We start from the raw sequence: 113,083 nt of genomic DNA on the forward strand, positions 1-113,083 counted from the left end.
CGGTGTGTCCTTTGCGACCCTCAGCAGTAATGCCGAGCGCGGCAATGCCGGGGCCAGAAATACGGACATTCTTGTTGCGCAGAAGTCTCAGGGCCTCTTCGCCGGTGCGGCTCTTGGGGGGACCAAACTCACAGTCAACAGCGACGCCAACCGGGCCTATTACAGCCAGAGCGTTGGGCCTGAAGACATTGTTGTTTCCATGCGCGTGAACAACCCGGGTGCTGATCCGCTGCGGAGCGTGCTGACCCGCTACGGAAAAATGGCTCCGGCGACTACCATACCGACAAGCAAGACGGCTGGCGCAGCTCAGCATGCTGCGACAACCGGTGCCGATACGCTCGGGAGTGATGCTATCAGCACGACGGGATCTGGGAGTGTGGGGAGCATCCAGCATGAAAATCTGGCCCCGGTAAAATAATCACAAGGCGCGGGTAAAACCGCGCCTTTATAACTCCATGCCTCTATTGCTGTGCTGTAGAGGTATGATCCGCTTGTTTCTTCTGCCGAAAAATCTGCACATTTTTATTGTGCTCCATCAGGCTGGCCGCAAAGCTGTGGCCCCCCTGCCCGTTTGCCACAAAATACAGCATATTTCCTGTAGCCGGATGCGCTACGGCTTCCAGAGAAGATAAGCCCGGCGAGCAAATTGGCCCCGGAGGCAGGCCTGCGACCATATAGGTATTGTATGGGCTGCTGACCTGAAGATCCGTATGCGTCAACGCTCTGCCCAGAGGAGGTGTGCCATTGGTCAGGGCGTAAATTACGGTCGGGTCCGTTTGCAGCTTCATGCCCTGTTGCAGCCGGTTGATGAAGACGCGTGCCACAAGAGGGCGCTCGGCAGGAAGAGCAGTTTCCTTTTCCACCAGAGACGCCAAAGTCACCAAAGTTTGCTCATCGGGAATTTCCGCCACCGGCGTGCGTTTGTTCCAGACGGTCTGGACCGCTTTGTTCATGGCTGTTTGGGTGCGTTCCAGCAGTATTTTGCGGCTGGTATTGCGCAAATACCCGTAGGTTTCGGGCATGACGCTGCCTTCGGCGGGCAAAGGTGCGTCGTCTTCCAGAAAGGGAGTTGACTGAAGCAGCGCCTGAATCTGATGCGCTGTGAGGCCTTCCGGAATGGTCAGCTTGTGCAGAACCGGATGGGCATGTCGGATGATATGCAATGCCTCCTGCATGGAGACAAAGGCCGGAAAATGCAATTCAGCCGCGTGAAGCTGTCCGTCTTTCCGCGTGAGCAGAACAGCGGTTAGACAGAGCCGTTCTGTCCAGTATCCGGACTGAAGAACGCCAGCCTGCTGCAATGTATGGATTGTGCTAAGATAGTCGCCATGCGGGATGACAACGTCAGTCTCGTGAGCTAATGGCCCCGGATTTTTATAATCGAGCCATGCTTTAAAGGCTGTTCCCCCTGCCCCCATAAGGAGCAGAAGGAACAAAACCGATAATAACCTGCGCATATCGTCCTTTATCAGACGCGGCGGACAACCAGACTGGCGTTTGTGCCGCCAAAGCCGAAGCTGTTGGACAGAGCAACATTAATCTGCCTCTGCTGCGCCGTATGCGCTACCCGGTCAATTACGCTCTCGCGTGACGGGTTATCAAGGTTAAGCGTGGGAGGGGCCACGTTATCGCGCATCGCCAGGATGCAGAAGATGGCTTCAATCGCACCCGCCGCACCAAGCAGATGCCCGGTGGAGGATTTGGTGGAAGACATGGCCAGCGTACGGGCATCATCCCCGAACAGACGTTCAACCGCTTCAAGCTCAAGGTCATCCGCCATGGTGGAGGTGCCGTGTGCGTTGACGTAGCCAACATCTGCAGGTGTGACGCCTGCACTCTTCAGAGCCGAGCGCATGGCGCGGAAAGCCCCATAATGCCCTTCTGATGGTGCCGTAATGTGATAGGCGTCCCCGGACATGCCATAGCCCACGATTTCCGCGTAGATCTTGGCACCTCGGGCCTTGGCGTGTTCGTACTCTTCCAGCACAACCACACCAGAGCCTTCACCCATTACAAAACCGTCGCGGTCTTTATCCCACGGGCGGGAGGCTTTCTGCGGCGTTTCATTAAACCCGGTAGAAAGCGCTCTTGCTGAACAGAACCCGGCAATGCCCAGCGGGCAGACCGTTGCTTCTGCACCACCTGCGACCATCACATCGGCATCGCCAAACATGATGAGCCGTGCGGCGTCACCAATGGCATGCACACCGGTTGCACAGGCTGTCACCACAGAGTGGTTTGGCCCCTGGAACCCGTATTTGATGGACACATGTCCTGAGACAAGGTTGATGAGGGCTGATGGAATGAAGAAGGGAGAAAGACGCTTGGCGCGGCCTTCATGCACCGTGATGGAGGCGTCATAGATGGTCTGAAGACCACCAATGCCTGAGCCAATCATCACGCCTGTGGCGCATTTATCTTCTTCAGTCTGAGGCTTCCAGCCGGAATCCTCCACAGCTTCAGTCGCTGCGACCAGTCCCATGTGAATGAAACGGTCCATCTTGCGCTGGTCTTTGACCGAGATCCAGTCAGAAAGCGTCAGCTTTCCTTCAGAAGTCGGTCCTTCCGGCACCTGTCCGGCAACCTGCGCCGGCAGATCGCTGGGGTCAAAATGCGTGATTCTTTCAATCCCGCTTTCCCCTGCGATCAGACGTGACCATACGTTTTCGACACCGAGGCCCAGAGGACCCACCATGCCCATACCGGTGACGACGACGCGTCTCCGGCCCGAATTTGCTCCGGCCGACTGCAACAAACCAGCCCGCTCCCCGCTTGAATCTGTCTGGCCCCTCAAGGAGTGAGGGACCTTATATTAGTCTGCAAAAAGAAGACGGCCTAAATTAGGCAGCTTTCTGCTTCTCGATGTAGTCAATCGCGTCTTTAACCGTGGCGATCTTCTCAGCAGCGTCTTCCGGAATCTCGACGTTGAAAGCTTCTTCGAAAGCCATCACGAGTTCAACGGTATCAAGGCTGTCTGCGCCCAGGTCGTCGATGAACGACGCTTCCGGCGTGACCTTGCTTTCCTCGACGCCGAGATGCTCGACCACAATTTTCTTAACCTTGTCAGCGATTTCGCTCATCTGTCTCTGCTTCCTATGTGCCCTGGAAAAGCGGGCAAGTTATCTAGGCGCTTAAGTCTGCCAGTTTGCCTGTTGCAGGTAAGGCTGAGCATGTCGCTCTTTCCTCTCCCACGCAACAGGGTTGCGGGCGCTTAGCACGTTTTTCCGGTTCACGCCAACATGAACCGGTTAACTGTGTTCCGGACAGGTGCATCCAGACCATTTACGGAGCCTGTCTGCCACATCCGGAAACAATTTGCACGACCTGTTGAAGCAATAGCTTCCCGGACGTGTTTATACCATAGCCATACCGCCATTAACATGCAGTGTGGAGCCTGTAACCCACCCGGCTTCTTCCGAGCTCAGATACAGCACGGCAGAGGCCACGTCTTGCGGTTTGCCAAGACGGCCAAGCGGAATAGCGCTGGTCAGTTTTTCTTTCTGCGCATCCGGCAGCACATCCGTCATGGGCGTGACAATAAAGCCCGGTGCCACGACGTTGACGGTGACGCCGCGTGAGCCTGCTTCCTGTGCCAGAGATTTGCTCATGCCCACCATCCCCGCTTTGGCTGCGGAATAGTTAGCCTGCCCGGCATTGCCGGTTGTGCCGACGACGGAAGCAATATTCACAATGCGCCCAGCACGGCGACGCAGCATGCCTTTCAGGGCGGCGCGGCACAGGCGGAACGGGGAAGAGAGGTCCACATTCAAAACCTGATCCCAGTCCTGATCTTTCATGCGCAGGGCGAGCGTGTCACGCGTCAGGCCAGCATTGTTGATCAGAATATCCAGCGGAGCCCCGGCAGCTTCTTCGGCCTTGCCGACCAGCGCATCAGCTTCAGCTGCTTCGGACAGGTTGGCCGTGACATAAAATGCCCGTTCGCCGCCCAGTTCCTTGACCTGCTCCTGCAGCACGGCTTCCCGCGTGCCGGACAGGATGACCGTAGCACCCTGAGCATGTAGGGTGGCAGCAATCGCCCGGCCAATACCACCGGAAGCACCCGTAACCAGAGCCGTTTTTCCATCAAGCCTGAACATAGTCTTTTATTCCGTTGTTTTAAAAAGATTTCAGGAGAGTTTCGATATCTGCTGGTGTGCCAACAGAGCTGGTGGAAACTTCGGGATCAATGCGACGAACGAGGCCTGACAGCACTTTACCTGCACCGATTTCCACAAACGTATCGACACCCATGCTCGTCATGGCTTCCACGCTTTCGCGCCAGCGGACACGGCCTGTCACCTGTTTTGTCAGGGCCTGACGAATCGCATCCGGGTCGCTCACCTTCTCAGCGGTTACGTTGGCAATAACCGGCACGATCGGAGACGCGATGTCTGCGTTGGCCAGCGCTTCGGCCATCACATCTTCTGCCGGGCGCATCAGTGAGGAATGGAACGGAGCAGACACCGGCAGTTTGACGGCACGCTTGATCTTCATTTCCTTGGCGAGCGCAATGGCGTTGTCGATTGCTGCCATGGTGCCGGAAATTACAATCTGGCCACCACCGTTATCGTTGGCAATTTCCAGAACACCGCCCTGTGCGGCTTTTTCACAGATTTCCTGCGTCTGAGCGAGCGTTGCGCCAATCAGAGCGGCCATGCCGCCCTCACCTGCCGGCACAGCTTTCTGCATGGCCAGACCGCGTGTACGCAGCAAACGTGCAGCTTCTGTCACACCAAAGGCACGGCCTGCGGCCAGAGCGGCATACTCCCCAAGGGAATGCCCGGCCAGCAGTGTCACTTTCCCGGCCAGATCCAGACCGCCCTGCTCTTCCAGAACGCGCAGCACAGCCATGGAAACAGCCATCAGAGCCGGCTGCGCATTTTCCGTGCTGGTCAGAGCCTCCATCGGCCCTTCAAAAATGGTTTTGGAGAGCTTTTCGCCCAGTGCTTCGTCGACTTCTTCAAACACGGCGCGTGCTGAAGGAAAGGCAGCGGCGAGGTCAGCCCCCATGCCAACGGACTGGCTACCCTGCCCCGGAAAAATAAAAGCGTAAACAGCCATAATACCTACTGTTTCAAGAGGTTCTTCAAGCCTGTCAGGCTGAAATCAGATCAAACGCAGTTCATGAAGTGCTGTTTGAAAGGAGAGGTGTGAAAGATACGCCGCCCGTGCTCAGCGCACAATACGCCAGCACAAGACCAGAAAAGCATCCCACAGGCTGGCAAGAACTTCATGCCCGATGCGCAGGCCCGCTCGAAACACGCTCTTCCGCCCGGTTACCGGGAATGGAAACGGCACGGCCTGCACGGACCATCCAGCCAGACGCATCAGCAAAAGGCAGCGCGGCATGTGGTATGTGCTTGTGGCCAATGCGAGAGTTTGATCTGCAAAGCCCTGTTTTTTCAGGATTTTTGTGCAGTTTACAACGGAGTCAAATGTATCCGTCGCAGCATGGTCTTCAAGGATAGCCTCAGGGGAAGCGCCGGCCTCCAGAAGCAATCTGCGCATGACGGTCGCTTCCGTCAAACCCTTGCGGGGCACGCCACCGGTTACAAGGTAGAGCGGCGCGTTCTGCTTCACTCCAAACTGCACAGCGGCCAGCACCCTATGCTGTAAGGCTGGCGATGGCGTGCCGTCAGCCCGGAGTGCCGCTCCGAAAATGAGAATTGGCGTCACCGCCTGCCTATGGGTCTTGCTTGCCGATGTTTCAGGCGTACGCATCATGCGGGCGGCAGCAGAAGCACGCGGTTCAGGCGTTCCAGCGTATGAAAGGTTTCCTGCCAGACTGTGCGGAATTTGTTTTCCGGCACACCGCGTGTTGCGAGAATGGCGGCCAGATCGCCCACGGTGCGCTCCCCATCAATAAGCGGCAGAAGGCCACGCGCCTGCGGCGGCAAAGGAATGGGCACAACCAGCGTCCCGAATGCGAACGGCAGCGTGTGGTCCGGTCGCATCAGTTTAGCCAGCTCAATGCCTGGAATTTCCCGCATGATCGGCACCGCATCAAATGAGGATGCATCGGCTCGCGTGACGCTCGTGCCTTTGCGCACAACATACGCCACATGGGTTGCCATGTTCCCTGTCAGAGATTCCGCAACCATGGCCTGCTCCCGTGCGGGGAGCTGCGCAATGCGTGCCCGCACCTTCGGGTCCGGCAGAAACAGAGCCGGATCATAGCGCGCTGGTTCCATCAGGCAGGAAGCTTCGAGCCCGGCCCCGTCAAGCAGATCCAGAAAGGCGCCGACCGTGTAAGCGCGATCTCTGGGGTTGAGGAGCAGGTCATAGAGGCCAGCATCCCCACCGCTCAGATGGTCTCCAAAATTTCCATTTTGTCGCAGCCATGCCGTGGCCGGCAGGTGACGCATCACGCGCTTGGCCATATCCAGCCGGGTGGCTGGTTTTTCATCAAAAGGAGCAAGCTCTTCCAGAGCATCCTGCAACATATAAACGCCGGTGCGGCCATATGGGGCATAGACCATTAGCCCCATGCCGCCACCGGGCGCGAGGGCGGCTTCCAGTCCGGCAAGGGCTGCATCTGGATCAGGTAAATGATGCAGAACACCGCAGCAATCGATGTAATCGAACAGCCCGAGATCAAGCGTATTCAATGCGGTCAGAGAGCCTTCCACAAAGCGGATATTGTTCAGGTCGCGCACTTGGGCGCGGGCTTGCGCAATGGACAGAGCGTGGCGGGAACGATCGACGCAGACGACTTCTCCCGGCCTGCCTGCCCGCGCCATCTGGGTGGCCAGCATAATGGCCCCGTCCCCTGTGCCGCATCCGGCAATCAGGGCGCGGAGTGGCTGGCTGCGGGGGCGTTGCGCCCCGAACACCCAGTAATCAATTTCGCGCAGATGGCTCGGGCTGCCAATCAGCAGCCGTTTGGCCTCATCCTGGGGATTTCGCTCGGGGTAAGGATACGCTTCATACTGCGCCGCCAGTTCAGTATCCCGCGTGTCGGTGCTGGTGTGGTCTGTCATGCGCAGTCTCCCCTTTAGCGCGGCAACAGTTTACCTCGCTGCCAGGACTCGGCAGCTTCATCCGCTGTCAGGCCTTCTGTGCGCATGGCGAAATCCATGGCACTGATCACTTTCACACTCAGCATCAGTTCGTCCAGCTCATCCTGCAAATCCTGATCCATGTCGTCAGCAAGACCGGGACGCATCAGCATGCGGGCTTCCTGCTCTTTGCCCATGCTGCCTTTGGGGTCGGACAGAATACGAAAGCCGCCCTGATGGAACAGGAAACAAGGCTGAACAAGCGGCATAAGAATGCAGTCTTTGCTGTTTAACGCCGCTGTGATGGAGGCCAGAGCTTCCTCGTCAGGCAGAACTTTGAGGGTAAACCCAGCGTCTGTAAGTGCGTAGTCTGCAAGCATCTGCTCAACGTGCTTCTGCAGCGATGCCGGGGTGATGATGGTGCGGGAAAGCTCCGGCCCGGCCTGCGCCACGTCGCTCAGGGAGACAACAGGCCCATTTTCGCGTGAGATGCAGCAGCATGCGCTCGGCTGGAACAGCTTGCCGAGCGGGGTGACGCCCGGTGCCAGCAGGTCGGAATCATCCGGCAGCCATGCGGAAACGTAGAGATCGACCTCCCCGTTTTTCAGCATCTCAGCCAGAGCAGATTTCGGGCCGATGACAATTTCCGGCTCTACATCATTTGCTTCCAGAACCCGGATGATAGCCGCCGCTGTCGCCTCATGAACTGTTGAGTCTGGGTGGGCGAGAGTTATCGTCGTCATATCATCTTCCTTAAGGTCAGGCTTGCAGGTCTTGCTGAGACCTTGCAGCAGGAGAAGAGCGGATGCGCAATCCCTGAAATCGCTTTACTGCCCTTCTTGTGGCACGCAGCGCCACCCTGATGCCATGTTGCGACAAGGAGAGGCGCCAATAAAAAACACCCTGATGCGGGAGCATCAGAGTGTTACAGAAAAAGACCGTGTTTGAGGAGAAAGCGCGGCGGTATAGGGCCACTTTTTATGTCATGCCGCCACAATTTTCTCCGGGCGGGGCAGCACCGGGCGCACCATGTGCAGGGCGTCCGCAAAAGACCGGAACTGGCCCAGAACATTTTCCCGAATGGCGTCCATCACCACCCAGCTGTTCCCGCGGGAGTAGATTTTGTAGGCAGGGTCTGCAGTTTCCCGCACCCAGATCAGAACGTAGCCAGAAGATACGCCAGCCTGCCGCTGTTCGACGGAAAAGATGTCGGCATCACAGACGCCCATCGGGTGTCCGGCATGAACCCAGCGGGACAGGTATTCCCGGTGGCCCGACAAGATTTCCATCTGGAACGGGATAACATTGCTGACAGATGAGGCATCATTCTTACGCGGCATCAGAATTTCCATTTCCATCGAACACCAGAGGGTCTTTCTGTATTCAAATGTAAAAGGACGGTTTCCTTAACGCCAAGCTAAAACGTGGATCTGCGCCTCAGAATGAGGCAGAAACTTCATAAAGTTGCGCAAAAACCACAAAAAAAGAACAATTACAGAAAATTAATGCCTATTTTTTAAGCAATTGTTCTTTTTGTGATCATCTTCCTTAGAATTTCGCTGAAACCATGAGCGACCCGTAGTTGAAGAGGCCTGATTTTGCGCCATCGAACTGCTGAGTCTGCCAGACCTGGCTGTAGGACACGCGGAGGCCATAGAACATGACCGCAAGGCCTGCGTGAATTTCGCCCACATCCCATTTCTTGTTCACGTGCAGGGAATTGCCGCGCATGGTGTTGCCTTCGAGGGACGCATCATACGCCACGGCCTCACCGGTCACCCCGCCAAAGAAGTACCAGGCAACGGGGCGTGTCGCCTTATAGGCATCTGTACCATCGGTGCCGGCGGCCTGAATGGTCGGCACACCAAAGTCACTATCAAGCCCCTGCCCGAAGCGGATCATGTCGCTGATTTTGCCGTAGATCTGGTAATCACCAATCGCGGCGGCAGCTGAGGGCAGCGTATCAAACTGGACCGGGCCAAGGTTGACCAGCGGCAGACGCCAGGTCCGGCCACCCTGCACCTGAAAAATCGGCTGGTTTTGGAGTTGATGCTTCCAGCCCTGATTTTTGGTGTCCCCAATGGCGCCATGGAAGCCATTCTGAAGCTGACGCCCCAGGCCAGCTGGCCCCATCACACCGCCCTGAATGCCAAACACGCTGCGTGTCGTGTCTGTATCATTAATCAGGTTGATGGTGCCCAGCAGAAGGCTGGAATACGGACGGTCCCGCAGAAGGCTTGATTGCTGCTGCCCGGGTGCCCACGGGCTGCCGGACTGCGTATCGCGCGGGGTAAAGATCATCTGCTGCAGGCCCATGCTGATGCGCTGCACCCCATTTCCCCAGATTGCCTTGTTGATGGCGGCAATGGGTGTGGGGAGCGTATCGGTGCCAGACGTCCAGTTCAGCCGCAGGCCACTGGTATAGTACTGGTCAGACGTGCCTTTCAGGGTGGAAACGGCGTCGTTTTCTCCCTGCAGAGTCCAGGTGCCCTGCTTGTCCTGCAAGGGCGTTGCATGCGCAGAGCGAGAAGCAAGAGCGCTACCAGCCAGCATAAGGGTTGCGGCAGCAATATACCTCACGTGGGGTAATTTCATGACGGCGGACATAGCTTTCCTCTCGTTCTGCCAATGCAGAGTCAGTTTTATTTTCTTTAGTTGATTACGCTGCAACAAGAAACCCTGATTCCCAGCTATCCGCTTTGCAGGATGTTCAGTCAGCCTCTATTTACGCTTTGATTGTCACAAAAATGTTATAGCTTGGAAAAGAGATGAAACCCGGCCCGATTTCATGCTTTTCTATAGCGACGCCACACCCGGTATGGTAAGCCATGATTGGGTGTGGTTGCAGACCACTCTGCCCATTTTTCAATATCTGGAGAAGCAAATGCCTTCTCCATGCTCCAGGATCAAGACCGTTGAGAAGTAACAGGACCGACCGCAGCTCTCGTTCTCCGCGCCGCGGCGGATTTGACGATGATTTTATGTCAACGCCTTCCTATGGCGAACGCCCCGCTTTTGGCGGTGGTGACCGTGGCGGATACGCTCCGCGCAGACCCGCAGGAGGTGGCGGCCCGCAGGTTATCGCTTCCGGTCCGGAAATCGGAGCGACTGTCAAATGGTTCAACAGCGAAAAAGGTTTCGGCTTTGTTGAACTGTCTGACGGTTCCGGCGATGTCTTCCTGCATGCCAATGCCCTGTCCCAGGCTGGTCACGACGGCGTAAGCCCCGGTGCCACCCTGTCCGTGCGCATCGGTCAGGGTCCAAAGGGCCGTCAGGTTGCAGAAGTCATTTCCGTTGACGAAAGCACAGCTCAGCCGGAACGCCCGCGTGCTCCCGGTGGCTTTGGTGGTGCACCGCGCGCTGGTGGTTTTGGTGGTCGCGCTCCGCGTCCGGCCCCGGATCTTTCCTCTGCTGAAGAAGTGCGCGGTACCGTAAAATGGTACAATGCGACCAAAGGCTTCGGCTTCATCACGCCTGATGGCGGCGGCAAGGACATCTTTGTTCACGCCTCTGCTCTGGAGCGCTCTGGTCTGGCTAGCCTCAACGAAGGTCAGGTCACGAATGTAAAGGTTGTTCAGGGTCAGAAAGGCCCGGAAGCCGCTGCAATCGACGCAGACTAAGTTTTATACAAACCGTATAAAACGAGAAAACCCCGCCTTGTGCGGGGTTTTTTTTATGTCTGCCTCTTGGGTGGGTGGAGCTTGCTGCCTCCCAAGGGGAGAGGTGCGGGACTTAGTAGTCTCCCCGCCCTTTGTTGCGTAGCAGTCTGGCCTTGTCTCTCTGCCAGTCCCGGTCCGCAATCGCATGGCGCTTGTCCACGCTCTTTTTGCCTTCACCCAAACCAAGTGTCACTTTTGCACAGCCACGGGCGTTGAAGTGAATATCCAGCGGAACCAGCGTCGCCCCTTCCCGCGCAACAGCACCAAGAAATTTCTCAATCTGCTTGCGGTGCAGGAGCAGCTTGCGCGGTGCGCGCGTATCGAAGCGAGACAGAACGCCCCCTTGATATTCCGGGATATAGCTATTGAGCAGCCACAACTCCCCATCGCGTTCCGCCGCAAAGGCTTCAGCAATCGTGGCCCGGCCCATCCGCAGGCTTTTGACCTCAGCCCCTTTCAGGACCAGACCTGCCTCAATGGTTTCCGTAATGGTGTAGTTGAAGCGCGCCTTGCGGTTTTGTGCGGCAATACCATGAGAAATCATGGTCGCCTTTGCTGGTTTCTTTGCCATGGCTTAGTTCAGCAGCCCGACATCAATCAGCGCCGCTTTGACCAGTCGGCGTGAAGGTTCGGTGAGTGGCGCCAGCGGCAAGCGGCAGGTTTCCCCGGCCAGTCCCAGAAGGCTGGCTGCATACTTAACCGGTGCCGGATTGCTTTCACAGAACAGAGCGTCATGCAGCGGCAGGAGCTTATCTTGTGTGGCGATGGCGTCTGCTACGCCACCAGCCTGCCAGTCGGCCTGAACCTTGGCGCATAGAGCCGGAGCGACATTTGAGGTGACGCTAATGCAGCCATCGCCACCCGCCGCGAGGAAGGATACGGCCGTCCCATCTTCACCAGAAAGCTGATTGAAAGGCTTGCTGATGGCGCGACGCACCTGCAGCGGGCGCAGCAGATTGGCCGTGGCATCTTTCACACCAATAATATTGGTATGGCGCGCCAGTCGGGCCATCGTTTCCACGCTGATATCAATCACCGAGCGGCCCGGAATGTTATACAGCACGACCGGAATGGAAATTGCGTCCGCAACGGCCATGAAGTGCCGATAAAGGCCTTCTTGCGTCGGCTTGTTATAGTACGGCGTAACGACCAGCACCGCAGAAGCGCCAGCTTTTTCAGCATGGCGCGCCAGATCAACCGCCTCACTCGTGCTGTTGGAGCCTGCGCCTGCAATCACGGGTGCGCGGCCAGCAGAAACCTTGATGGCGCGTTCGATAACTTCGTGATGCTCCTGATGCGACAGGGTCGGGCTTTCCCCTGTGGTCCCCATGGCGCAGAGGGCGGACGTGCCTTCTTCAATCTGCCAGTTCACCAGATGTTCAAAGGACGTGAAATCCAGACTGCCATCCCGGTTCATCGGGGTGATCAGAGCGGTAATGGAGCCTGTAAAGCGTGTGTCTGACATGAGCTGTCGTCTATCCCGAAATGGCGTCTGCGTGCCCTGAAGTCTGGTCTTCAGAGGGAGCGCCGGTCATGTGCCGCCGGAAAGGCGACTGCGTGTATACGCCCAGAATTTCGGCGTTCTCGGCAAAAAATTCAAGTTCTGACAAAGCTTTGCCCAGCCGGTTTTCTTCCGGATGGCCTTCTACGTCCATCAGGAAACGTGTTGCAGCAAAGCTTCCGCCTGTCATGTAGCTTTCCAGCCGCGTCATGTTCAGGCCGTTGGTGGCAAAACCTCCCAGCACCTTATAGAGCGCACCGGGAATATTTTTGACGTTAAAAATCAACGTCGTCATCACATGCGGGGTGCCGCAGGCGGGGCGCTCCGCCGTGCGGGAGGCGATGTAGAAGCGCGTGGTGTTGTGCTTCGCATCTTCCACGTTTTTGAGCAGAATTTCCAGACCGTTCAGCTCCGCTGCCAGTTCGGAGGCGACTGCGGCTTCCTCTTTTTTGCCCCACAGTGCTACCAGCTCTGCCGCACCCGCCGTATCAAACTCCGTAACCGGCGTCAGGCCACGCTCTCGCAACAGATTGCAGATCTGCCCCATGGCGACGGGATGCGTATGGACGCGCTTGATATCTTCCAGTCTGGCACCGGGCACGCCAAGCAGGCAGTGTTCAATGCGCTGAAAATGCTCACCCACAATATGCAGGCCCGAGGCAGGCAGCAGTGTGTGAATATCCGGCACGCGCCCTGCCAGACTATTCTCACAGGCCAGCATGGCCAGATCCGCGCGGCCGGTATGAACAGCCTCTATGGCCCCGGCAAAAGTCTTGCAGGGTAGCGTGCGCCAGCCGGGTTTAACTGTGCGACATGCGAGGTCGGAATAGGCGCCCAGGGCCCCCTGAAAGGCGATGATCTTATCAGTCATTGCGTGTGTCATGCCTTGAAATGCTGCCGGGCCCGTTCCAGGTCCGCCGGGGTATCCACACCAAAGGGGGCTGCGTCAATGCGTGCGCAGCCAATGTGCATCCCGGCTTCCAGAGCGCGAAGCTGCTCCAGTTTCTCGCGGCGTTCAAGGCCCGATTCCGGCAAGGATACAAAACGTTTCAGCGCTTCCCGTCGCCAGCCGTAAACACCGACATGGTGCCACAGCACCCCCTCACCCCACGGAATCGGGGTGCGGGAGAAATACAGGGCCGGAGCGCAGGGTGTATCTGCGTCAAAATGGCAGGCAACCTTAACTACGGACGCAGCCAGTTTTTCGTCTTCCGAGAGGACCGGAGCTACCAGCGTGCCAATATCGAAGGCCGGGTTAGGCATCACGCGCATTACGGCACGCAGATCATCCGGGGAAAACGTCGGCAGATCTCCCTGCAAATTGATGATCACATCGTGCTCGCCCTCAGGGTCAAGCTCTTGTGCTGCCTGCCAGACTCTGTCTGAGCCCGATGGAAGGTCCGGGTCTGTCAGAACGGCGCGACCGCCCGCCTGTGTCACCACGTCACAAATTTCCTGATCCGCCGCGGCAACGGCAACGGGGCCGACATCCGCAGCAATCGCGGCATCCAGAACCCGCAGAATCATGGCGCGTCCGGCAATATCGGCCAGTGGTTTGCCGGGCAGGCGTGTGGAGGCAAGCCGGGCTGGGATGATGACAAGCGGGGAGATCATCAGCTTGCTCTGGAATACGGCACGGAATATAGCCTTGGAAACAGTGTGAAAACGCTGCCGAAACTGGCACAGCGCCCTGCATGACAGGAAGCGGCGCGCAGTCTAGAAAAGGCGTGAGCCAAACGCAACCGGAGGACCCGGCTTCTCGTATGGACAGCATGTTTCTCAACCGGCTGGGCGCGGCCTTTCTGCTTTCCGGCGTGTCCGTATGGATGTGTAGCGCTGTAGGCTCAGCTGTTGTGCCTCAGACAGCCCCCGCAAAACCTGCGTTTTCTCTCCCCGGTTTGGACAATAAACCTATTGCCCCTTTCATGGCGCATGCGGATGCTGAAAAAGGCGATGCGCTTGTCCATCAGGTCTGCACAAGTTGCCATGCCGTGAATGAGGGTGCGTCCGATGGCGTTGGGCCTAATCTTTCCGGCGTAGCAGGCCGCCGAATTGCGGGGCTTTCCAACTATTCCTATTCTACGGCGCTTAAAAGCCAGCATGGGCATGTCTGGTCAGATCAGGCTTTGTCGGACTGGCTCACGTCCCCTGCCCGGTTCGCACCCGGCACACGCATGTCTCTGGTCGGTCTGCCTGACCCGGCTCAGCGCGCGGATATTATCGCGTATCTGCACACATTGGGGGATGCCGAAGCCCCCGCTCCTTCTTCCGATCCCAAGGTGAACCCATGAGCGATGACGATCTGAGCCCCTTTCTGGACGTAGCCATCATGATGGCCGAGGCCGCCCGATGCGTGGTGCGGCCATGGTTTCGTCGGGGTGTCAGCGTTGTTGATAAAGCGGATGAAAGCCCCGTGACCATTGCAGACCGCACAGCCGAGCGTGTGATGCGGGCCATTCTGGCGGAGCGTCTGCCTGACCATGGGGTGTTTGGAGAGGAATTCGGTCTTGTGAATGACGCCGCCCGGTATCGGTGGTTGCTGGACCCGGTGGACGGGACGCGGGCTTTTGTGACGGGCCGGCCACTGTTTGGAACGCTGATCGCGCTCCTGCGGGACGGCCAGCCTGTGCTGGGGGTGATTGATCAGCCCGTTCTGCAGGAGCGCTGGATTGGTGTGACCGGGCATCCGACCCGTTTCAGTTCCCCGCTGGGTGGTGCGCCGGTTACGCGCCCCTGCCCGCGTCTGGCAGAGGCGGAACTCTCCTGCACATCGCCTGAAATGCTGGAAAGTGCGCCGCATGAAGGCTGGAAAACGCTGAAAGCCCGTGCCAAGCGCATGACATGGGGCGGTGATTGCTACGCCTATGGCCTGCTGGCGCTCGGGCAGGTTGATCTGATTGCAGAATGTGACATGAACCCGTGGGACTGGGCTGCGCTGGTGCCGGTTATTGAAGGAGCTGGTGGTAAAATCACGGCATGGGACGGCAGCCCGCTCAGAGCGGATGGAGACCGAACCGTGCTGGCGGCGGGCGACCCTGCTCTGCATGCCGAGGCCGTGCGCACTCTCGCCGGGCATGGCTGACAGGCTCGCTCATTTTAACGATTCACTGCGCCAGACCTATGAATTTACCGCATTTTGCGATAGGCCTGCGCTTCAGCACAACAGGTATGGTCATTCCTCATGAGCACGCAACTGTCCCTCCCCAAGGATAAGATCCGCATTCTGCTGCTTGAAGGCGTTCACGATAGTGCTGTCGCGCTACTGAAAGCCAGCGGCTACGAGAACGTGGTCCGCCACAAGGGAGCGCTGGAAGGCGATGCCCTGAAAAAAGCTCTGGAAGGCGTCCATGTTGTGGGGATCCGTTCCCGCACGCAGCTGACCAAAGAGGTAATTGAAGGCGCTGACCGTCTGATTGCCATTGGCTGTTTCTGCATCGGCACCAATCAGGTGGATCTGGAAGCAGCCCGGCTGAACGGGATCCCGGTCTTCAACGCGCCTTACAGCAATACCCGCTCTGTGGCCGAACTGGTCATGGGCGAGATTGTTATGCTCATGCGCCGCATTTTCCCCGGCTCCATTGGCTGTCATCAGGGCCTGTGGAACAAATCCGCCGCCAATAGCTGGGAAGTGCGCGGCAAGACGCTCGGGATTGTTGGCTACGGGTCCATTGGCTCACAGCTGTCCGTTCTGGCTGAAGCTTTTGGCATGCGCGTCATTTACTATGATGTGGTGGATAAGCTTGGCCATGGGAACGCCATGCCGGTTGATACGCTGGAAGACCTGCTGAGCCAGAGTGATGTGGTGAGCCTGCATGTGCCGCAGCTCCCGACAACCAAAAATATGATGGGCGCTGAACAGATCCGCGCCATGAAAAAAGGCTCGTTCCTGATCAATAACGCCCGCGGGAACGTGGTTGATCTTGATGCGCTGGCTGAGGCTCTGAAAGACAAGCATCTGCTGGGTGCGGCTATCGATGTGTTCCCCAAGGAACCCAAAGGTCCGAATGATCGTCTGGAAACGCCGCTCAAGGAGCTGGATAACGTCATCCTGACACCGCATATCGGCGGTTCCACAGCCGAAGCGCAGGAACGCATTGGGGTGGAAGTGGCCCGTAAGCTGGTCGAATATTCCGATGTGGGGTCAACCTTCGGCGCTGTTAATTTTCCCGGTGTGCAGCTCCCGCAGAGCCCGCGCGGCACCCGTTTTATGCACGTGCACCACAACGTGCCGGGCATGATGATGAGGCTGAACGAAATCTTCCTGAAGCAAACCTGCAACGTTACGGCGCAGTTCCTGCAGACGGATGGTGAGATCGGCTACGTGGTTGTGGAAGCTGATACGGGTAAAAACAAGGATACGGATGACACCATCCTCCACGCTCTGCGTGACCTTGAGGGCACCATTCGTGCCCGTCTGATCTATCAGGGTCATTGATCTGATGGCGGTCCGGGGGCGGGAATGATCAATTCCCGCATCCGTAGTTTTGCCTTCGCCGGGATAGAGGCGCGACCTGTCTGGGTGGAAGTCCAGATTTCGTCCGGCCTCCCGGCATTTCTGATTGTTGGTCTGCCTGACAAGGCTGTGGCTGAGGCCCGGGAACGCGTCCGCGCCTCTCTGACCTCCATGGGTATGGCGCTGCCCGCCAAGCGCATTGTTATCAATCTTGTCCCTGCCGATATCCCTAAAGAAGGGTCGCATTTCGACCTGCCTATAGCGCTCGCTCTGCTCTGCGCCATGGAAGTTCTGCCCTACGAAGAGGTGTCACGTTTTGCGGCTTTGGGTGAACTTTCTCTGGATGGTCGGCTAAACCCGGTGGCTGGTGTGCTGTCTGCCTCCATTGAGGCATCCGCCATGTCTCTGGGGCTGATCTGTCCGGCCATGCAGGCGGAAGAGGCTCTCTGCGGCGGCGATATTGCCATTCTGGGCGCGCCCACTCTTCTAACTCTTATTAATCATTTCACCGGTCTTCAGGTTCTCACGCCACCGGCTTTCTCCGAACGCGCGCCAGACTCATCCTCTGAACGTCTGCCGGATCTTTCTGAGATCAAGGGGATGGAAACCGGACGCCGGGCGCTGGAAATTGCTGCCGCTGGAGGTCATTCCATTCTGCTTTCCGGGCCACCGGGGGCTGGAAAATCCATGCTGGCTGCCCGCCTGCCCAGTCTGCTGCCTGATCTGACGCAGAGGGAAAGTCTGGACGTCTCGCGTATTTATAGTGCCGCCGGATTACTGAAAGACGGTCGTCCGATCCGACGCCCTCCTTTCCGAGACCCGCATCATTCTGCAACCTTGCCAGCTCTGGTAGGTGGCGGAAGCAAGGCGCGTCCGGGTGAAATTAGTCTGGCCGACCACGGCGTTCTGTTTCTCGATGAGCTGCCGGAATTTTCCCGCGCAGCACTTGAAGCCCTGAGGCAACCTCTGGAAACGGGGCGTGTGAGTATTGCCCGTGCCGCGCTGCACGTAACCTACCCTGCCCGTTTCCAGCTTATTGCCGCCATGAACCCATGCCGGTGTGGGTATCTGGGGGATGCCAGCAAGGAATGTCGTAAGGCTCCCCGCTGCGGCGAGGATTACATGGCACGGCTTTCCGGGCCTCTGTTAGACCGTATTGATATTCATGTGGCGATGCAGCCGTTCGAGCCACTGGATTATCTTTCCGGCCCGTCTGGCGAAGCAAGCGCACCTGTAGCGGAACGGGTGCAGGTCGCGCGCCAGCGGCAATATACCCGACATGACGGCATGAAAAATGCGCAGGCCACTCTGGAACAGATGCCGATAACGGAGGCCGCGCAGGCTCTGGCGCAGAAAGTGGCAACACGCTTCCGTTTTTCAGCGCGTGGCTATACCCGCATGATCCGCGTTGCCCGCACCATTGCTGATCTGGCTGGAGAGACCGAAATTCAGTCTCCCCATGTGGCCGAAGCCGCGACCTTTCGTCTCCGCTCCGGGCAGGATTAAACAGCCAGCGCGCTGCTAGCCATGGGCTTTTAAAACGCTCAGTCCCTGTTCCAGATCAGCAATCAGATCATCCGGGCTTTCCAGTCCAATCTGCAGGCGCATGGACGGCCCTTCAGCCTCATCTGCCGGGAAGTTCCGGGTAATGCCTTTGCTGGTTGGCAGCACGAGGCTTTCATACCCGCCCCATGATGCGCCGATGCCGAACAGCTTCAGTGAATCAATCATGGCTTCCATAGCGCTCTGGCTAAATGTGTCTTTCAGCACAAAGCCGAACAGGCTTCCTGCCCCGGTAAAATCACGCTTCCAGATTTCGTGGCCCGGACATTCGGGGAAGGCCGGGTGCAGGATCCGGGCAATTTCCGGCCGGTCTTTTAGCCAGTGTGCAACCTGCATGGCGGACCGCGCCTGATGAGACAGACGTACCCCCATGGTGTGCAGGCCGCGCAGGGTCAGCCAGCAATCATCCGGCCCGGCAAGCTGGCCCAACTGAATGGCGGTATCTCGCAGCAGATGCCAGTCTTCTGCCTTTGCAACCGTAACAGCCCCGGCGATCACGTCGGAATGACCGGAGGGGTATTTGGTCAGCGCCTGAATAGAGACATCCACGCCATGCGTGAACGGTGCAAAAATGCCGAAGCCCCAGGTATTATCCATCATCAGTCGGGCCCCATGCGCGTGGGCAACGCGGGCCAGCATGGGAACATCCTGCACTTCAAACGTATGGCTGCCCGGGCTTTCTGAAAACAATACCCGTGTGTTAGGCTGCATCAGACCGGTCAGTGTCTCAGCAGAGGCGCAGGGCGGGTAATAGGTTGTTTCCACGCCAAAGCGTTTGAGCACGTTTTCTGCAAACCGACGGGTCGGGCTATAGACAGAATCTGGTAGCAGGCAATGGTCCCCGGCATTCAGGAATGCCAGCAACGGCGTGGTGCAGGCCGCAAGCCCGGATGAGACAACCTGACAATCTGACCCGCCTTCAATGACCGCAATCGCTTTTTCAAGCTCGTGCTGAACAGGTGTGCCCATGGCTCCGTAAATATAGGCGTGGTCAAAGCGTTTCTGGCCCTGGTGGCGCATATCGTTCAGCGTGGGAAACAGCACCGTGGAGCCGCGCGTGAGGGCCATGTTGACGGGCGTGCCTTCAGGTTGGGCTTCCGGTCTGCCCATGCGGGTAAGCATGGAGGAAAGCTTGTCCCAGCCGCGTGTCACGTTGGCGTCAGATGTCATTGTTCAAGATCCTTTCGTCACGGGTGTGCCTGGTGTTGCACCCCATTCTGCCCATGAGCCGTCATAGAGCGCGCCTTCCTCAAAACCCGCCAGCGCAAGGCCCACACTCAGGACGGCTGCCGTCATGCCTGAGCCGCAGGTTGTCACAGCGGGTTTATCCACCGGCATTCCGGCTTCCAGAAAAATCTCCCGCACGCGGTTGGAGGCGAGAAACTGCCCATTGTCTGCAAGGAGCTTTTTGTAAGGAAGATTAATCGCGCCGGGCATGTGTCCAGAGGCCAGACCGGGGCGTGGTTCTGGCACTTCCCCATAAAAGCGGGCGGCGGAGCGGGCATCCAGAATGGGCTGCAAGGCACCGGAAACAATATCCAGCATATCTCCGAGGCCTTTCAGGCGCGCAAAACGGGTATGACATGCGTAGGGCTGAGCCGTTGGCCTGAGAGCAGCACCCTGTGCGATTGGCTGATTGTCGCGCAGCCATGCCGGAAGGCCACCATCCAATATAAAGGCCTGATCATGCCCAAACAATCTGGCCAGCCACCAGCCCCGACACGCCGAGGCGGTGTTGCCCTGATCATAAAACACCACACGCGTTGACCTGCTGATGCCCAGAGCGCCAAACAGGCGGCCAAAGCGCGCAGCAGACGGAACAGTATGAGGCTGCGTGCTTTCCGGGTCGGAGAAAAGGTCGATATCAAACCGCAGACTGCCGGGAATATGGGCTTTCAGAAAAGCCTCATCCGGGTTGCTGGTTTCTCCGGGCAAAAGCGCTGTTGCATCCAGAATACATAGCGGGCTTTCTCCCTGCCAGCAGGCAAGGGTCTTTACGGTAATAAGGGGCGACATAGCATTAATCCCGGACCAGCGACGAAGTATCGATGAGGGTAAAGCAAGTCTGCCTGGAAGGGTATTGGTCAGAGTTTTAAAAAGCTGTCTTTTCAGACAGCTCCGTGATGCTCCACCAGTGTTTTGAGGCGGTCAATGGCCTCTCGTCCCTTAAGGGATGTCTGCCAGAGAGTCTCCAGCATATGCTGATGTGTCGCTACGGCTTCCGGAGAGGATGTGATCATGGCAATTCCGGCGGTGCTTTCTGCAGAGCAGTCAGTCCGGAACGGGTTGATGGCCACGGCCATCAGCTCACTGCGGCGCATGAAAATGCACGATGTTGTGGTGATGTTTTTGGGAATGACACTGAACTGAAGTCCCATCGGGACAGAGTCAATCAAGGTGATAATGTTGCGGATTTCCTGAACCGCAACCTGCCGCGCTTTATGCCGCAATGTTGGGGACATGGGAAAGCCAGCCCCCACGCCATGTGCCAGAAAGTCGATAATCTGATTTTCTGGCAACATGGAAATAATGGACGGTTTGCGCTGGCTATACAGTGCGCGTCGTTTTGACTGCGCCAGGATGGCTGGCGCATCCATCAGAGCGCCCCCCTCTTTTCCCTGCTGACTGGCATGCGCTTCCAGCAGGACAGCATCGTAGGCGGGTGATGTGACCTGATAGCAGACTGGATCCGAGACCTGGAGGATCTGTTCAATATCACCTTCAATCTGTGTGATTTTTTGGAAAAAACTATCCGGGCAACTGTAATATTCAATGCCGACCCCCAGCAGGGTCAGAGGCGAGATATTGAGAAGTTCAGCAAGCCTCTGGACGGTATCCAGCTTAATGACTTCGCCTTTTTCATACCGGTATAGCGCTGCGCGGGAGACACCCAGACGGGCCGCAATTTCATCAGCCCGCATGCCGGATTCAAGGCGAAAAGCTCTGAGCTGCTGACCAATTTCACCAAGATGCATTGTGACAGCAGTCATAGTTTCCACCTTATGAATCAACACGTTATGAACAAAATGTTTTATCGAATAGTATTGTTAATAATACGTTAGTTAACAGATTGTAAAATCCCGTCAATGCTGCCTTAAGACAATTTCAGATACCGGGTGCCGGTATGTTCCCGTTGCGATGCTGAAAAGGCTTTAAGAGACCAGACAAAGTCCCGGATCCGTGGTTTACTATGCCCATGATGGATGGGCTGACTCTGACAACCGAACGGATCATGCTGGCTCTGCTGCTTGGCGGCATCGCCTATGGATGCGTCATTGTTCTTGCCCCTTTTTCCTCAGCTATTTTGTGGGCTGGCGTTCTGACATACGCAACATGGCCCGTGTTCCAGCACCTCAGGCGCCGTATGAGCGCTCTGGCTGCGAGTCTGATCATGACGTTTCTCTGCGCTGTGGGATTTGTCATCCCGCTCGCATTTCTGGCGTCCACGACAATCGCTGCCAGCCCGCGCTGGGCGTCGCAGTTGAATGCCCTTTTCAGTTTTTCCCATCATCTTCCCCCTCCTCCCGGCTGGCTGATAAATATTCCCATGGTCGGGCAGGATCTTGCCGGCCAGTGGCAACACTGGAGCCATGATGTTGACCATCTGGGGGCCAGCCTGAGGCCTTATGCCGGGGATATCATCCAGTCCCTGCTGGTACTTTTCATGCAGGTCGCCAATGGCGCACTGCATCTGGTGATGGCTTTGTTCATCGCCTTCTTTTTCTGGCTCAGCGGCTCTTCTCTGGGCGACACGTTGAAAGCGGTAATAACCCGTATTGCCGGCCCACATGCTGGTCGGCACCTGCATATTATTGGTGGGACCGTACGAGGCACCGTGTATGGCATTCTGGGAACAGCGATCATTCAGGGTATTTTGACCGGCATTGGCTTCTGGCTGACCGGGCTTTCCGAACCTGTCATGTTTGGTGTGCTGGCCGCTTTTCTGGCCGTTCTGCCGATTGGGGCCCCGCTTGTCTGGGTGCCGGCATCCGTCTGGCTTCTGGCGGACCATCATGTCGGCAAGGGAGTCTTGCTCCTTCTCTATGGTCTTTTACTGATTTCCGGGGCCGACCATGTCATCCGCCCGCTGTTTATTGCGCGGGGGAGCAAGCTGCCATATCTCCTGACCGTATTGGGGGTAATTGGCGGCGTAATGGCTTTTGGCGGTCTGGGGATTTTTCTGGGGCCGATCCTGCTGGCTGTGGGCTTCACATTGACTGTGGAATTTGCCGCTCAGGAAGCGCCCTCTCATTCTTCTTCTGATGATCAAAGGAGACAGCCCTCATGAGGCGTCATTTTCTCCGTCTCATGGATGCGCACCGTCGCAAAAAACAGCTTCGGCCCCCTGTCTCCACAGAGCATGACAGTACCAAAATTATCAGCTGGAACCTGCTGAGACGAACGGGTGCGACTGTGCATGATGTTGTCGCCCTGATTGAAGCGGAAAAGCCCGATATTCTTCTGATGCAGGAAGCGACGGCTGAAATTGACGTGCTGTCGGATATTCTGGGCGGCTACTATGCCCGCGCTCCCCTGCCCGGCCGTATTCATGGCCCAGCCTGCTGGAGCCGGACACCGTTTGCCCGCACGCCACGGGCCTGCACTATTCCGTCAGGCGCGGTCGTCAAACGTCATGCGCAAATTATTGATTACGGCCCGTTCTCTCTGGCCAATGTTCACCTGTCCCACGGGCAGGTGCTGAACCGGCGGCAACTGCGGCGTATTGCTGCACTTCTGCCAGCACCGTGTGCCATTTTGGGGGACTTCAACCTTGTTGGTCCGACGCTGGTGCCGGGCTTCAGAGATGTCGGACCAAAAGCACCGACGCATCGTATGGTCGATCTGGTTCCCATCCGTATTGACCGCTGTCTGGTAGAAGGCATGAGCTGCCTGAGTGCGAGGGTTCTGCCGGTTTTTGCGTCAGACCATCGGCCTATCGCTGTTCAGCTGCGGCCGGATATCAAAGTACTGGCCTCTGTTGCGTCATAGATAAGGCATAAACAGGCGCGCTGCGGCATCACGGATCTGGATCAGCTTGTTCCGTTTATCCAGATCATGGTGGGTAAGACGCCGGTTTCTGTGATGGCAGATGAAATCATCCAGCATTTCTGCCATCAGGACATCATAGGTTTCCATATTGATCTCGAAATTCAGGCGCAGGCTGCGAATATCGAGGTTGGAACTTCCGACAAAAGACCACGCCCGGTCCACCACCATCAGCTTGGAATGGTTGAAAGGTGGATTGACCAGCCACACGCGAACACCGGCATTCAGCAGGGGCGCGATATTGGCGGAGCAGGCCCAGTCCAGAGGTGGATGATTACTGCAACGCGGAATGACCACATCCACCTGCACGCCACGCAAGGCCGCAAGTGCGAGTTCCGACATGACGCGTGACCCCGGCAGGAAATAGGGCGTCATTAGTCTGACCTGCCGCCGGGCCAGAGTGATGGCCTGCAGCATGGTGTATTCAATTTTTTCAAGGTCAGTATCCGGGCCAGCGGTCACAATTCGGGCGACGGACTCCCCGGTGCTGGTGTGTTCCTTGAAATAGATATCGCCTTCCAGCATCTCCTGCGTCACAAAATACCAGTCCCACGCGATAGCTTCGGCCAGCTGTTTGACGACGGGTCCTTCCAGCATGAAGTGGGTATCGGACACCGGATGAGGCGGTTTTCTGGAAACCAGATTTTCGTCAGCAATATTCAGGCCGCCCATGAAGCCTGTCTTGCCATCCACCACCAGAATTTTCCGGTGATTGCGCAGATTGATGAACGGCATCCGCCAGGGCAGCATGGAGTGCATGAAGCGCCCACACGGCACCCCTGCCCGCCTCAACCGGCGATAAACGGGAGACAGAAAATATCCGCTTCCAATACCGTCTACGAGGACGCGTACCTGCACGCCACGCTTCTGGGCTGCAATCAGCTTTTCAATAAACAGACCGCCAATCTGATCATTCCGAAAAATGTAGGAACAGAGCAGAATGCTCTGCTCGGCCTCTTCAATGGCTTTCAACATGAAGGGGTAACCGCCGTCTCCGTCATGCAGAGGGACGATTTTGTTCCCGCCAACCAGAGGGCGACTGGTCAGCTTGCCGACCATCATGGCCAGAGGCGCAAACTGCCCGTCCAGTTCTCTGTTCCAGGATGAGCTATGGGACTCTTCAAACCGATGGGAGGACCGGCCGCTCACCAGCTTTTTAGCCAGACGGCGCACACGGTTGATTCCAAACATGACGTAGAGAACAGTCCCCAAAGCAGGCATAAGAACACAAATGCCAATCCAGCCGATGGCGGATGAGGTATTTCTTTTTGTCAGAAGGATATGCAACGCAACGCTTGTCACCAGCACAAAACGAATGATCGTGACTGTCACCAGAGAAAGATGCGGCAGAATATCAAACGTCATGGGGCAAAATGCATCCTGAAAGGAATCAAACGGTGGCAGTCAGGCCTGATATCATTGAACCAGAACAGAATCGACAAAGGTTGCTCCGGCAGGCGCGAGGATCAAGAGCCTATCAGGATGGCCTGAGTGCGGAAGAGGCCGTATGCTCTGCTTGCATGAAAGAAGGCTGGCTTATTCTCTTAAAAAGAGCCCGCACGCGCCGTGGTGAAATTGATATTGTTATGCGCAAGGGCAGCTTGATTTGTTTTGTAGAAGTAAAAAAGCGCAAAACACTCCGCGGTGCGACGGAATGTCTGGGTGTCCCTCAGCAAAAGCGGCTTTATAGGGCAGCGGAATGTTTGCTAGCAGCCCACCCGCACTGGGCTTACGAAGAATTGCGGTTTGACCTGATAGCGGTTGATGAGCAGAACGCGCTGCACTGGGTGAAAGACGTTATCCGCCAGATGTAGAAAAAGCGCGGTGCCAGAGGCAAGCCGCGCTTTTTAGAAGACGTTTAGAGGCGCAAACGTTCAGGTACGATGGCGGCGCGTTGCTGCGTGAGCAACTGCACGCTTGGTGGGGTGATAGGACACCAGATGCACCATGTTGCGAGACGTTGCGCCACGCTGAGAGGCAACCTGCGTGTGGCTGGCCCGAACAACGTGGCTCACACGGCGCACATGAACAACCGGCGGGGGCGCAGCAGTCAAAGACGCGAACGTCAGCTTGCTGGCTTCCAGATCGGAAATGACACGTTCCGCGTGCGCTGAAGAGTTCACGGAGAAAACACCTGCGCTCAAACCAACAAAAGCGAAGGCGCAGCGCAAAAACGGAAGACGCATCATCAAAAAATATCCCACCTCTGTTTGTCTGTTTTCAGACTACACAGCCCTCTGATTGCCTGACAACTTAAAAAATCAGGAAGCTGCCTTAAGAGGGATATTTTTTTCTTTCAGCAGGGTCTGGAGTTCACCGGACTGGTACATTTCCGTCACGATGTCACAGCCGCCGATGAATTCCCCTTTGATGTAAAGCTGGGGAATGGTCGGCCAGTTTGAGAAATCCTTGATCCCCTGACGAATACCGGCGTCAGCCAGAACATTCACGGATTTGAACGGTACGCCCAGATGCTCAAGAATCTGCACCACACGTGCGGAGAAGCCGCACTGCGGGAAGTCGGCATCACCTTTCATGAACAGCGTGACAGGGTTGGTATCAATTACGTTCTGGATCTGCTGTTTGACAGTTTCCGACATTAACCTGGATCCTTGCTAAAAAAGCGGAAAAATACGCCGTTCAGGGCGCAGACGTCTGCAACGCGAGCGCGTGCAGCTTGCCGCCCATATGGCCCTGCAAGGCCTGATAGACAAGCTGATGCTGCTTCACGCGGTTGAGACCTTTGAAGGCCTCGCTCACGATAGAGCAGGAATAATGGTCACCGTCCCCGGCCAGATCATCAATCCTGATCTGCGCATCGGGGAAAGCCTGACGAAGATACGTCTCAAGTTCAGTGGCGGACATCGCCATGGCTTACAGATCCCTTTCAGTTACTCAGCGGGCCATCAGGGCCGGAAAGAAGGCCTCATGCGCGGCAACAAGTCGTGCAGCAGATATTGTGACGCCACTTGGCAAAATCAAATCATTTCCGCCAGACTGGCCAATCAGACGAGCCGGAACACCGGCCTGCTCTGCACGGGCGCAGAACTCTGCGGCATTATCGACGCAGACCAGATAGCGGGCCTGATCTTCACCAAACCAGAAGGCTTCGGGGCGGATGCCGCTGTCCGGGCTTTCCAGTTCACAGCCCACGCCGCTGGCCATCACCATTTCCGCAACCGCAACCATCAGGCCGCCATCGGAAAGGTCATGGCAGGCGGAAACCGCGCCACTGAGGATTTCCTGACGGACGAAGTCACCGTTCCGTTTTTCCGCAGCCAGATCAACCGGTGGCGGCGGCCCGTCTTCACGGCCCAGCACTTCACGCAGCCAGATGGACTGGCCCAGTTCTCCGCGGGTTTCACCCACCAGAACAACGGCCTTACCATCCTGCATCTCCAGGCCAACGGCTTTCTCCACGTCATCCAGCACACCCAGTGCGCCAATGGCGGGGGTGGGCAGAATGGCCAGAGCAGAGCCGTCCGGCTGGCGCGTCTCATTATACAGAGAGACGTTGCCACTCACGACCGGGAAGTCGAGAGCGCGACAGGCATCGCCCATCCCTTCAATCGCTGCGACAAACTGCCCCATGATTTCCGGCTTTTCCGGGTTACCGAAATTGAGGTTGTCCGTCACAGCCAGCGGGCGGGCGCCGGTCGCTGTCAGGTTACGCCATGCTTCGGCCACAGCCTGTGCGCCCCCGGTTTTGGGGTCAGCATGGCAATAGCGCGGTGTGCAGTCTGTCGTGATAGCCAGTGCCAGTGACGTATCTTCAATTTTGACAATCGCGGCATCAGCAGCGCCCGGACGGCGGACCGTCTGGCCACCAACCGTGCTGTCATACTGGTTCCATACCCATGCGCGGGATGCGAGGTCCGGCGACCCCACCATCTTGAGCAGTGCGGCATCCAGAGAAAGCGGGGCATGCACAGCGCCGAGAGGTTCTGGCACAACCGGCGTGGTGGCCGGGCGATCATAGATCGGAGCCTGATCCGCCAGCGGGTCCAGCGGAATATCCGCTTCCACCTGCCCTTTGTGTTTAACCACAATATGGCCGGTTTCCGTCAGATGCCCGATAATGGCGAAGTCCAGTTCCCATTTCTCGAAGATCTTGCGGGCGACTTCCGTGCGATCGGGCTTGAGGACCATGAGCATGCGCTCCTGGCTCTCGGACAGCATCATCTCATAAGCCGTCATGTTCGGCTCACGCTGGGGCACTTCGTCCAGATCCAGCTCAATCCCAACGCCACCTTTGCCAGCCATTTCCACGGCGGATGAGGTCAGGCCAGCGGCACCCATGTCCTGAATGGCGACAATGGCATCCGTCGCCATCAGTTCCAGACAGGCTTCAATCAGCAGCTTTTCAATGAACGGGTCGCCAACCTGCACGGTCGGACGCTTCGCCATGGCGTTTTCGTCGAACTCGGCAGAGGACATGGTGGCGCCATGGATGCCATCACGTCCGGTGCGGGAGCCGACATACACAACCGGGTTACCCACCCCTGCGGCAGCAGAGAGGAAAATCCGGTCTTTACGCGCAAGGCCAACCGTCATGGCATTGACAAGCGGGTTGCCATCATAAGCCGGGTGGAAGTTAATCTCCCCGCCTACGGTCGGCACGCCCACACAGTTGCCGTAGCCGCCAATGCCACGCACGACGCCATCAATAATCTGGCGGGTACGGGGTGTTTCGGGATTGCCGAAGCGCAGGGCATTCAGGTTGGCAATCGGGCGGGCACCCATGGTGAACACGTCACGCAGGATACCACCAACACCCGTGGCAGCGCCCTGATACGGCTCGATAAAGGACGGATGGTTATGGCTTTCCATCTTGAAGATGGCCGCATAGCCCTGCCCGATATCCACCACGCCAGCATTCTCACCCGGACCATGAATAACCCACGGGGCTTTGGTGGGGAGCGTACGCAGCCATTTGCGAGAGGATTTGTAAGAACAGTGCTCGGACCACATGACCGAGAACACACCCAGCTCAGTCAGGCTGGGTGTGCGGCCCATGATGGTGACAACGCGCGCGTATTCTTCAGCCGTCAGCCCGAATTCCTGGGCCAGAGATGCATCAACGGTCTTTTTCACCGGACAAGAGCCTCCACAAGACCTTCAAACAGCGGCAGACCGTCTACGCCGCCCATCAGCGGGTCAACAAGATCTTCCGGGTGAGGCATCATGCCGCAAATACGAGTGTTTTCGCTCAGAATGCCCGCAATGCTGTTCACGCTGCCGTTGGGGTTGCTGGCAACATCGTCAGCCTGCACGTGGCCATTCGGCGCGGCATAGCGGAAGGCAACAAGCCCCTCGCCTTCCAGCCGGTCCAGCGTGCTCTGGTCTGCCGTGTAGTTGCCGTCCCCATGCGCCAGAGGCGTGCGGAACACATCCCCTTTCTGCCATTTATGGGTGAAAGGCGTATCCGTCCGTTCCACACGCAGATGGCAGTCCTGAGACAGGAAGCGCAGGTTAGCGTTCCGCAGCAGGGCACCCGGCAGCAGGCCGGATTCCGTCAGAATCTGAAAGCCATTGCAGACCCCCAGAATATGACCACCCTTTTGCGCAAAGCTGCGGATTTCCGTCATGATGGGAGAATGGGCCGCCATGGCGCCACAACGCAGGTAATCCCCGTAGCTGAAGCCACCCGGCAGAACCACAAGATCAATCCCGGTCAGGTCGGTATCACGATGCCAGACCATGCGGGGCTCATGTCCGGTTACACGCCGCAGCGCGATAGCCATATCGCGCTCCCGGTTAGTGCCCGGAAAGACAACAATCGCTGCTTTCATTTTGCGCTGCTACACGGGTAAGAGTCATGCAGAGCCTTGAAGACGCTTTCGCCCACAGGCTTGGACATCGCTTCAGAATGCGCTTTCAGCCATGCCAGCACCTTAACGCGCATGGCGGCACCATTTTCTGACGTCGGGACGCAGAAGCCTGCCGGAGCGGAAGCGTCTCCTTCGTTGCGATCATTGATCTTGGAGAGAGCAACAGCATCTGCAACGCCGGTGATGTAGGCATCACACACGGTGGCACCTGCTGCACGGGTGCAGATGCGGGCAAAGTTGCCAGCCTGCATGGGGGAAATGCGCTGAGCATGGGCCAGCGTCGGCGCAAGCAGAGCTCCCCCAAGGGCGATCAGGGCGAGACGCTTCATCCCAGCACCTCAACCGTGAAGTCTTCGATCACCAGATTGGCGAGAAGATCCCGCGCCATGTCTTCGGCCTGTTTCTGGACAGCGGCACGGTCCGTGCCCTCAACATCCAGATCAATAATCTTGCCGACCCGGACGTCATTCACGCCCGGGAAACCCAATGTGTGCAATGCGTGGCCGATGGCTTTCCCCTGCGGGTCAAGCACACCCTCCTTAAGCATGACGGTTACACGTACTTTCATGATAAAGCCCCCGTTGCTGTCGGCATGGTCACTGCATGGTCTCCGGACCCTTCATGTCTCCGCCATTGCCTGCTTCGGGCAGAATGCCCAGTCTGCGGGCAACTTCCTGATACGCTTCCCGGACATTGCCCAGGTCACGGCGGAAACGGTCCTTATCAAGCTTCTCGTTGGTCTGGTTGTCCCACAGGCGGCAGTTGTCGGGTGAAATTTCATCCGCCAGCACAATCCGCATGTCGTCCCCTTCCCAGGAGCGGCCAAATTCAAGTTTGAAGTCTACAAGCTGAATGCCAATGCCGCTGAACAGGCCGCACAGGAAATCATTCACCCGCATGGCCATGGAGGTCATGTCTTCAAGGTCGTGCGGGCACGCCCAGCCGAAGGCGATGATGTGGTCTTCAGAGACAAGCGGATCATTCAGCTCATCGTTCTTGTAGTAAAATTCTACAATGGTCCGTGGCAGGCGTGTGCCTTCCTCAATCCCAAAGCGCTTGGCAATGCTCCCCGCAGCAATATTGCGGATCACAACTTCAAGCGGAATAATCTCGACTTCCTTCACCAGCTGCTCTCGCATGTTGATGCGGCGGATGAAGTGCGTGGGAATGCCGATTTCCTGCAAACGCAGCATCAGATGCTCGCTGATGCGGTTATTCAGCACGCCCTTACCGGTAATGATGCCGCTTTTGGCACCGTTGCCAGCCGTGGCATCATCCTTGAAATACTGCACAAGGGTGCCGGGTTCCGGACCTTCAAAAAGGATTTTGGCTTTACCTTCGTAAAGCTGGCGGCGACGGGCCATGGTCATCCTTACCTGTCTTGAACGTTTAAAACCGATCCCTGCAACCGGTCCGGGGGAAGACTGAAACCAGCCTTCCCTTCTTCAGACGCGTCATAGCAGGCTTCGGGCATGGAAGATATAGGGACGCCCCTGCTCACAGAGCCGGGCCGGGTTCCCCAAATACTTTCTGATACAGGCCATCCAGCGCCTTCAGATGCTGGCGGCTGTCCATGGCGGCATCCAGCGTTTCTGCCGGGATGCGCCCGGAAATTTCCGGATCGGCTGCCAGATTTTCACGGAACGTCCGGCCTTCCGGCGTGCCGAGTTTGGTCCAGGTTTCCATCGCGTTGCGCTGGACAATCCGATAGGCATCTTCACGCGAGAGACCTGCGCGGGCCAGAGCCAGCAGGACTTCACCGGAATGCACAACACCGCCAAGGCTTTCGATGTTGGCAGCCATGCGGTCCGGATAGACCAGCAGTTTGCTCATCATGCCGGCGAGGCGTGCCAGCGCGAAGTCCAGACCAATGGTGGCGTCCGGGCAGATGTTCCGTTCAACGGAAGAGTGGCTGATGTCCCGCTCATGCCACAGGGCCACGTTCTCCAGAGCCGGGATAACGGCAGACCGCACAAGGCGCGCCAGACCCGTCAGGTTTTCCGTCAGCACCGGGTTCCGCTTGTGCGGCATAGCGGAGGAGCCCTTCTGGCCCTTGTGGAAGAATTCTTCCGCTTCCCGCACTTCCGAACGCTGCAGATGGCGCACTTCAATAGCCAGACGCTCAATGCCGCTGGCAATCACCCCCAGCGCACAGAAGTAGGCTGCATGGCGGTCACGCGGGATGACCTGTGTGGAGACCGGTTCGGGCTTCAGGCCCAGACGTTCAGCGACGTAGGTTTCAACGCGCGGGTCCAGATGAGCGAAAGTGCCGACGGCACCGGAAATGGCACAGGTGGCAATTTCCGCCCGAGCCGCTTCAAGGCGTGCCTTGTTACGGACGAACTCGGCATAGTGCCCGGCCAGTTTCAGACCAAAGGAGGTCGGTTCGGCATGGATGCCGTGGCTACGGCCAATGGTCAGGGTGTGTTTGTGTTCAAACGCACGGGTGCGCAGCGCATCCAGAACGTCGTCCAGATCTTTCAGCAGCAGGTCGGTCGCCTGCGTCAGCTGCACGGCAAGGCACGTATCCAGAATATCGGATGACGTCATGCCCAGATGCACAAAACGGCTTTCCGGGCCAACTTTCTCAGCAAGCCAGGTCAGGAAGGCAATCACATCGTGGCGTGTTTCAGCCTCGATTTCGTCAATGCGGGCCAGATCGGCATCGGAGAAAGCGGCCATTGCGGCATCGCCCTTCTCACGCACAACTTTTGCGGCTTCCTTTGGCACAGCGCCATATTCGGCCATGGCTTCGCAGGCCAGTGCTTCAATCTCAAACCAGATGCGGTAGCGATTTTCAGGCGACCAGATAGCGGCCATGACAGGGCGAGTATAGCGCGGCACCATAACGCGGTGTTCCTCCTGAGAACGGAATGATGCGGGCCTCTCTACCCGATTCCGGCCCCCGCGTCTGCCCGTGAAACAAAAAACTTTGACACTCCGGGTTCTTTCAGGATGTTCAGAGGCTTGTTTTGGCGATCTCAGCCTCTCGAATCGGAGTTTTCGTGCACGGTTTTCTTGATGCTTTCAGCCTGAAAGCGCTTTTTGCCTTCCTTCAGGTCGTGATGATTGACGTCACGCTGGCGGGAGATAACGCCGTTGTGATCGGGCTGGTTGTGCGCTCTCTGCCAGTGAGCGAGCGGCGGAAGGCCATTTTTGTCGGGATCGCACTGGCAGCCCTCATCCGTATTCTGATGGCGCTGGTCGCCGTGCAGCTTCTCCAAATCATCGGTCTGACGCTGGCCGGCGGCCTGTTGCTGCTCTGGGTGTGCTGGAAGATGTACTCGGAGATGCGGGCCGGTCCGCATGACGATGCGGACGGTGCTTCCCCGCCCGGCAGCTTCGGCAAGGCCGTGCTGCGCATTCTTCTCGCTGACCTTTCCATGAGTCTGGACAATGTGCTGGCCGTTGCTGGTGCAGCGGCAGAGCATCCGGCTGTGATGGTGGCAGGTCTGGTTCTGTCTGTCTTGCTGATGGGGGTTGCCGCGTCCGTTATCGCCCGCCTTTTGGACAAGTACAAATGGATTTCGTGGGTTGGGCTGCTGATCGTTCTCGGTGTTGCGATTGAGCTGATTGTTAAAGGTGGTGGTGAGGTCTGGATACATTTGCCCTTCTCTCATTGATGGGCTGACCTCCCCTCTCCCGCGCCGATCATGACTTGCCAGCGCATGCGGGATCGCTGATCTTCCGGGAATGTCAGTTTTACATTCTTCCGCATGGCGTCGGCAGGCAGTTCTGCCGCTGGCTGTTCTACTTTTAAGTGCGTGTTCGGCTCCCCCGGAAACGGCAACGCCCACAGCCTCGTCTTCGCCCGCTGAGGCGCTCCCCCAGCCCGTGGCTACGTCTCCCTCACAGGCTGGCGTTTCTGGCTCAGTCTCTGATCGTCTGACCGTCTGGCTCAGTCTGGTCGGCTCATCGCATGCCAGTGCACAAGAGTATGCGGACTTTCTGAAAACCCGCCCCGTCTGGCCGCGCTGGCAGCTTCTGCAGTCCCGTATGCAGCAGGCTCTGGCTAAGGAGACCGACCCTGCGGTTCTGGGGCGACTTTGTGCGCAAACACTGACCTACGGCCCTGCACTCGCGCAGTGTGCGGTTCAGGTCGGCGCGTCGAATTCCGGTCTTTCCAGCCATCTTGCCGCAGAGGCAAAGCAGGCCTGGATGAATGGCAATGATGCCTCCACAGCGGCATCGGCCTTGTCTGGTACCTTCCCTCAGGCGCTAACGCAGGAAGCCTCCTGGCTGCGGTTTAACCGGGAGGAAAAGGCCGGATTGCTGACAGCAGCGCGTCAGACGGTTCCTTACCTTAGTGCTATCCGGCAGAAGCAGGCTCAGGCCCGACTGGCCTTTCGGGCTAATGACGCCAGTGCAGAAGCATTAGCATCCGCCCTGCCCGCCTCTGAGGCTACAGATCCTTACCTCATTCTGGACCATCTCCGTTGGCTGCGGACCCAGAAGCGCGACACGGATGCCGCGGCACTCTGGAAGTCTGCGGGGGTGCAGGCTGAAGCCAGGGCGCATCATCCAGCCTTCTGGCGGGAGCGCGATGCGCTGGCGCGTGAACTGGTGCAGGCTGGACAGAATGAGGACGCTCTGTTTCTGGCGAATGATACCACCGTCTCGGGAGCAGCTCGTCTGGATGCAGAGTTTCTGAGTGGATGGATTGCGCTGCAAAAACTGCACAATCCGACGCAGGCGGATATCTTTTTCAAGCCACTGGCTGACTCTTCAGCGCTTATCACCAAAAGTCGTGGGTTTTACTGGCTTGGGCGGGCCCGTCTGGCAGCGCAGGATAACGCATCTGCGCAGGCCGACTGGCAGAGAGCCGCGAGCTATCCCGGAACGTTTTACGGTCAGATGGCAGCAGCTAAGCTGGCTGGCAATGAAACCACGCTGCTGGCCCCGGACCATATCCCGCCTTCCATAGTCAAAGCTCTGGCGGCGGAACGAGACCCTACGGCATCAGCCAGCCGTCTTGCCGGGAGCGATCTGGTTCAGGCGGCCCAACTGCTCGTGTCTTGGGGGGATAAGCCGCATGCGCGGGACTTCCTGATGTTGCTCAGTCAGCAACTGGTGTCTCTGTCCGACCGGCTGGCCTTGTGTGATCTGGCTATGCGGCTGAATTTGCCTGATGTGGCGGTCTCGGTGTCGCGTCAGGTTGGTCGGGATGGACTGTTCCTGCTCCACTCTGGGTGGCCTGCTCCCTATACGCCCCCGGCCACAGGGCTTCCGTCCGGGCTGGTGCTGGGTCTGTCTCGTCAGGAAAGCAACTTCAATCCTGATGCAATCAGTTCATCCAATGCCATTGGCCTGATGCAGCTCAAGCCATCTACAGCGGGGGATATGGTGCGCAGAGCGGGTGTTCCGGCCTCTGCTGCGACGGCATCAGGCTTGCATGATCCGGAAAATAATATGGCGCTCGGCGCAGCCTATCTGTCTTATTTGCAGGATAAATTCGGTAACGTCGTGCCTTACATGGCCGCCGCTTATAACGGAGGCCCCGGCCGCCTTTCACGCTGGCTGACGGCTGCCGGAGATCCCGCCCGCAGCGGTGCCTCGCAGGATGAGATGATCGACTGGATTGAGAGCATTCCCTTCTCTGAAACCCGAAATTACGTCCAGCGCGTGTGGGAAAATATGACGATTTATACGGCTATGGGGAAATAAGCATGACACCGTCTCGCTTTCTGGCAACGTTCGGCGGCTGTGGTCTGGCACCACGCGCGCCGGGCACTGTGGGGTCTTTAGCGGCTTTGCTGCTGGGGCTGCCTCTCCTCAAACGTCCGAAGGCGTTGGTTGGGGCAATTGGGGTAGTCTCCATCGCTGGCTGGTGGGCGGCGGACCGTGCAGGAGAAGGCGAAGATCACAGCTGGATTGTGATTGATGAGGTTGCGGGTATGTGGGTCAGTCTACTGGCCTGCCTGCCCGAAGACGCGGAAGATCCTGCTTCCGTCCGAAAAAGCCTTGGGCTCTCCGTTCTGGCTTTTGCCCTCTTCCGCCTGTTCGATATCAAAAAGCCCGGTCCGGTTGGCTATCTGGACCGCAAGCATGGCGCGACAGGCATTATGGGGGATGATCTGGTTGCAGGTGTCATGGCTGCGGGTTGCATCAAGGCTGCGCGTCTTGTGATGCGTCACCTGCCCTCCTCTAAAGGCTGATCGCTATGCCTGCATCCCTTCTGACCTCAGATATTTCTGTCGAACTGATACAGCGCTCTGCGACACTGCTGGAAGCCCTCAGGCGGGCTGAAGCCAAACTGGTGACGGCAGAAAGTTGCACAGGAGGGCTGGTTGCCGCTCTGTTGACGCATCACGCAGGCTCATCAGATGTGACCGAAGGCGGTCTTGTGACCTATTCCAACAGCATGAAGCAGTCAGTTCTCGGTGTGCAGGCAGATACATTACAGCAATTTGGCGCTGTGAGTGCGGAAACAGTCAGAGAGATGGCGAGCGGTGCGCTTGGCATCGCGCAGGATGCGACACATTCCGTGTCCATTTCCGGCATTGCCGGTCCCGGTGGTGGTTCAGTAGAAAAACCTGTGGGACTGGTCTGGTTTGGCACAGCCGTGCGAGGTGGCGATGTGCGTGCGGAAGCTCGGATTTTCAAAGGGGATCGCACAGAGGTTCGCTCTCAGGCTGCTCTGTATGCGCTTGCTCTTGTGGTACAGCGTCTGGATTAAGCGCCAATCATGCAAAAAGAGCGTCAGAAGGATATCCCTCTGACGCTCTTTTGCGACACGCTGTTATTGCAGATTAAGCTGCATTTTCAGAGTGTTATTGCTTTTTACTGACCGGCAGCAGGAGCGTTAGCCGGCACAGTTGCTGTCGGAACAGCGGGTGCAGCCGGGACTGCAGGAGCCGTTACGTTCGGCATGGTGGGAGCAGCCGGAGCAGCCGGAACCGTCACGCCCGTGCCAGCAGCCGGAACGCCAACCGTTGTGCCCGGAACAGGTGCCGTCACCGGAGCGGTCGGGGCAGCAGCAAAAGCCGGAGCATTGGCGCGCTGTGCAGCGGACAGGCTCTGGTTGTTCAGGTCGTCCGTTGCGGAATCACTGTTTGCAGCTTTCGCTTCAGCACCACATTTTGTGCCAGAGCAGTGTGCTGCGTGTTTGTGTGCGTGGTCATGATGCGTAGCAGCAAAAACCGGGCTTGCAGCCAGTGTGGCAGTAACAAGCGCTGTAGCAGCAAAGAATTTTTTCATAAACATCAGTCCTTATCCAAAACGCTGAAGTGCTTTTACAAAAAGCAACTTTCCAACAGATTTGTAATCTACAGAAAATTGCAGCCTGTAACAATCACCCAGCGTATTTTAGAGCGTTTAACCTAAACCGTTCTTTTTGAGAACTATTGTGCGACAGGATGCTCTTCCGGCAAGGTGGCTGCTGTCTCTGGTGGCCCGTAAACCTCGCGCGCGCGCCGCAGAAAAGCTGAGACCATAAGGCGGACTGCTTCCCCGAATACAACGCCGATAGCGGCCTGAAGGATGCGGGAGCGGAATTCAAAATCAACAAAAAATTCGACAAGGCACCCACGCGGGTCCGGGGTGAACTTCCAGATGTTTTTGAGGTATCGGAACGGCCCCTTTTCATACTGCACCATAATGGTGTCAGGCCGGTTGAGCGTAACGCGGGAGGTAAAACTTTCCCGGAACGGCCCAAACCCGACAGTCAGATCCGCCACCAGTTCAGTTGCTGTGCGGGTCCGAACGCGCGCAGCAACGCACCAGGGCAGAAACTCAGGGTAGCGCCCAACATCTGCAACAAGATCAAAAATCTGATCGGCCCGATACGCGAGAACACGCTTTTCTGCGTGTTTAGGCATCAGTTCGCTCCCGCCAGACGGGCATTGCGCGTCTGCTGCAGTTCAGCAAAATCAGCATCAGCATGATAGGACGAACGGGTCAGTGGGCTGGAACTGACCTGAAGAAAACCTTTGACGCGGGCCATGGCGCCATACTCCTCAAACTCAGTGGGGGTGACAAAACGGGCAACCGCCGCGTGTTTCACCGTAGGCTGCAAATACTGGCCCATCGTAATAAAATCCACATCTGCAATACGCAGGTCATCCATGACCTGAGCGATTTCCATCCTTTCTTCCCCCAGCCCCAGCATCAGCCCGGACTTGGTGAAGATGGAGCCATCCAGCTGTTTGACACGGTCCAGCAGGCGCATGGACTGGTAGTAACGGGCCCCTGGACGGATGCTTGGATACAGACGCGGCACTGTTTCAAGATTATGGTTGAAAACGTCAGGTCGCGCTTCAACAACAATCTCTAATGCGTTGTTCTTGCGTAAAAAATCAGGTGTGAGAATTTCAATAGTCGTCTCCGGCGCGGCGTTTCGGATGGACGTGATGACCCGTGCGAAATGCCGGGCTCCGCCATCTTCCAGATCGTCCCGATCCACGGATGTAATCACCACATGACGTAGACCGAGCTTGGCGACAGCTTCGGCCACACGGGCTGGTTCATCCGCATCCAGAGCATGCGGCAGGCCTGTGGTCACATTGCAGAAGGAACAGGCACGTGTGCAGATTTCCCCCATAATCATCATGGTGGCATGGCGCTGGGACCAGCATTCCCCAATATTGGGGCACGCAGCTTCCTCACACACCGTCACCAGACGGTTGTCCCGCATCAGCTTGCGTGTCTCATGATAGACAGGATGCGTTGGGGCCTTAACGCGGATCCATTCGGGTTTGCGGGCAATCGGATTGTCTGGCCGGTGTGCCTTTTCCGGATGGCGGACTTTGCTTGCCCCGCCCTTCCGATGATCAATCAAGACGCGTGTAGACATGATATCGCCCGCTCCCACACTCCGGGTTAAGAAGAACTGGAACGCTCTTACCTCTGCGTCAAGGTAGGAACGCTCCTGGTGGCGTATCAGACGGCATCACACCCACGAGAGCAGCCGTCTGCTTTATGACTAGAAGTGCAGAGCGCCGTCGTAAGCAGCCAGCACGGCTTCGTGCATGGATTCAGAAATGGTCGGATGCGGAAAGATGGTTTCAGCCAGTTCGGCTTCCGTCAGTTCTCCCGTGCGGGCAATGACATAACCCTGAATCATTTCCGTCACTTCCGCTCCAATCATGTGGGCTCCCAGAAGCTCACCGGTCTGGGCATCAAAGACGGTTTTCACGAGCCCATCCGGCTCGCCCATGGCCAGAGCCTTGCCATTGGCCAGCAGCGGGAATTTGCCCACCCGAACCTTGTAGCCAGCCTCTTTGGCGCGGGCTTCCGTATAGCCGACAGAAGCAATCTGCGGACGGCAATAGGTGCATCCGGGAATTTTTGTAATATCAATAGGATGCACCTGCTTTCCTGCGATGGCGTCTACGCACATCACAGCCTCATGGCTCGCTTTGTGGGCAAGCCACGGGGCACCGGCCAGATCACCAATCGCATACACGCCGGGTTCACCCGTGCGGCACAGAGCATCCGTGACCACATGCGTGCGATCTGTTTTGATCTTGGTGCCTTCCAGACCAATCTTCTCGACGTTCCCCACAATCCCGACTGCCGAGATCACGCGATCGACCGTGAACTCTTCGATCTTACCGTTGACCTCAACGGGCACGGTGACATCCGTATCAGATTTACGGAGAGTGCCGACCTTGGCACTGGTCAGCACCCGCATGCCCTGTTTTTCAAAGGATTTGCGCGCCATTGCGCTGATCTCTTCATCTTCCACAGGCAGGATACGCGGCGCGACCTCAACCAGCGTGACCTCAGACCCCATGTTCCGGTAGAAGGAGGCGAACTCGCTGCCAATGGCCCCTGAGCCGATCACCAGCAGGCGGCGCGGCAGAGCGTCAGGCACCAGAGCCTCCCGGTAAGACCAGATCAGCTTTCCATCGGCTTCCAGCCCCGGCAGGACGCGGGCACGTGCGCCTGTGGCAAGGATGACGTGCTTCGCCGTCAGCGTAACGGGAGCGCCTTTTTCCGGTGTGACCAGAACTTTACGCTTGCTGCCCGTAACGCCGTCCAGCTTGCCGAAGCCTTCAAAAACCGGAATTTTGGCTTTCTTCAGCAGATGCGCGACGCCGCTTGAAAGCTGCCTGGAGACCGCTCTGGAGCGGGCGATGATTTTCGAGAAATCAAAACCCACCTTTTCCGCACTGAACCCATAGGTGCCGAGGTCATGCAGAAGATGGTTGATTTCAGAGGCGCGCAGAAGAGCCTTTGTAGGGATACAGCCCCAGTTCAGGCAAATTCCACCCAGATGCTTCGCTTCCACCACCGCGGCAGAAAGGCCGAGTTGTGCGGCCCGCAACGCCGCTACATAGCCACCCGGTCCGCCACCCACGATGATAATGTCAAAATCGGTTCCGCTCATGGTCGTTTCCTGCAAACGCGATGTTAAAGAACAAGTGTCAGAGGAGATTCGACCACTGACCGGAAGGCCGAGAGCCATTCTGCCGCAACCGCACCATCCACCACGCGATGGTCAACGGAAAGCGTGACCGTCATGACCGTGGCAATGGCTAGCTCATTTCCCTTCACAACAGGCTGTTTTTTGCCTGCGGCAATGGCCAGAATAGCGGCCTGCGGCGGGTTGATGATGGCGGAGAAGTCACGCACGCCAAACATGCCCATATTGGAAATGGAGAACGTGCCGCCCTGAAACTCTTCCGGTTTCAGCTTGCCCGCCCGTGCCCGTTTGACCAGATCCTTGGTTTCCTGACTGATCTGCTTCAGGCTCTTCTGGTCAACATGCTTGACGATGGGGGTAATCAGGCCGTCCGGAATGGAGACAGCGATGGAAATATCCACGTTGTCATGCAGGATCATCGCCTGATCCGTAAACGACGCATTCACGTTCGGCACCCGCTTAAGGGCGATGGCGGAGGCTTTGACCAGCATGTCATTAACAGACAGCTTAAAGGCGTCAGGCCCTTCGTCCGGGGATGTTGCGTTCAGCTGAGAGCGGAGAGCCAGCAACGCATCCAGTTCAACATCGGCAGAGACGTAGAAGTGCGGAATAGTGCTTTTTGCTTCGCTCAGGCGACGGGCAATGACCTTGCGCATGCTGGAATGCGGGACGATCCGGCTTGTGGGGGCCGGAACCTCTGCCACGGCAGCAACTGTGACCGGAGCCGCCGTATCCTGTGCCGCAGCGTTGTCTACGTCCCGGCGCACGATGCGACCATTCGGGCCAGTCCCTTTAATGCGGGAAAGGTCCAGTCCTTTCTGGCCGGCAACACGCTTTGCCAGTGGGGACGCAACAATTCGCTTGCCTGTGGCGGCCTGCCCCGCGGGTGCAGCAGGAGTTGTGGCTGGCGCAGAAGCGGGAGCCGAACCCTGCGGTGCCGTTGCGGGCTGAGCAACTGGTGAAGGCGGCGCAGAGCTTTGGGGGTTGACCGCTCCGGCTTCCGGCACGGTCTCGCCTTCTGCAACCATAATGGCAATCGGCGTATTGACCGCAATTTCGTGCGTGCCTTCCGGCACCAGAATACGGCCGAGGATGCCATCTTCAATGGCTTCCACTTCCATCGTCGCTTTGTCAGTTTCGATTTCGGCAATTACGTCGCCAATCGCAACCTTCTCGCCTTCCGCTTTAACCCAGCGGGCGAGTGTGCCTTCCGTCATGGTGGGTGACAGGGCCGGCATAAGAAGTTCTATAGCCATCTCTTTTTCCTCAGATCAGGCGACGCACGGCTTCAACCACGTGCTCGGGCTGCGGCAGGGCCAGCTTTTCCAGATTGGCGGCGAACGGCATCGGAACGTCTACGCCGGTGACGCGTGCCGGCGGGGCATCCAGCCAGTCAAACGCATGCTCAATCACCTGCATGGCGACTTCTGCGCCAATACCGGCAAACGGCCAGCCTTCTTCCAGCGTGACGAGACGGCTGGTTTTCTTGACGCTTTCTACAATCGTGGCCGTATCCAGCGGACGCAGGCTGCGCAGGTTGATGACTTCGGCCTCAATCCCCTGCTGAGCCAGTGCTTCGGCGGCTTCCAGTGCCGTCGTGACCATGATGGAGAAAGTCACGATGGTCACATCCCGCCCTTCCCGCTCAACCTTGGCCTTGCCGATGGGCAGAATGAAATCTTCATCCACCGGGCACGGGAATTTGCGCCCGTAGAGAATTTCATTCTCAAGCACGATAACGGGGTTCGGGTCCCGGATGGCTGCGCGGAGAAGCCCTTTGGCATCGGCGGATGACCAGGGGGCGACCACTTTCAGGCCCGGAACATGAGCATACCAGCTGCCATAACACTGGGAATGCTGTGCCCCGACGCGTGCTGCCGCGCCGTTAGGGCCGCGGAAGACGATGGGGCACCCCATCTGGCCACCAGACATATACAGCGTCTTGGCTGCGGAATTAATAATATGATCAATGGCTTGCATTGAGAAGTTCATGGTCATGAACTCTACAATCGGCTTAAGCCCCGTCAGGGCTGCACCAACGGCCATACCGGTAAAGCCATGTTCGGTAATCGGCATGTCAATCACGCGTTTATCACCAAATTCGGCCAGCAAACCCTGAGAAATCTTGTAGGCGCCCTGATATTCCGCGACTTCTTCCCCAATCAGGAAAACGTCCGGGTCGTGGCGCAATTCAGCCTGCATGGCGTCATGCAGAGCTTCACGCACGGTGATTTCCGCTGTCGGCCCCCAGTCTTTTTCTGGCTCGGGAGCGCTCAAAGAAGCCGCTGCTGGTGTTGCGGGCACAGTAGATGGCTGTGCAGCAGGCTCTTCGGTTGTTGTGGCTGGTTGTGTTGCTGCCGGGGCAGACACTGCCGCATCCGGAACGGCCTCACCTTCTGCAACCAGAATGGCAATAGGCGTATTAACGGCAATATCCTGCGTTCCTTCCGGCACCAGAATACGGCCCAGAATACCGCTTTCGATGGCTTCTACTTCCATGGTTGCCTTGTCGGTTTCGATTTCAGCAAGCACATCGCCAATAGCAACGGCATCGCCTTCGGCTTTAACCCAACGCGCCAGCGCTCCTTCCGTCATGGTCGGAGAAAGAGCGGGCATTATAATGTCTGTCGCCATAATCCGTTACGCCTCTAGCAGCACATCTGTATAAAGCTCGGCAGGATCAGGCTCAGGGCTGGTCTGCGCGAATTCAGCTGAATCGTTCACTGTTGCTTTTACGTCATCTTCAATCTTGCGCAGGCTGTCTTCACTGACACCTGCGTCCAGCAGAATCTGGCGCACATGTTCAATAGGATCACGAGTTTTGCGGACCTGATCCACTTCCTCACGCTTGCGGTATTTTGCCGGGTCGGACATGGAATGACCGCGATAGCGATAGGTCATCATCTCCAGCAGATACGGCCCCTTGCCTGCCCGGCAATGCGCCACGGCTTCTGCTGCGGCTTCATGCACGGCGGCAATATCCATGCCATCTACGCGCTTCCCCGGAATGCCCCAGGGCTCACCATTCCGCCAGAGTTCATGAGACGCAGAGGCGCGTTCCACACTGGTCCCCATGCCGTAAAGATTGTTCTCAATAATGAACAGGCACGGTAGTTTATGAAGGGCCGCGAGGTTGAAGCTTTCGTACACCTGCCCCTGGTTGGCAGCGCCATCCCCAAAGTAGGCCACGGACACTTCATCTGTTTCGCGATACTTGTTGGCAAAAGCCAGACCAATACCCAGCGCCACCTGCGCGCCGACAATGCCGTGTCCACCGTAGAAATTCTTCTCACGCGAGAACATGTGCATGGAGCCGCCCTTACCGTGGGAATACCCGGTGGCGCGCCCCGTCAGCTCGGCCATCACGCCACGCGGGGTCATCCCGGCAGCCAGCATCTGGCCGTGGTCACGATAAGAGGTGATGAGCTTGTCACCATCCTTAAGCGTCATCTGGATGCCAACCACCACGGCTTCCTGCCCGATATACAGGTGGCAAAAACCGCCGATCAGCCCCATGCCGTAAAGCTGTCCGGCTTTTTCTTCAAACCGACGTATCAGCAGCATCTCATGAAATGCGTCCATGAACTGCTCACGGGTTAAGGAGGGGCCGTTTCCTCCCACACGCGCTGTATTTTCTTGCGCCGCCGCCATCGGTTTTTCCTTTTGGTGTTTAAGAACTGTGACTGTGAACAATTCGTCTTGCGGATTCAGGATTTATAAAAACGAAACCACCCGCAGTTTGCGTCGTTTATGTCTTCAATCCTGCATGATCCTATCAATTACTCCGCATTATAGTCGCCGGACCGCCCCCCGCTTTTATGCAGGAGCCTGATCCCGTCAATCCTCATGCCGCGATCTACCGCCTTGCACATGTCGTACAAAGTCAGTGCCGCTGCACTTACTGCGGTTAACGCTTCCATTTCAACGCCGGTTGCGCCTTTTGTTGTAACAGAGACCGTGATCTCGATCTTGTCATCAGCCGGCAGCAGATCGACCGATACACGGCTGAGTGCCAGTGGATGACAAAGCGGGATAATATCCGCTGTTTTCTTGGCCGCCATAATGCCGGCAATGCGGGCAGTCGCCAGCACGTCCCCTTTTGGCATCGTCCCTGAAACAATCATGTTCAGGGTCTCTGGTCGCATTAGGATAGCCCCCGTTGCAACAGCCTTTCGGTGGGTGTCGGACTTCTCCGAGATATCCACCATGTGAGCGTGGCCGGAGGCATCGAGATGCGTCAGCGTCTTTTCAGACACGTCAGGCAAACCCCAGCAGAGCCCGTGCGGCCTGACCGGGGTCAGGCTGACGGAGCAGAGATTCCCCAACCAGAAAACCTGTCACTCCAATCTCAGCCAGAGACATCACATCGCCATGCGTTTTGATGCCGCTCTCGGAGACAATAATCCGGTCCGGCGGCACCAGCGGCGCGAGGCGTTTTGTTGTCTCAATATCGGTCTGTAACGTCTTGAGATTACGGTTATTAATGCCGATCAGGAACGTATCGAGCGCGAGAGCACGGTTCAGTTCATCCTCATCATGCACTTCCACCAGCACATCCATGTCCAGCCCTTTGGCGTGATCCACCAGAGCCAGAGCTTCTTCATCCGTCAGGATGCACATGATGATCAGGATGCAGTCAGCCCCAAGTGCGCGACTTTCATAAACCTGCCATGGGTCAAGAATGAAGTCCTTGCGCAGCACCGGCAGGGAACACGCTGCACGGGCTGTCTGGAGGTCTTCATTCTGGCCATGGAAGCAGGAGCTTTCCGTCAGAACGGACAGGCAGGCAGCGCCCGCCTGCTCATACCCTACAGCAATCTGGGCCGGGTCAAACTCTTCACGCAGGATGCCGGCTGAGGGAGAGGCTTTCTTGATTTCGGCAATCAGCCCGACTGTTCTGTCAGCGGCCTTTTCTTTCAGAGCGCGTCCAAATCCGCGGGGAGCCTCTTTCACATCCTGCGCTTTGGCGATCATCTCTTTCAGAGATACAAGGGTTGAACGGTGCTCAACCTCAACTCTTGTCCGCGCGCAGATCCGCGAGAGCACATCCGGCAGATGGTCTGCCTGAATACCGGCCTCTACGTCAGAATTTCCGGCAGCGGACGAATTGGGTATTTCGTTCATAATCATCCTGTCATGTCTTGAGCATGCGCACCAGAAGATGATGTACGCAAACCATTGAGCACCGCCAGGGCGGCACCGTTATCCAGCACGCGACTGACATCGGCCACGCACTCTCTGAAGGCCTGAGGGTCTATGTGCAGTCCCTTCAGGATGGAACGCCGTCCGGCCACATGCAGGGCGCAGGCTGCGTTCAGCAAAACTGTATCACGATAAGCCCCATGGGCACCACGGAGCAAGGCTTCCAGTGCTTGCGCATTATGGGTCGCATCCCCGCCCCGAATGGCGGAAACCGGCGCATAAGGCAGACCCGCCATTTCGGCCTGTACAACAAGGGGGTGCGTGGTACCGTTTTCAAGGGCGACGACACGGGTGGGGCCAGCCAGTGTCAGTTCATCAATACCCTGCGTTTCCCCCTCTGGCTGACCACAAACGGCCCAGACCCGTTCCGAGCCGAGACGATGCAGAACATCAACCACCAGATCCAGCCACTCCGCAGAAAAAACGCCGATGAGCTGATGCTTCACACCGGCGGGGTTGACCATTGGCCCCAACAGATTGAACAGGGTGCGAATGCCCAGCGCTTTTCTAACCGGAGCTGCATGCCGCATGGCCGGGTGATGATGGGGGGCAGCCAGAAAAACAAGTTTATGCAGATTCAGTTGGCGAGACAGCTCTGCCGGGTCAGCCAGCAAGGGCACGCCCAAAGCCTGGAGCACATCAGACGCACCGGCGCGGGAAGACACGGCTCGGTTACCGTGTTTGGCTACTGGCACGCCCAGAGCGGCCAGCACAAAAGCGACGGCTGTGGAGACATTCAGTGTACCGTAGTTGTCGCCGCCTGTTCCGCAGACATCAATCGTGTCTGCCGGAACCTGTGGTACCGGGATCATGCGGCTCCTTAAAGCCGTGACTGCGCCCAGAACCTCGCCAGCATCTTCACCCCGCACACGTAGCGCCATCAGGAAAGCCGCGACCCGCTCCGCAGGCAGAGTGCCATCCATGATGATGCCAAAGGCGGCCTCAGCCTCGGCACTGGTCAGTGTTTTGCCGTGGGCCAGAACGTTCAGGATCGTGGTGAAAAAAGCGTCCGGATTTTCCGAAGGGGAAAGTGTGATCTCCGGCATGTCAGGCCGCTGTTTTCTTCTCGTTCCACGCACGCGCTTCCTGAAGGAAGTTCCGCAGCAAATCGTGTCCGTATTCGGATGCGATGCTCTCCGGATGAAACTGTACGCCAGAAATAGGGTGCTGCTTGTGGCAGACTCCCATGATGATGCCGTCTTCCGTCCAGGCAGTAACGTCCAGACTGTCCGGAATGCTTGACGGTTCAAGCGTCAGGCTATGATACCGCGTGGCGTTGAACGGGTTTGGAAGGCCAGTAAAGACGTCCTTCCCGTCATGAAAGACCGGGCTGATTTTGCCGTGCATGGGTGTGGGGGCTCTCACAACTTTTGCCCCAAATACCTGCCCAATGGCCTGATGCCCAAGGCACACACCAAAAACAGGGATGTTACCGGCAGCGGCTGCAATCAGGTCACAACAGATCCCCGCCTCATTGGGAGAGCACGGGCCCGGTGAGAGCACGATTGCTTCCGGCTTGAGCGCCATGGCGTCTTCTACCGTCAGAGAATCGTTACGGCGCACATCACAGCGCTCCCCCAGCTCACCCAGATAATGGACGAGATTGAAGGTAAAGCTGTCATAATTGTCGATCAGAAGGATCATGGTTTTATGATGACCTTATGGGGCCCACGGGTCAAATGACGGAAGAGCAAGAACTCAGCCTTTATCCTGTGTGGCGTAGTGAATGGCTTCTTCTGCTGCGCGGAAAACGGCACGTGCTTTGTGGTGTGTTTCCTCATATTCCAGATCAGGCACGCTATCGGCAACCACGCCACACCCGGCCTGCACATGCATCATGCCGTCTTTAACAACAGCCATGCGCAGCCCGATGCAGGTGTCCATATCGCCCCCTGCCCCAAAATATCCGATGCAGCCTGCGTAGGTTGCGCGGCGGCTGCGTTCAACTTCGTCAATGATTTCCATGGCGCGGATTTTCGGAGCGCCTGTGAGGGTGCCTGCCGGGAATGCGGCAATCAGAGCATCCAGCGCTTCCAGATCCGGCTGAATGGTGCCTTCCACATTGGAAGAAATGTGCATGACGTGGCTGAAACGCTCAATCACAAACCGTTCCGTGACCTTTACTGATCCGGGTTGGCAGACGCGGCCGACGTCATTCCTCCCGAGGTCGATCAGCATCAGATGCTCGGCACGTTCTTTTTCATCTGCCAGCAGATCCTGTTCCAGCCATAGATCCTCAGCCTCATCCTTGCCGCGTGGGCGTGTGCCGGCCAGTGGTCGGACCGTCATGGTCCCTTCCCGCAGACGGACCAGAATTTCAGGCGAGGAGCCGACCAGCGAGAACGCGCCCAGATCCAGATGGAACAGGAACGGAGCCGGGTTGATGCGGCGGAGTGAGCGGTAAAGGGCCAGAGACGGCAGCGTAAAGGGGGCGGAAAAACGCTGGCTGGGCACAACCTGAAAGGCGTCCCCTGCGGCAATATAATCCTGAATTTTCTCAACAGCCGCGCAGAACTCCTCACGAGAGAATGTTGAGTGCGGCGCTTCAAATGCTGCTGGAAGATTTGCTTTCGGCATAGCGGGCAGTGCACCAGCAAGGCAGGTGCGAGCACGGGCCAGAAGTGCGTGCGCTTTATCCCACGCGTCTCCGGCATCTTCTCCTGCTGCTGGCCGGACCGGCGCAGCAAGAATGAGTTCGTCACTGACCGTATCAAAAACCGCGAACAGGCCGGGGCGCATCATGATCGCTTCCGGCAGGTTCAGATCATCGGGCGGTGCATCGGGCAGATGCTCCATCTGCCGTACCATGTCATAGCCCAGATAGCCAAATAGTCCGGCAATCATGGGCGGGAGACCGGCGGGCAGATCAAGCTGCGTCTCACGGATCAACTGACGCAGAGAGTCGAGTGCCTTCCCGTCAACAGTGCGCACCGTGATATCTGGCTGTGCCGGGCTTTCATCCACCGTGACCTGCCCGTTATGGCAGGTCCAGACCAGATCCGGCTTGAGCGCGATGACCGAATAGCGCCCACGGGACACGCCACCTTCAACACTTTCCAGTAGCAGGGTGTGGCGGCCTGTGCCGCCGTCAAAGCCTGCAAGACGGATATAGGCGGAAACCGGCGTGAGCAGATCAGCAGGTTCTACGGAAAAAACGATGGATGGCTTTCCGGCCTTCCATGCCTTCTGGCAGACCTCGCGTGAAGGTGAGGCTGCAATCCGTGCCGTAACGCTCATGGGGTCGTGCTTCCATCAAACCCAAGGGAGGACAACGTCGCTGTCACTGCCCGCTGATTAATAACAGGCGGGGTGCGTTTGCTCAGGGCTTCCACATAGGAGGCTACGAGATCGTCCCCGGTGGACTGCGCCAGAGCGCTTTTGAGGCGCTGGTAAGCACCCAGATCCGCCATCGGGTTGGGCGTGGAAACAGCTGTGACGGTTGCCACGATGAACTCGCCAGCATCCTCACCCATCACAGACTGGCCTGCTTTCATACGTGGCAGGTATTCCATCAGTTCCGAGGGGATGGCCTTGTTCGGTGCAGCGCGTGAGAAAGTCAGCCCTTTCACGATCGGTGCGCCAGCACCAGCAACATTGGCGAGGCCGCCTTTTTCCTGTGCTGCTGTGTAAAGCGCTGTGGCCTGTTCGTCCGCTGCATGCTTGCGGGCTTCGGCCTGCCATGCGGCCAGAACGTTGGCTTTCGCCTGTTCAAAAGTCAGTTGCGCAGCCGGTGTAATGCTGTCGACTTCAACGGCATACCAGCTATTGTCAGGCCCTTCCGTCAGGTTCGGTTTTGCGCCTTTGGTCTGTGCAAACACCTGCTGCACAATGGCGTCACGCAGCTTGCCGGAAGCCGGAAGCGGTGCCGGGGTGCCATCCTGCGTGTTGCCGTTGGCATCCAGCGTGCCTGCCGCAGCAGCAGCCCCGATGTCGGTCGGAATGGCGTCCAGACCGTTGCCTGCCATGGCATCCTGCAGCTGGCGGCTGCGTTCGCCAACAACAGACGGGCCTTTCGCATCACGATACTGCTGAAGGATCTCTTTTTTCGCCACGTCAAAAGGGGTGTCTTTCGGCGGGGTCACCTTTGTGACCTGCAGAACAACCCAGCCACCGTCAGATTTAAACGGCCCCTGAATCTGATTAAGAGGTGCCGCAAAGACCGCTTTGCTCAGGCTTTCAGATGGAATGGTGGACGGGCGCGCACCGGGCATTTCAACGGATGCGCCACCTTTTGCTGCGGCCTGCACAGCTGCCCAGTCAGCGCCTTTTGTCCAGACATCGGCGACAGCGCGTGTCTGCGCTTCATCCGGCATGGTTACAACCTGCACATCGCGCGTTTCCGGCACGTGATAGCGGTCGCTCTCTTCATCATAGACGCGCTTCAGATCTTTTTCATCAATGGTGATAGTGTCTGCGACCGTCGCGGGAGACAGCACGACAACGCGGGCATGACGTAGTTCCGCCGTCCGGAAGTCGTTCAGATGGTTCGCATAATAGCGGCGCAGGACGGCATCATCCGGGGTCGCCGGCGTCGGCTGCTCAACAAAGGGGATACGGATCAGATCAACCGTGCGCGTCTGCAGCCCGAAGTCAGACAGGCGTTTTGCAATCGTGTCAGGCACACTGGCCGCCTGCCCGATGGGCTGCAACATGGTGCGGCTGGCAAGATCATCACGGATCATCGTCAGAAAGCGCTGTTCCGGAATGTCGCGTTCCCGCAGGCGCGCGTTCAGAATATTCCGGTCAAACTGGCCATTCGCGCCCTTGAAGTAAGGCAGCGAGAACACTTCATCCCGCACAGCCGAATCAGGCACGGACACTTTTAGCTTGCGCGCGGCTTCCAGCAGTTCAGCCTGCCCGATCAGCCGCTGCAGAACCTGATAGGCAATCTGCTGGCGCATGGCAGGGGGTACCTGTGCCGGGTCCGAAACGCCCATCTGTTTGGCGATGGTCGGCATTTCTCCTTGCAGAGATTGCCCCAGATCAGCCGAACTGATGCGCTGCTGGCCCACTTTGGCCACCACATCGGTTTCTGTGCCCATATAGCCGAGCACATCCCCCACACCCCAGCCAATAAAAGCGAGGAAGATGACGATGGCGCAGACACGCCCAAGCCAGGATTCAACAAAAACGCGACGCAGATAGGAAATCATGAACCCAAGGATCCGTTGAGACAGAACATCATGCCACGGGCAAACCCGGGCGCGGCACCATAAGCGGACCAGTCGCTCTTGACCAGCGGTAACGACCCGGTAAGGACCGAAACACGCACACAGCATCTTGCCCCACAGCCCGAGTGTATGGTTTAGCCTGTTCCGACGGCCTCAGTGACGCAACGATGATGCGGGCACAGGCAGCACGGAAGGACGAGGCGTATGACCAGACAGATTATCGTCGGCAACTGGAAGATGAACGGCACCAGCCGTGATTCGCAGGCGCTTGTGGAAGCTCTGCTGGCAGGGCTCCCGGCGACTGTGCCGGATATTGTAACCTGCCCGCCCTTCACGCAGCTCGCGCTGCTGGCAGACAAGCTGAAAGGCTCTCCCATCGCTCTGGGCGCGCAGGATTGCCACAAGGATGTCTCCGGCGCGCATACCGGGGATATTTCTCCCGCCATGCTGACGGACCTTGGCGTCTCCTACGTTATTCTCGGCCATTCCGAACGGCGCCAGGAACATGGTGAGCTGGATGAAACCGTGCGTGAGAAAGCGGTTGCGGCTACAAAAGCCGGCTTGACCCCCATTGTCTGTATTGGTGAGACGGAAGATCAGCGTGAAAGCGGTGAGCATTTCGACACGCTGGGCTGGCAGATCAAAGGCTCCCTGCCCGACAATTTCTCCGGTATTCTGGCGTATGAGCCGATCTGGGCCATTGGCACAGGTCGTGCAGCAACAGAGGACGAAATTGCCGAAACCATGAAATTCCTGCGCGAAGAGCTGGTTCGTCAGTTTGGCGAGGCTGGCAAAACCGTCAGGATTCTGTATGGTGGCTCCGTTAATGCCAAGAATGCGGCTTCCATTCTGTCGATTGCAGATGTAGCAGGTGCCCTTGTAGGGGGTGCCAGCCTGAATGCAGAGGCATTCCTATCCATTATCGGCGCGGCTTCTGCTGCCTGATTTCCGCACTTTATCGGGAACTCGACATGACCACAGCCCTGCTGATTCTGCATATTTGCGTGACCATAGCCCTGATTGGCACTGTGCTGATCCAGCGCAGTGAAGGGGGCGGCCTCGGCATTGGCAGCAGTCAGGGCATGGGGGCATTCATGTCCGGCCGTGGCACGGCCAACCTGCTGACGCGCACCACGGCAGTGCTAGCCGGGCTGTTCATGCTGCTTTCTCTGGTGCTGGCGATTCTGAACCGTGGGTCATCCACCGGTGCCGGGCATGACATTCTGGCTCAGCCCCCTGCTCCGGCCGCCGTTACAGCGCCTGTTCAGCCTGCCGCACCGCCGGCGGCTCCTGCACCGTCCAAACAGTAACATGTTTCCCACTCTCTCCCTCCTTCCCGGAGCCGGAGAGAGAAAGAGTCTTTATTCCTCTGCGCTTGCACAAAGCTGCGGAGGAATTTTTGTGTCCATCTTTACCCACCCGGCTTTGTCCGTGTAGGAAGTCTGTTCATGACCCGTTTCGTATTTATCACCGGCGGTGTGGTGTCCTCTCTTGGGAAAGGCATTGCGTCAGCGGCTCTTGCTGCACTCCTGCAGTCGCGCGGCTATAAAGTCCGCCTGCGTAAGCTTGACCCCTATCTGAACGTCGATCCCGGCACGATGAGCCCGTATCAGCACGGGGAAGTTTTCGTGACCGACGATGGGGCCGAAACAGACCTTGATCTGGGCCACTACGAACGCTTCACCGGCGTCAATGCCACCAAGGAAGACAACACCACCACCGGTAAGATCTATTCCGATGTCATCGCGCGCGAACGCCGCGGGGACTATCTTGGGGCCACGGTGCAGGTCATCCCGCACATTACCGATGCCATTAAGGACATCGTAGTTGCCAATACGGATGATGTGGATTTCGTGCTGGTCGAAATTGGTGGCACGGTTGGGGATATTGAAAGCCTTCCGTTCCTTGAAGCTATTCGTCAGTTGCGCAATGACCTTGGTCCGGATCAGACCATGGTGGTCCACCTCACGCTGCTGCCGTGGATCCCGTCTGCTGGGGAATTGAAGACCAAGCCGACGCAGCATTCCGTCAAGGAACTGCAGAATGTCGGCATTCAGCCACAGATCCTGCTCTGCCGCTGTGACCGCGCTATTCCGGACACCGAGCGCCGCAAGATTGCCAACTTCTGTAACGTCCGCCCCGAGGCTGTGATTGCTGCGCGGGACGTCGATACTATCTACTCCTGCCCCCTCGCCTATCATGCTGAAGGCATGGATACCGAGGTTCTGCGCTATTTCGGTCTGCCTCACACCGAAGAACCTGACCTGTCCGGTTGGGAGAAAATTGTGGATGCCATCCGTCGTCCGGATGGCGATGTTCGCATTGCCGTGGTTGGGAAATATACGGCCCTGCTCGACAGCTATAAGTCTCTGAACGAGGCTCTGCTGCATGGTGGCATTGCGCACCGTGCGAAAGTGAAGCTGGACTGGGTGGAAGCTGAAACACTGGAAGAGTCTCCGGAAGCTCTGGAGCGCCTGTCCACCGCACATGGCATTCTGGTGCCCGGTGGATTTGGTGAGCGTGGTTCCAAAGGCAAGATTGCAGCAGTGCGTTTTGCGCGTGAGCGCGGTATTCCTTTCCTTGGCATCTGCTTCGGGATGCAGATGGCAGTGATCGAATGCGCTCGTAATCTCGCAGGTCTGCCCAATGCATCTTCCACCGAATTTGGTGAAGCTGATGAGCCGCTGGTTGGTCTGATGACGGAATGGGCGCGTGGTAGCGAGCGCCTGCGCCGGAGTGAAGGCGGAGAACTGGGCGGCACCATGCGGCTTGGCGCTTATCCGGCAACGCTGGTGGAAGGCTCTCGTGCTGCAGAAATTTATGGCACGACGAACATTCGTGAGCGCCACCGTCACCGTTATGAAGTGAATATTCACTACAAGGACCAGCTTGAAAAAGCCGGGCTGAAATTCTCTGGCCTGTCTCCCGATGGGATTCTGCCAGAAGTGGTCGAGTATCCGGATCATCCGTGGTTTGTGGCGGTGCAGTATCATCCGGAACTCAAGTCCCGCCCCTTTGCACCGCACCCGCTGTTTTCCGGGTTTGTCGGCGCAGCACTGGAAAAGGCCCGCCGCGCATGACGCACGCTGCAGCACATAACTTTCAGCTTCAGTCTCTGACAGTCGGGAATGATCAGCCTTTTGTGCTGATTGCCGGACCGTGTCAGATTGAATCCGCGGCTCATGCCATGGAAACGGCAGTCGCACTGAAAGAATTATGTGCTGTGGCAAATATCGGGCTGATTTACAAAAGCTCGTTTGACAAAGCCAACCGCACCAGCCTGTCCAGCGCCCGAGGGGTTGGTATGAAGGATGGTCTGACTATTCTGGCAGATATCCGTAACAGCGTGAACATTCCGGTCCTGACGGATGTTCACGCTCCGGAGCAGTGTGCTCCGGTTGCGGAAGCTGTTGATGTTCTGCAAATCCCGGCGTTTTTGTGCCGCCAGACAGATTTGCTTCTGGCTGCGGGCAAGACGGGCGCTGTTGTGAACGTCAAAAAAGGCCAGTTTCTTGCCCCGTGGGACATGCAACACGTGGCGGCTAAAATTGCCTCTACGGGCAACCAGCGGATCATGCTCTGTGAGCGTGGAACCAGCTTTGGCTACAACACGCTGATTAACGACATGCGGGGTCTGCCCATTATGGCGCAGACAGGGTATCCCGTTGTCTATGATGCCACACACTCCGTGCAGCAGCCGGGTGGCTTGGGTGGTTCATCAGGCGGGCAGCGGGAATTTGCCCCTATTCTCTCCCGCGCTGCGTTGGCGATTGGTGTGGCGGCCTTGTTTATTGAAACGCATGAAGACCCGGACCGTGCTCCGAGCGATGGCCCGAACATGCTGCCCATCAAAACTCTTCCGGCCCTGCTGAAACAGTTCCGCGAGATTGACCGGTTGATCAAAGCCGGCGGCTAATACCTACTCACGAGTTGCCAGCTCGGCAGCTGTCGCGTTTGAAGAGCGGAAAGCAGGTCAGCTGGCCAGCTTTCCGCTCTTTTTTGTTGTGTGGCTTCATTTTGGCGGTGCGATTGATTGGGCGCGCGGTTAGGTTCTGGTGGCGGGATCAGTCAGATATTTCCATAGTTCGCCTAGATAGCCGGGTCAGATCTCTTCCCACTCAACCCCTGTCTTCCTGATCGGCTCTTAGTGGTGTCGGATTTCCAAAGACTTGCCGAACTATAATTTTGTGGGGGGCCTCAAGGGTAGCACTGGTTGGTCACCACTGTACCGGCACGGCTTTTGTTTCAGGCGTGATCTATCATGAGGGGCGTAGCGTCATGCAGTCGCCATCGCCTCTGATCGCAAATGCGTTTGCAAGAAGAACGCAAAAAATAGGGAGCCGTAGGGCTCCCTATAAAAGAATGCAAGAATGAAAGACTGCTGCTTTACACGTCCAGATTGGCAACTTTCAGAGCGTTACCAACGATAAAGTCACGACGGGGTTCCACCACATCACCCATCAGGGTGGTGAACACCTGTCCGGCTTCTTCAACGTCCCCGACTTTAACCTGAAGCAGGGTGCGCATGGCCGGATCCAGCGTGGTTTCCCACAGCTGTTCATCGTTCATTTCGCCCAGCCCTTTAAAGCGGTTAATGGCAAGACCACGCCGCCCTTGTGCCAGCAGACGCGTATAGAGCTCGGAAGGCCCTTTCAGAGGAAGGTCTGTGCTTTCCAGACGCAGACTGACACCGGTGCCGAACTCACGCACCAGACGATCCAGCTGGTTGGTGAGCCAGCGGGCATCGCCGCCTGCGAGCATGTTCGGATCAATCCGGTAGACTTCCCCAACGCCACGCACGCTACGGGCCAGTTCCAGACCATCGGTGCTGGCAACAGCTTTCCAGCCGCGTTCATTTTCAGCCGAAGCGGCATCCAGACGCTTCTGAAGGTCAGGAATGCGCTGCTGGAGCGTTTCCAGATCAGACGTCAGAGCGCCAGCCAGCGCTGCCTGCTCAATAATCCAGCTCGGCACGCGGTTGGACAGACGAGCAATAGCCTGCGTCGCTTGCCGGATAAACGGCAGATCAGCTTCCAGATCAGCCCCGGAAACGACCTTGCCGTCCGCATAGACAAAGGATGCGTTATTCAGAGCTTTATCCAGAAGATACTGCTCCAGAGCGGCATCGTCTTTCAGGTAGCGTTCTTCATTGCCACGTTTGGCACGGTAGAGCGGCGGCTGAGCGATGTAGAGATAGCCGCGTTCAATCAGTTCCGGCATCTGACGGAAGAAGAAGGTCAGGAGCAGTGTACGGATATGGGAGCCGTCCACGTCAGCGTCAGTCATAATGACGATGCGGTGGTAACGGAGCTTGTCGATAGAGAACCCGCCCTGATCGGCCTCGCCGCGACCAATGCCGGTACCCAGTGCGGTAATCAGCGTGCCGATTTCCGCAGAGCCGAGCATCCGGTCAAACCGGGCGCGTTCCACGTTGAGGATTTTCCCCTTAAGCGGAAGGATCGCCTGAAAACGGCGGTCACGCCCCTGCTTTGCGGTCCCGCCAGCGGAATCACCCTCAACGATAAAGATTTCAGCTTTAGAGGGGTCACGTTCCTGACAGTCAGCCAGCTTGCCGGGCAGTGAGGAGATGTCCAGCACGCCTTTCCGGCGCGTCAGCTCACGAGCTTTACGAGCAGCTTCACGCGCAGAGGCCGCATCCAGCACCTTGCCGACAACAATCTTGGCTTCCTTGGGGTGCGTTTCAAACCAATGGCCAATCATATCGGCCGCGGCCGCATGCACCACTGGCTGCACTTCGGATGAGACCAGCTTGTCTTTGGTCTGGGATGAGAATTTCGGATCCGGCACTTTGACGGACAGAACAGCCGTCAGGCCTTCACGCATATCTTCACCCACCAGAGAATGCGCGTCTTTCTTGGCAATGCTTTCCGCATATTTGCCGACAATACGCGTCAGCGCCTGCCGGAACCCAGCCAGATGGGCTCCCCCGTCACGCTGGGGAATATTGTTGGTGAAGCACAACATCGTTTCGTGAAAGCTGTCATTCCAGCTCAGAGCGAACTCCACCTTGATGCCGTTATCCGGGTTTTCCATGCTGCCCGTAATGGGCGGCGTGACAATCGGGGTGCGGGAGCGGTCAAGCCACTCTACAAAGGCTTCCAGACCGCCTTCATAAAAGAAAATTTCTTCCCGAACGTCTTCTGTGCGTGCATCGCGCAGAACAATTTCGAGGCCAGAGTTCAGAAAGGCGAGCTCACGCAGGCGGCGTTCCAGAATGGCAAAATCGAAAACTGTTCTGGGGAAGGTTTCGCCGCTGGGTTTGAAAGTGACCTGTGTGCCGCGTTCTTCGTCAGACGGGCCGACGACTTCCAGAGGCCCTTCCCGCTCACCATGGCGGAAGCGGATGACATGCTCCTGCCCGTTACGCCAGATGCGCACTTCCATGGATTCAGAAAGGGCATTTACCACAGCGGCACCCACGCCGTGCAGACCACCGGAAACCTTGTAGGAATTCTGGTTAAACTTGCCGCCGGCATGCAGGCGTGTCAGCACGACTTCTGCCGCGCTGATCCCTTCTTCGGTATGCATGTCCGTTGGAATGCCGCGGCCGTTATCCCGCACTGTTACGCTACCATCGGCATTCAGGGTCAGAATACAACGGGTTGCGTAGCCAGCCTGGGCTTCATCAACAGCGTTATCAATAATTTCAAACGCCATGTGGTGCAGGCCGGAGCCGTCATCGGTATCACCGATATACATCCCTGGCCGCTTACGGACGGCATCTAGCCCTTTCAGCACAGAGATCGACGCGGCGTCATACTCTTCCATTCCGGTGGATGGTGTGGGCTGAGAAAGGTCTGTCATATGGTAACGGTACTCCGGAAAAGAAGAATAGGACCTGATATTGTCTTATACTCCGGCCAGCGCAGTCCGACCAGATTGGAAGCTCTCTTTTATGGGATTGTTTCTCGATTTATCCGAGAAATTCTCCATGTTTTAGTGCGACAAATCGAGCCTGCGCCCGTAAATCCTCAAAAGGTGCTTCGTCAGTTCCGGTCAGGATCACGGTGGTGCGGAAGTCTTTGACAATTTCCAGCAAAGAGCCGCGTCGATTGCGGTCCAGATGCACCAGCGGCTCATCCAGCAACAGGACAGGCGGCATGCCACGATAATCTTCCACCAGTCGGGCATGGGCCAGCACTGTGCCCATCAGAAGGGTCTTTTGCTGGCCTGTGCTGGCAGAGGCCGCCAGAAGGCCGGTTTGTAAGTCGGAGAGCCGGAAATCTGTGCGGTGCACACCAAAGGTGGCCCGCCCGCGCTCCCTGTCCTGCTGCCGATTGGCCGCAAACTGCTCACGGAGCCAGTCTTCCACAGTCAGCGCAGGATTGTGTTCAAGCTGGTCTGCTACACTACAAAGCAAAGTAACATTCACCCCGGGAAAGGCGCCCAGACTGGACTGAGCAAACAGGCAGAGCTGTTGCACCATCTCGCGCCGGCCAGCCGCAACGGCCACGCCATGACGGGCCATGGAGGCTTCCAGCCCGCTCAACCATGAAGCCTCAGAAAAACGGGTTTGCAGCAGGCGGTTCCGCTGCGTCATAGCGCGGTCATACGCTAACAGTTCGCGCGCATGGTGCGGGGTGACAGCCATGACCAGCCGGTCAAGAAAGCGTCGTCGGCCGGATGCACCTTCGCTGAAGAGACGGTCCATCTGCGGCGTGATCCATACAGCAGAGAGCGTATCGTCCAGCGCATCACGATTGCGGACCTGCTGGCCATTCAGCAGATAGACGCGGCGTGCGGACTCTCCTGCCCCAGCCATGCCAGTGCCGAGTTCCAGAACGTCCTGGTCAAAGGAAAAGCGGGCGGAAATGCCCCAGCTTGCTGCGTTGTCGCGGCCCAGTTGTGCTAAAGGTGCACCTCGCAACCCACGCCCCGGTGTGAGGAGAGAAAGGGCCTCAAGCAGGTTGGTTTTGCCGCTCCCGTTCTCGCCGGTGAGCACAACAAGAGAAGCGTCTGGTGACCACACCAGACGCTCATAATTACGAAATTCGGAAAGGGTCAGTTTAAGAAGCTGAGCCACTTTTTACCCGATAAGGCTCAGAAAGACGCCTATTGTCTTAAACGCGCATCGGCATCAGCACATACAGTGCTGAGGGACTATCGACATCACGGACGATGGTGGGGGCTGAGCTGTCAGAAAACGCGAACTCAACGTCCTTTTCCACCTGATCGGTAATGTCGTTCAGATAACGGGCCTGAAAGCCGATTTCCAGTGCTTCTGCATCATAGGAAATCCGGGTCTTGTCCAGCTCTTCCGTAGCCACGCCCTGTTCGGGGCTGCTGGCGGAGAGAGTCAGCAGACCGGGTTCCAGCGCCAGCTTAACCGGACGAGACCGCTCCTGACTAATGGCTGCCACACGAGCCACTGCATTCGAGAAGTCTTTTTTGCCAACCCGCAGAATACGCTTGTTGTTAAGCGGAATCACGCGGTCATATTCCGGGAAGGTCCCGTCAATCAACTTGGAAGTTAGCATGACCGGCCCAGCCGTGAACTGCACACGAGTTTCCGAGAGGGCAACTTCAATTTCTTCAGGCGCTTCATCAATCAGCTTGCGCAGCTCCGCCACCGTTTTGCGTGGAATAATCACGCCCGGCATGGTTTCCGCACCTGCGGGAAGTTCCGTTTCCACGCGTGCCAGACGGTGTCCGTCGGTCGCAACGGCGCGGAGCAGTTTTCCGGCATCCGTGTCAGCGGCATGGAAGAAGATACCGTTCAGGTAATAGCGCGTTTCTTCGGTGGAGATTGCGAACCGCGTCCGGTCGATCAGGGAGCGCAGCACCCCTGCCCCGACTTTGAAGTGACACGGCAGATCGCCCGTGCCCATGGACGGGAAATCGTCAACGCTCAGCACGTTCAGGCGCGTGGAGTAGCGGTCTGCACGGAGCAGCAGCGGCCCTTCACTGTCGGCCTGATCCAGCTCCACTTCCACGCTGTCCGGCAGTTTACGGACAATTTCATACAGAACCGACGCCGGAACAGTGGTTGCACCATCCCGCTTGATGGTCGCCGGAATTTCTTCCACCACCTCGATTTCCATATCGGTGGCTTTCAGGCTCAGTCGCCCGTCCGCCGCCTGAATCAGAACGTTGGCAAGAATGGGGATGGTGTTACGCTTTTCAGCAACACTCTGGATGTGCGCCAAAGCTTTGAGCAGTATTGCGCGCTCAGCTGAAAACTTCATCTATGCCTCTTTCCTGCATGACCGGCCCCACGCAGGAATTCAGGCGGGCCGGGATCTATCCTGTTGAAAACTAACAGCAGTAACGGTGCAGTCAATCTTTGAGTGCCTACCTCCCCTGCGTGAGAGTGCAGGCACCTGTCGGTCTAGCTTTCCAGCATCCGACGCATCAGTTCGACATCCTCTGCAAAAGCGGGATCACGCTCCATCAGCTCCGCAACGCGTGAGACGGCGTGCATGACGGTTGTATGGTCACGGTTGCCAAATTTGCGGCCGATTTCGGGCAAAGAGCGGCTGGTGAGCTGCTTGGCCAGATACATCGCCACCTGCCGTGGGCGAGCAACGGCGCGGGCACGGCGGGCGGAGGACATATCCGTTAGGCGGATATTCCAGTGCTCGGCCACCCGCTTCTGGATTTCCTCAATCGTCACCCGGCGATCATGCGCCTTGAGGATATCATGCAGAACGTCCTGCGTGGCTTCCAGCGTTACCGGACGACCAAACAGATTGGCATGCGCAATCAGACGATTGAGGGCACCTTCAAGCTCACGCACGTTCGATGTGATCTTATGCGCAAGAAATTCCAGAACTTTACCGGGCACAACTACGCCCGACGCAGCAGCTTTGGATTCAAGAATGGAAATACGCAACTCGAACGTGGTGGCATGAATATCCGCCACCATGCCGCAGCCCAGCCGGGTCCGCAGACGATCTTCCAATCCGGACAAATCAGATGGCGATTTATCCGCCGACACCACAATCTGCCGCCCGGCATCCACCAGCGCATTGAAGGTGTGGAAGAATTCTTCCTGCGTGTTGTCTTTGCCGATCAGGAACTGAAGATCATCAATCATCAGCACATCTACGGAGCGCAGCTGTTCCTTGAACTCCATGGTCGATTGAGACCGGATGGCCGCAATAAAACGATACATGAACTTTTCAGCGGACATATAGGCAACGGAGACATTGCCGCTCTGCACCAGTTCCGCGCCGATGGCATGCATCAGATGTGTTTTGCCGAGGCCTACTCCGCCATAGAGAAAGAGCGGGTTGAAACCGACGCTGGACGGCTTTTCGGCCACACGCCGTGCGCAGGCATAGGCAAATTCATTGGGTTTCCCCACCACAAACGTATCAAACGTAAAGCGGGTATCCAGCGTGGTGACGAGGTCACTCCGCACTTCGGGCGCGCTGCGTGGGGCTTCTTCAACTTCGATGCTGGGGGCAGCAACAGGGGCGTCTTCGGTGGCGAGCGCAAGCGGCGGTGCCGCCGGGTCACCGGGGCGTGCGACCTGAAGCTCTACCCGGCGAATGGTGGGCAGAACCTGATTCCACAATTCGCTCAGCCGGTCACCGTACTGGCTCCGCACCCAGTCACGCAGAAAGCGGGTGGGAAGGAGGAGTGTAATCTCATCACCATCCACAGGCCCCAGCGCAATCTTGGTCAGCCAGGTACGGTATTCAACCTCCCCGACTTCCCCTTTCAGCCTTGAACAGATCTGTAACCACGATTCCTCAAGCGCCTTGCCATCCTCAGCTTGGGGGAAAGCCCTTTCGTCATCGTCCACTCCGATTGTCATCTACGCTCCCGAGCGGTCATAAACGCGGCCAGCCGCGCGTGATTTTCGATAAGGGGGCCGCTTGCACGGCCACCAGGCAGCCGGGCTTCCGGCGGGCCTACACTGCCGCTATGAAATGCGGCGCAGGAGCGCGAAAAAGACGCTCTCCCAAGGGTGGAGACTAGCTGCCAGAATTAAAGCACGACCGAGGGAGGAGCAATGAAAATCTCTGTGCTCTTGCCCTCATCTCTGCCATGCCATGCGGGGGCTACACAAAAGTAAAGCCGAACCACCCCAGGATGATTCGGCTTTACAAAACGCATGTGTCTAAAGGCTGCTGATGCAGCCTGAAGGTCTCAGGCGGTTGCCAGAGACTTCACACGAGCAGACAGGCGGGAAATTTTGCGTGCAATGGTGTTTGCATGCACAACGCCTTTGATCACGCCGCGCTGCAGTTCCGGCTGAGCAACGCGCAGAGCTTCCCGAGCTTCGTCATGGTTGCCAGCAGCAATTGCAGTTTCGACCTTCTTGATGAAGGTGCGCATGCGAGACTTGCGGGCTGTGTTACGAGCAGTCCGCTTTGCGGTCTGCCGGATGCGCTTACGCGCTGAAGCGATATTCGCCATGAGTTTCTATTTTATCCAGCACAAAAGAAATGGTAGCAGCCCGGCAATGCCAGGGTGGCTGCAAAGATGTAGCGGTGCTGTAATCCACAGCGGTATCCACAGTCAAGCCGCTTCCCTCATTATAGAGGTAATTTTACCTTATTTTCTGCCGTAAGGGGCAGAAAAAGGTGGAGCGGCCCGCCTGTGTGATCTGCTCGACCCCAGCACAGGCTGGCGGTCCGGGGCAGTCCGGGCACGGTTGTCCCTTGCGTCCATAAACGCGCCAGGCATGCTGAAAATAGCCCAGACCGCCTTCCGGGCGCACATAATCTTTCAGGCTTGAGCCACCTGCGGCAATCGCTTCATTCAGAACATCCTTAATGGCCTGAACCAGCCGCTTTGTTTCCTGAGGTTTCAGGGAGCCTGCGGCAGTCTGAGGATGAATGCCCGTGCGATACAGCGCTTCGCAGACATAAATATTGCCCAGACCCGAGACGATTTTCTGGTCCAGGAGCGCCGTTTTGATCGGAGATTTTCGGCCCTTAAAGGCCGCATGAAGCACAGCCCCCGTAAACGCGGGCTCCAGCGGTTCCGGCCCCATGCTGGCGAGAAATTTATACCGCTCTTCCTGCCCGGTGGGCACGAGGTCCAGCATCCCGAAGCGGCGTGGGTCAACAAACCCGCAGCGCCGTCCATGCGCCGTGATGAAGGTGACGTGTTCATGCAGCGCGGGAGTGGTCGGAGAATCGAGAATAATGCGTCCCGACATGCCCAGATGCAGCACGACGGAAAGATTATTCGACAGCCGCATGAGAATATATTTCCCACGGCGGCGGAAGCCAGTGACGGTCTGCCCGGCAACGGAATCACGAAAATCGGCAGGAATCTGCCATCGCAGATCCGGGCGGCGGAGAATGACATCGCTGATTTCGTGGCCTTGCAGAGCGATCTGCATACCACGCATCACGGTTTCGACTTCAGGGAGTTCCGGCATGAGTGCAAAGCAGGGTATAGGGTAACACCATGACCGACAATAGCTTTGCGCCCTCCCCCTCATCTTCCGCTGCGCCGCAGGCGGAAGAAACCGATTTCGGCTTCCGTTCCGTCCGGAAGGAAGAGAAGAAACCCCTCGTCCGCGCTGTATTTGACAGCGTTGCGGGCAAGTATGATGTCATGAATGATCTGATGTCTCTGGGGATTCACCGGGTCTGGAAACGTATTTTTGTCACGGAACTCGGGCCTCAGCCCGGGCTGTCCCTGCTGGATCTGGCAGGCGGCACGGGTGACATCAGCTTTGGCTGGCTGCAGGGTGGCGGCGGCCCCACCATCATGACCGACATCAACGCCAGCATGCTCTCTGTCGGGCGTGACCGTGCGCTGAGCCGGGGTTTTGTATCTGACCTCTCCTTTGCAGTGGTGGATGCTGAAGCCATTCCCCTTAAAGATATGTCGGTTGACCGCGTGTCCATCGCGTTTGGCCTGCGAAACTGCACCGACAAGAATGCGGTGATTCGGGAAGCGCGCCGTGTCCTGCGTCCCGGCGGACGTTTCATGTGCCTTGAATTCTCTCGCGTGCAGGTTGCCGCTCTGGCGCCGATTTATGATGCCTGGTCCTTCAAGGTTCTGCCGACCATGGGCAGCATGGTGGCGGGTGATCGGGAAAGCTATCAGTATCTGGCAGAAAGCATCCGCACCTTCCCGGATCAGGAAACGCTGGCAGAAATGTTCCGTGAGGCAGGCCTGTCACACGTGCGCTATCAGTCTCTGTCTGGCGGGATTGCAGCCATTCACTCCGGCTGGCGTCTCTGATCCTGCATGACGGCGCCCCTCACCCCACACTCTGTTCTGCTGATTGTCAGCGGAAGTATTGCCGCTTTCAAAGCGCCGGAGCTTATCCGGTTGCTGCGGGCTGATGGCATACAGGTGCGGTGTGTGCTTACACAGGGGGGTAGTCAGTTTGTTACACCGCTGACGTTGCAGGCACTTAGCGGTCAGCCTGTTCATACGGATCTGTTTTCCCTCACGGCTGAGCAGGAAATGGGGCATATCGCCCTTTCCCGCTCGGCTGACCTGATTGTTGTGTGCCCTGCATCCGCCAATCTGCTTGCGCGCATGGCAGGCGGTCTGGCGGATGATCTGGCCAGCACAGTGCTGCTGGCGACGGACACCCCCGTCATGGTGGCACCGGGCATGAATGTGCGGATGTGGGACCATCCCGCCACGCAGGCCAACATTCAAACGCTCAGGCAACGTGGCGTGACCTTTCTCGGGCCCGTTGCCGGTGAGATGGCCTGTGGGGAATATGGTCCCGGACGGATGGTGGAACCTGCGGATGTGCGGGATGCTGTTCTGGCGTTTTTTCGCCAACAGAGTCGCCAGTCCGGTTCTTTGGCGGGCAAAACTTGCCTTGTAACGGCAGGCCCGACTCATGAGCCACTGGACCCTGTGCGATATCTGGCCAATCGCTCTTCCGGCAAGCAGGGCTATGCGCTTGCCGAAGCTCTGGCAGATCTGGGTGCTGAGGTGACTCTCATCAGCGGCCCGACGGCCTTACGTCCCCCGGCAGGGGTTGCTGTGTCCTTTTGCGAGACAGCCCGCCAGATGCGTGATCTGGCTCTTAAGGCCGCAAAAAACACGTCGTTTGATGCCGCCATCTGCACGGCTGCCGTTGCGGACTGGCGACCTGCGCATGTGCAGGATCAGAAAATCAAAAAAACGGGCAAGGATGATCTGCCCCCACCACTGGCCTTGCTGCCGAACCCGGACATTCTCGCAGAGCTTTCGGAGCAGTCCCCTTCCCGCCCACGCCTTGTTATCGGTTTTGCTGCTGAGACCGAGACGGTAGAAGCCCATGCCCGCGCCAAGCTGGCGCGAAAGGGATGTGACTGGATTGTTGCCAACAATGTTGGGGCAGGTTCAGATGTTATGGGTGGGTCCGAAAATCAGGTCATCCTCATCACGCAGGATAAGGTGGAGCACTGGCCTCGCCTGAGTAAGGAAGAAGTGGCCCGCAGGCTTGCCACAACTCTTGCAGACTGGTTTTTAAAGCCTCACAAGTCGTTATAAGAATTATGAGATATGGAGTGCCTGATGCCTGCAACTGAATCCCGGAACACCGGCCTGACAGTGCGGGTGCAGCGCCTGCCCCACGGGCAGGATCTGCCACTGCCGTCTTATGCTACGGCAGGTGCAGCCGGGATGGATCTTCTGGCAGCTGTGCCGGAACCCGTCACGCTCCAGCCCGGTGGCCGCACGGTTATTCCGACTGGTCTGTGCATTGCGCTACCCCCCGGATACGAATTGCAGGTCCGCCCCCGCTCTGGTCTGGCCTTGAAGCACGGGATTATTCTGCCCAACTCCCCCGGTACCATTGATGAAGATTATCGCGGCGAAGTCGGAGTGATTGTTCTGAATGCTGGCGATCAGCCCTTTACCGTTGAGCACGGCATGCGCATTGCTCAGGCTGTTATTGCGCCGGTTGAGCGCGTCTCCTGGGCCGAATGTGACAGTCTGGACGCAACAGCCCGCGGCACAGGGGGCTTTGGTAGTACGGGAACCGGTCTGCCATGACGGCAGCACGACCAGATTTTTCTCTTTCTTCTCAAAACCCCTCGACGCGTCTGCCGTTGCGCCACCTGAATACGGCAGATGCCTTTCTTCTGATTTGCGTGGTGGGGCTGGCTGTTCTGGCTGGCAATAGTGTGCGCCACATGCTGGCACCCCTCGCCGCGCCGGCTCAGGCTCCGATCCATCTCGATGTCCTGTATCTTCCCGGCTACGCCCTGCGGACCACTCTGCGGATGTTCGCAGCTCTCGGGCTCTCCCTTGTTTTCACCTTTTTTTACGCAACACTGGCCGCCAAAAGCCGCCGGGCCGCGCAAATTCTGGTGCCCTTGCTGGATATCCTCCAGTCCATTCCCATTCTGGGCTTTCTGAGCTTTACGGTAACCTTCTTTCTGGGGCTCTTTCCGGGACAGGTGCTGGGGGCCGAACTGGCCGCCATTTTCACTATTTTTACCTCTCAGGCGTGGAATATGGCCTTTGGGATGTATCAGTCTTTGCGGAGCGTCCCGACAGAGCTTGAAGAAGCCGCAAGAGGCTTCGGGCTGACCGCCTGGCAGAAATTCTGGCGGCTGGAAGTGCCTTGCGCCATTCCCTCGCTCGTGTGGAATTCCATGATGTCCATGGCGGGCGGCTGGTTCATGGTGGTCTATTCAGAAACCATTACTGTCGGCAACACTCAGATCGCCCTGCCGGGCATCGGGTCCTATGTTGGCGTTGCCATCAGCCAGCAAAATATAGGCGCTGTGCTGGCAGCCATCCTTGCCATGATGGTAATTATTCTGGCGTATGATCAGGTCCTGTTTCGTCCCCTCACCGTCTGGGCCTCTCGTTTCCGGCTGGAAACAACAGTGCAGGATGAAGTTCTGGCAGAACCCTGGGTACTTCGTCTGCTTCGTCGCACACGTCTCCTGCGGAACGGCATCAATCTGTTTCTCTCTTTCGTGCGCAAGATCGGTTCCCTCCCTCTTGGGCGCCGGCAGGGGCGGTTTCAGCCATCTCAGACACCCGTTTCAAAGCGGCTCTCAGATTGGCTGTGGTGGGGTGCGCTGGGGCTGATCTTTCTGTGCGCGCTGGAACAGGCGTGGGTTTACGGCTGCTCGGCCTATACGCTCGGGCAAATTGGGCATGTTGTCGTGTTGGGATTTTATACGCTTCTTCGTGTTGTCAGCATGCTTTGCGTGGCCTCATTGATCTGGGTGCCAGTGGGTGTCTGGCTGGGGCTCAAGCCCGCGCGGGCGCATCGGGCACAACTGATTGTGCAATATTGCGCAGCATTCCCTGCCAACCTGTTTTTCCCCATTTTTGTGGGGGGCATCATTTATTTTCATCTGGCGCCGGATATCTGGCTTACCCCTTTGATGATGCTGGGAGCGCAATGGTACATTCTGTTCAACGTCATCGGCGGCACCTCATCTTTCCCGCCCAATCTGTTGGAAGTCGGGGAAAATTTTGAGGTCAAAGGCCTGCTCTGGTGGCGGAAAATCATTTTGCCCGGCATCACGCCTTATTATTTGACGGGGGCTCTGGCGGCCTCGGGAGGCGCATGGAATGCCGCTATTGCATCAGAAGTGGCGCAATGGGGAAATGTGACGCTGAAAGCCCACGGCCTTGGGGCTTATATTGCGCAGGCCGCAACCGAAGGCGACATCAGTGAGGTTGCGCTGGGTGTTGTCGTGATGGCGCTGTTTGTGCTCATCCTCAACTGGCTGGTCTGGCGTCCTCTTTCTGATTACGCTCACCGCCGCCTGAAACTGACCTGACAACAGGACCGAACCATGACGTCCCCTTCCCTCGTCGAAAACCATACAGCCGGACACGCCACAGCGCTGGTTGAGGCACGGCATGTCAGTCAGTCCTACCATAAAGACAGCGCGGTTGATCTGCTGGTTCTGGATGATGTCAATCTGACTCTTAATGCGGGAGAGATTGTTGGCCTGCTGGGCCGGTCGGGTTCGGGAAAATCGACATTCCTGAGGATTTTGGCTGGGCTGCTTTCCCCTTCATCCGGTGAGGTGCTTTGGAAAGGAAACCCCCTGAAAGGGCCGGCCGATGGTGTTGCCATGGTTTTTCAGTCCTTTGCGCTCTTCCCGTGGATGACGGTGGAAGAAAATGTCGCACTCGGGCTGGAAGCCAAGGGCATTACGGGCGAAGAGCGCGACAGGCGGGTGGAAAACGCCATCGATCTGATTGGCCTTGGCGGCTACGAGAACGCATGGCCCAAAGAGCTTTCTGGCGGCATGCAGCAGCGTGTGGGGCTGGCCCGCGCACTGGTCGTGCAGCCTGACCTGCTCCTGATGGACGAGCCGTTTTCCGCTCTGGATGTGCTGACGGCTGAAAATCTGCGGACAGATCTGGTCGAGCTGTGGTCAGAAAAAAAGCTGCCCGTTCAGGCCATGCTGGTGGTGACGCACAATATTGAAGAGGCCGTTCTGATCTGTGACCGGATCATGATTTTCTCTTCGAATCCCGGTCGTATTGCCCATGCCCTGACGGTGCCCTTTGCGCACCCGCGCGACCGGGAAGATCCAGCCTTCCGCCAGTTTGTGGACCATATTTATGCGCTGATGACGCAACGCGCGCCCATTATTTCCGAGGCCGATCTGGCTGTGGGCGTAAAGCAGGCTGTTCAGGCCACGCCGTCCCTGATGGCTTTGCCGATGGTTTCCATCACAATGATGATCGGGATGATGGAAGCCTTGGCGGCCCCGCCCCTCAACGGTCGGGCAGATCTGCCCATGCTGGCAGAAAAGCTGCAACTGGAACTGGATGACCTGTTTCCGTTAGGCGAATCCCTTGAGTTGCTGGGCCTTGCGGAACTGGAGGATGGTGACATCCTGCTCACCAATGAAGGCGTGCATTTTGTGCTGAGTGACCTTGATGAGCGCAAAGCCATCATGAGCCATGCGCTGCTGCATCATGTTCCACTGGTTAAAATGATCTGCACCGTGCTGGATGAGCGTCCGTCCCATAGCGCAAATGCTGATCGCTTTCGGGATGCGCTGGAAGAGGCGATGTCACCTGACTACGCGCGGCAGACTCTCCAGACCGTTATAGGCTGGGCCCGCTTTGCGGAGTTGTTCGATTTTGATGAAGAAGGAGATCGCTTCTATCTGGAAGAAGCGATCTCTGAGTAAGTCAGCGGGTCAGACGTCTGCGCGTTTGAAGCGCGATGCGTAGAGTTTGCGTGCCTTGGCAACCTTGGGCGCAATTACGGCCTGACAATAGCCCGTGTTCGGATTGCGCTCATAGTAATCGAAATGCATGGCTTCAGCTGGCCAGAAGGTCTCTAGCGGGACAATCTCTGTGACAATTGGCGCGTCCCAGAGATTGGCCTTTTCAATTTCCGCCTTAACGGTCAGTGCGGCATTTTTCTGCTCGTCATCCGCATAAAAAATGGCGGAGCGATATTGTGTGCCAATATCGTCCCCCTGCCGGTTCAGTGTGGTGGGATTGTGGAGTGTGAAGAAAATTCTCAGCACATCCTCATACCCGATCGCGTTCGGGTCGAACTCCAGCCGAATGACTTCCGCATGACCGGTCGTGCCAGTGCAAACCTCCTTATAGGTGGGCTCTTTCGCATGACCGCCAGCGTAACCGGGGGCGATGGAGAGAATCCCCGCCATGTCCCGAAAAACAGCTTCCATGCACCAGAAGCATCCGCCGCCAAGAACGATAGACTGGGACATGTTCATTCCTTCACTGTGTTTGGCATCAGGCGATGCGGGCGAGTGCCGCTTTCAGGCGAAGACTTTCACCCTGCTGGGCTTCCAGACGATCCCGCATTTCCTGAACGATTTCAGGCTTAGCGCGTGAGACGAAATTTTCGTTCCCGAGTTTTTTCTCGGTCTTGGCGATTTCATCGTCTGCCTTGGCGAGTTCCTTCTTCAGACGCTCCTGCTCGGCGGTGATATCAATCAGTCCTTCCAGCGGAATAATCAGCGTCGCTTCATCGACCACAGCCTGAGCAGAACCACGCGGCACGTCACCCTGCTGCGGAGCAACGTGAGAAACACGCGCCATGCGGCCAATGGCTTCCTGCCAGCGTTCAGCCCGCTCCACGGTTTCCGGAGCAGCATCCTGCAGGAAGACCGGGGCCTTCTGTGAAGGTGGCACATTCATTTCCGCACGGACCGTCCGGATTTCAGAAATCAGCCGAATGATGTGATCACATTCCGCCTGCGCTGCTTCTGCGCCCGTCAGAACAACCGGCTCCGGCCATGCCTCAGAAATCAGGCTCCCCTGCTTACCAAAGCCGAATGCGGTCCAGAGTTCATCTGTGACAAACGGCATGACAGGCTGCAACAGTCGCAGAATGATCCCCAGAACATACGCGGCAACAGCGCGGATTTCAGCGGCTTCGGCAGCATCATCGGACGCAAAAACAGGCTTTGCGAATTCAAGGAACCAGTCACAGAAGCGGTTCCAGATAAAGCGATAGCAGCCCAGCGCGTATTCATCGAAGCGATAGGCTTCCAGAGCTTTGGTAGCATCCTGAATAGCCGTGGAGGCTTCTGCAATAATCCACTTGCCGAGCGGGGATGTCACGCTGTGCGGATCAAACCCGTCCTGTGCCTTCACGCCGTTCATTTCACAGAAGCGGGCAGCGTTCCAGATTTTGGTGACAAAGGCGCGGTAATCTTCAACCTTTTTCCGGCCCAGCTTCACGTCACGACCAATGCCTGTCAGGGCGCAAATGGTGAAGCGCATCGCATCCGCGCCGTAGGCATCAATCAGCTCAAGCGGATCAATCCCGTTGCCCTTACTCTTGGACATTTTCTGGCCGCGTTCATCACGCACCAGACCGTGAATGAAAATGTCGCGGAACGGCACATCATGCATGAAGTGTTCGCCCATCATGATCATCCGGGCGACCCAGAAGAAAATGATGTCAAAGCCGGTTACCAGAACGTCAGTCGGGTAATAGCGCGCCAGTTCCGGTGTCTTGTCCGGCCAGCCCAGCGTGGAAAATGGCCACAGACCAGATGAGAACCACGTATCCAGAACGTCTTCGTCCTGAGACAGCGTTTCGGTCTTACCATAATGGGCATCGGCCTGCTTCTGAGCGTCAGCTTCATCATGCGCTACAAACACGTGGCCGTCCGGGCCATACCATGCCGGGATGCGATGCCCCCACCAGAGCTGACGGGAAATACACCAGGGCTGGATGTCCCGCATCCACGCAAAGAACGTGTTTTCCCACTGTTTGGGCACAAAGGAAATCTTACCGCTGGTGACAGCCTCAATGGCTGGGCCAGCCAGCTTGCCGGCATCGCAATACCACTGTGTGGTCAGGCGCGGCTCAATAACCGCTCCGCCCCGCTCTGCATGCGGAACCTGATGGCGATGCGGTTCAATTTTCTCGAGCCATTCCAGTCTTTCCAGCTCCGCGACAATGCTCTTACGGGCTTCCTCACGGGAAACACCCGCCAGACTTCTCACAAAAGCCGGGTCAGCAAGGCCGTCTACACTGGCCAGTTCGTCTTCAATTTCGTCCAGAACCACGCGGGCCTGCTCATCCAGAATGGAAAGCATGGGCAGGTTGTGCCGCCGACCGACCTCAAAATCGTTAAAGTCATGCGCCGGGGTAATCTTCACCGCACCGGTGCCCTTTTCCGGGTCGGAATGCAGATCGGCCACGATAGGGATCAGGCGTCCTGTCAGCGGGAGACGAACGGATTGGCCGACCAGCGCTGCATAACGCTCGTCTCCCGGATGCACAGCAACAGCCACGTCGCCAAGCATGGTTTCAGGTCGCGTGGTGGCGACAGTAATGGTTTCGCCCGGTTTGCCCTCAACTGGGTAGCGGATGTACCAGAGCTTACCGGCGACGTCCTTGCTTTCCACTTCAAGGTCGGAAATGGCGGACCGGAACATCGGGTCCCAGTTGACCAGACGGCGGTCCCGGTAAATCAGCCCTTCCTTGTAGAGGGTGACAAACACCTCTTTGACCGCACGGGACAGACCTTCGTCCATGGTGAAGCGCTCACGCGGCCAGTCCAGCGAAGCCCCCAGCCGGCGGAGCTGGCGGGTAATGCCGCCGCCAGACTCTTCTTTCCATTTCCAGACGCGCTGCACGAAGGCCTCGCGACCCAAGTCCTGCCGCGTCGTATTTTCTGCGGCCAGAGCCCGCTCGACAACCATCTGCGTGGCAATGCCAGCATGGTCGGTGCCGGGCTGCCACAGGGTGTCAAACCCCTGCATCCGCTTCCAGCGGACCAGCGTGTCCTGCAAGGTCATGGTCAGGGCATGCCCCATGTGCAGGGTGCCGGTCACATTCGGGGGCGGGATCATGATGGTGAACGACTTCTTGCCGCTCTGCGGGTTAGCCGAAAATGCCTTTTCGCTCTCCCACAGCTCGTAAAGTTTCTTCTCTGTCTCAGCAGGCTCAAAAGTCTTGTTCAGCATGATATCCAACCAGAAAACATAAAAAGGCGGAAGGCATCTAATGCCCCCGCCTTTGGAGAGTTATAGTCTCAGCTTTCCCCACAGGAAACATCTGACACGCCTGCTTTTCACCGGAAGTGGCAAAAATCAGGGCGCCAGAGCAGAGACCGAGCCATTGTTGACGACAATCGACGTGAGTTTTTAGCGACCAGGCTGATTGACAGCATAGTCGTTCAGCCCCCACAGGCGGTCTTTTACGGCTTTGTAATATGCTTTATCGTCATAGAGCGGGACGCTCAATTGCAGATCAGCGGCTGTCAGGCGGCCGATGGCGGAAGCGACATTGTAGGACGCAAGGACCATATTGCTCAGGCTCTGTACCAGCGCGACCTGCGCCTGAAGCAGTGTTTCCTGCTGCTGCAAAACTTCCAGCGTTGTGCTGGTGCCGACAATAGCCTGCCGCTCGACACCATCAAGCGCGACGGTGCCAGCTTTAATGGCAGCCCGGTTGCTGGAAATAGCCGCCTGATAGGAAACCAGTTTCTGCCAGTTTGAAACAGCATCCTGTGCAGCTGTTCTGCGCTGAATATCCACTTCACGGTGCGCTGCCTGCGCCTGCTGCTTGGCCTGCCGAACAGCAGCGTATTCTGAGCCACCCTGATAAACTGGAATACTGAAATTCAGCACCGCATATTTATTTTCATCAATCTGATGATTCAGACTCTGGTTAATCTGCCGGCTATAAGCTGCTGTTGCTGAAATTTTTGGCATAAGAGCCGCCATTGCAACGGCTACGGCATCTTTCTGCGATGATTCAGTAAAAAGAGCATTAATCACGTCAGGGTTATTCTTGACAGCCATGGCTGCCGCAGTCTGTTCGTTTTTGACGGGCAGCACCAAAGGCTGGGGAGGCACAAGATTGGGAGGAGGAGCCATTCCCACAATCTGCATGTATGTGGCCTGTGCTGTCTGAAGGGTGCCTTCGGATTGCTGACGCGTGGCTTTTGCTGAGGCGTAAGCAGATTCAGCCTGAGCGACGTCTGTCCGGGTAATTTCGCCGACTTTGAAGCGTTCATTGGTGGCGCGCAGCTGCTGCTGCAGAACGCGTTCGTTATTGATGTTAAGCTGCAGAAGTTGCTCATCTTCAATAACGCTCACATAAGCGTTCACGACATTTTTAAAGACCTGCTGCTCCACTGAAATCAGATTAGCGCGTGCTGCCATAACTTTATTGACAGCCTGATGCGTGGACGCCGTCGTTTTGCCGCCGCTATAAATTGGCTGCTGGATAGTGAGGCCTGCTGTATAACCTGGCGTATCATAAACGCGCAGATAACCGGGTTGATCTGCTGTGCCCTGATAATCGTTTGTTCCCTTATAGTAACTCAGCCCGACGGAGCCGGTTACTGTAGGACGCCACCCGGCAAGTGCTGTAGGAACCTGCTCATCTGTTGCGCGTAGAGTTGCACGTGCCTGCTGTAGCGTAGGGTTGGTCAGGTAGGCTGAAGCAAGAGCTTCCTGCAGCGTATGCGGAATAAAGGTGGGTGAACCACTCCCGTCATACTTCTGGGCCCACGCAGTGGAACTGCAAAGCATGGCCGCCATGCCCATCCCGACCCCGTAAATACGCCGCATTTGTTTCTCCTGCCTGAATTAGAGCACAAATAAATAGTTGCCACTTCATGCCACGACGAAAGGCATATTTCTATCTTTTATCATCCGAAAAACTGAATGATGGCAAAGTGCAAAATTTTATTGAGTTGATAAGCGCAATTGCGAAGATAAAATTGGCTTGCGATTACAAATCAATAGCCATCTCTCTATGCACAGCTTTACACGTGCACTTCCTGGCAAGTGTCTATTCATAAAATTCATAGAAAGCCACTTTTAAAGTTTTAGCTTAACTAAAACTGGAGGTCCGGGCGGGAATCGAACCCACGTACGCGGATTTGCAGTCCGCTGCATCACCATTCTGCCACCGGACCGGCGTGGTGTGAGGGCCTTATCTCTCTTAACGCAGTTTTGGTCAAGCCATTGCGTGCAGGATTTTCAAAACGCCTAAGTGGGAGGAGATAAGGTGTGCCTCTTATTGTTTTTCACCACTATGAACAGGCCGTATGTTCGTTGGTCACCTTTGTGAAGGGCGTCTGATATCTGCGAACAGGTAAACCCACATGAATATGGGGGGCATTATCCCCCCGCGTGCTCTTTCTGCCCCACATCAAGGCTTTGCAGAATATGCTTGCGCAAAAAAACTGGCAGCAGGCGCTCAGCAACGCGAAGAACCCGAAACTGCCAAGGGAAAATCAGCTCTGCCTGCCTGTTCTTGACCGCTTTCATGATCTTGCGGGCTGCACTTCCTGCGGAAACAAGAAATGGACGAGGTCCTTCCAGTCGCTGGCTCATCGGGGTGTCGACAAAACCCGGTATCACAAGGGTCAGCTGAATATTTTTCGGGCGCCAGGCCAGATTGGCAGCCTGAGCAAAGCAGGCAAGGCCAGCCTTGGAGCTGCTATAGGATGCCGCGAACGGGAGTTCATAGAAGCCGGCGACCGAGCCAATCAGAACAATTTTTCCGTAACCCTGGCGGAGCATGCTTTGTGCGGCAGCCGTCGCAAGCGTTACCGGCGTTGCATAATTGACCAGCGCGAGCTTCAGAACGCCCGCAGGATCTTCTGTCTGTTGATCGGGAGATTTAATATCGGACAACCCTGCCCCGAGAATGATCAGATCCAGCCCAGAGCGCTCCTGATCTTCCCGGAGGGCGGCAAGAGCGGCTTCACCATTGGAAAGATCAATCTGACGAGGAAAAACCTCAGCTCCACGGGCGCAGCATAGCTTGGCAATTGCGTCCAGCCGCTCTTTATTGCGGCCCCAGAGCATGAGCACGCGACCGGGTTTCGCGTAGCGTTTTGCCAGCTCCATACCGATGCCGCCAGTGGCTCCTGTAATCAGCACAGACCGGAGTTCGTGCCTGCTGGTTGAGACCTTGTTCACACTTCCCCCTTTTCCATTCCGTCGGAATGATGCATCACCTTGCGGTTTCCAGGCCCAGTTTGATGGAGTACCGATGACTACCCCGAACCAGATCGTCGTTTCCGCCGTCTCGGGCGCTCGTCAGCTTTCGCTCTTCATCAAGCTTCCGCGCCTTCTTTACAACGACCAGCCCAGCTATGTCCCACCTCTGGACATGGAGCAGCGCGATATGCTCCATCCGCGCCGGTCGCCGTTCTTCAGCCATGGCACAGCATGTTACTTTCTGGCCTGGCGTGATGGGAAGCCCATCGGGCGAATATCCGCTCAGATTGATACACTTGCTCTTGAGCAGCCCGGCCCCAGAACAGGGTTTTTTGGCGCTCTGGATGCTTTGGATACCGACTGCGTCAAGCCCCTGCTGGATGCCGCGACAGGCTGGCTCAAGGCGCAGGGCATTGAACGGATCAGAGGGCCGTGGACCCTGAATTATCACGGTGAATCGGGCACCATGATTGAGGGGCAAATGGAGCCTCCCATGATTGGCACAGGCTGGCACCCGGCCACGCTTGGGCCAGCCATTGAGCAGGCCGGCTTCTCCAAGGCGATGGATCTGCTGTCCTACAGGATGGAAACCAGCCCCGCAGCCGAGCAGGCCAACCGGATTCCCGCCAATCTGCGGCAGCGACTGGGCGGCATCACGGTGCGTGGGCTGCGTAAAGACCATATTGATGAAGACGCGGACATCCTGCGGTCGATTTATAACGACGCATGGGAAGGCACGTGGGGCAATGTCCCCATTACGGAAATTGAAATTCGCTCTCTGCTTAAAGCGTTAAAACCTGTCTTGCGGCCGGAGCAGTATGTGCTGGTCGAATTTAAAGGGGAGCCGGTCGCAATTGCGCTGGTCATCCCGAATATTTTTGACCTGAATGGCGATGTTGGCGGCGCGCCTTCCCCGCTTGGGTGGGTCAAGCTGGCATCGCGTCTGATTGCGCACGATTTCTATTCTGCGCGCGTGATTTTGCTGGGCGTGAAGAAAAAGCTGGCTGGTACGGCTCTCAGCGCCATTATTCCCGGGCTGCTGATTGATGAGCTGATGAAGCGAGGTCGCGATCTTCCTTATCGTACGATTGAGCTCGGTTGGGTGCTGGAAACCAACATGCCCATCCGCAACCTGATCGAGCGCATTGTGCCTGTTCCCTACAAGCGCCACCGCATGTACGAAAAGCTGCTTTCCTGATGCGCTTAGGTCAGGCTGAAACTTCTCTTTTCAGCCTGACCTGGTCCCCTAAAGATGGCTCCAGCCACCTTTGGTGAACGGCATGGGCTGGCCCGCGGCGTCAAGAACCTGCACGCCCACTTTTCCTTCATGAAAGTAGCCAATGCGGGTCACCGCAACAGGCCCGTGAAGGGTTTCTAGCACCCCTGCCCGCATGAGCGCGGATTCGTGCGCAGGTGGAACCGCAAACAGAATCTCGTAATCATCCCCACCCGTGAGGCACACATCCAGCCAGTCCGGGCCGCAGGCTCGGGCCGCATCGGACAGTGGAACGGCAGCGGCGTTGAGGGTCACGGCCAGTTCATTCTCACGCGCAAGGTGGCCTGCGTCCTGCAGGAGGCCGTCAGAGACATCCATAGCTGCAGAGGCCAGTCCGTAGAGAGACAGGCCTATACGGGGCTGTGGGAGCCTGTAGCGGTTGCTTAAGTGGCTGGATGGGTCAGGCAGGAGCCCTTGCAGAGCACGCAGGCCCAGAGCGCCGTCACCAATCGTTCCGGTCACCCAAAGGCCATCACCAGCCCGCGCGCCGACGCGCCGGATAGCCTGCCCGCAAAGAACCGAACCCAGAATGGTCAGAGAAAGGACGAGAGGCCCCTGCGTGGAGGTTGTGTCCCCTCCCAGCAGGCTGAGGCCAAAATGCTTCTGGTCGGCCTTCAGGCCGCTACAGAAGGCTGTAAACCATGCATCGTCCAGACCCGGAGGCCGGGCCAGGGTGAGCAACCAGCCTTCAGGGGTCGCGCCCATGGCTGCAAGGTCGGATAGATTACAGCGGAGGAGCTTGCGCCCGATGGTCTCAGGAGGATCGTCTGGCAGGAAATGAACATTTTCCACCATGGCATCGGCAGCAATGACCAGATCTCTGTCTGCAGGTGGTGTAAAAACGGCAGCATCATCCTTCAGGCCCAGCGCTGCCGGGCCTGCAAGCTCGGAAAAGTGCCGATGGATGAAGCTGAATTCCTGCGGCAGATCAGTCAGCGGGACCACCTTCTTCTTCGTCTTCTTTTTCTTCCGTCGTGCCGTTTGCCAGTCTTTTCATGATGGTGTCGAGCACCCCATTGACCAGCTTGGGTTCATCACCCGAGAAGAAACCGTGTGCGATGTCGATATATTCGTTAATCAGCACGCGCGCCGGCACACTGGATTCAAGCGCTTCACCCAGAGCAGCCTGAAACAGAGCGCGCAAAACCGGGTCCAGACGCGCCACCGGCCAGGTTGCCGGGAGTGTCTGCGTCAGCTGTTCCAGAATAACGCCGCGTTCCGCGACGCCCTGCCGGACAATGGCGCAGAAAAGCTGCGTGTCGGCCTCAGGAATACACCCTTCGTCATAAGATGCATTGTCCAGTGTGGTGCCAAAACGATGCACCAGAAACTGCTGAATGACGCTTTCCGGGCGGTCTTCATTCTGCTCAATCTGAAAAAGAGCCTGAATGGCGGCAACGCGGGCAGCGGTGCGGGGCCGTTGCGCGCCTTTGAGTTCTGAATGGTCCTGCAGCTCTGTCATCCCTATCTCCTGCTACCCGTATGAGGGAGCGGGGTTTCATGGCTTCTTTATGCCACGAGGTCCAGTCTTTTCCTGCGAATCAGGTTCTAACGAGTCCATTGACGTCAGAATTTCCGAAAAATCCCGGCCTTCCGTGAAGTCTCTGTACACACTGGCAAAGCGGACATATCCGACGGTATCAACCTCTCTCAGCCCATCCATGGCCAGTTCCCCGATACGCGCTGAAGGCACTTCGGTTTCCCCGGTCGCCTCCAGCTGACGCACCAGCCCTGTGACGATCTGTTCGATTCTACTTTCCGACACAGGGCGCTTGCGCAGAGCGATCCGGATCGAGCGGGTAATTTTCTCCCGCTCAAACGGCGCGCGGCGTCCATCAGCCTTGACGACAATCAGATCGCGCAGCTGTACGCGTTCGACTGTTGTAAAACGCTGGCCGCAGGACAGACAGGCTCTACGCCGGCGAATGGCCGAGCCTTCCTCATTGGGACGACTGTCCTTGACCTGACTATCCGGGTTCCCACAAAAAGGGCAACGCATCGTGACGTGAGCCTTTCTCACTCTGGCACCGAAAGGGCCGGTGCTTTTTCAAGCTTGGCCTTCTGGCGCGATATTGCGGTATAGTGGCCGCAATAAAATTCTTTTGCCCCACCAGTTTATACCGGTCACGGGCTATTAAAAACTGGAGTTACGATGAAAATGCGTTTTCGTGCTGGCTGTGTCGCAACAATGCTGGCTGGTCTGGCCCTCTCCGCCCCCGTTATGGCGGAAGATCGGGACCCCGACAAATCTCTGCCTGGCCAGGATAACGCCCAGAACGATATTATTATTACCAACACCAGCATGCAGTTCATCAAGGGTGAAAACCGCATGGCAGGTGTTTATTTTACAATCGCGAATAATGGCGGCAACGCACATCTGATGACCGATATCCGGTCTTCAGCATGCCGGACGCTGGTCGGGCACCATTCTGATCAGGAAAGCACGCCGGGCACTTTGTCCCTGTTTACGCATCTTTCCTTACCCGCCCATACAACCCTCGTGTTTCCACGTGGGGGGTATCATCTGCTGTGTCTGGATCCGGACGCCTCTGTCCAGCCGGGACAGGACGTTTCCTTTACCTTCAGCTTTCTGGGAGGCTCATCCAAAAGCGTGACAATTAAGCTGGATCAGGCTGAGCCAACGCCCTGAAGGCAGGATTTCTTTTCCTCCCGGTTATGTCCTCATGATGAGGATTGCGCCGGGAGGAAAAGAGAGCGACTTAGAGAGGTTACACTGAGGTCGGGTTTGTCAGGGTCCGTTTCACGGCCTGATGCCAGCCAGCAATCATGGTCTTACGCTGTTCATTCGCCATGGAAGGCTTGAAGAGTGCGCCACGAGCCCATTCAGACGCCAGCGTCTTTTCATTTTCCCAGACGCCAGTTGCCAGCCCGGCCAGGAACCCTGCGCCCAGAGCCGTGGTCTCAATGTTGCTCGGACGCTCAACATTGACCTGCAGCATGTCGGCCAGGAACTGACAGAACCAGTCATTCGCAGCCATGCCGCCATCAACGCGCAGAGCCTCAGTTGTGCCTGCCCCGTCCTGCGTCATGGCTGTGACCAGATCCAGAGTCTGATAGGCAACAGATTCCAGAGCGGCACGCGCAATATGGGCGGCAGTTGCGTCAAGCGTCAGGCCGCAGATCAGGCCACGTGCATCCGGGTCCCAGTGCGGAGCGCCAAGCCCCACAAACCCCGGTACCATGTAAACGCCGTGGCTGTGCGGGACGCGCGTTGCCATATCGTCTGTCTGCGACGCATGCGTAATCAGATGCAGGCCATCACGCAGCCATTTGATAGCGGCACCGGCTACAAAGATGGAGCCTTCCAGCGCGTAAGACGTCTTGCCGTTGATACGGTAGGCAATGGTCGTCAGCATCCGGTTTTTGGAAGTGACGGGTTTTTCACCCGTATTCAGCAACACAAAGCAGCCTGTGCCATAGGTGGCTTTGGCCATGCCCTGAGCAAAACACGCCTGACCGACCACAGCAGCCTGCTGGTCCCCTGCCATGCCGGCAATCGGAATGGCGCGGCCAAACAGAGCCGGATCTGTCTCACCAAAAATGGTGCTGTTGTCTTTCACTTCTGGCAGCAGAGCGGCCGGAATACGGAACAGACGCAGCAGATCATCATCCCACTTCTGCGTGTGGATATCGAACAGCAGGGTTCGGGCCGCATTGGTAATATCCGTTGCATGCACCTTGCCGCCGGTCAGGCGCCAGAGCAGGAAGGAATCAATGGTGCCGAACGCCAGTTCGCCCTTTTCTGCTCTGGCCCGTGCGCCGGATACATTATCAAGCAGCCAGGCCAGTTTGGTAGCGGAAAAATAGGGGTCCAGCAGCAGGCCGGTGCGCTCACGCACAAGAGCCTCAGCCCCTTCATCCCGCAGTTTCTGGCACACGGCCGCCGTGCGACGATCCTGCCAGACAATAGCACGATGGATCGGCTTACCGGTTGCGCGTTCCCACACAACAATGGTTTCGCGCTGGTTGGTGATGCCAATCCCGGCAATGCGGCTGGTACCACCGGCTTTTTCCAGCGCTGCGGTGGCTGTCGCTTTCGCGTCGTTCCAGATATCTTCGGGGCAATGTTCTACCCAGCCAGGTTCAGGATAGTGCTGAGCAAACTCCTGACGGGCGCTTGAAATTTCCTGGGCATTCCGATCGAACACAATACTGCGCGTAGAGGTCGTGCCCTGATCAATCGCCAATACGTAATCTTGCTTGCTCATCGCACGTTATCCTTATGGCTGGAGCAATTAATCTTGAGCAACGTCAGGCTGCCGGGCCCGAACGATCGCTGGCATGAAGGGTTTTACAACCCCCTGATAGAACCCGGCCCCCACTACACCGCCCAGAAGCGGTCCGGCAACCGGCACCCACCAGTAATTTCCAGGAGACGGGAAAGCTGCTTCCCCCCACCCGGCAAAATAACAGAACAGACGCGGCCCGAAATCACGTGCCGGATTAATGGCCCACGCTTCCAGATAGCCAGCGGAAGCGCCGATTGTTGCCACAAGCAGGCCGATAATCAGAGCCCCAGAGTTCGCCTGTGGGGCCTGCGTGTTGTATTCACACGTTACCGCAAAAATCCCCAGAAGCAGCATGGCTGTCAGGATGGTCTCATCCACAAACGCATGCATCGGGGTGATGAAATCGCCCGGATGGGTAAAGAAGACGCCAGCCGCCGCTCCGTCATGACGCCAGTCCAGATGGTTAACGGCGGCATAATGCGCGATGACAGGCGAGAAGAGCGTGTAGACAATCACCGCACCCAGAAAGCCGCCGACAACCTGCGCTGCCCAATAGGGCACAACTTTTTTCCATGAAAAACCGCGGTAACAGGCCAGCGCCAGTGTCACTGCGGGGTTGGCGTGCGTGCCGGAGACTGCGCCCGTGACGTAAATGGCGATCGTCACGCCCAGTCCCCAGACAATGCAGACGCCCCAATACGCCATTTTATAGGGGCTGGGGTCGTAGAGCGCATACATCGCTGCTACGGAATCCCCAAAAACAATAATGATAAAGACCGCAATGCATTCAGCGATCAGTTCGCCAATCAAGGCGCGTTGGGTGGTTGTCATACTTTCCTCTTTTTATTTTTTATTTGGAAAGAGATGGCTTGGGATTAAAAAATCAGGCTACCTTCTTCTTTACATAGTCTGCAACCGCGTTCTTTTCAGCCTCGTTCAAATGCAGGCCCATTTTGCTGCGGCGCCACAGAACATCTTCCGGTGCGCGGGCCCATTCCTTGCCGATGAGGTAATCGACTTCACGCGTGGTCAAATCCCCACCCAGAAGTTCGCCCATGTCCTGCATGGAGGTAGCCTCACCGATAATCTCATAGGCCCGGCTTCCATAATTGCGCATCAGCCGCCATGCAAGCTGTTCCGGCAGCCAGGGAGCAGCACGACGCAGGCGTGCCAGAGCACCCGCAAAGCCGCCTTCCCCAATATCGCCGCCTGGAAGCACTTCGCTGGCAGTCCAGCTTGCCCCCGCAACGACCGGCAGCACCGGCGCCAGTTTTTCCAGAGCATGCTCCGCCAGTTTGCGGTAGGTGGTGATCTTGCCACCAAAGATGGAGAGCAGCGGGGCGCCGTCTGTGGTGTCCAGATCCAGCACATAATCCCGTGTGACGGCAGACGCGTTGGCGGAGGCATCATCATACAGCGGACGCAGGCCAGCATAGCTCCAGACCACATCGCTTTCTTTGACCTGCGTCTGGAAATAGCGATTCACGCTTTCACACAGATAGGTCACTTCGTCCGGCGCGATGCCGACGGTGCCGGGCGCTTCTTTCCACGGGATATCCGTGGTGCCGATCAGCGTATAATTCTGCTCATACGGGATGGCGAACACGATACGCTTGTCCGGGTTCTGGAAGATGTACGCCTGCGGGCCTTCAAACACGCGCGGGACAATAATGTGACTGCCCTTGACCAGCCGCACGGATTTGGAATTGGGAATTTTCAGGGTTTCAGAGAGCAGCTTGGCAACCCACGGGCCAGCGGCATTCACCAGCGCACGGGCGCGTACCGTGCTGGTCTTGCCGGTGGCACGATCTTCCAGAACGGCTTCCCAGACGCCATTGACCCGGTCCGCCTTGATCAGACGGGTGCGGGTGCGGATCTCAGCGCCACGTTCAGCGGCATCCAGTGCATTCAGCACCACCAGTCGGCTATCCTGCACCCACCCATCTGAATACACGAAGCCTTTGGTGTATTCAGGCTTGAGCGGACGGCCTGAAGAATGTGTGCGGAAATCAACGGCGCGGGACTTGGGCAGCGTCATGTTGGACGCCAGATGATCGTAAAGGAACAGCCCGGCCTTAAGCATCCACGCCGGGCGCACCAGTTTGGAATGTGGCAGCACGAAACGCATCGGCCACATAATGTGCGGCGCCATGGCCAGCAGACGCTCACGTTCTGTCAGCGCTTCACGCACCAGACGGAATTCATAATATTCCAGATACCGCAGGCCACCGTGAATCAATTTGGTGCTGGCGGAAGAGGTATAGCTTGCCAGATCATCCTGTTCGACAAGCAGAACCGAGGCTCCGCGTCCAACAGCATCGCGCGCAATACCCGCGCCGTTAACGCCGCCACCAACAATCAGAAGATCATAGGGCTGTGCAGGAGAAGGAGCGGAATCTGACATTTTTTCTTCCAATTACACCAAAACGGGACACTGGCCTTATTCGTATCCGAAAATGTAAGCCAAAAACAATGGCTTTAATGTGACGCAAACCGGCTCAGAAATCCTTTTTTGTTTTCTTTTCCGAAAATTGGCTTTCGTTTGCGATATGCAGACAGACGCCTGCCTCTTTTAGGATGCCGCGGATACCCTCAGGCGGCGCCTGATCTGTATAGAACGCGCTGACTTCGGAAATGTGCCCCACACGGGCCATGGGGCGCCGTCTGAACTTTGTGTGATCAGCCAGCAGAAAGACGGTGCGTGAGTTTCGGATGATGGCCTGTGCTGCGGTAATTTCATCCACATCAAAGTCCAGCAGCGTACCGTCTTCATCAATGCCGCTAATGCCAATAACGCCGAAATCAGCCCGATACTGCTCAATCATGGCCGCAGCAGCCGGGCCGACAATGCCTCCATCCCGCAGCCTGACCGTACCACCCGCAATCACAACATTGCATTCAGGGGCCGGCGTCAGCAGGCTCGCGACGTGAATGTTGTTGGTGATGACGCGCAGGGCCCTGTGCATCCGTAGGGAGCGAGCGAAAGCCTCGGTCGTGGTGCCGATATTGATAAACAGAGAGGCTCCATTCGGGATCGCCGCCGCCGCGCGCTCTCCAATGGCCTCTTTCTGTGAGAGATTGAGAATCTGACGATCACAATATGCAATATTTTCTGCAAAAGAGAGCGCACTGGCCCCCCCATGATGCCGCGCCAGAGCCCCTTCCGCCGCCATGCTGTTCACATCGCGCCGGACAGTCTGCACCGTGACATGCAGGGCTTTCGCCAGATCTTCATTCGCCACATAGCCCTGCTGCTGCACAAAGAGCAGGATACGGGCGCGCCTTTCGTCTACGGAGGCCATTTTATACTCCCTGTGCGGTCTTCAGAACCGCCAGAACGGCTTCCCCATAGCGCTCCAGCTTGGAACGACCAACGCCCTTCACTTCCCCGAGTTCGGCAAGGCTGGTCGGCATGCCCAGCGCAATGTCCCGCAAGGCGGAATCATGGAAGATCACATAAGGCGGAATTTCCTGCTCCCGCGCCTCATCCAGCCGCCAGTTCCGGAGGGCGGCAAATACAGCCTGCTTCTCTTCCGGCAGCTCTGCCAGCGTTTCCGGTGTGCGGGTGCGGCTGGCCGCTTTTTCCAGCTCCTGCGTAGCGTCGGCCCGCAGACTGACAGATTCTTCCCCGCGCAGAATGGGCCGGGCGACCTCCTGATTGAGAGCAAGGCCGCTATATTGTCCTTCGCTCCGCAAGGCACCGCGCGCAATCAGTTGCCGCCCCACTCCGCGCCAGAACGGCTCGCTTTTATCTTTCCCAATGCCCCAGACCGACAGCGTGTCATGATGGTTGCGTTCCACCGCATCCGTCAGCTTGCCGCGCAGCACGGCGATGATATGCAGCGCACCAAATCTCTGCCCGGTGCGATAGACAGTGGACAGGAATTTTCTGGCGGCATCCGTGCCGTCAAAGGTCACAACGGGATAACGGCAGTTATCGCAATGGCCGCATGGGCCTTCCAGCGTTTCGCCAAAACAATGCAACAAGGCCCGTGTGCGGCAGCCGGTCGTTTCCGTCAGAGCAATCATGGCTTCCAGACGGCTGCGCATAATGCGTTTTTCGCTGTCAGGTGCACTGGACTGATCCAGCCAGTAGCGGGCGCGGGCCATATCCTCGCCACCATAAAGCAGCACGGTTTCAGACGGCAGGCCATCACGCCCTGCCCGCCCGATCTGCTGATAATAGGCTTCCGGAGAGCCGGGCATGTCGAGGTGAATAACCGCCCGCACATCGGGTCGGTCAATTCCCATTCCGAACGCGACCGTTGCCACAATCACAATCGGCTCGCCTGAACGGAACCGCAGCAAGGCGGCTCGCTTCTCAATGGCGGAAAGACCGGCGTGAAAAGCGAGTGCTGTCCAGCCTTTGTCCCGTAGGGCTGAGGCAATACGCTCAGTCCGTGCACGGCTGCCGCAGTAGACAATACAGGCCTCGTCCCTATGCCGCTCAAGAACGGCGGTAAGCTGGCGCATTTCCGAGGCTTTGGGGAGTGCTGCAATATTGAGGTTGGAGCGATGGAAGCTGGAAACCAGCACCTCGGCGTGCGGCATATCCAGCGCAGTGAGGATATCTTCCCGCGTGCGTTCGTCGGCTGTCGCAGTAAGCGCAATGCGTGGAACATTGGGAAAATGTTTGGGGAGCGAGGCCAGCGCGCGATATTCCGGCCGGAATTCATGCCCCCACGCAGAAATACAATGGGCTTCGTCAATCGCAATGACGGAAATAGGTTGCCGCGTCAGCCGTTCCAGCGTGCCGGGGGAAAGCAGACGTTCGGGGGATACATACAGCAGGTCAACGCGCCCGGCTGCCAGATCTGAACGGATTTTTGCGGCCTCATCTCCTTCCAGTTCGGAATGGAGTGCTGCGGCATTAATGCCGAGCTGTCGTAGGCCGGCGACCTGATCATCCATCAGGGCAATCAGGGGAGAAATGACCAGCCCCATGCCGGGGCGGCAAAGGGAAGGAACCTGATAGCAAACGCTTTTACCGCCGCCTGTTGGCATCAGGACAAGGGCGTCCCGGCCTTCCATGACGCACGCGACCGCCTGCCCCTGCAGGCTCCGAAAATCGGGAAAGCCGAAAACGGCGTGCAGAACGTCTTTCGGGCTGGTGCCCACAAACCGGTCACGCCCCCCGGCATCCCGCGCCAGAGCAGGAGCCGGAGGTGTCATGTCGGTTTGTATCTCAGTCATCGAAAATCAGGGATTCACCAGTTCAATTTCCACACGACGTGCGCCCACAGTCATGCCTTCGCCATTGGTGGGAGCGCGCGGCGTCTGGCGGATACGGTCTCCGGAGATACCATCCTCATGCAGGGTCGCTGCCACGAGTTTGGCGCGCTGAATGGCAATCAGAGCATCGGCGGAGAGGTCCCCCCCGGCGGCGGCATAGCCTTCAACCTGCACAATGCTGCCGGGGTGGCTCTCGGCCTTCCGCGCAGCTTCAGCAATCACGTTTCTGGCGGTGTCATTCAGTTCCACAGACTGATTGGAAAAGAAGACGACATATTTACGCGCGGGCTGGGAGGCGCACGCAGCAAGAATGGAAAGGCCCAGAAGAGGCAGCAGACGACGCATGATGATGATCCCCAACACGATAAAAAGACGCTCAAAGTAATTTTATAAATCTGCCTGTAAAACTTTCGGGAAGCCAACTCTTTTCGCGCTTTGCGACCAGGGAGGCTTCTCCGTCTACTGCTCAGGCGGCGGCGGCCGTTGCAACCCCGCCGGACAGACGCCAGATCCGATCCAGTGTTTCCACGCCAGTCAGGCGGTGTGCAATCAGGATCACGGTGCGGCCTTCTGTTACGGTATTAAGCGTGCGCAGGAAGTCCTGCTCGGTTTGGGCATCGAGCCCGGTGGCGGGCTCATCCAGAATCAGGATGGGAGCCTGCGTCAGGAGGGTTCGGGCCAGTGCGATACGCCGTCCTTGCCCGCCAGACAGTTTAATGCCGCCTTCACCCAGCCAGGTATCCAGTCCGTCCGGCAGGGTTTTGACGACGTCCGCAACGGCTGCGTCTTCCAGCGCTTTCCACAGATCATCTTCCGTGGCGTCCGGGCGGCCAAGCAGCAGGTTGGCACGAATGCTGTCATCAAACAGATGCGTGGCCTGAGAGAGCCATGCCATGCGACGACGAAGAGAGTCCGCCTTGATGTGAGAAATTTCTTCTCCGCCCAGCGTGATGCTTCCGGCTTCCGGCACTGCGGCTTTGAGTAGTAACGCAGCAAGGCTCGATTTCCCGACGCCTGAAGGACCAAGAATGGCGATCCGTGCGCCTGCCGGGATATCCAGCGTCAGCCCATCAAACACCAACGGACGATCTGGAGCCCAGCGGAATTTTACGCCTTCCAGATGAATATGCGTGTCTTCCGGTGCATCGGTCTGCGCCGCGAGCTGTGTGGCGTTAGGCGTACTGGCGGCGACTTCCACCACACGCCGCGCCGCAGCCCCCATAACACCAGCCTGCAAACCAGCCCGTGTCAGCGCCCCAGCGCTTTCAAAAGCAGCAACGGTCAAGAACAGAATACCAACCGCAGCCAATGCGGAAATATGAAGGGAAAACGCGCCAGCGGCAGCCAGAAGAACAAGAAAAATTGCTGCTTGCCCACAAAGAAAAGTAGAGGCATTGGCATACGCCGCCCGACGCGCCAGCCGCATCTGGCCAGCAAGCAGGGCAGCATCATCTGCCTGAACATGGGAGAGAATGCGTCCTTCTGCTCCAAAGGCACGGATTTCCCGCAAGCCGCCTACCAGATCAAGCACACCAATGCGTAACGCTGCGAGGTTTTTCCCCAGACGTTCCCCTTCCGCCCGACCAGATTTGGCAATCAGGTAAGGCACGAGGAACGCAGAGCAGGCAAACAGCACACCTACGAGTATGCCCAGAACGACACTCTGCCGCCCAAGCTGAATCACCAGAATGGGCAGCGTCAGGCATGCGCAGGCAAACGGCACCAGAATACGCAGATACAGCCCATCCAGTGTGCCGATGTCAGACACAAGGCGGGAGAGCATGTCGCCCGCGCGCCGGAACCCCAGCCCGGCAGCAGCACCCTGCGCCAGAGAATGGAAAAACCAGACACGTAGATCAGCCAGCGCACGGAACATGGCATCATGCGCAAAAAGCCGCTCAGCATAGCGTAGAATAACGCGCCCACCACCAACCCAGCGCAACAGCGCAGTCGTGATAACCACTTCCCCCAGCACGCTGCTGGCCAGCCGAAGCCCGGAAGCCTGCATGAGCACCAGCCCAAGGCAAAGGGCGACCAGCGCCAGCATGACGCCAATAATCAGCCGGGGCGCCTGACGATGCCAGAGGCTCAGAATGCGCAAAATGGCCTGGCGGTCTGTCAAAGCCGGGGTACTGCCGTCTGTCTGGTCTGAAATTTTCATCTCACGCGGCTCCCTGCCGTGCCACAACGCGGCCCATCTGGAGGTCCACACGCCGTCCGTTAAACATATGTACGGCTGCGGAATGGGTGGCGAGAACAACCGTCCGGCGCAGCGCCAGACGTTGCAGGCTTTCAAAAACGCTTTTTTCGGTAGCTGGGTCCAGATGCGCGGTTGGTTCATCCAGCAACAGGATGGGGGCGTTTTTCAGATAAGCGCGAGCAATGGCAATGCGCTGGGCCTGACCACCAGAAAGACCAAAGCCCCCTTCCCCAATCCGTGTTTCCAATCCATCCGGCAGAGACGGTAAAAACTGGTCCACAGCAGCCGCTTTCACCGCAGCCATCAGGTCTGCCTCATCCGCATCCGGGCGGGCAAACAGAATGTTGTCTTTCAGCGTTCCGGCGAACAGAACGGGCTTCTGGCCAATCCATGAGATCATGCGGGACAGGGAATCCGGAACAATACTGTCCAGCGGTGCCCCGTTGAATCGCACACTCCCGCTATCCGGCTGAATGAAGCCAAGCAGCAGTTCCATAATGGTCGATTTACCAGAACCGGAAGGCCCTGCCAGAATCAGGGTTTCCCCGGCGGGAACGGTAAAGCTGACATGGTCCAGCGCAGGCCCACGGGCGGGATCCCACGTAAAACAGACATCTTCCAGAGACACCATGACGCCGGAGGCATTCACGGTGCGCGCGCCATCGGGTGACGGGCGCGGCAGAGCCTCGGGCAGATCCAGAATGGCCGTAGCGGCCCCCTGAGCATGCGCGCGATCCTGATAGGCCAGAGCCAGCCCACGTAGAGGTGCGAAAAATTCCGGAATCACCAGCAGCACAAACAATCCACTAGTGAGTGTATACGCCAGAGCCGGAGAAACCCCGCCAGACAGCAGTGTCATGGCCTGCTTGCCGTCCATAATGGCGATCAGCACCAGTGCTATGACCATGGCGCAATCAATAGACGCAGAAGACAGAAATGCAACGCGCAGAATTTTCATGGTGCGCTGCCGCAGTTCTTCGGCGGCCTGCCCTAGTCGTTCCGTTTCATCATCGGCGCGGCCTGCCAGCACAATGGTGGCAATCCCTTTCACGCGGTCCAGAAAACGGGCCTGCAGACGGGTCATCGCCAAAAATTGATTGCGGGATGCCACGGCAGCGCCAATGCCAAACAGAGCCTGCCCAAATGGTACAGCTGCGCCGCACAGGCCAAGCACCAAAGCAGCATGCGGCTGAATGAAGGCTACGGGCAGTAAAATCAGCAGAGGTGCAGCAATCCACAGAACTGAAGCAGGCACCCAACGGCCAAAAAAGCCGTCCAGAGCTTCCACCCGATCGACCGCAATTGTTGCCAGCTCGCCACTATGGGTTTTGCGGAGCAATGCCGGACCGCCGGTCAGGATGGAGGCCAGCACCTCCCCGCGCAGCCTGCGTCGGGCATCAATTCCAGCCTTGGCGGCTGCTGTATCGCTCAATGCCATAATAAGGGCACGAAGGAGCGCTAACCCCGCAAAAGCCAGGATGGGCCACAAGACCAGGGTTTGTGCGCCACCACCCGAGACAAGGCCGACGAGGGCATGCCCGAGAACAGTTGCTACACACCACGCCTGCCCAACACCCAGTAGACTGGACAGTAGCCCGAAAACTACAACCGGTCGCGCTGCCTGACGCCCCAGACGCGACTGTGTCCGCGTCCAGCCACGTATCGCTGCTTTGTCACCACTCATAAACTAGGCATTTATACCGGACAGCGAAGGACGCAAACACCTAAGGACGCCGCTCCCTACTGCGGGCAGAGCATAACGCCTATGCCCCGGCGTATGAGTGCCGGGTCTTTTATGCATCAAAAGACACTTTTTTCACTCGCTGATCAGCGGAAATACAAATTTATAGACAGTCCCATTTTCCCCGTTTCGGAAAAGTTGGGCATTGAGCTGCCGGGCAAATCCGCGGATCAGTTTTCGGCCAATACCGTGTCGTTCGCCAGGTGTGTCGTCATCAAAGCTGCACCCGATTCCATCATCTGCAATCGTCAGGGTGACAATCTGATCTACCAGACGCAGTGCGACGGAGATGGTGCCGTGTCGCCCATCAGGGAAAGCGTATTTGATGGAATTAGTGACAATTTCGGTCATAATCAGCGCCAGAGGCACGGCCTGATCGGGGTTCATCCGGAAGTCATCAGATTCAACCTTGAGCGTAATCCGCCCGGTCTCCCCCTCCCCTGCAACATGCAAAGTCTGCTCGCACAACTCGCGCAGGAAGCTGGCCATATCCAGACTATCCAGCCGGTCTTCCGCATAAAGCGTTTTGTGCAGAGTGGCCAAAGCCCGCACCCGATCTCGCGCAAGCGCAAACTCTGCCCGAACCTCAGGATGAGAGATCCGGCTGGCCTGCAAATTTAGCAGCGAGGCCACAATCTGAAGATTATTTTTCACCCGATGGTGAATTTCACGCATCAGAAGCTCCTGATGCGCCATCGCCTTGTTCAGCCGCGCTTCGTGCCGACTGAGTCTGCGCGTGGCACGGGTAAAGGCTTGCCCGAGACGTTGAAGTTCCAACGGCATGGCGCGGGTAATGCGAGCATCAAAAACCCCTTCCATTTGCCATTTTTGCACAGAGTAAGTCAGGCGGCGCAGCGGCCAGACAAGAACAATGTTGGCAGCCAGAGTCACGCCAATCAGGCCCGCCACCAGAAGAATCATCAGCGCCGAGATTTCCAGCACCATCGTGCGCAGCGCGTCGGCTTCCCGCGGAGTTCTCTGGGTGGCCACCAGAATATCGGCCCCACCGGCAATAGCTCCCAGTGCATAGCCTCCTTCAGCAGTTGGCATGGAGACCACCGAGCCCTCGCTCGCCTCCAGCCTTTGCTGCAACTGATGCACCACCGCCTCTGCAGGGGGCACCCAACGACAGTCCGTACAGACGGAAGACAGCGTTCCATCCTGATTGATCAGCCAGGCTTGCAGTGGGTTGCTCTCATCAGAAAACGCCTGCCAGCCGGCACTATTGGCCAGATAGGCCGCTTTTCTGGAAAGTTGCAGGATGCCGACCAGATAGCCGCGTGTTTCCGGAATGGAGAGGAAAATCGCCGGAACTGTAATCCGCAGGAAAGTCCCTTTAGAGTCCGGATTTCCATCTTCCTGCACGGCTTCCAGCAAGGTTCCCTGGAAGGAAGGCGCGGGGTCTGTAACACCGATATTCTGGCACCCGCTCCCCGGCGGTGAGATCGTCTGGATAACCTGCCCGTCACTATCCAGAATGCCAAGGAAACAATAGCGCTGCCCACTCATGGTCTCAGCCAGACGCAGGGCATGGCCAATCTGTTCCGGGGTTAGCCCCATCCCGCCAATAGTTTCCAGAGCACTCCGCAGGCGATCCGTATCGTGCCGGAACTGCAGATCCAGCCGGGCAATGGCTGTGGCAGCACGCTGAGCGCTGCCAACCATCAGTTCATTATAATTATGGAGGGCCAGAACGGTGCTGATTGCCAGAACGGGAATACCCGAAAGGCAGATCAGCAACCGCATCCGCGCGCTGGTGGTTGCGAAAATATGGCCCAATCCGGATAGCAGAGAGAGAAGGACATAGCGCACTGAGCGCCATTGCCGCTTCCCCTTCCTCTGCTGATCAGGATTATTCTCCGCGATCTTCTTCAATGAGCTTCAGCAATTCTTCAGGGATAGGCTCGTTTGCCACGTCGTCAAAAAGCTGATGCAGTCCTCGTTTTAACCAGAGATCAAAAGCCTGATCAGACGTTGTCTCTGGTTTTTTTCGTGGCTTTTTATCCATCGTCTTGCCCATCTGGCGGCATTGCTGCACCCGGCCTGATGGAAAGGTCACATCGTCCGCGTAAATCGTCATCTGACATGCCCAAGCCTGCTCAGTCTCTTCCCGCTTCTTCGGTGGGCTCTCAGGCCCACACAGTTCTCTTATCAAACAGCCTTAGAAGCGTTCTGGCTGTCCTGCTGGCTGAGCTTGCGGCGGAGAGCCGCTGCCTGTGCTTTCAGTCTTTCATTCCCAACATGCTCTTCACCCGTCATCCAGGCTTCAAGCTGACGTCTTGCACGGAATACACGACTTTTGGCGGTACCAACAGCACACCCAGCAATATCAGCAAGTTCCTGATAGCTCATTCCTTCCAGCACACCCAGCACCAAAGCTTCCCGCTGGTCGTCTGGCAGACGTGCAAGGGCTGCATCAAGGTCTTTCAGGACAATCCGGTCTTCATGCGGGGCATTGGTCGCCAGGAAGGAGGCGGGCATATCATCAATGTCAGTCGTGTCGCGCTTCTTACGCAGATCAGAGATAAAGCGGTTACGCAGAATGCGATGCATCCAGGCTGCAAAATTTGTGCCTGGGGCAAAACTGTTCTGGGCAGAAAGCGCATTGCAAACGGCGTCCTGCACCAGATCTTCCGCTGCCGCGCGATTGCGGGTGAGAGCGAGAGCCTGAACGCGCAGTTTAGGGAGAATGCCGATAACCTGATCGTGGAATGAAACTGTCATGATCTTTTTCTCCGCCTTTTGCATTGTCTTGCAGGATGAATGAACGGCGGCAAAGAAAGGTTACACGGTTTTTCAAAAAAAATTTCTGAGGGTTTTCCCTTATGCGGACGGCTCATTCTCTCCATCCGGATCTTCCAGCAAGGTTTGCAGCTGTGTCCGGGCGCGTGAGACCCGGGTTTTCATGGTGCCAACCGTGACGCCGCAGACCATGGCGGCATCCTCATACGTCATTTCCTGCGCGCCAATCAGCACCAGTGCCTCCCTCAGCAGGGGCGAAAGCTGCCATAAAAAATGGTCCAGCTCCCGGATGGTTTCCCGCTCCTGCAAGGAGGAACGGCTTTGCGTCACTCTGTCAGGACTGGCGGCGTAATCGCTCAGGACTTCTCTCTCCCGGTTACGATGTCGGGTCTGCTCCAGAAAAAAATTTCGCAAGATGGAAAAAAGCCACGCTTTAAGGTTGGTGCCCGGCGCAAACTGTTCGGACTTGCTGAGAGCCCGCAAAACAGTTTCCTGTACCAGATCATCCGCCAAAGCGGCGTCTCTTGCCAGAAAACGGGAAAATGCGCGCAGCGACGGAACTAACGCTAACAGCTCTGTGCGAGAGAACGATGTCGTGGCAACATTGTCAGAATGTTGTCGATCCCGAATCAGAACACTTCCCCTTTTCTGCAAACGATGACACATGTCGTCGTTACGGTCGTGCTTAATCTAAGCCCTACTCCACGCGAAGGAGCCTTGTCATGCCAGAGTCGCTGCGCAGCGCTTTAATTCAGGCGTTACCCTACGGCAGGCGCTATGCCCGCGCACTGACAGGGAGCCAGCCCCGAGGAGATCTTCTTGTGGCGGAAAGTCTGCGGACACTCACTACGAGCCGCCCAACAGATGATCTGCCTTCTCTTTGCAGGCTTTATCAGGCCATTTCCAGACATTTTGCGACGCAGCCAGAGAATGATGGTCCGGAGCATGGTCTGTCCATCGTGCAGCGCCAGCTGCTTCTGCTGACGACACTGGAAGAAGTCTCACTGGATATGGCGGCCCGAATTCTCGGGCTTTCACCCCAGGAAGCGTCTGAAGATCTTGAAACAGCCCACGCCTACCTCAAGACCGGTATTCAGACATCCGTCCTGATTATTGAGGACGAACCGATTATCGCCATGGATATTGAAGATCTTGTGCTGCAATGCGGCCATAAAATCGCAGGTGTTGCCCACACACAGACCGACGCCATTCGTCTGGCGCAGGAAACCCGGCCCGGCCTGATTTTGGCAGATATTAATCTCGGCGCTGGTGGTGATGGCATGCGCGCCGTGGCGGAAATTACCAAAAGCCATTCTGCTCCGGTCATTTACGTTACCGCCTATCCTGAGCGCCTGCTAACAGGCGAAACGTCCGAGCCCAGCTTTGTTATCACCAAGCCATTTGAACCGCTGACCCTGGCTGTCGCCACGTATCAGGCCGTTAGTAATTGGGCTGTGGCTCATTCAACAGGGACCGTTTCATAAGATAGCCTCTTGCGTCCGCAGGCGCTCTGCCACAGAAACAGGGAATGGCTCCCCCTCTCCTTCTCCTTCAGGACATTACTCTCACGCTTGGCGGAAATCCTCTGCTCGATAAGGCAGGTTTTTCTGTTTCAGCGGGTGAGAGGCTCTGTCTGGTCGGCCGCAATGGTTCCGGCAAATCCACACTCCTGAAAATTGCGGCAGGCGTCATTCAGCCTGACTCCGGCACGCTGTTCCTGCAGCCCGGTGCAACCCTGCGCTATCTGCCGCAGGAACCTGACCTGTCCGGTTACGCCACAACAGCCGATTACGTGCTGGCACAAATTACCGACCCAGCCTCGGAATGGCGGGCTGCGGCCATGCTGGACGCCCTGGGCCTGACCGGAAAGGAAAACCCGGCCAACGTATCCGGCGGTGAAGCACGGCGCTGTGCGATTGCGGGCGCGCTGGCCTCTGCCCCCGATATTCTGCTGCTGGATGAGCCCACCAACCATCTGGACATGCCCACCATTGAATGGCTGGAGCGCGAACTTCTCAGCCTGAACTGCGCCATGATCATCATCAGCCATGATAGGCGGTTGCTCTCCACCCTCTCCCGTTCGGTTGTCTGGCTGGATCGCGGTATGACCCGACGTCTGGATCAGGGGTTCAGCCGATTTGAAGCCTGGCGTGAAGAAGTGCTGGAGCAGGAAGAGCGCGACGCGCACAAGCTGGACCGGCAGATTGCGCGAGAAGAAGACTGGATGCGGTATGGCGTAACAGCCCGCCGCAAACGAAATGTGCGCCGCGTGGGGGAACTGGCTGCGTTGCGGGCGGCCCGCCGTGATGCTGTTCGCGCACAGGGCACTGTGACGCTCAATGTTCAAAGTGCGTCCACATCCAGTCGTCTGGTTGCTGTAGCGGAAAACATCAGCAAATCGTGGGGCGAGCGCTGCATTGTTCGCAATCTGGATTTGCGCGTGCTGCGTGGAGACCGGCTGGCGATTGTCGGGGCTAATGGTGCCGGTAAAACAACCTTGCTGCGGCTTCTTGTCGGGCAGGATCAGCCTGATAGTGGCACGATTACTCTGGGTCCATCACTTTCCATGGTCACCCTGGACCAGCAGCGCCGCACGCTGGACCCGGATAAAACCCTTGCCGATACGCTGACGGGCGGCGGCGGTGACATGGTGCAGGTTGGCACCGAAAAGCGCCACGTTATTGGCTATATGAAGGACTTTCTCTTCAAACCCGAGCAGGCACGCACACCTGTGGGCGTTCTTTCTGGTGGGGAAAGAGGTCGCCTGATGCTGGCCTGCGCGCTGGCCCAGCCCTCCAACCTGCTGGTGCTGGACGAACCGACGAACGATCTGGATCTGGAAACTCTCGACCTGCTGCAGGAGATGTTAGACGCTTATGATGGCACCGTCCTGCTGGTAAGCCATGATCGTGATTTTCTGGACCGTGTTGCAACCTCGGTTCTGACCACCGAGAGCGATGGCATCTGGACGGATTACGCCGGTGGATACAGTGACATGCTGGTTCAGAAAAAAGGCGGCATAGAAGAAGAGATTGCGTCCGAAAAACCTGTTGTTCGCTCTGCCCCGTCTTCCAAAGAGACAGCCGGAGTATCTCGCGCATCAGCTAAAAAGCTGAGCTACAAGGACCAGTTCGCGCTGGATAATCTGCCCAAAGAAATGGAAAAGCTGGAGCGGGATGCAGAAGCCCTGCGCACCAAGCTGGCAGATGCGGGCCTGTATAGCCGTGACCCGAAACTCTTCCAGAAATACAGTGCCGACCTTGAGAAGATTGAAGCGAAACTCGCTGAATCTGAAGAAAAATGGCTGGAACTGGAGATGAAGCGGGAAAGTCTGGCTGCCGGGGAAAATTAATTGCGTTTCCCCGCTTGCCAAGCCCCTGCTGCTCGGCTAATAGGATCCCCACAAACCGGGTGCGTAGCTCAGCGGTAGAGCATCGCCTTCACACGGCGGGGGTCACAGGTTCAATCCCTGTCGCACCCACCACGATAAACCGCAGTTTTATGCGGGTCTTGCGTGGTTTCCGGTTGTTTCAAAAAAATACATTCGTCCAATTTGGTACGTAGTATTGGCCTTTGGCACGAGCAAATCCGTGCCAGATCTGTGCCACTTTTTCCGATTCGGATTGGACAAGAACATCTCTCTTCCCCGCCCGCTCTCACATGCCGCTGCGGTTCCGGGTCGGTGGCGTAGCTGATGACGGTGGCGTTCTCCCCCTCTGGTGTTGGGCTGCCCTTACTGTCGACCATATGTAGTTTGCAAGGAGGGCTCTGCCGGTGCCCCCATTCTAACATTCCCATCTCACACATGGTTATGGCGGAAGGGGTGTCCTTGCGTCATTTTAAATAACATTTTGTTTTTAAATAAAAAAATATTATTTTTGAATTATTATACCCCTTGAAATACCCCCAAATTAATTTTCTCAGCTCTTATTTTTACACGTCTGAGAATTTTTTCTTATGCGTCCATCAACCGACGTCCGTTTTGGGGGGCAAGCAGAATGTCTGCTATTGGAAACGGGGGATCGAAAGAAGCCGTTCGCAGCACTGATGTTCATGTTGGATAGCTACCGAACAAGCAACTAGACTTCAGGAACTCCCGCACTGTTATTCCCAAAGGATTGCCAGGTTACCATGGAGATGGGTTATCAGCTTGTTAGAACACCGTAGCGCTTGAACAAAGCCTCGAAGAAAGTCTTCACATTTGCCTTGGCTTCTGGCGCCTGCAGTTCCACAGCTCCAAAGCGAAAGACTTCATAGCCCGCAAGTTTGAGTTCGCGATCACCCCGGACCATCTGTGCATAGCGTTGCACATCGGCATTCCCTACGCCGTCCGCGTAGTGGTGCTTTCCGTCCACTTCGATGACAACCCGAACCCCCTGCCGCAACAGCAACAGGAAGTCCATGCGAAAGCGCAGAAGTGCATCCGGCCCCCGCTCCTTGACAGTAAGTGGATCCCAGTGAAGCCATACTTCCGGTATCAGTGCTGGCAAGTTCGGTACGGCACTGCGGAACCCCTCAAAGAAGGCCTCGAACAACAAGGTCTGTGGCGGAGAGTTGCGAGGCAAACTGGCTTTGAGACGCGCATACAGCGAGCGCTTAGCTTGCTCGACATCAGCGATCTGCTCTGTATCACCCCACCACTGCTGCAGATCGCTCCAGCGCAGTCCATCATTACCAATGGGACGGTCATAGACGAGCACCTTATCTGCATTCGTGACGATCTCGACGTCATTATCCAGCGCATCGCGGAAACGTAGATCGGGCTTGTCGGGTGAGGCAAAGATAAGATTTTTCGGTCGGCCTTTGACTGCCGCGTGCGATGAAACGATCGAGAAGACCGGGTAACCTCCCTCCAAATCAGTCTCACGCAACTCAACACCGCAGTTGCGCAACGTCTCGTTAACGCACGCTACAAAGTGGCGTTGTGCTGCCTCGTCGGGCCGCACGTCGGCGGAAGCCAGCCCTTCAAGAAACAGCGCAAAGCGCCGATCGGAAGCATCATAGGCACCCAATTGGTCGAACAGCGTTTCCACCGACCAGTCCTCTGGATTCTGGTGGACGTGCTGCTGAATGTCCGCGCGCAACCCAATGAGCTTGCCACTCATTACGTGAAGCCAGTCATCGGTATCTAATATCCACAACCGATCCAGAAGGTCATCGAACCTGCGAGCGTCCCCATACAATTCCTCGCCATTGAGTCTTCGAGCGACCTCACGCCGATAACGCTTGGGGATCGACGGCCCCCCTCTGTCGCTCCAGAGAAGGTCCTGGATCTGATTGCGCGTCGCGGCAGCCGGTGGACGAAAATCCAACAGCTTGCATGCAATTGCAGGTAGATCGGTGTCGGCCACTGCCTCAATACTGGAGGCCATACAATCACGTTTGGTGCCGTTAGCAACAGGCGCGGGCAACCCCAATTCCTCGCAAAGCGTCGGCAGCGTAGAATGCGGGCCGACGTCCTTTAAGGCTATGATAAGCGGAGACAATAAAGAGCGAAGTTGCGTGTAGTCCATCGCTTACGATTCAAGCTAGAAGTGGCATGGTGCACAGCAGAGCGTCGATCTGACCGAAGACATCCTGCTGCCACTGCTCGGGCGTACGATCACGTAGAGCGTACATGTCTTCCACGAGGCGTCTTACATAGGTTGGCCCGTAACAGCATACTGGTCAAGGTCGACCTTGAGCATGACCTTCGGCCTTGGCGGCATGAACCTCATTCAACTGGTTTGGGTTTCAATGTGAGTGATGGGGAGTGTATGCCTTCCTCGACGATAGGTTCTCCACCAGAGGCGCGAGAGGGCAGCAAGGAAAAAAGGTGACCGTGTGAACACAAACACGATCAGTTCACCGAATGTCCGCTTCGGTGGGTAGCTAATGGGAGGCTGTATGTTCGACAGAACGGCAACTGCCGCGTGTCTGGTCCCATATTGCTGAGCAGACAGACAGTTTAGGGGGGCAAACGGAATGTCCAGCTTCAGGCTATAAAGAGAAGAATGCGGTCTGTCTGCTTTGTGGTATCACGACCAAAGAAGCAATCATTCGCGTGAACAAAGTAGAGAATCTAAAAAATTTTCCCTAACGTTTCGCTGCGTAAGCAGTGTCAAAGGGGTCTAGTTTTCAGCCGAGCAATTCTCTCCTTTGAAATTACAACAGGACTATTTTGATGTTCGCTTGTTGCAAGCAGCAGCGGCAGGTCACCGCGTCAAACTGGTTTGGCTCGCGGTAATCTGCCGGCCTTTGCGCGCTTGTCCTGTGCGTTTTTTTCCTGATCCATTTTTTGCCTTCGCACACGAGCATGTTGTACGATTTCGGGCAGCCCAAAACCTGGATCACGCCCAATCAAACATTGCTCCACGATAAAGTCGAAAAAAAACTGGTTTGGCCTTAATGTCTCTTTTGCCACCTTACGCGTATTGGCAAGCTGTTGCTCGGAGATTACACCGTCTTTACTTAAATTATTAACCAAAGACACCATGTTTTCCCGAAATTCTCGAAGACCTTTACCTATAAGATTAATAGCGTGGAACTCGACTAACGATGTAAATATCAGTTTTGTAGCGTGGTAGCACTTGAAGTGCTGAGCGAGATGAGCATCAAATGCATCGGAGATGTCTTTTGTGCGGAAGAGTTCTTTATAGAAGCATGGGAAATGATCTTCGAGCACACCGACCAAAACCTCATTTTCCGGTGCTATTGTCAGAAAATATGGCGTTGGTTTGAGTAAATCTAAAGATTGAGACAAGGTTAGTCCAAAGCACACGCCAAATACGCAGCAAAGGTTGTTCTGGGTGGCTACATTAATTTCGCTAAGAGCATCGGCTAGCTCGTTCCAGCTCATAATATCGCCACTTGGCGCCAGCAGTATGCCAGCCTCACGATTTCCATGACAATCGAAATGTAAGATCGGCCGAAACCCGCTTACACATCGTTCAGCGAGTAAGTGAAGAGCATCAAGAAGCTCAGTGCGATCACGGACCACAATCTCGCTAAACGAGAAGGATGTTGCAGTTGCAATTACAGCGGTCTGAATATCTTCGACCATCCGAATGGAGGGGCCAAGTTCATCTTCCGGGAGCGACCTTAGCCAGACCACTGCACTGGCTTCAATCGTATAATTGAGTTCAATCCTATTAGGACGTGGAGTATTTGACATGAATCTTAATAACAGAAATGTTACAAAACAAATTTATTATCCTAGATAATCGCGCCTTTTCATGGCGATCGTCAATCCTGAGTTACCAAAAACTAAGAGCACTAGTCCAAACTCTGTCTATCGCTGTTCTCCGGCAATGTCGGCTTTCGGGCAAAGGTCATAGCAGCTTGAGTGTCTGGGATGAGGCGAAAGCTGACATGTATGTTTTCAGCCTATCTTCCTTGGTAAGGGAGAGGTCGACAGTTCAATCCTGTCCAGCAGTACCATGATTTTCCTGCCTTTTCATAATCCCGCCCTTTTCCATCCCTGTGCCAATTGGCACAGAAACGGCAAAATGGTGTTCAGCCAGCCTGCACAGAGGCGTTAGCGGCATCCAGCTGCTGCTCGGCAAAAGCCCATTCAGAATCCGAGGGGGCGCGACCTTCTTTGATGGGAGCCAGAAGGGCTTTCACATCCGCGACGATGGTCGGTCCGTTTTCAATCAGGACTTCCACAGCAGAGACAGCAATAGTCGTATAGTTCATGGTCAATTATCCTTGGATTTCTGCCATTTTCGGCAGAGATAAAAAAGGTTTCGTTACCTTGGGAATGATCAGTTAGAGGCGGGCAGCAGCGTCCGTGCCGCATCAAGCGCATCCTGCGCGGCTTCCACAGCGGCTTCTCCCAGCGGGTCACCCTTACGGGCGGCTTCATCAAGTGGCCGGATCTGGTCATGCGCCTTCTCGAAGGCAGGCTTCAGCTTCGCCACCACTGCCGGATCTGCTGCCGGGTTCTTCTCATAGTCCGCTGCCAGCTGAGCCGCCGCGGCATAAGACAGGCTGAGCCCGTAAACAGACTGCTGACGCTGCACGGTCTGAGTTGCCCCGCAGGCCGTCAGAGCCAGAGGCAGAAGGAGAGCGGCCGTCAGGGCAACGGCTTTAGTCCGCAGGAAGGAGAGTTTCATGGTCATATTCCAATAAAAAAACCGCCTCATGGCGGCTGGGGTGGCTGGTATCGTGTGAGGGAGATCTTCGGTGGCTTCAGCCACCCGCAGACTTGCCCGCGGCATCATCTGCGTTGGCTGCGTTGCCCTTGTTCTGCGCCACGCTGTTGACCAGCTCATACAGCTTCAGCCAGCGGGAGCCGTCAGCAGGGCGACGCCAGAACCGTGCCGCCAGCGCACACAGCGCCACCAGAAAGGTGCCGACAGTTACAAGGTCGCCCGCATACTGCGCGGGCAGCATCGGCAGAACCGATGCCAGGAGAGACTGCCAATCCATGGCGTTTCCTTTTTGAGAGAGGATTAAAGGGCAATCAGCCCGCAGCGCCGCGCAAGGTGGCAGGCAGCGTGTTGACGTCCACGCGCTCAATCACCAGCGCCTTGCCGCTCTGCCCGTGCAGGACGCCCTGCAGGCGCTCTTCCAGACGCTCCACGACACGCTCTGCGATGCGCTCTATTTCTTTTTCATTCAGGAACACGGTGTTTCTCCGGTTTGATAGTCAGGGAACAGGCTGGCCAGCCCAGACCAGCCATTCAGCATGCCGCCGCCGGGTCAGGCCCGGAGAGGTGATCAGCTGGCCGCCTTTGTGCATGTGGTTCCACAGCAGCAACTGGTTCCGGGCCACAGCCCCCTGCCCTGCATTCAGCAGCCGTACCAAGGTCGACCCGGCCAGCGCCGACAACCCCAGATTGAAAGCAAAATCCAGCAGAGCCGCCTCCTGCCCGGCCGTCAGGCTCACATGCACACTCTTGCGGATCTCAGGCTGAAGCGCCCGGAGTGCCGCCAGCAGCAGGCTTTCTGCCTCTGCTGCCGTGATAGGCACTGTGCGGCCACAGACGGCGGCCCCGTTGGCCAGCCACCGGCTGCCGTAGCCGATGGTCCAGTAACCGGCCGGGCAGACGTAAGGCCGCAGGCACAGGCCCTCAAACCGACGAGCCAGACCTGCCGCGAGAACGATGGGGTCATCCATTCAGTTTTCCAGATACAAAAAAGGCCGCGTCATGCGCGGCCGTGGGTGGACGAGTTTACAGGCGGTCAGGAAGATTTAGTCCACCAGACCACAAAAGCCCCGGAAATCCGCCATTCTGGCTGGACCATTTTCCAGACGGGTTTTTGCGGTCCGGTTGACAGAATGCCGCCCAGCGGTTGTCAGTGTGCGAGGCTATGCAGGGCGGTCACGATCCCGCTGCCCAGAGCACTCCCCAGAATGGTCAGGCCGCCATTGACCACGGCCCGTGCAGTGGTGAGCTTTCTGACCATCTCTTTCAGATCAGAAATTCCCTTCCGCACGCCGTCAAACTGGCCGTCCACATCGGCCTGATACGCCAGAAATTCCGGTCGGGTGATGGTGTTTGATTCAGACATGATCCTGTCCTTCAGGCATAAAAAAAGCGGCTCAAAGCCGCGTCAGTGGAATAGTCTGTGAAGCTTCTCAGCGCAGACAGTCAGCGAGATCCTTTGGCAATAATAGCCACACGGCGCGGGACCGCAGCGGAGCCGATGTAGATCGTGCATCCATTCGCCGTCCATTTCTCCGCAGGCGCAGAAATGGGCCATGCATCGGTTTTCCCGGCATCATTCCCCGCGTCAGAAACCAGCACGCAATCAGGTGTTTTTGCAAAGCCGTTCGGGAATGGAACATACTGACCATTACTGGTAATCATCACGTTAAAGCCTACCTCGCGCTGAGAATAAGCCAGGTTGGTCACGCGGCTGTCTGATGAGGCAAAATCGTTTGCGTAGGCTGTTTTGGAGACGTAGGACGCAAAATCATTGGTATAGGCGACCTCGCCATAGAGACTGTCCATCATCCGTGCATTCTGCGGGATACTGACGGCCCGGTAAGATCCACCCGGATACGACACTGACAGCACGCCGTTAAACGCACTCCCAACATGCTCCTGGACATACAGGCCGAATGACCCGCCTCGGCCCAGTGCGATAGACTGGACCGGCGCATAATTGACAAAGGCCCCACTGGTCTGCCCACCCGGATCGAATGCCGCGCTCACACCGGCTGCATCCTGAACCGAAAGCGGCCCCTTCATGGTGTCACCATAGAGGGAGACCTTAGAGCCCTGCAGGTTGCTTTCAATCGTCGTGGCGCGTGCGACCTCAGCGCTCAGAGCACTATTGGTGGCATAGTCTCCTTTGGGCTGGGCATATCTCCAGACCCCGGTTCCGTCGAGATAGCCGAACGCCTGAGCCCCGGTATCATAGGTAATTTGCAGAATGTAATTACTATTGCCCGAGCCAAACCCGACGACGGCGGGCCGCCCCTGAACCGTCAGAGCCCCTGCCAGATCCAGAGAGCCATCCTGCCCCAGAACAGGCATAAACTCTGCGGGGATCTCGTTATAGACCTCCACTGTGCCAGGGAAATTCAGCGCAGTTTTGGTGTTGGCCGTATTGCCCAGGACTGTGGTGCGGGCCAGCACGCTGGGGGTGCCGACCGTCAGCGTGCCGATGCCCCATTCGGCACTTGATCCATCATCGGCAAAATAGAAAACCAGAGCCCCGGAAGAGAAGGCCGCCTCAAAGGAGCGCCGGTCCGCCTCTGGCCCGTTGAGGGTGAAACTCCCGGTGCCGGGCGCGGTAGCTGTCTCCAGCACGTAATTACTGAGCTGCGGTGCCGGCATTACAGGCGCTCCGTTAGGGTGAGGGTCAGGGCATGCCGGTCAGCATTCCCGAACGGGTTGGTGAGGTCATTGCCACTCAGGCGGCCCAGAAGGGCCTTGGCCGCCAGCACATCCGGCGTTGCAGACGGGTCAGGCAGAAAGAGGATATTTTGCCCGGTGGCCGCGACCCGCAGGATCTGTTCCAGGACAACGGCATCAGCATCCCCGTAGGACTGATGCACGATACTCAGAGAGCGCTGATACCAGCGGGCAGAGACAAACTCGGTACCACCCAGCGTGGTGATGCTGTCCACGCCCAGAGTGCGGTCTGACGTGCTCTCCGTGCTGTAATTACGCACCGGCTGCCAGAGCGGGCCGGCATAGGCCAGCGGGATAGAAAGGTATCCGTCCGGATTGCCACTATCGTTAATAATGATAGTGGCCGTATCCGCTATGAGAGCCTGAGGCGCTACCAGCAGGATCTGCCCGTTTGCCACCGCCTGCGCTGCCCCCTGCCAGACGGTATTCCCGCCAGACTGAAGCGTGACAGACATCTGAGCCGCTGCGGTCAGATTGGTCCGGAATAACCCAAATGCCCGCCACGGCCCCGCAGGCGGGTGGCTGATGGTAAGGGTTGCCGTTGTGCCCGGCACGCGCCACCCCAGACTGGGCGCTCCCTGCTGGTTGCGCAGGTTTGTCACCGGCAGGCCGGAGACCTGCGCACTGGCGGAGAGTGCCGCATCCAGCACGCGGTTCTCCCAGCCAATTCCACAATTTTGCATGCATTATACCAGTATCTGAAAGGTCACGGTCTGATCCGTTGCGCGGATCTGCTCACTCACCACCCGCGCCAGCTGCCGGTCTGTCAGCCCTGCGGCCGGAGCCGTAATGCCGACGACGTCCCCCAGATCAATGCCCCATGCGAGATCCTGCGGGACAGCAACCGCCCAGAGCCGGCGCTGGGTGCCCCACAGCGCACCATGGCGTTGCGCCACCAGCACTGCGTCTGCCTGACTGGCCAGCGCCGTTGTGATCAGTGCCGGATCGTTCGGCACGCGCCAGTGAGACTTGATCTGAGCCGACCACCAGACGGCGGCCCGGTCTGCTACGGCCACAACAGCCTGCCGTTCTGCCGGGGCCTGCGGGTGCAGCCCGGAACCGGAAGCCTGCACGGTAAAGTTATGCTGCCAGCCGATACGCCACCGCCATGTTGGCGGGTCCAGCGAACTATCCAGCGTGGCGGCGGAAATATCCGTAATCAGATCCGCATTCAGTTCTGCGGCCGGGATCTCGGACGGATCTGGCGCGGTCAGAAGGATGGGCAGCAGTGTGCCGGTGCGGGTCGGCACCAGGGTAATGCACAGGCCGGACAGAAGCGTGGTTGCGGCCTGCTGGCCTGTTACACTTTCTGAGCCATCCCAGTACCAACCACCAGCCCAGGGCGCGAGGCTGGATGAGGCTGGCCAGCCGGCATCAATATACTCGGCAGGCAGGACCAGATCCTCCAGCAGCATCTGCCGCAGGATATCCAGCACATTGGCCGGGGCTGCCCCGCTGCGGAACGTACCGACCGCATCCACGGTAATCCCGTAAACGGGCTTGGTGCCCAGCCTGAGCCATGTGCCGGCTGAGCCGGATTGCACCGTATAGGTTCCCGGTGCAGGGCTGTCCGCATAGATATCTGCCACGGTTCCGGCAAAGGTAATGCCGCCCGGATAGCCGCCCTCATACAGCATGCTGACAGAGGCCGGACCGTCCGAAATCTGATAGACGTAATTCACGCTATCAATCAGGACCGGCGTGACATTGCAGACAGATCCCCGCATGCGTGGCATGGATTTGCCCGCTACGTTGCTGTCCCCGTCCAGCCGACCGGTGCCGCCATAGACTGAAACCGGCATCGTGCCATCCAGCCAGTAGGTAGCGTCCAGCAGATCTATTTCGACAGAGGTGCGGTCAGGCCGCCAGCTCTTGCCCAGACCTGCAAACACAGGCCGCAGGCTGCTGCTTGGCGGGTCACACCAGATCTGCCGCACGGCATCCCACTGTTTGGCGGTGGTGCTAATGCGCACCGGCAGATGATCATTGATGCGCGTGGTCAGGATGCTGTCCAGCGCCCCGCCGGGATTAGCCAGCGTGACAGAGCCTGCCGTGTGTGACCCGCCCAGAGCATCCGCTGTCAGGGTCAGGCCGCGATCTAGTGCAAAGGCATCTGTGACGTAAGGGGGATAAGGAACCCCGCTTTCATCCACGTAGCCGGTGTCTGAAAAGCGGATTGTATCGGTACGCTCCAGAGAATGGGTTTTCCTCTGGAGCGTGCCGTGTGCCCGTGTGCCATGCCCGTGCGTGGCCACAGGCGTACCAGCGGCAGGCTGGATAATATCCAGCTCCACCGTTCTGATATTTGCCATTTACGCTGCCTTTTTGCTGCTGACGCTCTGTGACCGCGCCACCTGCTTCAGTTCGTTCACAAGCGCCGTTTTCAGCTCCTGAACCACCTGCTTGACCTGCAAAGTCGCATCGACCTGCTGGGCTGCCAGCTGCTTTGCCAGATTGGCGGTAAAGACGTCCGAGCCCAGATTGGCGATGGCCTGCAGTTTGGTCAGCATATCCTGATAGGCCTTCGTATAATCCGTGCCGGAGCCCAGCCATTTCTGATCAAGAGACAGGGCGGTCTGAGACTCAGATTGCAGCCGGGAAAGCGCATCGTAATCCCCACCCATGGCCGCCTGATAATCCGTGTCAAAATTATCATTGGCGGCCTTATACTGGTCCTGAACAGACAGCGGAGAGGCGTCCGAGACTGACAACCCCTGCACGTAGCTGGACAGGCTGGAGAAGACGCTTGCAACCGAGGATTGCGCCTGAGACTGATATTCCGCCTCAGTCGCCGCAGCCTTGTCTGCATAGCTTTGCTGGATCTGCAGGCGTTCGGCCGCCTGTGTTTTCTCCAGGTTGGCCAGCTGCTGCTGATACGTCACATTGTCCGCATAGCTATCCCCAAGATACGAGCGCCATTCCTCCTGAAGCGCCTGAATGCCCTGGTCAGCACTTACCTGCTGATTAAGCAGGTCAGCGCCTTCCTGATCCCCGGTTGCGGCCATGTAGCGCGCCGTCACGGACTGGTCCGACTGTTCCAGTTTCGTGTTCTCATTGGCGATCATCAGGGCTGCAATGGCGTTGCCTTTATCCAGCAGGTTCTGAGCATCCACACCGTAGGAGGCCGCCGTATTGGCTGCGTCCTGATATTTCTGCTTAAGGTCCGTCACCTGCTGAAGAAGGCTTTCAGATCCGGCCGTGGTGACATTCATGAGCCCCGGCATGGTGGTGCCGAAGAACTCCTGAATAGCCTCAAACTTGCTCTGCAGATCGTCCGTGCTGAGCGTCTTGCCGTCCAGTGTGGACAGGGCCGTGGCCATGTCCCCCGTGTAGCCGTTGAAGTGGTCAATGGTCACATGGCTGGCATCATCAAACCGGCTGACAGACACCTTCATCGTATCCAGCGTATCCGCCAGCGTTTTCAGGCTTTCAATGTCCTGCGTGTAGGTGCTGACACTGTCAAAAGACGTTGGCATCAGCTGTTGCAGGGCCATGTTCAGCGTCGGGTCAGAGCTGTTCAGCTTCATGTCCGGCAGCAGGTCCTCCAGCGTCGTCTGGCTGGTTTTGCTCCCTTTTTTGTAATGGCCAACAGCACCGAACGAACCATCATCCACAGTGATCCCGGCCGCTCCGAGAACGTCATTGACCGTGGTAATGTCCTGGACAAGCCCGGCCGTCACGTCATTGGTAGCCCGCTTGACCCGCGTTCCCCCGGTGGCAAGCTGACCATTCGTGGCGATCACGTCCGTGTAGGCATAGTGACTTTTGGCAAACAGGCCCTTGAAGGCATTGTAAATCATCGTCCCGATGCCAACAGCAGCCCCGGCAATCCCGGCATAAGAGCCGATCGTGCCCACAGCGCTGCCCAGACTGCTGAAAATGCCGCTTCCGTCCGCAGATTTGCCGGAAAACAGGTTATCCAGAGCGGACGCCTGCTTCACGCCCGCCAGAGACATGACATCCCCGGTCGGTGCCCAGCCGGAACTGGGCATGGCGCTCTGCGTGACCTCATTCCGGTAGGCCTGCTGCTGCCCGACCGACAGGCCGGACAGAGACCCCAGAACACCCAGCGACGAACTGCCGGACGATCCGCTGCCGGAGAGCAGGTTTGTCACGTCTGACAGCGTGGTGCGGGTGCCGCCATCAATGGAATTGAGCATCGGATTGATCAGCGCAAACTTGACCAGGAGAGAGGCAATCTGCGTCTCCACACCTTTGAGCATGCTCTTGAAAGACATGCCGCTGGATGTGCCCTGGACAAAGCCCTGCGTGATATCGCTGCTCAGTTCGTCCGCCATGCCAGACAGGCTGCCCGTGACATCCTGAAGCACCTGCTGCTGCCGGTTATATTCGGCAGAGGCCTGCGCAATCTGGGTTGTCAGGTCGATATAGTCCTGCGCCTCCTGCGGAAGCACATCACCATATTGCCGGTGCATCTGGATTTCCGCCTGCATGCGGGCCAGCATGACCTGCCGGGCATCTGCATTCATGCCGATACTGCTGGTTTCTGCCTTGACCAGAGACAGGTTATCCTGAAGCCCGGTGTTCTGCTGGACCTGTTGCGCCTTTTGCTGCGCGTCCGTTAGCGTGTTAAGGGCTGTCACCCGCTTTTTGACCGCATCCTCAAACTGATCAGAGCCGGGCTTGAAGTCTTCAAAGGCCTCGTTATAGGCCTGCTGATAGTTGGTAGCGTGCTGGATCTCCTGCGCGGATGTCCCTGCAACAGACGTGATGGCCTGCTGCGCCTGCGCCTGCCGCTCCACAGCGACCGTGCCGTCATTGTAAGCGGTAGCCAGTTGCCGCTGCTTCTCCTGCAGAGCCGCAGAAAGTGCCTTTTGATCAACACCGGTGCCTCTGGCTTCGGTGCCAAACTGAGCCACAACCTCGGCCATGCTGCGCCAGTAGCCGGTCTGGGAATTCAGGCTTGAGTCCTGATCCTTCAGGCCCTGCGTGATCTGCTGTTGAGGGCTGAGGGTATTAGCCAGAGCAATCCGGGCCGTGGTGATATGCTCAGCCGTTGCCGTCCAGTCTTCACCAGCTTTTTTCTGAGAGTCTTCCAGCTTTTGCTGAGACTCAATATAGGATTCAATTCCCTTGCGGCTTTCTGTCCAGCTGCTGGCGCTATAACCGCCCGTAGCATCCGCAGCCCCACCCGTCAGGGAGCGCTGATCATCAATAACGGCGGCAGACTTTGCGTGGTCATCTGCAGCAGGGCCAGAGGTTGGCTTGACGTTGCTGTATGTCTGGTCCTGCCACTGCTTGCCGCTGCTTTCCGCCAGAGAGAGCAGCTTTGCGAAGTTGACTAATCCCTGACTGTAACCCAGCTTTTGGCCTTCCGCATCGAAGTGGCCAGATACCACCGGAGACAGATTGCTGAGAGACTGCTTTCCTACCAGATTAAGGTAAGACTGGGCCGCAGCCGACCCCGGCTTTGCACCGTTGTAAAGGGCAGCGGCGCTATTGAGATCACCATTCATCTGCTGCGCGAAATTGTTCAGGCGGTATAGGCCTTCATCAATATTTCCATCCAGCGTTGTCGGATCATACTTAGATTTATAATCCGTATTGATCTGCATCAGGCCAACCATCTGCGGATGGGCCTTGTTGACCGTCAGGGACGTCCCGGAGACATCGCCAGAGGCCGATGCCGGAGCAGTTCCCGGCGCATAGTGCCAGTCGGCATCGGTCGTTTTCCCCTGCGCCATGTTGAGATACGTTGTGACCGTATTCAACAGCGTGGTGCCCAGAGCTTCGGAAAAATCCTTGATCTTGTCGATCACCGGATCAGCCGATTTCTTAAGGTTCTCCATCGCCTGCTGGAGCGGCGTCAGCCCTTGCTCGTAAGCTCCTTTGGTTGCCGCTGTCAGCGCCCCCATGACCAGGGCATAGGCCTCCCCCTGCTTGCCAGCTGCTTGCAGGTTTTTGACCTGCTCCACCAGCGCCAGATCCACACCGGGCAGATGCTGCTTATACAGAGCCTCAATCTCGGCCTTCGGATCTTCCATAGCGGTGTTGACCGCCTTCAGTCCGTCTTCCAGAGAGCCGAACACGGCGCCAATATCCCGCGCCATGCCGGCAATGGACTGAATATCTGTGGACGTTCCCGTGAAATTATAGGTGCTGCCGATGCCGCTTGCAGCTGTGCGGGCTGTGTCGTCGCTCCATCCGGGCTGGTTGCCAAGATCCTTGGAGGCAGACGTGACAGTCTCAGCCATGTCTGCGGCATCAGACCGCGTGGCCCGCAACTGCTGGCTCAGCTTGGCGAGTTTTGATTCCTCGCTTTCAGCATAAGCCCCCATTTTATAGAGAGCGAGACCAGCACCGGCAGCGGCGACCGCCAGACCGACCGGGCCATAAAGCAGGCCGGTGATACGCTGGATGGAGGGGCCAAGGCCGCCCATGATCTGCACCGCATTGGGTGCCTCATAAAACAGCGCCTGAAGCGGGTTCCCGCCCGCCAGCACCATGTCAAAAAACTTGTGCGCTTCGTCCGCAATCTGGCCGATCTGATAGGATTCCAGTTTTGCAGGCGTGCCGCTTTTGTTTTCAGAGTCTGTCAGCTTGTCGTTAGCCTGAGCAGCCTCCAGCAAAGCGATCTTCTGCTTCTGGAGCGCCTGCACCCGCTGCTCCGCATCCTGCAGGATGGCACTTTTCACGGTGCTGTCCATCTGTGTATCCGGAACAGCATCGGCCTGCGCTTTCAGGTCATCCAGCCGATCTTCCGCAGACGCCAGCTGAAGCAGCGTGCGGGCCAGCTGGCTGCTTGACCGGGCCGTGCGCAGCATACTGGTGGCGCTGCGATCAGCGCCCGCCTGCAAGCCCGTAAAGGCAGCAGCTTCGGCACGCTCCAGTTCCACCATTTCGCCCGCAGTCAGGCCTGCCGCGTTTTTAATAGCGGCCAGTTCTTCCTGCATGTCTTGGCTCTGCTGACCGCCAGCAGAAACAGACGGCGCGGAAACGGCAGCAGGGCTGCTCACGGCCGCCGTATCGGAGCCGCTGGCCTGAGACGGGCTCAGAGTGTCCTGTGCTGCTTTCAGCTGGCGCACCCGGTTCTGCTCTTCGGTCAGGTCGGCTGAGGTGCGCTGGATCTGCGCATCAATCTGCGCCAGATCCTCCCTGAGCGCAGAAGTATCCAGCCCTTCAGAAACAGCTTTTTGCGCCTGGTCCCGCAGGCTTTCCTGCAACGCACTCAGTCGGCTCAGCTCTGCCGTCAGATCCGTAATGCTGGCAGACCCACGCGAGCCAAGCGCTTCCAGAGAGTCCAGCGCCCCGGTTGCGCCCTCAGTCACGGTCTGGGAGGCTGCTCCTGCCGCTTCATCCATAGACTTCCAGCTGCGCGCCGCATCAGAGAGCGCACTGCCCTGTTCCTGCGTCTGCGCGATTCCGGCGGCCGTTGCGGCGTTGGTTTTGGTCTGCGCCTCAGTCTGGCTGTCCAGAGCGGCCCGCAGGCCATTCAGAATGGCATTACGCTCACCCAGAGCACCATTCCATGCGTCCTCTGAAACAGCGGCCGCCCGCAGGCGTGTCTGCACCGCTTCCAGTTCACCGGCCACGCGGCTGATTTCAGCATCGACCTGCGCAAGTCCCTTGGTGGCCCCGCTGGCGTCCACACCGGCAGAAAGCGCCTGCTGAGACTGCGCCCGTAGGGTGTCCTGCATGCCACTCAGATTCGTCAGTTCTTTTGTGAGTTCTGTCACACGCGCAGCGGCACGAGTGCCAAGGTCATCAAAAGAGGTGACAGCCCCGGCAGCCCCTTCTGCCAGCGTTTTGGTTGCTGTGCCGCTGGCCTCACCCATGCCGGACATGACATCAGTCAGAGAGACGCCACGCGCCTCCACAGCATCCAGATTGCGCAGCGCGCTGGCTGCACCTTCGTCCGTTTCGTCACGGGTGGTGACGATAACTTCCAGCTGTTCGACCTGATCCTGCCCTGCCATGGGATTTTACCATTTCTCTGTCAGTATGAGGGTTGGGTAGAGCATCTGCTCACCGGCCTGCCGGTCTTTGCGCCGGCTGACGTAGGCGGCATGCTTGCGGCCCCAGCCCTCTTTTTTGTTCCATGAGATCCCCGACGCGATGCCTGCACTCCGCAGGATGTAGGGGACAGGGTCGCCCCGTGCGTCCCGGCCGCCCTGAAGCGGCTTGAAGGCCCGCAGCGCCCTGACGCGCTTGTAACGCCGCATCAGGGACTGCCGGACGGATTCCACAATACGCGGCGGCACGCGGATCTGCTGGCCGCCCACTTCAATTTTGCGGGCATACGGCATGGTGTTGACGATCCAGACTTCAGACCCGCTTGGAATCTGTGCCAGAGATTTCATCCAGATTTTTTCATTTACCAGTACAGCCCAGCTATCCCGGAACGCCCCACTGCTGACGGGGGAGCGGTTGCGGCATTCCGTCAGCGCCCAGTTGGTCGCCTGGGCAATCGTGCTGAAAATGTATGTGACAGAGCCACCATGCAGCCGCACGTCCTCTTCCGGCTTGCCCAGGCTGCCATCCACACGGCGCACATAGCCCGGCGCGGCTGCTCCGGACGCGATCAGGTCATCCCGCTCCTTCCGGATACGGTTGCCGATCACGGATTTGAACTGCGCCCCATTCATTGTCCGGCTGACCATCAGCTGGATGCGGGCATTCAGTTTTTCAGCAATCGCCATCAGGATACCCTTGCTTTAAACTTCGCAGCCCAGTGCTGGATATAGACGCCATCCATCGCCAGAAGGACGCGATCCAGAAGGGCCATTTCTGCCAGGCTCAGGCCATGATGCTCTGCCCATTTCCGGACGGCGCTCCATGGGATCACACCGGGGCGACCTTCAATGACCGTGCCGCCCATGGGAACACCAAACCCTTGCGTGACGTGCGGGCGCTCAGCAGAGAGCCGATGCCAGGCCCGCCAGATCCACTGCCATTCCGGCAGCGGGTCCACGCGGGCCTCTTCGGTGCCTTCCAGATCCGCCCACAGGGTTTCGTCATACGATCCCCATTCCAGCCACCAGCTGAGCGCCGCTATCAGTTTCCCGTTGCGTCCTCGGCCTGCTTGCCGGCTTCGGTCGTGACCAGACCAGCAGCTTCCCAGCATGCGCCCATCAGTTCGCGGTAGTCCGGGTTAGGCAGAAGATTTTTGAACTCTTCCAGCGAGACTGCGTGCTTCTGTGCTTTGTCATGAAACAGGCCACGCACATCCAGCACGAGAAAATCACACAGCAGTTCCGCATTCAGCTGGCGGCGCACGGCGTTGGGAATGGCGGAAACATCGCCACGGTATTTTTCCGCCACTTTGCGCAGGCGGCGGCTCTGCGCATCAATGAACTGATCAGTGAAGCCACGGCTCTTGATTTCAAGGCCGGGGTATTTGTCGATTTTCTTCCATTCGCCATCGTTAATGGCGGCGCTGTCGGTTTTGAGGTCTGCAAGAATAGCCATGGGGCACCTATAAAAAAAGGCCGCTCAGTGGCGGCCTGTATTGAAGCATGAGACAGAGCCGTCCCGCTTTTCATCCAATGTTAAGGGACAAAAACAGGCAAAAGCCCTGGTCAGTTTTTGGTTTTGTAAATTGCGAAAGTCCCGCCGCCAGAAATCGGGTTGGCGGTAATGGAAACTGTCGCCACCACAGTCTGGTTTTTTCCAGAAATCGGCGTTTTTGGGTTTCGGATAATACCGTTCAGGACATTGAACTGATAGCCGATCCCGTCAGATCCCTGCACACCGACGGTGACAGGGCCGGTTTTCCCGTTTTTCCAGTCCGTAAACTGCTGATAATCACGGAACAGATAGGTGATTTCCATAGCAGCTTTGAAACTGCCGAAACGAATACCACAAGCCCCAACATGCCCCATGCCAGTATCCTGCCCAGACCCATCACGGGACAGCGTAATCGTGGCAGACTGGATGCAACCCGATGGGGTAGTTCCGAAAATGCTACATCCCAAAAAGCCTGTAACCGTATCGATCAGAGGTGTTGTCGTACGAGGCGTAACGGAAGAGGCAATATCGGTGTCAGATACGATCAGGTCAGACCCAACCAGGTCAAAACTGATTGTCGCAGGCTGCCCCTTCTGTAGCGTGATCTGGGCCTGATTGACCATGGTCCCGGAATACATTTCCAGTTTGGAATTAAGCTTTTTCCGGAACGTGAACGATTTCCCAATTTTCCCATTTTTCAGAAAGGTGCATGAGACGATTGCCCCCGTGCCAAGATTCCCAGACGTGCCACCGGCCTCTCCTGACAATGTCGCAATTTTATCAAGGATTCCATCAAATGTGCCGGGGCTGAAATAAATCACGCCGCCGCTGATTTTGGTGACTGCGTAAGATGCAGAAATCCCAACAGATGGGTCAGAAATAGAGACAATGTCTCCAGAGACGATTTCGCTAAAGACATCAACAATGCCTGTCGAATCTTTAGCTGAAATTGTGTCATTACCTGCCTGAAACTGATCCCGGCTTGCAATTGAGATTGTAACGCTGCTTGTGGCAGCCTGGGAAATAACTGACCAGTCTGCTGTCATGACCCCGGACAAAAAATCATCATATGTGATGGCAGACAGAATTCCGGAAGTATCGCCTTGCGCGGTGCGGCCTATCAGGACAGACTGGGCCATCTCCGGAGTGTCATTGATTTCATCCGGCTGGGTTTCGGTTTCATTGACCGCCAGCGAGAAGC

Annotated in this window: 107 protein-coding genes and 2 tRNA genes (2 of these 109 running past the window's edge); 27 read left to right on the plus strand and 82 right to left on the minus strand. The window is 57.3% G+C overall.

What is annotated here, in order from left to right; genetic code table 11:
- A protein-coding gene (locus ACHQGU_RS06925; protein WP_395496287.1) for a lipid-binding SYLF domain-containing protein crosses the window boundary here: on the plus strand, positions 1 to 418 show its 3' end. Its footprint begins 437 nt before the window's first position; 418 of the gene's 855 nt are visible here — the last part of the coding sequence; its start codon lies beyond the left edge, outside the window; the stop codon is at positions 416 to 418.
- A 43-nt stretch (positions 419 to 461) separates the two neighbouring features.
- Here ACHQGU_RS06925 and mltG read toward each other — a convergent pair whose 3' ends face one another.
- The 10 genes from mltG to ACHQGU_RS06975 all read right to left on the minus strand — a co-directional run bounded on the left by mltG (position 462) and on the right by ACHQGU_RS06975 (position 9,593).
- The gene (gene mltG, locus ACHQGU_RS06930) at positions 462 to 1,457 is read right to left on the minus strand and encodes an endolytic transglycosylase MltG (RefSeq protein WP_395496288.1); all 996 of its coding nucleotides are present in this window, start codon (positions 1,455 to 1,457) and stop codon (positions 462 to 464) included.
- A gap of 11 nt (positions 1,458 to 1,468) precedes the next feature.
- The gene (fabF, locus tag ACHQGU_RS06935; protein WP_062140237.1) at positions 1,469 to 2,701 is read right to left on the minus strand and encodes a beta-ketoacyl-ACP synthase II; all 1,233 of its coding nucleotides are present in this window, start codon (positions 2,699 to 2,701) and stop codon (positions 1,469 to 1,471) included.
- Positions 2,702 to 2,840: 139 nt separating this feature from the next.
- Positions 2,841 to 3,080, minus strand: coding sequence for an acyl carrier protein (locus ACHQGU_RS06940; RefSeq protein WP_006557907.1), 240 nt, complete (start codon positions 3,078 to 3,080; stop codon positions 2,841 to 2,843).
- A gap of 273 nt (positions 3,081 to 3,353) precedes the next feature.
- Positions 3,354 to 4,097, minus strand: a complete 744-nt coding sequence (gene fabG / locus ACHQGU_RS06945; protein WP_395496289.1) for a 3-oxoacyl-[acyl-carrier-protein] reductase — start codon at positions 4,095 to 4,097, stop codon at positions 3,354 to 3,356.
- A 19-nt stretch (positions 4,098 to 4,116) separates the two neighbouring features.
- On the minus strand, positions 4,117 to 5,061 hold the full coding sequence (gene fabD, locus ACHQGU_RS06950) for an ACP S-malonyltransferase (protein ID WP_395496290.1): 945 nt from the start codon (positions 5,059 to 5,061) through the stop codon (positions 4,117 to 4,119).
- A 111-nt stretch (positions 5,062 to 5,172) separates the two neighbouring features.
- Complete coding sequence (locus tag ACHQGU_RS06955; protein ID WP_395496291.1) at positions 5,173 to 5,676, minus strand: YdcF family protein; 504 nt, start codon at positions 5,674 to 5,676, stop codon at positions 5,173 to 5,175.
- 44 nt (positions 5,677 to 5,720) lie between these two features.
- Positions 5,721 to 6,980: a class I SAM-dependent methyltransferase gene (locus ACHQGU_RS06960; protein ID WP_395496292.1), complete on the minus strand. Its 1,260-nt coding sequence runs from the start codon at positions 6,978 to 6,980 to the stop codon at positions 5,721 to 5,723.
- A gap of 14 nt (positions 6,981 to 6,994) precedes the next feature.
- Positions 6,995 to 7,741 carry a glycine betaine ABC transporter substrate-binding protein gene (locus ACHQGU_RS06965; protein ID WP_395496293.1) on the minus strand — a complete coding sequence of 249 codons (747 nt, stop codon included), beginning with the start codon at positions 7,739 to 7,741 and terminating at the stop codon, positions 6,995 to 6,997.
- 240 nt (positions 7,742 to 7,981) lie between these two features.
- Positions 7,982 to 8,356, minus strand: a complete 375-nt coding sequence (locus ACHQGU_RS06970; protein WP_231866173.1) for a hypothetical protein — start codon at positions 8,354 to 8,356, stop codon at positions 7,982 to 7,984.
- A gap of 190 nt (positions 8,357 to 8,546) precedes the next feature.
- The gene (locus tag ACHQGU_RS06975) at positions 8,547 to 9,593 is read right to left on the minus strand and encodes a lipid A deacylase LpxR family protein (protein ID WP_156470213.1); all 1,047 of its coding nucleotides are present in this window, start codon (positions 9,591 to 9,593) and stop codon (positions 8,547 to 8,549) included.
- Between the two features lie 320 nt (positions 9,594 to 9,913).
- On the opposite strand from ACHQGU_RS06975, the gene ACHQGU_RS06980 reads away from it, so the two are divergent.
- A complete protein-coding gene (locus tag ACHQGU_RS06980; protein WP_082779481.1) occupies positions 9,914 to 10,618 on the plus strand; it encodes a cold-shock protein in 705 nt (234 codons plus the stop codon).
- Positions 10,619 to 10,730: 112 nt separating this feature from the next.
- Here the strand turns inward: ACHQGU_RS06980 and smpB are convergent, their stop codons facing one another.
- The 4 genes from smpB to ACHQGU_RS07000 are packed head-to-tail and all read right to left on the minus strand — an operon-like array spanning position 10,731 to position 13,772.
- Positions 10,731 to 11,228 carry an SsrA-binding protein SmpB gene (gene smpB, locus ACHQGU_RS06985; protein WP_062140253.1) on the minus strand — a complete coding sequence of 166 codons (498 nt, stop codon included), beginning with the start codon at positions 11,226 to 11,228 and terminating at the stop codon, positions 10,731 to 10,733.
- 3 nt (positions 11,229 to 11,231) lie between these two features.
- The gene (dapA, locus tag ACHQGU_RS06990; RefSeq protein ID WP_253553512.1) at positions 11,232 to 12,122 is read right to left on the minus strand and encodes a 4-hydroxy-tetrahydrodipicolinate synthase; all 891 of its coding nucleotides are present in this window, start codon (positions 12,120 to 12,122) and stop codon (positions 11,232 to 11,234) included.
- A gap of 10 nt (positions 12,123 to 12,132) precedes the next feature.
- Positions 12,133 to 13,029: a prephenate dehydratase gene (locus tag ACHQGU_RS06995; RefSeq protein WP_062140257.1), complete on the minus strand. Its 897-nt coding sequence runs from the start codon at positions 13,027 to 13,029 to the stop codon at positions 12,133 to 12,135.
- A gap of 8 nt (positions 13,030 to 13,037) precedes the next feature.
- Positions 13,038 to 13,772: a 3-deoxy-manno-octulosonate cytidylyltransferase gene (locus ACHQGU_RS07000; protein ID WP_395496294.1), complete on the minus strand. Its 735-nt coding sequence runs from the start codon at positions 13,770 to 13,772 to the stop codon at positions 13,038 to 13,040.
- A 113-nt stretch (positions 13,773 to 13,885) separates the two neighbouring features.
- Between ACHQGU_RS07000 and ACHQGU_RS07005 the strand changes: the two genes are divergently transcribed.
- The 4 genes from ACHQGU_RS07005 (at position 13,886) to ACHQGU_RS07020 (ending at position 18,117) form a co-directional block, all read left to right on the plus strand.
- Positions 13,886 to 14,449 carry a cytochrome c family protein gene (locus ACHQGU_RS07005; RefSeq protein ID WP_231866175.1) on the plus strand — a complete coding sequence of 188 codons (564 nt, stop codon included), beginning with the start codon at positions 13,886 to 13,888 and terminating at the stop codon, positions 14,447 to 14,449.
- Complete coding sequence (locus ACHQGU_RS07010; protein WP_395496295.1) at positions 14,446 to 15,240, plus strand: inositol monophosphatase family protein; 795 nt, start codon at positions 14,446 to 14,448, stop codon at positions 15,238 to 15,240. Before ACHQGU_RS07005 ends, ACHQGU_RS07010 begins: the two co-directional genes overlap by 4 nt.
- Positions 15,241 to 15,339: 99 nt before the next feature.
- Positions 15,340 to 16,593 (plus strand): phosphoglycerate dehydrogenase, encoded by a 1,254-nt coding sequence (gene serA, locus ACHQGU_RS07015; protein ID WP_062251135.1) that lies wholly within the window; start codon positions 15,340 to 15,342, stop codon positions 16,591 to 16,593.
- A 24-nt stretch (positions 16,594 to 16,617) separates the two neighbouring features.
- Entirely contained in the window at positions 16,618 to 18,117 is a 1,500-nt protein-coding gene (locus ACHQGU_RS07020) for a YifB family Mg chelatase-like AAA ATPase (RefSeq protein ID WP_395496296.1), read from the plus strand.
- 15 nt (positions 18,118 to 18,132) lie between these two features.
- Here ACHQGU_RS07020 and metC read toward each other — a convergent pair whose 3' ends face one another.
- From metC to ACHQGU_RS07035, 3 genes are all read right to left on the minus strand, one after another.
- Positions 18,133 to 19,344, minus strand: a complete 1,212-nt coding sequence (gene metC, locus ACHQGU_RS07025) for a cystathionine beta-lyase (protein ID WP_395496297.1) — start codon at positions 19,342 to 19,344, stop codon at positions 18,133 to 18,135.
- 3 nt (positions 19,345 to 19,347) lie between these two features.
- Positions 19,348 to 20,190 (minus strand): sulfurtransferase, encoded by an 843-nt coding sequence (locus ACHQGU_RS07030; RefSeq protein WP_395496298.1) that lies wholly within the window; start codon positions 20,188 to 20,190, stop codon positions 19,348 to 19,350.
- Between the two features lie 92 nt (positions 20,191 to 20,282).
- Positions 20,283 to 21,164 carry a helix-turn-helix domain-containing protein gene (locus ACHQGU_RS07035; RefSeq protein WP_253553531.1) on the minus strand — a complete coding sequence of 294 codons (882 nt, stop codon included), beginning with the start codon at positions 21,162 to 21,164 and terminating at the stop codon, positions 20,283 to 20,285.
- Between the two features lie 206 nt (positions 21,165 to 21,370).
- Here ACHQGU_RS07035 and ACHQGU_RS07040 point away from each other — a divergent pair, with 206 nt between their 5' ends.
- Both ACHQGU_RS07040 and ACHQGU_RS07045 read left to right on the plus strand, forming a co-directional pair.
- Positions 21,371 to 22,462 (plus strand): AI-2E family transporter, encoded by a 1,092-nt coding sequence (locus ACHQGU_RS07040; protein WP_395496396.1) that lies wholly within the window; start codon positions 21,371 to 21,373, stop codon positions 22,460 to 22,462.
- Positions 22,459 to 23,163, plus strand: coding sequence for an endonuclease/exonuclease/phosphatase family protein (locus ACHQGU_RS07045; RefSeq protein WP_062140281.1), 705 nt, complete (start codon positions 22,459 to 22,461; stop codon positions 23,161 to 23,163). The genes ACHQGU_RS07040 and ACHQGU_RS07045 overlap by 4 nt, the downstream gene beginning before the upstream one ends.
- On the opposite strand, the gene cls is transcribed toward ACHQGU_RS07045, so the two are convergent.
- A complete protein-coding gene (gene cls / locus ACHQGU_RS07050; protein WP_395496397.1) occupies positions 23,158 to 24,573 on the minus strand; it encodes a cardiolipin synthase in 1,416 nt (471 codons plus the stop codon). The two genes, ACHQGU_RS07045 and cls, sit on opposite strands and share 6 nt — an antisense overlap.
- 44 nt (positions 24,574 to 24,617) lie before the next feature.
- On the opposite strand from cls, the gene ACHQGU_RS07055 reads away from it, so the two are divergent.
- Positions 24,618 to 25,034, plus strand: coding sequence for a YraN family protein (locus ACHQGU_RS07055; protein WP_395496299.1), 417 nt, complete (start codon positions 24,618 to 24,620; stop codon positions 25,032 to 25,034).
- Positions 25,035 to 25,094: 60 nt separating this feature from the next.
- Here the strand turns inward: ACHQGU_RS07055 and ACHQGU_RS07060 are convergent, their stop codons facing one another.
- The 9 genes from ACHQGU_RS07060 to purB all read right to left on the minus strand — a co-directional run bounded on the left by ACHQGU_RS07060 (position 25,095) and on the right by purB (position 31,898).
- Positions 25,095 to 25,343, minus strand: a complete 249-nt coding sequence (locus tag ACHQGU_RS07060) for a hypothetical protein (protein WP_231866176.1) — start codon at positions 25,341 to 25,343, stop codon at positions 25,095 to 25,097.
- Positions 25,344 to 25,481: 138 nt separating this feature from the next.
- Positions 25,482 to 25,820 (minus strand): Grx4 family monothiol glutaredoxin, encoded by a 339-nt coding sequence (gene grxD / locus ACHQGU_RS07065; protein ID WP_062140289.1) that lies wholly within the window; start codon positions 25,818 to 25,820, stop codon positions 25,482 to 25,484.
- A gap of 40 nt (positions 25,821 to 25,860) precedes the next feature.
- Positions 25,861 to 26,091, minus strand: coding sequence for a BolA/IbaG family iron-sulfur metabolism protein (locus ACHQGU_RS07070; RefSeq protein ID WP_043552646.1), 231 nt, complete (start codon positions 26,089 to 26,091; stop codon positions 25,861 to 25,863).
- A 24-nt stretch (positions 26,092 to 26,115) separates the two neighbouring features.
- Complete coding sequence (purL, locus tag ACHQGU_RS07075) at positions 26,116 to 28,314, minus strand: phosphoribosylformylglycinamidine synthase subunit PurL (RefSeq protein ID WP_395496300.1); 2,199 nt, start codon at positions 28,312 to 28,314, stop codon at positions 26,116 to 26,118.
- The gene (gene purQ / locus ACHQGU_RS07080; RefSeq protein WP_062251145.1) at positions 28,311 to 29,012 is read right to left on the minus strand and encodes a phosphoribosylformylglycinamidine synthase subunit PurQ; all 702 of its coding nucleotides are present in this window, start codon (positions 29,010 to 29,012) and stop codon (positions 28,311 to 28,313) included. The genes purL and purQ overlap by 4 nt, the downstream gene beginning before the upstream one ends.
- Positions 29,009 to 29,380, minus strand: a complete 372-nt coding sequence (locus ACHQGU_RS07085; RefSeq protein ID WP_062251146.1) for a Rap1a/Tai family immunity protein — start codon at positions 29,378 to 29,380, stop codon at positions 29,009 to 29,011. The genes purQ and ACHQGU_RS07085 overlap by 4 nt, the downstream gene beginning before the upstream one ends.
- The gene (gene purS, locus ACHQGU_RS07090) at positions 29,377 to 29,619 is read right to left on the minus strand and encodes a phosphoribosylformylglycinamidine synthase subunit PurS (RefSeq protein ID WP_043552652.1); all 243 of its coding nucleotides are present in this window, start codon (positions 29,617 to 29,619) and stop codon (positions 29,377 to 29,379) included. Before purS ends, ACHQGU_RS07085 begins: the two co-directional genes overlap by 4 nt.
- Before the next feature lie 28 nt (positions 29,620 to 29,647).
- Entirely contained in the window at positions 29,648 to 30,415 is a 768-nt protein-coding gene (gene purC / locus ACHQGU_RS07095; RefSeq protein WP_061503322.1) for a phosphoribosylaminoimidazolesuccinocarboxamide synthase, read from the minus strand.
- A 133-nt stretch (positions 30,416 to 30,548) separates the two neighbouring features.
- A complete protein-coding gene (purB, locus tag ACHQGU_RS07100) occupies positions 30,549 to 31,898 on the minus strand; it encodes an adenylosuccinate lyase (RefSeq protein ID WP_062140297.1) in 1,350 nt (449 codons plus the stop codon).
- Positions 31,899 to 32,056: 158 nt separating this feature from the next.
- On the opposite strand from purB, the gene ACHQGU_RS07105 reads away from it, so the two are divergent.
- The 4 genes from ACHQGU_RS07105 (at position 32,057) to ACHQGU_RS07120 (ending at position 35,727) form a co-directional block, all read left to right on the plus strand.
- On the plus strand, positions 32,057 to 32,674 hold the full coding sequence (locus tag ACHQGU_RS07105) for a YjbE family putative metal transport protein (RefSeq protein ID WP_082779915.1): 618 nt from the start codon (positions 32,057 to 32,059) through the stop codon (positions 32,672 to 32,674).
- A gap of 70 nt (positions 32,675 to 32,744) precedes the next feature.
- Positions 32,745 to 34,715 carry a transglycosylase SLT domain-containing protein gene (locus ACHQGU_RS07110; protein ID WP_395496301.1) on the plus strand — a complete coding sequence of 657 codons (1,971 nt, stop codon included), beginning with the start codon at positions 32,745 to 32,747 and terminating at the stop codon, positions 34,713 to 34,715.
- Between the two features lie 2 nt (positions 34,716 to 34,717).
- On the plus strand, positions 34,718 to 35,206 hold the full coding sequence (locus tag ACHQGU_RS07115) for a phosphatidylglycerophosphatase A (RefSeq protein WP_395496302.1): 489 nt from the start codon (positions 34,718 to 34,720) through the stop codon (positions 35,204 to 35,206).
- 5 nt (positions 35,207 to 35,211) lie between these two features.
- Positions 35,212 to 35,727 (plus strand): CinA family protein, encoded by a 516-nt coding sequence (locus tag ACHQGU_RS07120; RefSeq protein ID WP_395496303.1) that lies wholly within the window; start codon positions 35,212 to 35,214, stop codon positions 35,725 to 35,727.
- 104 nt (positions 35,728 to 35,831) lie between these two features.
- On the opposite strand, the gene ACHQGU_RS07125 is transcribed toward ACHQGU_RS07120, so the two are convergent.
- The 13 genes from ACHQGU_RS07125 to ACHQGU_RS07185 all read right to left on the minus strand — a co-directional run bounded on the left by ACHQGU_RS07125 (position 35,832) and on the right by ACHQGU_RS07185 (position 49,772).
- Positions 35,832 to 36,248 (minus strand): hypothetical protein, encoded by a 417-nt coding sequence (locus ACHQGU_RS07125; protein ID WP_395496304.1) that lies wholly within the window; start codon positions 36,246 to 36,248, stop codon positions 35,832 to 35,834.
- A 143-nt stretch (positions 36,249 to 36,391) separates the two neighbouring features.
- Positions 36,392 to 36,868 carry a type II toxin-antitoxin system RatA family toxin gene (locus ACHQGU_RS07130; protein WP_062140304.1) on the minus strand — a complete coding sequence of 159 codons (477 nt, stop codon included), beginning with the start codon at positions 36,866 to 36,868 and terminating at the stop codon, positions 36,392 to 36,394.
- Positions 36,868 to 37,842, minus strand: a complete 975-nt coding sequence (gene lipA / locus ACHQGU_RS07135) for a lipoyl synthase (RefSeq protein ID WP_395496305.1) — start codon at positions 37,840 to 37,842, stop codon at positions 36,868 to 36,870. The genes ACHQGU_RS07130 and lipA overlap by 1 nt, the downstream gene beginning before the upstream one ends.
- 129 nt (positions 37,843 to 37,971) lie before the next feature.
- Positions 37,972 to 39,381: a dihydrolipoyl dehydrogenase gene (gene lpdA, locus ACHQGU_RS07140; RefSeq protein ID WP_395496306.1), complete on the minus strand. Its 1,410-nt coding sequence runs from the start codon at positions 39,379 to 39,381 to the stop codon at positions 37,972 to 37,974.
- Positions 39,382 to 39,404: 23 nt separating this feature from the next.
- Positions 39,405 to 40,673, minus strand: coding sequence for a pyruvate dehydrogenase complex dihydrolipoamide acetyltransferase (locus ACHQGU_RS07145; RefSeq protein WP_395496307.1), 1,269 nt, complete (start codon positions 40,671 to 40,673; stop codon positions 39,405 to 39,407).
- Positions 40,674 to 40,683: 10 nt separating this feature from the next.
- Complete coding sequence (locus tag ACHQGU_RS07150; protein WP_062140311.1) at positions 40,684 to 42,051, minus strand: pyruvate dehydrogenase complex E1 component subunit beta; 1,368 nt, start codon at positions 42,049 to 42,051, stop codon at positions 40,684 to 40,686.
- A 6-nt stretch (positions 42,052 to 42,057) separates the two neighbouring features.
- On the minus strand, positions 42,058 to 43,068 hold the full coding sequence (gene pdhA / locus ACHQGU_RS07155) for a pyruvate dehydrogenase (acetyl-transferring) E1 component subunit alpha (RefSeq protein ID WP_062140313.1): 1,011 nt from the start codon (positions 43,066 to 43,068) through the stop codon (positions 42,058 to 42,060).
- Positions 43,069 to 43,196: 128 nt separating this feature from the next.
- Entirely contained in the window at positions 43,197 to 43,625 is a 429-nt protein-coding gene (gene moaC / locus ACHQGU_RS07160; protein WP_231874897.1) for a cyclic pyranopterin monophosphate synthase MoaC, read from the minus strand.
- Positions 43,626 to 43,674: 49 nt separating this feature from the next.
- Positions 43,675 to 44,541 (minus strand): indole-3-glycerol phosphate synthase TrpC, encoded by an 867-nt coding sequence (gene trpC / locus ACHQGU_RS07165; protein ID WP_395496308.1) that lies wholly within the window; start codon positions 44,539 to 44,541, stop codon positions 43,675 to 43,677.
- 2 nt (positions 44,542 to 44,543) lie between these two features.
- Positions 44,544 to 45,665 (minus strand): anthranilate phosphoribosyltransferase, encoded by a 1,122-nt coding sequence (trpD, locus tag ACHQGU_RS07170; RefSeq protein ID WP_395496309.1) that lies wholly within the window; start codon positions 45,663 to 45,665, stop codon positions 44,544 to 44,546.
- A gap of 1 nt (position 45,666) precedes the next feature.
- On the minus strand, positions 45,667 to 46,263 hold the full coding sequence (locus ACHQGU_RS07175; protein WP_062248852.1) for an aminodeoxychorismate/anthranilate synthase component II: 597 nt from the start codon (positions 46,261 to 46,263) through the stop codon (positions 45,667 to 45,669).
- A 54-nt stretch (positions 46,264 to 46,317) separates the two neighbouring features.
- Positions 46,318 to 47,856 carry an anthranilate synthase component I gene (trpE, locus tag ACHQGU_RS07180; protein ID WP_395496310.1) on the minus strand — a complete coding sequence of 513 codons (1,539 nt, stop codon included), beginning with the start codon at positions 47,854 to 47,856 and terminating at the stop codon, positions 46,318 to 46,320.
- The gene (locus tag ACHQGU_RS07185) at positions 47,853 to 49,772 is read right to left on the minus strand and encodes a SurA N-terminal domain-containing protein (protein ID WP_395496311.1); all 1,920 of its coding nucleotides are present in this window, start codon (positions 49,770 to 49,772) and stop codon (positions 47,853 to 47,855) included. Before ACHQGU_RS07185 ends, trpE begins: the two co-directional genes overlap by 4 nt.
- Positions 49,773 to 49,994: 222 nt before the next feature.
- On the opposite strand from ACHQGU_RS07185, the gene tpiA reads away from it, so the two are divergent.
- From tpiA to kdsA, 4 genes are all read left to right on the plus strand, one after another.
- Positions 49,995 to 50,735 (plus strand): triose-phosphate isomerase, encoded by a 741-nt coding sequence (tpiA, locus tag ACHQGU_RS07190; RefSeq protein ID WP_043552678.1) that lies wholly within the window; start codon positions 49,995 to 49,997, stop codon positions 50,733 to 50,735.
- 26 nt (positions 50,736 to 50,761) lie between these two features.
- Complete coding sequence (gene secG, locus ACHQGU_RS07195) at positions 50,762 to 51,100, plus strand: preprotein translocase subunit SecG (RefSeq protein WP_043552680.1); 339 nt, start codon at positions 50,762 to 50,764, stop codon at positions 51,098 to 51,100.
- A 138-nt stretch (positions 51,101 to 51,238) separates the two neighbouring features.
- Positions 51,239 to 52,870, plus strand: a complete 1,632-nt coding sequence (locus tag ACHQGU_RS07200) for a CTP synthase (RefSeq protein ID WP_062140330.1) — start codon at positions 51,239 to 51,241, stop codon at positions 52,868 to 52,870.
- Positions 52,867 to 53,706, plus strand: coding sequence for a 3-deoxy-8-phosphooctulonate synthase (gene kdsA, locus ACHQGU_RS07205; protein ID WP_395496312.1), 840 nt, complete (start codon positions 52,867 to 52,869; stop codon positions 53,704 to 53,706). Before ACHQGU_RS07200 ends, kdsA begins: the two co-directional genes overlap by 4 nt.
- Positions 53,707 to 54,176: 470 nt before the next feature.
- Here kdsA and gyrB read toward each other — a convergent pair whose 3' ends face one another.
- From gyrB to mutM, 6 genes are all read right to left on the minus strand, one after another.
- Positions 54,177 to 56,615 carry a DNA topoisomerase (ATP-hydrolyzing) subunit B gene (gene gyrB, locus ACHQGU_RS07210; protein WP_062248840.1) on the minus strand — a complete coding sequence of 813 codons (2,439 nt, stop codon included), beginning with the start codon at positions 56,613 to 56,615 and terminating at the stop codon, positions 54,177 to 54,179.
- A gap of 109 nt (positions 56,616 to 56,724) precedes the next feature.
- Entirely contained in the window at positions 56,725 to 57,834 is a 1,110-nt protein-coding gene (gene recF, locus ACHQGU_RS07215; RefSeq protein ID WP_395496313.1) for a DNA replication/repair protein RecF, read from the minus strand.
- 37 nt (positions 57,835 to 57,871) lie between these two features.
- Positions 57,872 to 58,996, minus strand: a complete 1,125-nt coding sequence (gene dnaN / locus ACHQGU_RS07220; RefSeq protein WP_395496314.1) for a DNA polymerase III subunit beta — start codon at positions 58,994 to 58,996, stop codon at positions 57,872 to 57,874.
- A 143-nt stretch (positions 58,997 to 59,139) separates the two neighbouring features.
- Complete coding sequence (gene dnaA, locus ACHQGU_RS07225) at positions 59,140 to 60,573, minus strand: chromosomal replication initiator protein DnaA (RefSeq protein ID WP_395496315.1); 1,434 nt, start codon at positions 60,571 to 60,573, stop codon at positions 59,140 to 59,142.
- Positions 60,574 to 60,908: 335 nt separating this feature from the next.
- The gene (gene rpsT, locus ACHQGU_RS07230) at positions 60,909 to 61,178 is read right to left on the minus strand and encodes a 30S ribosomal protein S20 (protein ID WP_043552691.1); all 270 of its coding nucleotides are present in this window, start codon (positions 61,176 to 61,178) and stop codon (positions 60,909 to 60,911) included.
- A 133-nt stretch (positions 61,179 to 61,311) separates the two neighbouring features.
- Positions 61,312 to 62,151 carry a bifunctional DNA-formamidopyrimidine glycosylase/DNA-(apurinic or apyrimidinic site) lyase gene (gene mutM / locus ACHQGU_RS07235; protein WP_395496316.1) on the minus strand — a complete coding sequence of 280 codons (840 nt, stop codon included), beginning with the start codon at positions 62,149 to 62,151 and terminating at the stop codon, positions 61,312 to 61,314.
- Positions 62,152 to 62,180: 29 nt separating this feature from the next.
- On the opposite strand from mutM, the gene ACHQGU_RS07240 reads away from it, so the two are divergent.
- Genes ACHQGU_RS07240 through ACHQGU_RS07260 form a run of 5 tightly spaced genes read left to right on the plus strand, consistent with a single transcriptional unit; the run spans position 62,181 to position 67,855 of the window.
- The gene (locus ACHQGU_RS07240) at positions 62,181 to 62,966 is read left to right on the plus strand and encodes a class I SAM-dependent methyltransferase (protein ID WP_062140342.1); all 786 of its coding nucleotides are present in this window, start codon (positions 62,181 to 62,183) and stop codon (positions 62,964 to 62,966) included.
- Positions 62,967 to 62,972: 6 nt separating this feature from the next.
- Positions 62,973 to 64,223 carry a bifunctional phosphopantothenoylcysteine decarboxylase/phosphopantothenate--cysteine ligase CoaBC gene (gene coaBC, locus ACHQGU_RS07245; RefSeq protein WP_395496317.1) on the plus strand — a complete coding sequence of 417 codons (1,251 nt, stop codon included), beginning with the start codon at positions 62,973 to 62,975 and terminating at the stop codon, positions 64,221 to 64,223.
- 24 nt (positions 64,224 to 64,247) lie between these two features.
- Positions 64,248 to 64,727: a dUTP diphosphatase gene (gene dut, locus ACHQGU_RS07250; RefSeq protein WP_062273754.1), complete on the plus strand. Its 480-nt coding sequence runs from the start codon at positions 64,248 to 64,250 to the stop codon at positions 64,725 to 64,727.
- Complete coding sequence (locus tag ACHQGU_RS07255) at positions 64,724 to 66,481, plus strand: ABC transporter permease (protein WP_395496318.1); 1,758 nt, start codon at positions 64,724 to 64,726, stop codon at positions 66,479 to 66,481. Before dut ends, ACHQGU_RS07255 begins: the two co-directional genes overlap by 4 nt.
- Before the next feature lie 15 nt (positions 66,482 to 66,496).
- A complete protein-coding gene (locus tag ACHQGU_RS07260; RefSeq protein WP_395496319.1) occupies positions 66,497 to 67,855 on the plus strand; it encodes a nitrate/sulfonate/bicarbonate ABC transporter ATP-binding protein in 1,359 nt (452 codons plus the stop codon).
- 9 nt (positions 67,856 to 67,864) lie between these two features.
- Here the strand turns inward: ACHQGU_RS07260 and msrA are convergent, their stop codons facing one another.
- The 5 genes from msrA to ACHQGU_RS07285 all read right to left on the minus strand — a co-directional run bounded on the left by msrA (position 67,865) and on the right by ACHQGU_RS07285 (position 74,102).
- Positions 67,865 to 68,407: a peptide-methionine (S)-S-oxide reductase MsrA gene (msrA, locus tag ACHQGU_RS07265; RefSeq protein ID WP_395496320.1), complete on the minus strand. Its 543-nt coding sequence runs from the start codon at positions 68,405 to 68,407 to the stop codon at positions 67,865 to 67,867.
- A 25-nt stretch (positions 68,408 to 68,432) separates the two neighbouring features.
- The gene (locus ACHQGU_RS07270) at positions 68,433 to 71,126 is read right to left on the minus strand and encodes a valine--tRNA ligase (protein ID WP_395496321.1); all 2,694 of its coding nucleotides are present in this window, start codon (positions 71,124 to 71,126) and stop codon (positions 68,433 to 68,435) included.
- Between the two features lie 180 nt (positions 71,127 to 71,306).
- Positions 71,307 to 72,740, minus strand: a complete 1,434-nt coding sequence (locus ACHQGU_RS07275) for a TolC family outer membrane protein (RefSeq protein ID WP_395496322.1) — start codon at positions 72,738 to 72,740, stop codon at positions 71,307 to 71,309.
- A gap of 276 nt (positions 72,741 to 73,016) precedes the next feature.
- Positions 73,017 to 73,090, minus strand: a tRNA-Cys gene (locus ACHQGU_RS07280).
- Positions 73,091 to 73,295: 205 nt separating this feature from the next.
- Positions 73,296 to 74,102 (minus strand): SDR family NAD(P)-dependent oxidoreductase, encoded by an 807-nt coding sequence (locus ACHQGU_RS07285; RefSeq protein ID WP_395496323.1) that lies wholly within the window; start codon positions 74,100 to 74,102, stop codon positions 73,296 to 73,298.
- Between the two features lie 73 nt (positions 74,103 to 74,175).
- Here ACHQGU_RS07285 and ACHQGU_RS07290 point away from each other — a divergent pair, with 73 nt between their 5' ends.
- Positions 74,176 to 75,321, plus strand: coding sequence for a hypothetical protein (locus tag ACHQGU_RS07290; RefSeq protein ID WP_062273696.1), 1,146 nt, complete (start codon positions 74,176 to 74,178; stop codon positions 75,319 to 75,321).
- Between the two features lie 48 nt (positions 75,322 to 75,369).
- Here ACHQGU_RS07290 and thiL read toward each other — a convergent pair whose 3' ends face one another.
- From thiL to nrdR, 3 genes are read right to left on the minus strand one after another with little or no spacing between them, the layout of a single operon-like run.
- Positions 75,370 to 76,344: a thiamine-phosphate kinase gene (thiL, locus tag ACHQGU_RS07295; protein WP_395496324.1), complete on the minus strand. Its 975-nt coding sequence runs from the start codon at positions 76,342 to 76,344 to the stop codon at positions 75,370 to 75,372.
- Positions 76,328 to 76,861, minus strand: a complete 534-nt coding sequence (gene nusB, locus ACHQGU_RS07300) for a transcription antitermination factor NusB (RefSeq protein WP_253549363.1) — start codon at positions 76,859 to 76,861, stop codon at positions 76,328 to 76,330. The genes thiL and nusB overlap by 17 nt, the downstream gene beginning before the upstream one ends.
- A 36-nt stretch (positions 76,862 to 76,897) precedes the next feature.
- Positions 76,898 to 77,398, minus strand: coding sequence for a transcriptional regulator NrdR (gene nrdR, locus ACHQGU_RS07305; protein ID WP_062140362.1), 501 nt, complete (start codon positions 77,396 to 77,398; stop codon positions 76,898 to 76,900).
- 153 nt (positions 77,399 to 77,551) lie between these two features.
- On the opposite strand from nrdR, the gene ACHQGU_RS07310 reads away from it, so the two are divergent.
- The gene (locus tag ACHQGU_RS07310) at positions 77,552 to 78,049 is read left to right on the plus strand and encodes a copper chaperone PCu(A)C (RefSeq protein WP_395496325.1); all 498 of its coding nucleotides are present in this window, start codon (positions 77,552 to 77,554) and stop codon (positions 78,047 to 78,049) included.
- 79 nt (positions 78,050 to 78,128) lie between these two features.
- Here ACHQGU_RS07310 and glpK read toward each other — a convergent pair whose 3' ends face one another.
- The 12 genes from glpK to ACHQGU_RS07370 form a co-directional block, all read right to left on the minus strand.
- Positions 78,129 to 79,628 carry a glycerol kinase GlpK gene (glpK, locus tag ACHQGU_RS07315; protein WP_062140366.1) on the minus strand — a complete coding sequence of 500 codons (1,500 nt, stop codon included), beginning with the start codon at positions 79,626 to 79,628 and terminating at the stop codon, positions 78,129 to 78,131.
- 27 nt (positions 79,629 to 79,655) lie between these two features.
- The gene (locus tag ACHQGU_RS07320) at positions 79,656 to 80,480 is read right to left on the minus strand and encodes an MIP/aquaporin family protein (protein WP_062273686.1); all 825 of its coding nucleotides are present in this window, start codon (positions 80,478 to 80,480) and stop codon (positions 79,656 to 79,658) included.
- A gap of 52 nt (positions 80,481 to 80,532) precedes the next feature.
- On the minus strand, positions 80,533 to 82,053 hold the full coding sequence (gene glpD, locus ACHQGU_RS07325; protein WP_395496326.1) for a glycerol-3-phosphate dehydrogenase: 1,521 nt from the start codon (positions 82,051 to 82,053) through the stop codon (positions 80,533 to 80,535).
- A gap of 94 nt (positions 82,054 to 82,147) precedes the next feature.
- On the minus strand, positions 82,148 to 82,951 hold the full coding sequence (locus ACHQGU_RS07330; protein WP_395496327.1) for a DeoR/GlpR family DNA-binding transcription regulator: 804 nt from the start codon (positions 82,949 to 82,951) through the stop codon (positions 82,148 to 82,150).
- 1 nt (position 82,952) lies between these two features.
- On the minus strand, positions 82,953 to 84,821 hold the full coding sequence (recQ, locus tag ACHQGU_RS07335) for a DNA helicase RecQ (protein ID WP_395496398.1): 1,869 nt from the start codon (positions 84,819 to 84,821) through the stop codon (positions 82,953 to 82,955).
- A 27-nt stretch (positions 84,822 to 84,848) separates the two neighbouring features.
- Entirely contained in the window at positions 84,849 to 85,226 is a 378-nt protein-coding gene (locus tag ACHQGU_RS07340; protein WP_395496328.1) for an OmpA family protein, read from the minus strand.
- A gap of 121 nt (positions 85,227 to 85,347) precedes the next feature.
- A complete protein-coding gene (gene cydC / locus ACHQGU_RS07345) occupies positions 85,348 to 87,042 on the minus strand; it encodes a thiol reductant ABC exporter subunit CydC (RefSeq protein ID WP_395496329.1) in 1,695 nt (564 codons plus the stop codon).
- A gap of 1 nt (position 87,043) precedes the next feature.
- The gene (gene cydD / locus ACHQGU_RS07350) at positions 87,044 to 88,765 is read right to left on the minus strand and encodes a thiol reductant ABC exporter subunit CydD (RefSeq protein ID WP_395496330.1); all 1,722 of its coding nucleotides are present in this window, start codon (positions 88,763 to 88,765) and stop codon (positions 87,044 to 87,046) included.
- Positions 88,766 to 88,897: 132 nt separating this feature from the next.
- Positions 88,898 to 90,568, minus strand: coding sequence for a sensor histidine kinase (locus ACHQGU_RS07355; RefSeq protein WP_062140478.1), 1,671 nt, complete (start codon positions 90,566 to 90,568; stop codon positions 88,898 to 88,900).
- Between the two features lie 106 nt (positions 90,569 to 90,674).
- The gene (locus ACHQGU_RS07360; protein ID WP_231558340.1) at positions 90,675 to 90,830 is read right to left on the minus strand and encodes a NepR family anti-sigma factor; all 156 of its coding nucleotides are present in this window, start codon (positions 90,828 to 90,830) and stop codon (positions 90,675 to 90,677) included.
- A gap of 143 nt (positions 90,831 to 90,973) precedes the next feature.
- The gene (locus ACHQGU_RS07365; protein ID WP_062140479.1) at positions 90,974 to 91,546 is read right to left on the minus strand and encodes a sigma-70 family RNA polymerase sigma factor; all 573 of its coding nucleotides are present in this window, start codon (positions 91,544 to 91,546) and stop codon (positions 90,974 to 90,976) included.
- Positions 91,547 to 91,645: 99 nt separating this feature from the next.
- A complete protein-coding gene (locus tag ACHQGU_RS07370) occupies positions 91,646 to 92,137 on the minus strand; it encodes a sigma-70 family RNA polymerase sigma factor (protein WP_231866189.1) in 492 nt (163 codons plus the stop codon).
- Between the two features lie 149 nt (positions 92,138 to 92,286).
- Between ACHQGU_RS07370 and ACHQGU_RS07375 the strand changes: the two genes are divergently transcribed.
- The 3 genes from ACHQGU_RS07375 to ACHQGU_RS07385 all read left to right on the plus strand — a co-directional run bounded on the left by ACHQGU_RS07375 (position 92,287) and on the right by ACHQGU_RS07385 (position 95,048).
- Positions 92,287 to 93,048, plus strand: coding sequence for a response regulator (locus tag ACHQGU_RS07375; protein WP_395496331.1), 762 nt, complete (start codon positions 92,287 to 92,289; stop codon positions 93,046 to 93,048).
- A gap of 44 nt (positions 93,049 to 93,092) precedes the next feature.
- Positions 93,093 to 94,916, plus strand: coding sequence for an ABC-F family ATP-binding cassette domain-containing protein (locus ACHQGU_RS07380; RefSeq protein WP_395496332.1), 1,824 nt, complete (start codon positions 93,093 to 93,095; stop codon positions 94,914 to 94,916).
- A gap of 57 nt (positions 94,917 to 94,973) precedes the next feature.
- A tRNA-Val gene (locus ACHQGU_RS07385) sits at positions 94,974 to 95,048 on the plus strand.
- Positions 95,049 to 95,709: 661 nt separating this feature from the next.
- Here ACHQGU_RS07385 and ACHQGU_RS07390 read toward each other — a convergent pair.
- From ACHQGU_RS07390 to ACHQGU_RS07465, 16 genes are all read right to left on the minus strand, one after another.
- The gene (locus tag ACHQGU_RS07390) at positions 95,710 to 97,077 is read right to left on the minus strand and encodes a hypothetical protein (protein WP_395496333.1); all 1,368 of its coding nucleotides are present in this window, start codon (positions 97,075 to 97,077) and stop codon (positions 95,710 to 95,712) included.
- A gap of 689 nt (positions 97,078 to 97,766) precedes the next feature.
- Entirely contained in the window at positions 97,767 to 98,717 is a 951-nt protein-coding gene (locus ACHQGU_RS07395) for a hypothetical protein (protein ID WP_395496334.1), read from the minus strand.
- A 341-nt stretch (positions 98,718 to 99,058) separates the two neighbouring features.
- Complete coding sequence (locus tag ACHQGU_RS07400; RefSeq protein WP_395496335.1) at positions 99,059 to 99,241, minus strand: hypothetical protein; 183 nt, start codon at positions 99,239 to 99,241, stop codon at positions 99,059 to 99,061.
- Positions 99,242 to 99,309: 68 nt separating this feature from the next.
- Entirely contained in the window at positions 99,310 to 99,660 is a 351-nt protein-coding gene (locus ACHQGU_RS07405; protein WP_395496336.1) for a hypothetical protein, read from the minus strand.
- A 76-nt stretch (positions 99,661 to 99,736) separates the two neighbouring features.
- Positions 99,737 to 99,976 carry a hypothetical protein gene (locus tag ACHQGU_RS07410; RefSeq protein WP_395496337.1) on the minus strand — a complete coding sequence of 80 codons (240 nt, stop codon included), beginning with the start codon at positions 99,974 to 99,976 and terminating at the stop codon, positions 99,737 to 99,739.
- 34 nt (positions 99,977 to 100,010) lie between these two features.
- On the minus strand, positions 100,011 to 100,175 hold the full coding sequence (locus tag ACHQGU_RS07415; RefSeq protein ID WP_395496338.1) for a hypothetical protein: 165 nt from the start codon (positions 100,173 to 100,175) through the stop codon (positions 100,011 to 100,013).
- Between the two features lie 21 nt (positions 100,176 to 100,196).
- Positions 100,197 to 100,667 carry a lysozyme gene (locus ACHQGU_RS07420; RefSeq protein ID WP_395496339.1) on the minus strand — a complete coding sequence of 157 codons (471 nt, stop codon included), beginning with the start codon at positions 100,665 to 100,667 and terminating at the stop codon, positions 100,197 to 100,199.
- Between the two features lie 179 nt (positions 100,668 to 100,846).
- Complete coding sequence (locus ACHQGU_RS07425) at positions 100,847 to 101,062, minus strand: hypothetical protein (RefSeq protein WP_395496340.1); 216 nt, start codon at positions 101,060 to 101,062, stop codon at positions 100,847 to 100,849.
- 80 nt (positions 101,063 to 101,142) lie between these two features.
- Positions 101,143 to 102,336 (minus strand): hypothetical protein, encoded by a 1,194-nt coding sequence (locus ACHQGU_RS07430; protein WP_395496341.1) that lies wholly within the window; start codon positions 102,334 to 102,336, stop codon positions 101,143 to 101,145.
- A complete protein-coding gene (locus tag ACHQGU_RS07435; protein WP_395496342.1) occupies positions 102,336 to 103,097 on the minus strand; it encodes a hypothetical protein in 762 nt (253 codons plus the stop codon). The genes ACHQGU_RS07430 and ACHQGU_RS07435 overlap by 1 nt, the downstream gene beginning before the upstream one ends.
- A 3-nt stretch (positions 103,098 to 103,100) precedes the next feature.
- Complete coding sequence (locus ACHQGU_RS07440) at positions 103,101 to 104,726, minus strand: hypothetical protein (protein ID WP_395496343.1); 1,626 nt, start codon at positions 104,724 to 104,726, stop codon at positions 103,101 to 103,103.
- Complete coding sequence (locus tag ACHQGU_RS07445) at positions 104,727 to 110,351, minus strand: phage tail protein (RefSeq protein WP_395496344.1); 5,625 nt, start codon at positions 110,349 to 110,351, stop codon at positions 104,727 to 104,729. It lies immediately after the preceding gene.
- A gap of 6 nt (positions 110,352 to 110,357) precedes the next feature.
- Positions 110,358 to 111,074 (minus strand): hypothetical protein, encoded by a 717-nt coding sequence (locus ACHQGU_RS07450; protein ID WP_395494502.1) that lies wholly within the window; start codon positions 111,072 to 111,074, stop codon positions 110,358 to 110,360.
- Positions 111,074 to 111,499 carry a hypothetical protein gene (locus ACHQGU_RS07455; protein ID WP_395494503.1) on the minus strand — a complete coding sequence of 142 codons (426 nt, stop codon included), beginning with the start codon at positions 111,497 to 111,499 and terminating at the stop codon, positions 111,074 to 111,076. The genes ACHQGU_RS07450 and ACHQGU_RS07455 overlap by 1 nt, the downstream gene beginning before the upstream one ends.
- The gene (locus ACHQGU_RS07460; RefSeq protein ID WP_395494504.1) at positions 111,430 to 111,843 is read right to left on the minus strand and encodes a hypothetical protein; all 414 of its coding nucleotides are present in this window, start codon (positions 111,841 to 111,843) and stop codon (positions 111,430 to 111,432) included. The genes ACHQGU_RS07455 and ACHQGU_RS07460 overlap by 70 nt, the downstream gene beginning before the upstream one ends.
- A gap of 110 nt (positions 111,844 to 111,953) precedes the next feature.
- Positions 111,954 to 113,083 carry the 3' portion of a phage tail tube protein gene (locus tag ACHQGU_RS07465; protein WP_395494505.1) on the minus strand. It continues 130 nt past the right edge of the window, so only the last 1,130 of its 1,260 coding nucleotides appear in the window; its start codon lies beyond the right edge, outside the window; its stop codon occupies positions 111,954 to 111,956.

Source organism: Acetobacter sp. KSO5 (assembly GCF_044094635.1).
Classification (GTDB): domain Bacteria; phylum Pseudomonadota; class Alphaproteobacteria; order Acetobacterales; family Acetobacteraceae; genus Acetobacter; species Acetobacter cerevisiae.

What these genes read in the sequence shown, in the direction of transcription:
- mltG (WP_395496288.1), bottom strand. Translation starts at nt 1,457, where the DNA reads ATGCGCAGGTTATTATCGGTTTTGTTCCTTCTGCTCCTTATGGGGGCA.
- fabF (WP_062140237.1), bottom strand. Translation starts at nt 2,701, where the DNA reads ATGGGCATGGTGGGTCCTCTGGGCCTCGGTGTCGAAAACGTATGGTCA.
- ACHQGU_RS06940 (WP_006557907.1), bottom strand. Translation starts at nt 3,080, where the DNA reads ATGAGCGAAATCGCTGACAAGGTTAAGAAAATTGTGGTCGAGCATCTC.
- fabG (WP_395496289.1), bottom strand. Translation starts at nt 4,097, where the DNA reads ATGTTCAGGCTTGATGGAAAAACGGCTCTGGTTACGGGTGCTTCCGGT.
- fabD (WP_395496290.1), bottom strand. Translation starts at nt 5,061, where the DNA reads ATGGCTGTTTACGCTTTTATTTTTCCGGGGCAGGGTAGCCAGTCCGTT.
- ACHQGU_RS06960 (WP_395496292.1), bottom strand. Translation starts at nt 6,980, where the DNA reads ATGACAGACCACACCAGCACCGACACGCGGGATACTGAACTGGCGGCG.
- ACHQGU_RS06965 (WP_395496293.1), bottom strand. Translation starts at nt 7,741, where the DNA reads ATGACGACGATAACTCTCGCCCACCCAGACTCAACAGTTCATGAGGCG.
- ACHQGU_RS06970 (WP_231866173.1), bottom strand. Translation starts at nt 8,356, where the DNA reads ATGGAAATGGAAATTCTGATGCCGCGTAAGAATGATGCCTCATCTGTC.
- ACHQGU_RS06975 (WP_156470213.1), bottom strand. Translation starts at nt 9,593, where the DNA reads ATGAAATTACCCCACGTGAGGTATATTGCTGCCGCAACCCTTATGCTG.
- smpB (WP_062140253.1), bottom strand. Translation starts at nt 11,228, where the DNA reads ATGGCAAAGAAACCAGCAAAGGCGACCATGATTTCTCATGGTATTGCC.
- dapA (WP_253553512.1), bottom strand. Translation starts at nt 12,122, where the DNA reads ATGTCAGACACACGCTTTACAGGCTCCATTACCGCTCTGATCACCCCG.
- ACHQGU_RS06995 (WP_062140257.1), bottom strand. Translation starts at nt 13,029, where the DNA reads ATGACTGATAAGATCATCGCCTTTCAGGGGGCCCTGGGCGCCTATTCC.
- ACHQGU_RS07000 (WP_395496294.1), bottom strand. Translation starts at nt 13,772, where the DNA reads ATGATCTCCCCGCTTGTCATCATCCCAGCCCGGCTTGCCTCCACACGC.
- ACHQGU_RS07010 (WP_395496295.1), top strand. Translation starts at nt 14,446, where the DNA reads ATGAGCGATGACGATCTGAGCCCCTTTCTGGACGTAGCCATCATGATG.
- serA (WP_062251135.1), top strand. Translation starts at nt 15,340, where the DNA reads ATGAGCACGCAACTGTCCCTCCCCAAGGATAAGATCCGCATTCTGCTG.
- ACHQGU_RS07020 (WP_395496296.1), top strand. Translation starts at nt 16,618, where the DNA reads ATGATCAATTCCCGCATCCGTAGTTTTGCCTTCGCCGGGATAGAGGCG.
- metC (WP_395496297.1), bottom strand. Translation starts at nt 19,344, where the DNA reads ATGACATCTGACGCCAACGTGACACGCGGCTGGGACAAGCTTTCCTCC.
- ACHQGU_RS07030 (WP_395496298.1), bottom strand. Translation starts at nt 20,190, where the DNA reads ATGTCGCCCCTTATTACCGTAAAGACCCTTGCCTGCTGGCAGGGAGAA.
- ACHQGU_RS07035 (WP_253553531.1), bottom strand. Translation starts at nt 21,164, where the DNA reads ATGACTGCTGTCACAATGCATCTTGGTGAAATTGGTCAGCAGCTCAGA.
- ACHQGU_RS07040 (WP_395496396.1), top strand. Translation starts at nt 21,371, where the DNA reads ATGATGGATGGGCTGACTCTGACAACCGAACGGATCATGCTGGCTCTG.
- ACHQGU_RS07045 (WP_062140281.1), top strand. Translation starts at nt 22,459, where the DNA reads ATGAGGCGTCATTTTCTCCGTCTCATGGATGCGCACCGTCGCAAAAAA.
- grxD (WP_062140289.1), bottom strand. Translation starts at nt 25,820, where the DNA reads ATGTCGGAAACTGTCAAACAGCAGATCCAGAACGTAATTGATACCAAC.
- ACHQGU_RS07070 (WP_043552646.1), bottom strand. Translation starts at nt 26,091, where the DNA reads ATGGCGATGTCCGCCACTGAACTTGAGACGTATCTTCGTCAGGCTTTC.
- purQ (WP_062251145.1), bottom strand. Translation starts at nt 29,012, where the DNA reads ATGAAAGCAGCGATTGTTGTCTTTCCGGGCACTAACCGGGAGCGCGAT.
- ACHQGU_RS07085 (WP_062251146.1), bottom strand. Translation starts at nt 29,380, where the DNA reads ATGAAGCGTCTCGCCCTGATCGCCCTTGGGGGAGCTCTGCTTGCGCCG.
- purS (WP_043552652.1), bottom strand. Translation starts at nt 29,619, where the DNA reads ATGAAAGTACGTGTAACCGTCATGCTTAAGGAGGGTGTGCTTGACCCG.
- purC (WP_061503322.1), bottom strand. Translation starts at nt 30,415, where the DNA reads ATGGCCCGTCGCCGCCAGCTTTACGAAGGTAAAGCCAAAATCCTTTTT.
- purB (WP_062140297.1), bottom strand. Translation starts at nt 31,898, where the DNA reads ATGGTGCCGCGCTATACTCGCCCTGTCATGGCCGCTATCTGGTCGCCT.
- ACHQGU_RS07110 (WP_395496301.1), top strand. Translation starts at nt 32,745, where the DNA reads ATGTCAGTTTTACATTCTTCCGCATGGCGTCGGCAGGCAGTTCTGCCG.
- ACHQGU_RS07115 (WP_395496302.1), top strand. Translation starts at nt 34,718, where the DNA reads ATGACACCGTCTCGCTTTCTGGCAACGTTCGGCGGCTGTGGTCTGGCA.
- ACHQGU_RS07120 (WP_395496303.1), top strand. Translation starts at nt 35,212, where the DNA reads ATGCCTGCATCCCTTCTGACCTCAGATATTTCTGTCGAACTGATACAG.
- ACHQGU_RS07125 (WP_395496304.1), bottom strand. Translation starts at nt 36,248, where the DNA reads ATGAAAAAATTCTTTGCTGCTACAGCGCTTGTTACTGCCACACTGGCT.
- ACHQGU_RS07130 (WP_062140304.1), bottom strand. Translation starts at nt 36,868, where the DNA reads ATGCCTAAACACGCAGAAAAGCGTGTTCTCGCGTATCGGGCCGATCAG.
- lipA (WP_395496305.1), bottom strand. Translation starts at nt 37,842, where the DNA reads ATGTCTACACGCGTCTTGATTGATCATCGGAAGGGCGGGGCAAGCAAA.
- lpdA (WP_395496306.1), bottom strand. Translation starts at nt 39,381, where the DNA reads ATGAGCGGAACCGATTTTGACATTATCATCGTGGGTGGCGGACCGGGT.
- ACHQGU_RS07145 (WP_395496307.1), bottom strand. Translation starts at nt 40,673, where the DNA reads ATGGCTATAGAACTTCTTATGCCGGCCCTGTCACCCACCATGACGGAA.
- ACHQGU_RS07150 (WP_062140311.1), bottom strand. Translation starts at nt 42,051, where the DNA reads ATGGCGACAGACATTATAATGCCCGCTCTTTCTCCGACCATGACGGAA.
- pdhA (WP_062140313.1), bottom strand. Translation starts at nt 43,068, where the DNA reads ATGGCGGCGGCGCAAGAAAATACAGCGCGTGTGGGAGGAAACGGCCCC.
- moaC (WP_231874897.1), bottom strand. Translation starts at nt 43,625, where the DNA reads ATGGTGGATATCTCGGAGAAGTCCGACACCCACCGAAAGGCTGTTGCA.
- trpC (WP_395496308.1), bottom strand. Translation starts at nt 44,541, where the DNA reads ATGAACGAAATACCCAATTCGTCCGCTGCCGGAAATTCTGACGTAGAG.
- trpD (WP_395496309.1), bottom strand. Translation starts at nt 45,665, where the DNA reads ATGCCGGAGATCACACTTTCCCCTTCGGAAAATCCGGACGCTTTTTTC.
- ACHQGU_RS07175 (WP_062248852.1), bottom strand. Translation starts at nt 46,263, where the DNA reads ATGATCCTTCTGATCGACAATTATGACAGCTTTACCTTCAATCTCGTC.
- trpE (WP_395496310.1), bottom strand. Translation starts at nt 47,856, where the DNA reads ATGAGCGTTACGGCACGGATTGCAGCCTCACCTTCACGCGAGGTCTGC.
- ACHQGU_RS07185 (WP_395496311.1), bottom strand. Translation starts at nt 49,772, where the DNA reads ATGATTTCCTATCTGCGTCGCGTTTTTGTTGAATCCTGGCTTGGGCGT.
- tpiA (WP_043552678.1), top strand. Translation starts at nt 49,995, where the DNA reads ATGACCAGACAGATTATCGTCGGCAACTGGAAGATGAACGGCACCAGC.
- secG (WP_043552680.1), top strand. Translation starts at nt 50,762, where the DNA reads ATGACCACAGCCCTGCTGATTCTGCATATTTGCGTGACCATAGCCCTG.
- ACHQGU_RS07200 (WP_062140330.1), top strand. Translation starts at nt 51,239, where the DNA reads ATGACCCGTTTCGTATTTATCACCGGCGGTGTGGTGTCCTCTCTTGGG.
- kdsA (WP_395496312.1), top strand. Translation starts at nt 52,867, where the DNA reads ATGACGCACGCTGCAGCACATAACTTTCAGCTTCAGTCTCTGACAGTC.
- gyrB (WP_062248840.1), bottom strand. Translation starts at nt 56,615, where the DNA reads ATGACAGACCTTTCTCAGCCCACACCATCCACCGGAATGGAAGAGTAT.
- dnaN (WP_395496314.1), bottom strand. Translation starts at nt 58,996, where the DNA reads ATGAAGTTTTCAGCTGAGCGCGCAATACTGCTCAAAGCTTTGGCGCAC.
- dnaA (WP_395496315.1), bottom strand. Translation starts at nt 60,573, where the DNA reads ATGACAATCGGAGTGGACGATGACGAAAGGGCTTTCCCCCAAGCTGAG.
- rpsT (WP_043552691.1), bottom strand. Translation starts at nt 61,178, where the DNA reads ATGGCGAATATCGCTTCAGCGCGTAAGCGCATCCGGCAGACCGCAAAG.
- mutM (WP_395496316.1), bottom strand. Translation starts at nt 62,151, where the DNA reads ATGCCGGAACTCCCTGAAGTCGAAACCGTGATGCGTGGTATGCAGATC.
- ACHQGU_RS07240 (WP_062140342.1), top strand. Translation starts at nt 62,181, where the DNA reads ATGACCGACAATAGCTTTGCGCCCTCCCCCTCATCTTCCGCTGCGCCG.
- coaBC (WP_395496317.1), top strand. Translation starts at nt 62,973, where the DNA reads ATGACGGCGCCCCTCACCCCACACTCTGTTCTGCTGATTGTCAGCGGA.
- dut (WP_062273754.1), top strand. Translation starts at nt 64,248, where the DNA reads ATGCCTGCAACTGAATCCCGGAACACCGGCCTGACAGTGCGGGTGCAG.
- ACHQGU_RS07255 (WP_395496318.1), top strand. Translation starts at nt 64,724, where the DNA reads ATGACGGCAGCACGACCAGATTTTTCTCTTTCTTCTCAAAACCCCTCG.
- ACHQGU_RS07260 (WP_395496319.1), top strand. Translation starts at nt 66,497, where the DNA reads ATGACGTCCCCTTCCCTCGTCGAAAACCATACAGCCGGACACGCCACA.
- msrA (WP_395496320.1), bottom strand. Translation starts at nt 68,407, where the DNA reads ATGTCCCAGTCTATCGTTCTTGGCGGCGGATGCTTCTGGTGCATGGAA.
- ACHQGU_RS07270 (WP_395496321.1), bottom strand. Translation starts at nt 71,126, where the DNA reads ATGCTGAACAAGACTTTTGAGCCTGCTGAGACAGAGAAGAAACTTTAC.
- ACHQGU_RS07275 (WP_395496322.1), bottom strand. Translation starts at nt 72,740, where the DNA reads ATGCGGCGTATTTACGGGGTCGGGATGGGCATGGCGGCCATGCTTTGC.
- ACHQGU_RS07290 (WP_062273696.1), top strand. Translation starts at nt 74,176, where the DNA reads ATGACTACCCCGAACCAGATCGTCGTTTCCGCCGTCTCGGGCGCTCGT.
- nusB (WP_253549363.1), bottom strand. Translation starts at nt 76,861, where the DNA reads ATGACAGAGCTGCAGGACCATTCAGAACTCAAAGGCGCGCAACGGCCC.
- nrdR (WP_062140362.1), bottom strand. Translation starts at nt 77,398, where the DNA reads ATGCGTTGCCCTTTTTGTGGGAACCCGGATAGTCAGGTCAAGGACAGT.
- ACHQGU_RS07310 (WP_395496325.1), top strand. Translation starts at nt 77,552, where the DNA reads ATGAAAATGCGTTTTCGTGCTGGCTGTGTCGCAACAATGCTGGCTGGT.
- glpK (WP_062140366.1), bottom strand. Translation starts at nt 79,628, where the DNA reads ATGAGCAAGCAAGATTACGTATTGGCGATTGATCAGGGCACGACCTCT.
- ACHQGU_RS07320 (WP_062273686.1), bottom strand. Translation starts at nt 80,480, where the DNA reads ATGACAACCACCCAACGCGCCTTGATTGGCGAACTGATCGCTGAATGC.
- glpD (WP_395496326.1), bottom strand. Translation starts at nt 82,053, where the DNA reads ATGTCAGATTCCGCTCCTTCTCCTGCACAGCCCTATGATCTTCTGATT.
- ACHQGU_RS07330 (WP_395496327.1), bottom strand. Translation starts at nt 82,951, where the DNA reads ATGGCCTCCGTAGACGAAAGGCGCGCCCGTATCCTGCTCTTTGTGCAG.
- recQ (WP_395496398.1), bottom strand. Translation starts at nt 84,821, where the DNA reads ATGACACCTCCGGCTCCTGCTCTGGCGCGGGATGCCGGGGGGCGTGAC.
- ACHQGU_RS07340 (WP_395496328.1), bottom strand. Translation starts at nt 85,226, where the DNA reads ATGCGTCGTCTGCTGCCTCTTCTGGGCCTTTCCATTCTTGCTGCGTGC.
- cydC (WP_395496329.1), bottom strand. Translation starts at nt 87,042, where the DNA reads ATGAAAATTTCAGACCAGACAGACGGCAGTACCCCGGCTTTGACAGAC.
- cydD (WP_395496330.1), bottom strand. Translation starts at nt 88,765, where the DNA reads ATGAGTGGTGACAAAGCAGCGATACGTGGCTGGACGCGGACACAGTCG.
- ACHQGU_RS07355 (WP_062140478.1), bottom strand. Translation starts at nt 90,568, where the DNA reads ATGCGGTTGCTGATCTGCCTTTCGGGTATTCCCGTTCTGGCAATCAGC.
- ACHQGU_RS07360 (WP_231558340.1), bottom strand. Translation starts at nt 90,830, where the DNA reads ATGGATAAAAAGCCACGAAAAAAACCAGAGACAACGTCTGATCAGGCT.
- ACHQGU_RS07365 (WP_062140479.1), bottom strand. Translation starts at nt 91,546, where the DNA reads ATGACAGTTTCATTCCACGATCAGGTTATCGGCATTCTCCCTAAACTG.
- ACHQGU_RS07375 (WP_395496331.1), top strand. Translation starts at nt 92,287, where the DNA reads ATGCCAGAGTCGCTGCGCAGCGCTTTAATTCAGGCGTTACCCTACGGC.
- ACHQGU_RS07380 (WP_395496332.1), top strand. Translation starts at nt 93,093, where the DNA reads ATGGCTCCCCCTCTCCTTCTCCTTCAGGACATTACTCTCACGCTTGGC.
- ACHQGU_RS07390 (WP_395496333.1), bottom strand. Translation starts at nt 97,077, where the DNA reads ATGGACTACACGCAACTTCGCTCTTTATTGTCTCCGCTTATCATAGCC.
- ACHQGU_RS07395 (WP_395496334.1), bottom strand. Translation starts at nt 98,717, where the DNA reads ATGTCAAATACTCCACGTCCTAATAGGATTGAACTCAATTATACGATT.
- ACHQGU_RS07400 (WP_395496335.1), bottom strand. Translation starts at nt 99,241, where the DNA reads ATGAACTATACGACTATTGCTGTCTCTGCTGTGGAAGTCCTGATTGAA.
- ACHQGU_RS07405 (WP_395496336.1), bottom strand. Translation starts at nt 99,660, where the DNA reads ATGAAACTCTCCTTCCTGCGGACTAAAGCCGTTGCCCTGACGGCCGCT.
- ACHQGU_RS07410 (WP_395496337.1), bottom strand. Translation starts at nt 99,976, where the DNA reads ATGGATTGGCAGTCTCTCCTGGCATCGGTTCTGCCGATGCTGCCCGCG.
- ACHQGU_RS07420 (WP_395496339.1), bottom strand. Translation starts at nt 100,667, where the DNA reads ATGGATGACCCCATCGTTCTCGCGGCAGGTCTGGCTCGTCGGTTTGAG.
- ACHQGU_RS07425 (WP_395496340.1), bottom strand. Translation starts at nt 101,062, where the DNA reads ATGTCTGAATCAAACACCATCACCCGACCGGAATTTCTGGCGTATCAG.
- ACHQGU_RS07430 (WP_395496341.1), bottom strand. Translation starts at nt 102,336, where the DNA reads ATGCCGGCACCGCAGCTCAGTAATTACGTGCTGGAGACAGCTACCGCG.
- ACHQGU_RS07435 (WP_395496342.1), bottom strand. Translation starts at nt 103,097, where the DNA reads ATGCAAAATTGTGGAATTGGCTGGGAGAACCGCGTGCTGGATGCGGCA.
- ACHQGU_RS07440 (WP_395496343.1), bottom strand. Translation starts at nt 104,726, where the DNA reads ATGGCAAATATCAGAACGGTGGAGCTGGATATTATCCAGCCTGCCGCT.
- ACHQGU_RS07445 (WP_395496344.1), bottom strand. Translation starts at nt 110,351, where the DNA reads ATGGCAGGGCAGGATCAGGTCGAACAGCTGGAAGTTATCGTCACCACC.
- ACHQGU_RS07450 (WP_395494502.1), bottom strand. Translation starts at nt 111,074, where the DNA reads ATGGCGATTGCTGAAAAACTGAATGCCCGCATCCAGCTGATGGTCAGC.
- ACHQGU_RS07455 (WP_395494503.1), bottom strand. Translation starts at nt 111,499, where the DNA reads ATGCTGGGAAGCTGCTGGTCTGGTCACGACCGAAGCCGGCAAGCAGGC.
- ACHQGU_RS07460 (WP_395494504.1), bottom strand. Translation starts at nt 111,843, where the DNA reads ATGGCTATTCTTGCAGACCTCAAAACCGACAGCGCCGCCATTAACGAT.